Genomic DNA, 115,343 nt, shown 5'->3' with positions numbered 1-115,343 from the left:
AAATAATAGAATTTAACTCTAAATCAGGTAAATTATTACCTATTTACTAGATAATTTGGTAAAATAGTATAAATTATTAATTTAGGAATCTTTTGGGATGCGTTAGCAAGTCTAGAAAACTACATAGTCAGTTTCTATCATTTTTTTCTTTCCATTTTGAGCGGCTTTGGAGTTTAGACAAATAGTAAAGAAAAAGGAGAGAAAAAATGTACAAAAGCAGCTTGAGTAAATTATTTATGAAAGTACTATTGGTTCTGGGGGTTTTAGCTTCGGTCGGCAATTCACCCCAATTAGCCAGACTCACAAGTTTAAAGGCAAGCGCTTCGACGGCTCTTTTCGCAGCTTCGGACGGTGTGAATATTCGTTCTGGTCCAGCACTTTCTGATAGTATCCTCAGTACTGTAAAAGAAGGGACTGAGCTTACTGTTATCTCTACATATTCCAGCGCCTGGTATATCGTGAATTATCAGGGGAAAACAGGCTATGTCGCTGCAGCGGATGTGAAAACGAGTGCTCTGCAGCCTGTAATCTATCAATATATGACAACCGATGATTTGAACGTGCGGACGGGTCCAGGTGTATCCAATAATGTAATAGGGATTCTTAAAAAAGGAACAGTCATTAAAACAAACAATAAACCTTCCAATGGCTGGTGTGCATTTATTTATAATGGAAAAACTGCTTATGTGAGCAGCCGCTATTTGACTGCAGTAAGCGAATCCTCCACTGTCATTTTAAATGTCCCGGTTGTCCGCCAGAATCCAGAGCTTCCTGCAGGATGTGAAGTCACAAGCTTAACGATGGCACTTCAATATAAAGGAATTCACATCGATAAATTGACACTCGCCCGTAAAATGCCTTATACAAAGACATTGGATCCTAATAAAGGATATGTTGGGAGTCCGTATAATGGGACCGGATATACGATTAATCCTGTAAAATTACAATCCCTCGCGAAGGCCTACCGTCCTAAAAGTGGAGATATGACCGGCAGCAGCATATCAGAGATTGAACAGGAAGTGAGAGCGGGAAATCCAGTGCTGGTTTGGTTCACGATTGGCTATGTGGATGTATACAATCTCAATCATTATAAATACCAGAATGGCCAAAAGTTTTGGTGGCCGCAGCCATTGCATTGTATCGTAGTCACAGGTGCCAGCCCAAGCTATTTTTATATTAATGATCCTTTAAATGGAAGGAACAACTATCCGATTTCAAAAGCCCGTTTTAATCAGATCTATACAGAAATGGGAAAAAGAGCGTTGGCCGTCCGTTAAGAGATTTCCAGTTAATAAGATGAACTGTATATCAATTTCGAAGCCACTGATTGGAAGACTGTCAGTAGCTTTACTAATGAATTAGTAATCTCAAAGCTATGAAAGGGCCTTTAGTTTGAGCGTGTTAAAAGTGACCGCAATTACTCTGCAGCACCAAGGAACTTATAGACTGAGTGCTTAATAACACGGGATAGGCAGGACGAAAAAAGTCATGAAGGGTGTCTGAATAAATAGATTGAAAACGTTTGAATTTTCATGATATATTTTAAATGACTAAACAGTCAGTTTTTTTAAGGGAGGGGATATTTATGACACAAGAAAAAACATCATCGATACATGTGTATAAGCTGGGAGAAGGAGAGCCGCTTGTTTTTTTACACGGAGGACCAGGAGGCGAGCACCGCTTTTTTTTACCTCATATGGAACCATTAAAGAATGACTTCCAGCTGATTTTTTATGACCAAACCGGTTGTGGGCAGTCAGCACCTCTGCAGGATCATTCATCGTTGACGATGAGATCAGAGGTCGAAAAATTAGAGGATTTGAGACAACAGTGGGGGATCCAGAAATTAAACCTGATAGGGGAATCGTGGGGTTCCATGCTGGCACTTTTATACACAGCGGCTTATCCAAAACATGTAAATAAGCTTCTTCTTACAGCAGCCATCGGGCTCACGTATGAAGGATTTGAAAGTTTTGAGAAAGAGCTGACGCAAAGATTATCCAGTGTTGATCAAAAAATGATGGAAGAATTATTGCCCAAGCTGGCAGATGGTTCAGCTGAAATAGAGGAGTTGTTTAAGATTCTGGACCCTTACTATGTTTTTTCAGAGGAAACATTAAAAAGAAAAACGCCTACAATAGCCAGCCCGCACACCAATGAAGTGCTGAATGAAGACATAAAAAAACACTACGATTTGCGTCCGTTTATTCCAATCTTGAAAGAAATCCCCATTATGGTCGTACAAGGGGACCACGATCTCATAACACCCGAGAAGCTCCAGGAATTATTTTTTGTCTATTTGCCTGAAGCGGGATTAAAGGTCATTAAAAATTGCGGTCACTGGGCACTTGTCGAAAAGCCCGAGGAATTTATGAATGAAGTGAGAGCTTTTTTTAAAAGCTAAATGAAATTTGTTTTTGATGAATAATGTTCCTAATCTTTAATAGAAAGAATACAAGGTAAGAGATCGGCAAACAAGGCACCCTGCTAGGCAGTCCAGGGTGTTTTTCCTTTGAGAAGGGGTTCATTCTGAAGGAAGTAGCTCCATTCCAATATCTTGTTTTGAAAAACAGAAAATAAATTTAGTGATATCCTCGTCATTTGACTAGATGATTCACGGACTAAGAACCTCAATTCTAGCGAAGAAAGTAGCCTTTTTAAAAAAAACAGTTGACCCTTACGCTGCGTGATACTTTATCCTGTCAATAAAGGGGGGGTGATAACAAAATGAAAATTAAAGAAGTAGCAGATTTAGTGGGGATTAGTGTGCGAGCACTCCATCATTATGATGAAATCGGTCTGTTAGTGCCCGATAAGATAACAGAAGCAGGATATCGTCTCTATTCAGAAAGAAACCTGGAGACACTGCAGCAAATCTTATTTTTTAGAGAGCTTGGCTTTCCTTTAAAAAAGATCAAGGAGATAATCAATCGCCCTTCCTTTGATAGGCAAAAAGCTTTGGAGATTCAGCATGGCATGCTGTTGGAGAAAAGGGACCGGCTTGACAGGATGATTACAACGATTGAAAAAACAATACTGAATATGAAAGGAGAAATTCACATGAGCAATAAGGAAAAATTCGAGGGCTTTTCATTTGATACGAATCCTTATGAGCAGGAAGCAAGGGAGCGCTGGGGAGATCAAGCAGTGGATGATGTGGGACCATTTTCTAATGAAGAAAAAAAAGAATTGTCTAATGACATGAATCAAATTTACCGCGAGTTAGCAGGACTTCGGAAGAAATCACCTGCCACCAATGAAGCCCAGGGTGCAATAGGAAAATGGTATGGCTTTTTAAATAAGCACTTTGGCCATTATTCGTATGAGGCTTTTAAGGGCTTGGGCCAGCTTTATGTGCAGAATAGCCGATTTGAGCAAAACATCGATCAATTTGGCGAAGGACTGGCAGCATTCATGGCGGAAGCGATGGCCATCTTTGCGGATAACCGGAAATAATTTCTCTCATTATTTCTCGGGAAAGCGCAGGATTAGACTTTTTATGTGCTCAATCTGTCGATTTTAACGTGAAGTAAGAATATTTAACCAGATTTCGTCGAATGTTCATGTAAAAAGCAGAATTTTTTGTCAAAATAGAGCTGCAATACCCAGGATTTTCGGAACTAGAATTCAAGGTGTTTGTTTATTTCCTCTGAGAATATGGGAAATCCTCAGTAATAGATGGGCTGAGAAGTGGGATGCCTGCCTTGAATATTGTCCTTCATCGGTGCTATGAAGGACAAAACTGGTGAATTTTAATTGTCAAAAGTCCTTCATCGGTGCTATGAAGGACAAAACTGGTGAATTTTATTTGGCATAAGTCCTTCATTGGGGGTATGAAGGACAAAACAGCTGAATTTTCGTTGTCAAACATCCTTCATCGGTGTTATGAAGGACAAAACAGTTGAATTATCGTTGTCAAAAGTCCTTCATCGGGGGTATGAAGGACAAAACTGGTGAATTTTATTTGGCATAAGTCCTTCATTGGGGGTATGAAGGACAAAAGAGTTGAATTATCGTTGTCAAACGTCCTTCATCGGTGTTATGAAGGACAAAACTGGTGAATTTAACTTGGCAAACGTCCTTCATTCCACCTAACAAGGAAAATACTCCACCTTTTTCTTTCCATAAGTTTCCACCCCTTTATTCGGAAGAGGTCTTTTACTCTTTATGAGTGGACGACATTTTCCCAGCGATGCAGCATGATTTTCATTACAGCAAGTGTTAGCAGAACCGAAATCAAAAAGTAAGGCACCAGTATGAGGACGTCATGGAAAAGAAGCGTATGGTCCCCTGTTGAAATGGCTGCCCTGAAGCCCTGTACCGTAAAAGTCATGGGCAATACCCCGTGAAGCTTTTGTAAAAACCATGGGGTTAATTCCATGGGAAACGTTCCTGAGCTTGAGGTGAGCTGAAGCACTAGGAGAATGACGGCTAGAAATCTTCCTGCATGGTCGGCGGCAGTTGCAAGAAATTGTATAATCGACATAAACGTAATACTTGCAATAAATGTGAATACAAAGAGCCAGCCTGTATCAACGGGTTTAAGTCCGACTGCATAGATCAAAATAAGGTTAGTAATGATGCAGTGTCCTAATGAAACGAAAGCTAAAATGATGAATTTGGATAAAAACCACAACCAGGCTGATTGGGGAGGCAAACTGGTTTCGCGGATGGGAAAAACCGTAGAGATCAGTAATGCCCCTACAAACAGGCTTAAAGATATAAAGTAAGGAGCTAGTCCTGTACCATAGTTAGGAACGTTGTGGACAAGCTCTTCTTTTAAATGAACAGGATTTGCCATCATGGAATAAAGCTGTTCACCAGCATGGATCGACCCGATCTTCTTTGCTCCGTCTGCTAACTGGCTTGTGAGCTGATTGCTGCCAGCCGTTATTTGCTCTAGGTTCTTTTTTAAGCTGGTCAGGTTTTGAATGGCTGAATTCCAGCCGTTCTCTAGACTAGAGGCTCCAGTCGATAGCTTTTTTTCGGAGTCCGCGATCTTCCCTGCACCAGCGGAAAGCTTGGTTACGTTTCTAGCGAGTTGACTGGTCCCAGTGTGAAGGGCGGTTGAACTGTCGGCAGCTTTCCCGAGTCCATCATTAAACTTTTGAAGATTATAAATAAAAAAGGCTGATTTTTCGGTTAAATCCTTTCCTGCATTTTGAAGAGGCTGAAGCTCTTGGGTGTTTATTTCAGGATGATTTTTTTGGAAATCAGAAAATAGCTGCTGGTATTGACCTGCCTTCCCTGAAATCGGTGTGACAGTATTGGTTAACTGGTTAGAGCTGTTGTATAAAGTGTGTAGACCAGTTTCCAAGCTGCCCATGCCTGAGTTAACTTTTTCGAATCCGCTGTTTATTTTGTTTGCTCCAGCAGAGAGCTGATCAGCTGCATTGCTTAGCTGCTGTGCCCCCCCTGAAAAGGAAGCAATCGGTTGTTTTCCTTGATTCATCCCGTTTATTATTTTGTTTGTTCCGTCAGTGACTTTTCTCAGGTTCGTAGACAGCTTTCCCGATCCTTTGCTTGCGTCCTGCAGCACTTTGCTGACAGAAAAAAGACCGGCAAAAACCATTTTGGCATAGTTTTTACTAAGGGATTCGGATAATTTTTCTCTTATTTTATCCACACCTGTCCGTCCAATTTGAGAGGCGAGAAAATTGCTGCCGACATTCACTTTATAATATAGATTGAGTGGAGAAGGCATTGCCTTTGTGAAAGTTGCCGCTCGTTTGGAGAAGTCTTTTGGTATGTATATTTCAAAATAATACCGGTTATTTTGAAGGCCGCGGTCTGCCTGCTTTTTTGAAACAAACACCCAATGAAAGCTTTTATCTCGGTGCAGCTGGGAAACAAGGTCCTTACCAAGATTGTAAGTCCTTCCTTGCTGAGACACTAATTCATCATCATTAGCAACCGCTACCGGAAGTCTTTCTAAATGGGCATAAGGATTCCAGTTGGCCCATAAGTAGGTACCGCTATATAAAGAAGGAACGAATAGGATGACAATGATGGCAGCCATCCATTTTTTATTTTTCAGCACCTGTAACCATTCATTCAATAACCATGATTTTGATTCCACTTGTAATCCCTCCAGCCGGCTGTCCATACCTATTTTTTATTATTGTTTGGAGGGTGGCGTGTTATTCAAGCCGTTTTATTAATTTGAAAGGGAATGTAACCACTTTTATAAAAAATACAGGATACTACTCAAAGAATAAGGGTAATGAATGTATGTAAACTAAATAGAGGGATGACAGTCAGACTGATGCCAACCTGTCTATAATATAGAAAGAAAGAGAGCGTAACATATGGACATATTTATCCCCGTGCTTATCCTTTTATCCCTTATTGGATTATCGAACGTAATCAATCATTTTATGCCGTATATTCCTGCACCTATCGTACAAATTGCTCTCGGAGTGATGCTGGCGGCGGTTCCAATAGGCATACATATTCCAATGCAGCCTGAGCTGTTTTTCGTAGTATTTATAGCGCCGCTTTTGTTTAATGACGGAAGGAATGTCTCAAGGGGGGCTTTATGGAAACTCAAGGCACCGATATTGCTTCTGGCCCTTGGACTTGTCTTTGTCACAGTATTTGCTGTTGGTTTCATTATTCATTGGCTGGTTCCGTCTATTCCGCTTCCTGCAGCCTTTGCTCTGGCAGCAATTCTTTCTCCAACGGATGCTGTTGCAGTTAGCGCGATATCTGATAGAGTTATTTTCCCTAAAAGCATCATGCATCTATTGGAAGGAGAAGGGTTAATGAATGATGCATCCGGACTGGTTGCATTTAAATTTGCTGTTGCGGCCACTGTTACTGGAACATTCTCACTTGTCCATGCCAGCTTAAGCTTTCTGGCTATTTCCGTTGGCGGTTTTCTTGGAGGTGCGCTTTTAGCATACATGATCATTCGCTCAAGAACGTTTATCCGGCGTCTTGGGATGGAGGATGTAACACTGCATATGCTTATTCAAATTCTGACACCCTCCATCATCTATTTGATTATTGAGCATTTGAACCTATCGGGAATATTAGCAGTTGTAGCAGCAGGAATTGTTCATTCCATTGAACGGGAACGAGAAGAATCTCCATCTATAAAATTGCGGCTGGTTTCTCAAAGTACCTGGACTGTCCTTTTATATGTCATTAATGGTTTGGTATTTGTATTGCTTGGACTGCAAATACCAGGTGTGGCAAGCGATATTTTAAAAAACCCCATATTTAATCATTTGGTGGCCATACAATACACCTTGTTCGTCACCATCAGCTTATTGGTGCTTCGTTTCCTATGGGTTTATTTATTCTGGAATTTAGGCTGGCGATTTAAATTGAAGGAAATTGGGAAACCGTCCTTTCGCCAGATCAGTATCACTGCTTTTTCCGGGGTAAGAGGAGCTGTTACACTGGCAGGAGCCTTTAGTATTCCGTTTTCACTTGCAAACGGGCATCCTTTCCCGGAAAGACCACTCATTATTTTCATAGCAGCAGGCGTGATATTGCTTTCCCTTTCTGCAGCAAGTATTTTTCTGCCAATTCTTGCTAAAGCGGAAGAGGAGAAGGATATTAACAAATTGGATGAGATGGAGAAGAAAGCTTATATCCACACACAAAAAGCGGCTATTTTGGCAACCAGGGAAGAATTGAATGAAGAAAACAAAGAGGCGGCTCTGGCAATTATTGATATCTATCATCAAAACCTAAATCAAATAAAAATGGAGGAAGCAAAAGAAGACTCCAAAAAATTAAAAAAGATAGAAATTGACCTGCGCCTTAAAGCGTTAGAAGCAGAGTCCAGCTTTCTTTCTTCTTTATTAAAAAAGGGACAAATAGACCGTGATACGGCTTATTTATATGAGGAACATGTACGTAGAATGGAAATAGCTGTTACAAACCGTGTCAAATATAAAAGAATAATTTTGTGGCTTGTAATAAAAAGAGCTGTATTTCGCTTGTTGAGAAATTTAACTGTTACGAAGAAAATACAGCAGGAGGAACTCGCTAATAAATTTAAGCGGCAGCTGCCAATAAAGATGGAAATGGCAGAAGCTGCGATCAGGGAGCTGAAAAAAGGGATCACTCCAGAAAATAAAAGCATTACCTATTTGGTCATCGGAGATTATAACAAGCTGATATTAAAATTTAAACAAAAGAAAAATGCGGAAGCTTTTAATCAATTGGCGATGTATGAAAGAGAGCTCCAATTCAAAGCATTTCAGGCTGAACGTGATGCTATTCAGCAATTATACGAAAAAGGCAAGATATCCTTGGAAATCACACGTAAGATTCGGCAGCAAATTAATATAAGAGAAGCCTTTTGGGAAGAGAATCACTTGCCTGGATAAATGTTTAATAAGCAGGTGCTTTTTGTTTTGACTTTAGTACAGCAACGCACAAAAGGGGTCTGACCCCTTTTGTGCGTTAATTCAGTAAAGTGTTGATATTTCTTATTTGAATTCAGAAAATTCGGGTATATACTTAAGGGAAGGGGGGAGTGAGATGGTTTTTCGATCGAAAATCGATTCTTTTTTCATTATCATTATGGCAATAAGCGTTAGCTTACTTGGCGCAGCCCTGTTTATCCCTTTTTTCATGGATCAATATAAAACACTCATCGACGGCGTCATTGTGGCTTGTTTATTCCTCTTTGCTTCAGGCATTATTCTTTGGTCGGCATTTTTTATTAAGTACGAGCTTCGTGAACAGTATTTGTTTGTAAGGGGAGGCCCATTTAAAGGCAGAATACCGTATAAAGATATTGAGAAAGTTCATTCTACAAGAGAGATCTTTGCGGGCTACCGTTTACTTTCTGCCAGGGAAGGCTTGGAGGTATTTTACAAAACAGCCGGCTTGGGAAGTGTAAAAATTTCTCCAAAAGAGCAAGAGCGTTTTCTTTTAGAATTAGAGAAGAGATGCCCGAAGATCAATATCCAGCTATAAAAGCTCATTCCAAGCTTTCGCATGCAGAATCATGATGCTTTTCTATAACTTTACTATTTTTGGGGGCTCCTTTTAAAAAGGCAGTCTTTTTTTGTGTCTTTTCTTAAGGCTGTATACGCAAAAATGGTAGATTACCGTACAAAGGTTTTACCTGCCTTCCTGACATCCTCTCAGATGCTATTCACAAATTTTCATAAAGAGACTGCAGCTATAATCCATTTTGTGCAAAAAAAGCAATTCAACGAAACTTTTTTATAAATAAGTCATTAAACTATATTAATTCCTTATATTGTCATGCTTGTTTTTTTGTTAATATGTCATACAAAAACTATGTTCCAAATTTTCAATAGTAAATTAAATCTTTTTAGCAGCTAGCAACATAAAACACCATTTAACCAGCCAATCGTAACTATGAGGGACGAAATTTTTCCGCAAGTAATGTTTAAATTAAATGCGGTTTATTTTTGGTTCATGCACTACTAAAACTTGTACGTCTCTCAATAATCTATCTATAATAAATATAAAAAAAGATTCCTATATAGGCAGGGGATAATAATTATGAACATAAACCGACTTGATCACCTTGTACTGACTGTAAAAAATCTATCGGCAACCAGCAGTTTCTACAAACAAGTCCTTGGAATGGAAGAGATCACGTTTGGTAATGGAAGGAAAGCACTTAAATTTGGTGAACAAAAAATTAATTTGCACGAGTTAGGAAACGAGTTTGAACCCAAAGCATCCATGCCGAAAGCAGGTTCTGCGGACCTTTGTTTTATTACGGAGAATGAAATTGAAGATGTCATAAGGCATATGCTTGAATGCAGTATCCCTATTATTGAAGGTCCTGTAAAACGGACAGGGGCCTTAGGAAGTATCTCTTCAATCTACATTAGAGACCCTGATGGAAATCTGATAGAACTATCTAATTATGTATAAAATTCATTAACAAAGGGAGTCCTGAGTGAATTAGGACTCCCTAGATATCATGATATTGCCTTTAACTTATGTTAGAGCAGGATATTTTATAAGAATCAAAGGTAAAGTAGGAAATAGCGGGTTGCCTTCATCGGAATCATGATACATTCAAAGGGGGGAAGCTGTGTGGAAATAATAAAGCTTGAGCCATTTTGTATAGTTGGCATGAAGGTAGTATGTGATTGGAGAGGCTTATCCGTTGAAATGCCGAAAGCCTGGGAGGAAATACGGAATAGAGTAATGGAAATTGAAAACCTTGAATCTAACGAGTTTTATGATATATGCCTCCGAGTGCAAGGTGAAGAGTTTACCCAATTGGTCGGATGCCGGGTTTTCGAAATCAACGATGTTCCGCCTGGAATGACAGGCGTTTTAATACCTGCAGCATCCTACGCCTATTTTCACCATTTAAGACCGGAAAATGAGATAGCTGATTCATTCGGAAAGCTTCATGGCTGGGTTAAAGAACAAGGATATACAGTTGACCCGACTGATTTTAAAATCCAGAAGTCTTCTCACCCTCAGGAAGATGGTCATCATTTATATCTAAGAATCCAAAATATATAATTGTATTGTTTTTTTGCTGTTTGCATATTGCTTAAATCTGTTTGGGTATACTTATAGCGTATCTCAATAGGTTCTTTAATTCAAAATGAATGGAGTTCCAATGAGCGCCGAGGTGATCCTATCATACAGTAGGATGAAAAAAATAAAATGTAAGTTTCTTAAGCAAATAGTGGACGATAATGAGCTGGAAATGTGAAAGGACCAGTGAGGAATAAGATTTCACTATAATCAAGCCGTCATTTACGGCTTTTTTTGTGCATGTGAAGGTAGATGTTAAGCTCAATTGGAGAGTAAGTATACGGATAATGGAGACGGATAAGTATTCTTAATTAAGAACGTAGGAGCGGTAGTGAAATATCCGTTGAAAAATAGAAGGATACATGATAAATTTATATAGATAAACAGTTTAATTTTATAATTAGTTATAATTATCCCTATTTTAATTATACATCACAGTTTATCAATTAGTCAACTCCCGTATGTATATTTATTTTTAAAAAAGGAGTGTTTGCTGTGAATACAGAATTTTGTCATGAGCAAAAACGTGTTGACAGAGTAGTAGAGACGATTACAGAGCAAATCATCAACTTAGAAGAGGAAACTTCCCGGCGCAGGAATGAAGTGGTGAATATCCGTAAACACTTTTGGGATGAAGTGAAGGTGAATATTGATACTTTTGATGATTTTCTTGAAACCATCATCGGCTTAAGGCAAGAAGCCCAAGCACTGTCCGTAAGCCAGAGTACACATAAACATGCAGCTAAGAGATTGTCCACACTCCGCCGTATGCAAAAGGTTCCTTACTTCGGTCGAATCGATTTCGTTGAAGAAGGAATGTCAACACCGGAACAAGTCTATATTGGAATCTCTACGCTTACGGATAAAAGTGGCGAGCATTTCCTTATTTACGACTGGAGGGCGCCAATTTCAAGTGTATACTACGATTACCAGCCTGGCCCAGCTAATTATGCAACTCCCGGAGGTGAAATAAAAGGCATATTGGAGAAAAAGTGGCAGTATCTTATCCGAAGTGGCGATCTCCAATCGATGTTCGATACGAGTCTCACCATTGGTGATGAGATTTTACAACAGGTTCTAGGAAAAGGCACTGACAAATATATGCATAATATAGTAGCTACCATTCAGCAGGAGCAAAACCGGATTATCCGTCAAGACCGAGGCAGGCTGCTTATCGTACATGGTGCTGCTGGCAGCGGCAAGACTTCGGCTGCCTTGCAGAGAATTGCTTATTTGCTGTACAAATATCGAGACAGCATGAATACTGATCAAATTATTCTTTTTTCGCCTAATTCAATATTTAACAGCTACGTGTCTAATGTGCTGCCGGAGCTTGGAGAAGAGAACATGCAGCAGGTCACATTTCAGGAATATTTAGACCATCGACTGAGTAAGGAATTTCAAGTTGAAAATCCCTATGAGCAATTAGAATATATTTTAACGACAAAAGATACTCCTTCTTATAAGTTAAGGGTTGAGGGCATCCAATTTAAGGCATCACTCCGTTTTTTTGAAGCAATCAACTCATACAGGCAGTCATTAGAAGGAGCCGGTATGATATTTAAAAGTATTGTCTTTAGAGGCAGGTCACTTGTATCCGCTCAACAAATATCAGAAAGGTTTTATAGCAGCGACTCCTCACAGCAATTTTTTAGCAGGCTTGAAAAATTGAAGGATTGGTTATTAATTAAAATTAATGAAGCTGAAAAGTTTGAATGGACTAAGCCATGGGTGGAAGAGGAAATTGAGCTGCTTAGCAATGAGGATTATCATACCGCTTATTCCAATTTAGCTGAAAAACATGGCTTTAAAGGAGAAGAGATTGCAGATTACGAGATTGAGCCGGAAGCACTTGCTCGATGGATTGTTCATCAGAAGTTGAAGCCATTGCGCCACAGAATTCGATCCTTTCGTTTCGTCAATATGAAGGGAATATACAGGCAGCTTTTTGCAGATCCACTGAATATTGAGAAGTTGATGGAAGAAGTACCCCCCTCAGAGTGGGAGAATATCTGCCGTTCGACAGTGGAAATGCTGGATGAAGGCAAACTTTTTAATGAAGACGCCACTCCATTTTTACTTTTAAAAGAGCTGGTTCTAGGCTTTCGGACGAATCGCTCCATTAAACACATCATCGTCGATGAAGCACAGGATTATTCACCGTTTCAATTTGAGTTTTTGAAGCGTTTATTTCCATCTGCAAGGATGACGGTGCTCGGTGACTTTAATCAGGCTATATTTTCGCACGCCCAAGAAATGATTGATTTTCAGAGTCTAACAGGTTTATATGGACCGGATGAAACAGAAAAGATTAATATGACAAGAAGCTACCGATCTACAAAAACGATCATCGAATTTACACGCAGACTGATCCCTGGTGGCGAGCGTATAATTGCTTTTGAACGTGAGGGAGAAAAACCGGTCCTTACCCAATTAACAGATTACAGCAAGCTGCATCATTGTATTGCCTCTAAAGTAGAAGAGTTGGAAAAGCGAGAATTAAATAATATTGCCATAATATGCAAATCTGCTGAGGAAAGCTTAAGTGCGTATGAAGCCCTGTCTGGTATTGATAACATTAAGCTCCTAAAGAGTGGGTCAATTCAATACGAACAAGGAGTTGTTGTCATACCAGCGTATTTGGCCAAAGGCATTGAATTCGACGCCGTCATAATTTATAACGCATCTGCGCAAGTATACTGCGATGAGAGCCAGCTCCGATTGTTTTACACTGCCTGCACCAGAGCTTTTAATACGATCAACCGATAAAAATTGAAGGGAATCCTCACCTGTATACACAAAATAATTATTTAATAAGATTTTCTGTAATTAAAAATGATTGGCAGATACATTTGTTTCTAATTAATATATGTATAAATTGATAGGTTTTCTTTAAACTAAGAATGGAATTAAGTTCACAGTAATCATTTGAAAAAAGTCGATTTCTTATTCGAAAAATTGCTTTTTTATTTGTCTTTCAGGAAATCACGGGTATGCACTAACTGACAGTTATAAAGAGGGAAACTAGTACTAAATAACGAAATACTTTATGAAAAAGCGATACAGGCATTTGAGGAGGTTAATAAAAGATGGCACCATTAACATATGAGAGAATAATTGAAAAGTTTCTCTTCCTTTGTAAAGAAGATGAAAATGTACTTGCGGTAATTATAGTAGGCTCTCAAGCAAGAACCGAAATGCCGGCAGATAATTGGTCAGATTTAGACCTTGTTGTTTTTGCGGAAAATCCAATGTCGTTGCTTGCAGAGGAAAAGTGGCTTCACAAATTAGGAAATCCTTATATCACTTTTCTTGAAAATACTGCTGTTGGGGGAGGGAAAGAGAGGAGAGTACTTTTTGAAGAAGGGTTAGATGTAGATTTTGCTGTGTTCCCTCCTTCTGCATTATCTATGCTGGAACAGGAAAGCGAAGTTTTAACTGTTTTTTCAAAGGGTGTAAAAGTTTTATTAGATAAAGACAACTTTATTAAGCCGATGTTAGAGAAAATAAAGGATAGACATGCACCGTTTTATCGTATAGAAACTAAAGAGATTAAAAATAGTATTCATGATTTTTGGTACCATGCAGTATTAGCAGCGAAAAAACTCCGCCGCGGCGAGCTGTTAGATGGAAAATCCATCTGCGACGCCTATATGAAAAATCTACTTGTCTCTTTAATTAAGACACTAACAAAGCTTGAGAAAGGTGAAAGTTTTAATACATGGCATGGGTACCGTTTTTTTGAAAGATGGACAGACCCAAGCATTCTGCAATCATTTCGCACGTTGTATGCTCACTATGATGAAAAAGACACATGGAATGCTTTGAAAAATACCATACAGCTGTTTAGACATGTTGCTATAAAAGTCTGTGAAAAAGCAGAAATGGAATATCCTCATAAAGCAGATGAATTTGCCTGTAAGCTTGTAGAGGCCCATTATCAGGAAAGTTAAAGCTAAGATAGAAAAAATTGGTCCCATCACACAGGAAAAAACCTAATTTGTTGGGGAAAACCCTAAATAGCTATTCTAACGTACGATTCGATATAATCTTAGCGGACGTCCCACTGTACCATACTTCTGTTCTTCCGTTAGTTCTCTTTCTTCAACCATATACGAAAGATATGTTCTGGTTGTTGATAGACTAACTCCGGCCAATTTTGCAATTTGATCAGCACTGAGCGGATCGGGCGAGCTTTTCATGCATTTTTTTATTTTCGCTAAGGTTCTCATGTCGATCCCTTTCTGATTGATTGGATTAAAAGCCGATTCAAAAATGCGAAGCTTTTTTAAATCATCTACCTTCTCTTGATCCAGCTGGCTGGATGCAGTCAGACGTGACTTGAATTTTGCATATTTTGTGAGGTTGTTTTGAAGCTGCTCCAAGTCAAAAGGTTTAATTAAAAAATCAATTACACCGAAACGGAAGCTCTCCTCTACAATTTCTAATTCTTTGGCTGCCGTTATTAAAATAACGTCACATCGCCTATTTTGCATCCGAATGGTTTTTAACAAGTCAATACCTGACTGGTCAGGAAGGTAAACATCTAATAGAAGCAAATCAGGCTGAACACGATCCATGATTTCGATCGCTTCGTCATAGCTATGTGCAATGCCAGCTAATTGGTATCCTTTTTGGGATGAAATAAACTTACCGTGAAGCTTAGCTATCATAAAATCATCATCAACAACTAACACTTTTAACACCTGTTTTGGCATCTTTTATCCCTCCGTCTTAGGTAAACTTACCTGTAAAGCAGCTCCATTTGGAGAAGAAATCATATAAATATTCCCCTGCAGTCTGGAGACGAGCCTTGAAACTAATGCTAATCCAAAGCCTCGCCCTTCTCCTTTAGTTGTTTTTCCATCTTCAAACAGCTGGTCACCCAATTTTGGATCTATTCCAGGTCCCGTGTCACTCACTTCGATATAAAGCTGTCCATCATCATCTTTTATATGAACGGTGATCGTTGGGGGAGAAAGAGCTTCATAATCCATCGTTTTAATAGCCTCAATCGCATTTTCAATCGCATTCCCCAATATTGTTAAAACTGTTTCCCTGTGGGGGCACTGTTCTTTTATACATGATTCGGCTGTTATAGATAGCTGAATGCCAATTTCTTTTGCACGGTGCATCTTCCCAATCAGAACACCAACGATGGCTGGGTCGCGAACTTTGGCAAGGAAAAAGTCCAGTATCTTTTGCTGTTCATTATGTACATTCTCAATCAGCTCTTTAACAAGATCGTATTCCTTCATTTGAATAAGGCCAGAGATGAGATGAAGCTTGTTCATAAACTCATGGCGCTGACTCCGCAAAGTATCAACATACTGGCCGATATCGGCTAAGCGCTGATTTAATTGGTCAAGATGCAATTTATCCCGAAAGCTTGCAACGGCACCGATAACCAAGCCATTTAGTTTTACTGGAATTCTATTTACAACTACTAATGAGCTGCCTATTATCATCGGCTGGTCATAATGAGATATTCCTTCATCAATGACTTCCTTGAGGCGGGAGTTCGGCAGAATAGATGTAACCGCTTTCCCTAATGGTTCTCCCAGCTCATTTGGCAGCAGGTTTTTTGCTTCCCGGTTAAATGTTGTAATGGTACCATTCGTATCAACAGCGATAATCCCTTCTCGTATGGATTCAAGAATGGCTGCCTGTTGTTGGGTAAGAAAGGCAATCTCATGGGGCTCTAAATTGAAAATTTGCTTTTTAATATGACCAGAGAGTAAAAATGCCCCGATGAGTCCGACAATTAATGCAATCGAACCAATTCCGATAATCTCCAGGATTAAGTAAGTTAATTTTTTCCAAATATCCTGAACTAGATAACCAACGGAAACGATACCGATTTGATGATGTAGTGTGTCAAACACCGGATATTTGCCGCGTATTGATAAACCAAGTGTCCCTGTTGCTTGAGTAATGCTTCCTTTTCCGTTTAAAACGATTTTATCATCATCGCCAACCATATGTTTGCCAATTTCCGATGGGTCCGGATGGCTATATCTGACTAATTTCATGTTTGAAACGACAATGAATTGTGCTCCCGTTTTCTTTCTTATGTTTTCGGCAATTGGCTCAATGATGGAAGAGGGGTTAGGCTTTTTATAGGCTTGGACAATTTCTGGTAAGTCCGCAACTGTTTTCGCCACTGCCAACGCATTCGCTCCTGTTTCATCATATTCCCTATGTACCATGATGATTGATAACGTGAAGATAAAAAGAATAAGGACAAATAACAAATTTAACAAGATTAGGGCATTTATTTTCGTACGAAGCTTCATAGGGATTTTTTTACCCTTCAACCTTAAACACATCCTTGTCAGCATTAAAATATATTGTGATAATTTTCAGAAAAATAATAACATCTCTATTTTAAAATAAAAATCGAGAAATCGTCTATATTAAAATATTTTTTTCAATGTTGTGAAAATCGTTTTAACTGGTTTTATTGTTTTTATTAAACATATTGTGTAAATATTTTCACAAGGTTATGAATTTTCTATAATGAAAAATGTAAACGTTATCAAATGTGGGAATGGGGGGGAATAAAGTGGGTGCAGCGGAAAAGAAGGTGTATCATGCCAAGACTCAATTAATTCCGGCAAGTATGGAATTGAAAGGGGTTACAAAGGAATTTATTAAGCCGTCTGGTGAAGTCCATACCGTATTGCGGAATATTGATTTAAAAATTTCAAAAGGAGAATTTGTCTCCATTGTTGGCCCCACAGGCTGTGGGAAATCCACAACTTTAAGCTTGATTGCAGGCTTTGAGCCGCCTTCACAGGGGGAGGTCCTTATTTCAGGGGAAAAGTTAGAGGGAATCAACCCTCGAGCAGCCTGTGTGTTCCAAACGGAAAATGCTTTTCCGTGGAAGACCGTCATCGATAATGTTTCCTTAGGTTTACGATTACGTGGAACGAACAAAGGTGAGGCTTATAAGGAAGCTCGTAAATGGATTGCCCGTGTTGGGCTTACAGGCTTTGAAAGCCATTATCCCTCCCAACTTTCCGGGGGGATGAGAAAACGGGTCGCACTGGCCCAAAGCTTAATTGTCCAGCCTGAAATTCTTCTTATGGATGAATCGTTCTCGGCCCTTGATGTACACACAAGACATCTGATGGAAAATGAATTGTTGCGCATCTGGGAGGAAACCTCTGCATCCGTCTTTTTTATCACTCACGATTTAGAAGAAGCGATTGCCTTAAGCGACAGGGTTATTGTGTTAACGGCTGGGCCCGGAGCAACGATTAAAGGGGATTACCAAATTGATTTGCCGAGGCCGCGAAATGTAGCCGAAATCAGTTTTGATCCTGCATTTATGAAAATTCACAAACAAATTTGGGAAGATTTGAAGGACGAGGTGATGATCAGCTATGAAAACGCTAGAAGTCTCAAGTGATGTAGTAGAACGGCGAGCCCGGTTGAGAAAAGAAAAATACAAAATTCGTTTTCGCAATTTGAGTTTGCAGCTCGGTCTGTTTATTGTATTGATGGGCTCTTGGGAGTATTTTTCTGACAAGAAAATAATTGATCCTTTCTTTTTCTCGAGCCCAATTGCGATTGTCCAGCACATTTGGTCATGGGCCTTGAATGGGACAACAGCAGGCCCGCTTTGGTTACAATTTTGGGTAACCTTTGAAGAAACAGTCCTTTCTTTTCTTCTTGGGGGTGTTTTAGGCATTATCTTTGGATATGCGCTCGGGGTAAACGAAATTCTTTCCGTTATTTTAGGACCTTATATTAAAATGATTAACGCAATTCCACGCGTAGTCCTTGTTCCAATCTTCATACTTTGGTTTGGACTTGGAATGTCATCTAAAGTTGCTTCCGGGCTTGTTCTTACTTTCTTTATCGTTTTCTTTAATGCGTTCCAGGGGGTCAGGGAAGTGGATCAAAACCTGGTTAACAATGCTCGCCTTCTTGGGGCTTCTAAATTTCAGCTTGCAAAGCATGTGATTATTCCTTCTGCACTTACGTGGATTCTATCAAGTCTTCATTCCAGCTTTGGCTTTGCTTTAATTGGAGCGGTTGTCGGTGAATTTGTTGGAGCTACACAGGGTCTTGGTTATCTCATTGCCCAATCGAAAGGAGCGTTCGATACAACAGGCGTTTTTGCCGGAATGCTAATCCTATCGATTACTGCGCTCATAGCTGACTGGGGAGTTTCGAAACTTGAAAAACGTTTTATCGCTTGGCGTTATATTCGAAAATAAATATTACTATTAGGGGGAGTAGAAATGAAAAAAACGACTATAAAAAAAATGTCAGCAAGTGTTTCGGGCGTAGCCGTAGCGGCAATGCTTCTTGCTGGATGCTCTTCAAACTCGACTGTTTCCAGTTCATCAAGCTCATCAGGTGCATCTGGATCAGGTTCTTCTTCCAAAGTCTCCATCATGGTAGGGGGATTAGAAAAAATTATTTACCTCCCGTATATGCTGGCAGACAAGCTTGGTTATTACAAAGATCAAGGCTTAACAGTAACCCTTGTTGAAGAAAGTGCAGGCCAGGACGCAGAATTAGCTCTTTTAGCAGGGCAAGTTGATGGCGCAGGCGGTTTTTATGACCATACACTGGATCTCGCAACAAAAGGGAAACAAGTGGAAGACGTTGTGACGATGGCGGATGTTCCAGGAGAAACATTGATGGTGTCCAATCGGTTGAAAAATAAAGTAAAAACGCTTGCTGACTTAAAGGGTCTAAAAATTGGCGTAACTGATCTCGGCTCCTCAACTAATATGCTTGCCACATATAACGTTGTAAAAGGCGGAGCAAAAGAAAACGAATATAAACCGGTGCCAGTCGGTGCTGGAGATACATTGATAGCTGCAATGAAAAATGGTCAGATCGATGCTGCTGTTACAAGCGAACCAACTGCATCTATGCTGGTAAATGATCATTTAGCCTATTCCTTTGTTGATATGAACCATCAGGCTGCAGCGTTTAAGGCGCTTGGAGGAGGTTATGCGGCTACCAGTCTTTATATGACAACGTCTTATGTAAATTCGCATAAAGCTATTGTACAAAAGCTTGCGAATGCCTATGTAAAAACGCTGAAATGGATGAGCACCCATACTCCTGAAGAAATTGCTGATATGATGCCAACAGAATACTACGCTGGCAACAAAAATCTCTATATACAAGCGTTGAAAGGCCAGCTTCCAATGTTTACGAAGGATGGAGTCATGCCAACCGGGGTTCCAGAAAATGTACAAAAGATACTTTCTTCTTTTAAACCAGAAGTAAAAAGTGTTGATTTAAGCAAGACCTACACTAACGAATTTGTTGATAAAGCGAAATAGTGCGTATCAAGACCGGGTGCCGCTTACTGTAGCCCCGGTTTTATTATGAGCGATGATTAGCCAGCTGAATAGCAGGATTCTACTGTTACCATATCGTGCATTTGATTAATATATCATCCTCTAAAAAGTCCAGCTTACGATTACCAGTTATGACCTGTGCTGTTGAAGACTAATGTTACAGTATCTGGCGTATTTTAGAGAATCCGCCACTTTTTTTTCGGTGAAAATGAAGGGAAACACGAAGATAAAAGAGAATTACTCTTAATGATTAAGAAAGCAGGTGTAAGGTATGAAGGCCCTCTTGGTAATTGATGCTCAAAATGGTATCGTGAATTTTGGAGATTTTCAAGAAGAAATAGCAAAGATTGAAAGAGTAATTAAGGATTTTAAGCATCAGGGTTCTCCTGTTATCTTTGTTAAACATTTAGATGACAATGAAGAAAGCCAGCTTTATGAAAAATCAGTTGGCGCAGACATCCACAGCAGTTAAGTTTAAAAGAGTATGCAGACCATATTATTGAAAAACGAACGCCAAGCTCCTTTTTTCAAACCGAACTTGCTGATCTGTTGTCGGAACTGGGCATACAGCATCTATTTATCACTGGATTTGAGACAGAATTTTTTTGTATGTTTACATCAATTTCAGCTTTTGACAGAGGGTATAACGTAACCTTTATAAAAGACGCAACGGGAACGATGAATACAGAGGATACTTATAAAATGAAGGGGCTCAAGATTCGTGATTTTGTAGGGACAGTTTTACATTGGTCAAGTGTCATGGAAGTACTGGATTATGAAGAGTATAAAGGAAGATATTCATTTTAAACTAGTATGGCCATCTCTTTGATTGAAGGACGTGTTAGCTGGCTTTTTCTCAATAAGTAAAATGAGGATGTTTGGAAATGGAGCTTATATTTGTTCGGCATGCACAGGGGGAACGCACAATAAATCCTCCAGATGATCGATCCTTCTCTTACTGAAAAGGGACAGGATTAAGCAAGGCAACGGATAGAAACATCCCCTGTACATAAGAATGATATTTTCATCATCAGTCCGTAGACACGTACAATTCAAACAGTGCTATTCTGGACAGGAATTCAGTAATGCCCAAAAAATGTCCATCCGTTGGTGGTACCGCGGATGTTTTCTTTACTTCCAGCAAGTGGCTGTGACCAATCACTGAGAGGAGGAAAGAATGGTTAATTTTTTAAAAATATGGGTTCTTACTATATCCCGCTTACTTAAGATGGATGAAATACCCTTAACTCAAGATGCGATAGTTGAGTTTGATCGGTTGTATCAAAAATTGATTGAATCAGGGGAAAGTACTTTATCTTCCCATAGTAGCAGCTACCCAATATATATGTTTTTGAATTACATTATTGAAAAAAAAGCTGTCTTAATTCATGGCTCGAATCATCCAGAGATTACAAGCTTTGAGCCAAGAGAAAGTGCCCTTTTCTCAGGTAAGCCGATTAAAGCAGTCTTCGCATCATCTGATGGTATATGGTCCTTGTTTTTTGCTGTTGTCAATCGAAATGCTGTTCATTCTTTAAGGAATTTATGTATAAGTATACCTGCCAGAAAAGGTGTAAAACGTTATTATTATTTTTCAATTGATCAGGGTTCTAATCATGATGTTTGGACAAAAGGAACGATTTATGTACTGCCTAAAAAACTCTTTAAACAAGGCGGGATAAAGAATGAATGGGTCTGTGAGCAAGAAGTGAAGCCTCTGGCAAAAATAAAGGTCATTCCAAAAGATTTTCCTTTTTTAAAGAAAGTCAGCAGGCACAAAGAAACGGATTCAATGATAAAGACAATGGCAAATGCTTTTTTTGTAAAAAAATAACTCTATACATGCTGTTATGTCCATAAAGATACCAATGACGTAGTAGAGAACAATGAAGTTCAATTCCTATGCTCATTATAGGTATCTTCTGTTTTTTGCTATCAACCGTACCATTCCTGTAAGCAATCTAACAATCAAAAATGAAAAAGATAGCGCAACGAATGAGTAAAATCCATTCCATTTCCTGCTGTACTTTACTAAGTCCGTGTTTTTTTCCAGCAAGCTTTCTGTAAATGCCATGGGACCGCTAAAAAGAATGACACTAAAAAAAATTTTGATTGGCTTCATTCGATATGTGAATTGATTAAAAATGACGCATGTCAATGGAAATAAAATATAAAGAAATACAATGTTTGAATCAAAGAAATTAGGAAAATAACGATGTGGGTATTTTACTAATTTTTTCCTTATTATTGGCTCGTCTAACAAGGTAGACACTAATGTTTTAAAGAGATAAACGAGAAACCAGTCTTTTATGTCTCCCTTTCTCCGAAATAAAAATCCCCATCCTAAAATACCTAGTAATGTAATGACGTTTAAAATTTTTCTATCCTTCATCTCCTCACTCCTTCATTTATAATATGTTCTTTTAAGAAAATATTATGAGATCTTGGAAGCCCTCTTTCTTTATCAGCAAGAAGCTTATTTGGAGCTAAATCTCTCGAAAAAATGGAAATGTAACTAATTATCGGGAGTCTGTGCTTTGGAAACGGATATAAAAAGCAATATTTCAAACAGCAGGATGTTAATTGGTAAACTGCAGCTTTTTTCTATTCTAAAGAAACAAATCTAAGATTCGAAATTCTTTTGAGAAGTGTTGCTTTACCTTCTCAACTATAGTAATTTCATCCATCTAGAAATAAAACAGCACCTCAATTGTAAGATTCATCTTACAATTTAAGGTGCTTCTTTACTTTCTTCTTTTATGATTTTAGCTTATCGTTCAGTACGCTCTCTTCTAATACTGAAAATTTGTCTCCATAAACTTTTGTTATGTGCTTTTCCCCCCAGGCACATAAAGAGTTTAAAATACTTTCCAGCGATTTTCCGTATTCACTTAGCTCATACTCCACTTTAGGGGGAATCTGGTTGTACACGATACGATTAATGACTCCGTCTTCTTCAAGCTCCCGCAGCTGCTGCGTCAGCATTTTCTGTGTAATATTTGGCATGAGCCGTTTAAGCTCACTTGTTCTTTTTTTTCCATGAGTTAGGTGGCAAAGAATAACACACTTCCATTTACCGCCAATTACTTCTAATGTTGCTTCAACAGATATGTTGTATTTCTTTTTTTGCATAGAAAGACCTCCTTTATAGGAACTAAAAAGTGCCTATATAACTTTTTGGTGCCTTCATTACTTTTAAGTGCGTACTTTTCTAATTGGTTGATATACTACATAATAACATTTGCAGGCCGATAAAACTAGCAATTTATAAATAGCATTTCTTTTAAAAAAGTTATTACACAAATTAAGGAGGTTTTACTAAATGGTTTTAGATAAAAAAAGAAGTACCTTTGCTTTGCTGGCACTAGCCGTTAGTGCTTTTGCCATCGGTACAACTGAATTTATCAGTGTGGGGCTGCTGCCTCTTATATCTAATGATTTACACATTCCGGTCACAACTGCCGGTCTGACGGTTTCGTTGTACGCTCTAGGCGTTATGTTTGGAGCACCTATATTGACTTCTTTAACATCCACAATGAATAGAAAAACGCTGCTTTTGTGGATTATGATTGTTTTTATAATAGGTAATACGATTGCATTATCCGCTTCATCGATTGAAGTTCTCTTAATCGGCCGTGTTATTTCAGCTTTTTCACATGGTGTATTTATGTCTATCGGTTCAACCATCGCTGCTGACCTTGTACCAGAAAACCGCCGTGCGAGTGCCATTTCAATTATGTTCACCGGGCTTACAGTAGCAACCGTAACAGGCGTTCCATTTGGAACATTTATTGGCCAGCAATTTGGCTGGAGACTTGCCTTTTTAGTGATCATAATTGTCGGGGTGATTGCGCTGATTGCAAACAGTTTCCTTGTGCCATCCGATCTTAGAAAAGGGACAAAGACATCATTTCAAGATCAATTTAAATTAATTAAAAATGGCAGACTGCTTCTTGTATTTATTATCACCGCGCTAGGTTATGGAGGTACATTTGTTGTCTTTACGTATTTATCTCCATTACTCCAGCATGTAACAGGCTTTGCCCCTGGTTTAGTCGCAGTGATTCTGCTCGTTTACGGTGTAGCGATTGCCCTAGGAAATATGATTGGAGGGAAACTGTCTAATCGAAATCCTATAGGTTCGTTGTTTTATATGTTTATTATCCAAGCCATCATTCTATTGATTTTATTCTTCACAGCTCCATTTAAAATAGCCGGTTTAATTACCATCCTTTTAATGGGATTAATGGCATTTATGAATGTGCCAGGACTTCAGGTGTACGTTGTCATGCTTGCACAAAGATATGTACCTGGAGCAGTTGATGTAGCTTCTGCAGTAAATATTGCTGCGTTTAATGCCGGAATAGCCATTGGCGCATATGTTGGTGGCCTTATTACAAATTCAATCGGACTTATTCATACACCATGGGTAGGAGCGGTGATGGTGGGCGGTGCCGTAATCCTGACAGGCATCAGCCGCTCGTTGGAAAGAAAAGACCAAATGGTTACACAAATTCAAAATTAAATCAGCTTGACCTTGATGAAGGTTTCACTCTCTGGTAATTAGGAAATCGACATGCGCTCCGATTACTTGATTCAAAATTAGATAATAAATTTTAAGTTAGCGGAGGTAAAGAAGATGAAAAGTTTACAGGATACTGCAGTACTGAATAATGGTGCGAAGATGCCATGGATGGGGCTTGGGGTCTTCCAAGTGAAAGAAGGAAAGGAATTAGTAGATGCTGTAAGAACAGCTATTGTTAAAGGCTATCGCAGTATTGATACGGCCGCTATTTATGAAAATGAAGAGAGTGTTGGGAAGGGCATAAAAGAAGGTTTGAAAGCAGTTGGTCTTAAAAGAGACGATTTGTTTATCACTTCTAAAGTATGGAATTCTGATCTTGGTTATGAAGAAACGCTTGCTGCGTATGAAACAAGCTTAAAAAAGCTTGATTTAGAGTATTTAGACCTGTATTTAATTCATTGGCCGGTAGAAGGAAAATACAAAGAGGCCTGGAAAGCTCTCGAAACCCTATATAAACAAGGAAAAGTAAAGGCGATCGGCGTTAGTAATTTCCAGATTCATCATTTAGAGGAATTAATGAAGAATGCTGAAATAGTTCCGGTCGTGAACCAAGTTGAATTCCATCCGCGCTTAATACAAAAAGACCTGCGTGAATATTGTCAGGAACATAACATCCAGTTGGAAGCATGGTCTCCGCTAATGCAAGGAAAGCTTTTGGATAATAAAGTGCTGAAGGAAATTGCGGCTCATCACCAAAAATCAGTAGCTCAAATTATCATTAGATGGGATCTTCAGCATCAGGTAATTACCATTCCTAAATCAACAAAACCAGAAAGAATTGCTGAAAATGCTGCTGTGTTTGACTTTTCATTATCAAAAGAAGAAATGAAAAGAATAGATGAGTTAAACGAAAATACACGAATTGGTCCAGATCCTGATCATTTTGATTTTTAATTAATTCCAGATATCCGCCTTGTGGGAACACTTGGCGGATTTTTTCATTTTTGGAAGTGCGGAGTTTTGCCAAATATATTAGAATTAGCCAAAAAAGGAATTTAAAATAACCGTTGAGAATGTCATCAAGACACCAAAATAAATTTAAAAGACACTATATAATTTTGTAAGAGTGCCTTTTAGAATTCAAGTAATAATTGGCATAAGTAAAACAGGAATAAGTATTCTTATGTAGAACTTAAGATATTGGAAGCATTGTTTTACTTTTATTTTTGAAAACTTTTATCTAAAGCTTTTCGAACTAAAAAAGAAGGTGAATGTGTGAAACGAATTATGGTAATTGGGATTTCACCAGGTGTAGGTAAGTCAACCTTTGCACGAAATTTAGGGAAATCTTTAAAAATTCCTGTTTATCATTTAGATTCTTTATATTGGAAGCCAGGGTGGGTAGAAACCTCATTAGAGGAATTTTCAAAAGCACAACAGGAAATTGTAGGGCAAGCATTATGGATTATAGAAGGGAATTACAATAATACTTTTCACATACGTGCAGAACAGGCGGATACATTGATATATTTAGAACTTCCGCTCCATGTTTGCCTGTTTCGGGTTGTAAAGAGATGGATTATGAATATAGGTAAGACACGGCCAGATATGAGGGAGGGCTGTAAAGAAAAATTAGATTGGGGCTTCATTAAGTTTATTTATACTACTTACTATTCAAGAAAGAAAAAAATGAATGAGCGATTTCAGTCTTTTCAAGCTCTAGATTCTAAAAAGAAAATCATTGCTTTAAGGAGTAAACAAGAAATTCATTCTTATTTAGAGGTATTAAAAAGCTCTGATTTACTTTTATATGAGGAATAAGAGTTAAAAACAACTGGTGAAGTTGGCAGTCTATTCATCTTGTACAAAGTGAAATGGATAAATTCTGCTATTTTTAATACCCAAAAACCTAATTAATACTTTTAGTGGTTTATAAAATGAGGACATATTAAAAGAAAATCTCATGCCCAGTACTGCTGAGGCATCACTACAGGTTTTGAGATTTTTACCATTTATCCAAGGAACTGAATAAATGTGGGCTATACCGAATATATCTCAGTACAGTGTTTGTGAAAAAATGGTATCTTCAGCAGGGGGTTCACTTGATGATGATCGGAATAAAATACTCCAGTCTGGCATTAGCCTTTCTCTTGGAGCTATGCGTGCTGGGAGCGATTTGTTACTGGGGGTTCAAAACTGAAAGCGGACTGTTAATAAAAATTATATTTGGCATTGGAGGTCCATTCCTTGCTGTCGTTCTATGGGGAATGTTTGGGGCGCCGAAATCGTCGAGGCAGTTAAATGGCTGGTTACGTTTTGTTTTTGAATTCGTTTTTTTCGGCTCAGCAGCCTTAGCTCTCTGGGATGCAGGCCAGCCTTCTTTAGCGGTACTATTCGGAGTCCTCGTCATTGTCAACCACGTTCTGATATACTTGTTGGATGGTAAACATTCCATGTCCAATTAAATATGATTCAATCATTGATGATACAAATTAATTTTATATAACGAATGATTTTAATCGGCTGATGAATTTGATAGGGAATTCTAAGATCATCCCCTTGTCACTAGGCTCTTTTTTATGAATTAAAAGAACAGGTTAGATGAAAATTTACTTGTAAGGCCATTTTTATTTCCTATAAATTAACCTATCTATTGGAACGGAGTACAGATATAATAAATGCTATTTAAAGAAGAAAACGGTAAAATTAAAAAGGATATAAAGAATTAGTATAAATAAAGAAAAAGAGGGGTCTTCATGCGCTTTAAAAATTGTAAACATAAAAATCTAAGAGTTGAGGCTGATTTCGCCGATCCAATTTGGTGTTCTGATTGTGACACGAATTTTGAGTTAGAGGAGTTTCCTATATCAAACGAACTTGTTAAGGAATTAAGTAGTTGGGCTTTAGAGTACCCTGAAATATTTGAACTAGCAGAAAGTGAATACGAAGATATAGAAATTATTAAAGGTGAGCATAACTTTAGGGGAAAGATTTTAAAAGAGAAGTTACAACAAGAATTAATTAATACGGACATTTTATCGGTAACATTCAGATCTATTAGGCTATAAAATAAATACATAATTAAAAGTTCTATGGGATTGCAGCTTCAAGAAAAAGAAAATTAGATATAGAAAAAATGAAGTTACTAGGCAATCCTTATCCAACAAATACGATCATTAAATAAAGCAGATTTGGTTAAAACGATTATAGAAAAATACAACATTACAAATGCAACTATAGTAGAAGACTGCCTCTCGGATATAAAAGCGGCTAAAGATAAACGGTTTAGTTGCAATCGAATGTAATTTAGTAATAGAAGGTTTAATAGAAATGAAAACAATCATACCTAAGTTGATGGATTCTCAACTTACAGGTCCTTAAATTGCATATAGCTCTGCTTTTTGGCAGCTCTTTTTCTTCTTGTCCTAACGAGGCAAACTAAGAAGCTTTTTTAAAAGAATTTGGTGAATAGTAGTAGTCAATCATTTAAGGAGAGAAAGTCGTTAATTTTGGTATAGGAAAGCTTTTAGCTCTTTTATTTATTTTGTATTTACTGGAATTACTGATTTATAAAATTGTTAAAAAGATAGAATTCTCACTAAATCGAAATGTTTTAAAAAGTATATAAAAAAATTAATGATTTAGAAGAAAGAAGAAAAACGTTGATTATTAAGTACTCACTGGGACAATATGTCCTTTTTTTGTTGAACTAACTGGGAAGCGTAATAAAAGAAGTATTGTGTAGGATTCGAAGCTATACTATGAAAGAGATTTATCTAAACATTAGACTATATATGTATAGTCTATAAAGGGAAACAATTTACAACGATACCACTTCTAAATTAACAGCTTCAGATTTATTTGAAGAAACAGATAATGTAGAACGTCAAAGGGAACTAGGTTATTTTTTTTCAAAAAAAAGCACCGTTAAATACGGTGCGAATTGTTATGAAATTTACTCTGCATTTCTAGTTGTAAGTTCTTGTTTTGTGGTAGAAAACAGAAGAAGTTTTTCCAGAACTTCTTTCATTAATTAGAATAAGCATTTTGAAGTAGGGGCTCATTGGCTTCTTCCTCAGACCAAATAGGAACACCAATTTGGCTGAAGATGCCAATTGCGTCTTCATAACCGCGTTCTATGTGAGCAATATCTTTAATAGTTGTTACGCCTTCAGCCTGCATGGCAGCAAGAATCAAGGAGGTACCAGCTCTTACATCCTTCGCGTAGACTGTTTCCCCATGAAGAGGAATGCCTCCTTGGATGATTGCCTTATTGCCAACCACCTTGATGTTGGCACCCATTTTCTTTAATTCAGATACATGGGCGAAGCGTTTTGGATAAACAGTGTCTGTGACAGTGCTCTTTCCTTGTATTTTTAATAGAAGGCTGGTAAAAGGCTGCTGAAGATCTGTAGCAAGACCTGGATACATGCCAGTGATAATATCAATTCCTTTTACGTCTTTTCGGCAGGTAGCCGTAATGGAATTAGGATCAATTTCGAACTCGAAGCCCACTTCCAGAAGTTTATTCAAGCAGGAATCCAAATGTTCGGGAATTACATTTTCAAGCTTTAGCTTGCCGCCAGCAATTCCCACGGTCATTAGAAGGGAACCAGCAATGAGTCTGTCGGGAATAACCTGATATTGGCAGCCATGCAGTTCTTCTACGCCTTCAATGATTATTTTACTCGTGCCTGCACCACGGATTTTTCCGCCCATTAAATTAATCATATTGGCAACGTCAACGACTTCTGGATCTGTTGCAGCATTATGAATCGTTGTCTTACCCTTTGCAAGGCTTGCAGCCATAATCAGATTAATCGTTGCACCTGAAGTAATGGTGTCAAAGAAAATATCTGCACCTTTTAATTCTTCCGCTTCGACTGTATAGTAATCATTGAAAAAAAGGAATCTGGCTCCTAACGCTTTTAAACCTTTAATATGCTGGTCGATTGGACGTGATCCGAAGTCATCACCGCCAGGGTAGCCGACTTCAACTTTTTTAAACCTTGCCAGCAAAGAACCAACAAAGTAATAGGAAGCTCTAAAAGAAGAGGTCAGTTTATGGTTTAAAACAGTTGTATGTATTTTTGAGCTGTCAACAACCATTTCGTTTGCATCTCTATAGTCAATAGTCAGTCCAATATCTGTACCTATATTGCAAATGTTTTTTATATCTAATATATTAGGAATGCCTGTTAAAACGACAGGTTTCGTCGTTAAACAGCATGCAGCTACCAAGCCTAATGCACTGTTTTTAGCTCCTGGAATTTCTACCGTGCCGAAAACTTCTTTCGACTTTTCTATTTTAATAACTCTTGTCATTACAACCATCCTTAGTTAATTATCTTCATAATAGTAACACAGTCCTGTCGAATTGTGCAGTTTTTTTAATGTATCCATGTATATCTTATTACAGTAATTTTTTCCTTTTAAGTGAATAAGAAATGTTCCTATTTCACTGAAATCTCAATTTATCATAAAAAGGACAGAAAGTGTATCCTACATATTTACTAAGCAAAAAAATGCTCTTTTTCATTTTAATGTACCTATTAGTATTTCAATCTCCTTAATTGTGAAAAAGTTAGTACAATTATTCATGGCGTGAACAATTTAATCATGTAAGTTGGAGCAATGGCTCGATTATAAGAGCAAGAAATAGGAGGCCGGCATTTGCCGGTATTTGTTAGAATAAGCGTATGGAATGAGAATGGCCAAATAAATGCAGGATGAAATTTGTGAAATGAAAGGAGTTAATGTCATGAATCAATTGAACCGGATCTCTCTTATTTCTCCTGATGACCCCAATTATCAGAAGTTTTATAAGATGTATCTTGAAAAAAGGGTTCCTAAGGACTATTTTATCGGATTCCCATTTAAAGGCATCGTTTGTTGTCCTGGATGCCACATGCATATGACGGATGAGCAGAATGTCATTTTTTCACACAGATTGATTGATCTTATCTCTTTAGGGTACAAGGAGTGCGATGCATGCAGCCCATTGGGAAATGGCAATGAATCACAGGCAGTAAAAGGGATTATAAGAAATTATGCCAATGATATCAGGCATGATGCTTACCTAAGGGAAAGTATTTCAGCCTTGGGAGAATCCTATGCTTTAGCTGAAAAATGGTTTCAGAACCAACATCATGCGGATTTGCATCAGTATCTTAATATGAAAAGAATAAATGCCCTATTAGAGGAAGAAAACCATTTATCAACTGAAACAGACAGGATTATCCTCTATCACCGTTTTTGGACTCCAGTTGGTGCAATGATTGGTTGTTTTATTGATGGGAAGCTGTGTCTCCTTGAATTTGCAGATAGAAAAGAGCTTTCAACAGAGCTTCTGGCCATAAAATCAACAATAAAAGGCCAGTTTAAGCAGGATGACAGTATGGTAAGTGTGCAGCTATATAAAGAGCTGGGCGAGTATTTTTCTGGTACACGGAAAAAGTTCTCTATTCCTCTTGCAAGTATGGGTACTGATTTTCAACTCAAAGCCTGGGACCTTTTGCTAACCATTCCTTATGGAAAAATCAGTACTTATAAATTTCAGGCTGAATTAATGGGAAAATCCAAGGCGGTCAGAGCCGTTGGACGTGCAAATAGCACAAATCGAATTGCTATTTTAATTCCTTGCCACAGAGTGATTGGTGAAAGCGGGGAACTGACTGGATACAGTGGCGGACTGGAGAGGAAAAAGTATTTATTGGAGATGGAAGCTTCTTTTAGCGGTGAAGAATTAAGTAAGATTGAATAGAGATTTGGACGGAAAATAACCCTAAAGAAAACTGTAAAGGAAGTGATTACGGGATGAGTATTGATTTATTATTTGATGAAATGTGGGAAAAGTTTCTTGTGTGTGATGGGGAGTATGACGGAATTTTTTTTACAGCTGTTAAAACGACAAAAATATATTGCCGTCCATCCTGCCGTTCTAGAAAACCTAAAAAGAGCAACGTAGAATTTTACTTTAAAAGAATAGAAGCAGAGAAATCGGGATATCGTCCTTGTAAGAGGTGTCAGCCAGAAAAGGAGCAAACGCCTCAAATGTGTCTGATTAACAATGTTATAAGCTTTTTGTTAGAAAATTATAAACAGAATATTTTGCTCGAGGATATTTCCAAGCATGTGGGGGTGAGTTCTTTTTATTTGGAACGCCTGTTTAAGCAGCTTACTTCAGAAACACCGCGTACCTATCTGGAAAAGGTGAGAATAGATAAAGCATCACACCTTTTAAAAACAACAGATCTTCCGGTTATTGACATATGTTTTGAGTCAGGATTTCGGAGCTTGTCCAACTTTTATAAGGTGTTCAGGGGTGTAAATGAGTGTTCACCGAGTCATTATCGGAAAAAAATGAGCTGCTAACTTAAAACTTAACCTGTGGGCCTATTAGAGAAAAGAAATGATTTTAGAAAAAATTCTAATTCCCCTAATTATGATCCCCATGTCAACAGCCACACAACAATAATAAAAAGTGTCTAAAACCGTCCACTTGCAATCAAAAAGAGTTGTTGAACCGCGTTAAAACTCTCCTTTATCCGTATAACTATTCATTTTGCTTAAGAGCATGGGGTTTTCTATGCTGGAAATTTCTAATATTAGTTTGAGCAAACGAGCAATTGTATGAATAAAATGTATCCAATTGCCCATACTTCACCTCTTGATAATGAAAGCGCTATCATCTATAATAAAAATAGGTTGGATAGCGGCTGTGGCTATCATGGTATTTGGCGAAGGCGGAGCCAGTACTGCAATTCATTTTTTAAGTGTCTAGAAATAAGGAGTGCATACAAATGAGTGTTGAAGAAGAAAGGCTTGGATTAACCGACTTTGTTCAAAATAATCAATTTGAATTAAACTCCTACTTGGATTATTTGTTTCATTGTAAGGATTCCTTTGTTGAGCGTCTAAATAATGCAGATTCAGATAATAAATTACCAAATAACTGAATAAATAAGAAAAGAGAAACCGCCATTCTCATCGGTGTACGAATTTCATAGTCTTCGACTGAGATAAAGGAAACTAGAGGTTGACTTATCGCAGGGGGAGAAGTAGACATTCGCTAGCTGATAGACGATGTAGCTAGACAGAGACTACATTGGTTAATACATTTATTTCTTGTGAATTTTTATACTCTTAGCCTTTTAAAAAAAGGGATCTTACAATAAGATCCCTTTTTTGGTCATTCTTGGCTGTTATCGTGATAGGGCATAAGTAATGAACATTTCTCGCAGCGGTCTTCAATTCCAGTGCATGTCGTTATGATATCTTCTTCTCCTTGCATATTGAGGAATGTAATTTCATGCGTTACGTTTTTAAGGATAAATGGACAGAAGGTGATTTTACGTTTTGTTACAATAAGTGTTGTTCTTTCCATATGCTTACGCCCTTCCGCTTAAGTTCTATCCTTTGTTATTTTTTACCCTTAAGATTCTAACCTTAACATGAGTTTATTAAATCTCTTTTAACAAAATAAACAACATGCACAACCTATCTATTAGTTTGTGCTTTTTTAAACGTTTATTTAACCGTCTCACTGGGTACGATTAGAATAAGGAAAAATAGATGAATGGAGGCGAAAAGAGTGGAAGAACATAATATGCGAGTAGTTGGAGTGTATTACGACGCACACGAGGCAGTAGAAGCGATTGAGGATCTTAAACAAGAAGGCTATGATTCAGAGGATATTTCCGTTATTGCTAAGCACAAAGAAGAAGTAATGGAAATTAATGAAGAGACCGGCACTCGCACAGAGGAAGGTGTTGCAGCTGGTGCAGCAACAGGGGGAATCCTGGGCGGTCTTGCTGGTTTAATGGCTGGAGTCGGGGCCCTTGCCATACCGGGAATAGGGCCAATACTTGCTATAGGGCCTATTGCAGCCACTTTAACGGGTGCAGCTGCCGGCGCTGGAGTTGGTGGCATTGCTGGAGCCTTAATTGGTTTAGGCATTCCAGAAGAGGAAGCAGGGCGTTATCAAACTGACATTACAGAAGGGAGAATTCTAGTTTTAGTTGATACCAATGCACATCCTAAAGACAGGAATCAAGGTATTTAAATAGTCAATGATGACCAATATTAACATATTTCATGCCGCTTCTTCAGGATAGCGGTTTTTTACATCGATATTCATCCTTTACTTTACCTCTACTCTAAGAATTAAAACCTCCTTCTAACCATTGGATAAAATTACCTCATTCTACTTTCCTTGCTACTCTTTATTAATTCAGAATATAAGGTATAATAAATATTCTAGAACAATGATTACACCTACTATTACTACTATTTAAGCTTTTATGTTTTGGATGCAAATTTTTATACATGGAAAAGTAGTAGTAAAGATGCCACGGACAGTGAAACATAAGAATCTATTCAACGTTTGATAAAAAGAATGTTATAAATAAGGTTTCAAGAGCTAAGTTACTTTTGGAAATTAAACTGGAGAAAGCAGGGGTAAAGTGAAGGATTTGTTAAAACAGTTGGCAAGTATTCCGTTTATGGTGGGTATGTTTGGCGGTTGGATTTTTGCAGTCTGTCACATCTTATTTGATTTCTTTGTTAGCAAATCATTAGATTTGTCCTCTTTTATCTCAAACGATATAGTTGCAATAATAACTGGTATCGGATTTTGGTTCTTCTTCAAAGTGAAGAATAAAGAAATCAATGCATATTATAGTAAACAAGTTGATAATGAATAGATTATGGGGCACCTACGAGATTGCCCTATTTTTCTTGGCAGTTTATATTCGGATGAATTGTCTTGCAATAAAGGACTTTAAAATAGCCTGAGGTTAGGTTGCCTCAGGCTATTTTAATTAAATTTACATAGTGTAGTCACTGTCTAGCTCCAGCGCCTATCGGCGTACGGATTTCTACGTCTCTTCCCTGCGATAAGTCAACATCAGCTCGTGAACAGCCTCGCTGTGTTTCCTTTATCTCAGTCAAAGACGATGAAATCCGTACGCCGATGAGCAAGGCGCTTACGCTTTTCTTCTGTCTAGTTAATTTTTTTAATTCTGTCTCCTGTTGATACAGATATTGGTGAGGTTTGTTTCTTAACATAATTAACTAGGGCATCGAGATCTATCATGCCATTTACAAAATTGGCCCCTTTTGCTAATTCAAGAAAGCCATCTCCGCCAGTTGAAAGGAAAGAGTTCACTGTAACTGTATAGGACTTGTCATTTTCGATTGGTGTTCCGTCGGCCAATGTCAAAGACACGACTTTATCTCCGTCCTTCGTGCTGTCCCACGTATATTTCATACCGGGAATTTGAAGCATTTTTGGATCCGTTTTATCACTCCATTGTTCATTTAATATCGTACGCAGCTGACTCCCAGTAAGATTCATGGTAACAAGTGTGTTATTAAACGGCTGTACAGTATATAAGTCTCCCCACGTAATTGTTCCGCTGTTGATATCAGCACGGATACCTCCTGGATTGGTAATGGCAATTTGTGCCCCAGTTGCATCCCGCTGGGCATCTGTTATGAAATCTCCTAAATTAGATTCTCCGCTGGCATTTTGTTGGCCCGTTAAGGCAGCTGCAGCTGTTCCAAGTTTTTGATTGATTAATGGAGCTACTTTGGCTTCATCTGCATCAATCATTTTTTTAATTTGCGGGTCGGGTTTGATGGCATCCTGATAAGTAGTGATGATATCGGCATTATCAGTTATGACATCTTTTGTTTTTGGATCGATCCAGAGGCGGACATCTGAAAATGCTGTTCCATAGGAGTAAGCTTGGACGACCAGTTTTCCATTAACTTTTGTATTTAAATAAGCATGATTGTGGCCGCCAAAAATTACATCAACCTCCGGATCTACTTTTTTGGCGATGTCGATCACTTTTCCGTTGGCATTGCTGCCATCTTGATTGGAGGTGCCGGGATCATGGGCAAGAACAATGATGGTTTTTATCCCCTTTTTCTTTAATACTTTTGCATACTTATTGATTGCTTTGGCTTCATCTGTAAATTGGATGCCTTTTACATTGTTGGGCATGGTAATGGAAGGTGTTTCAGTGGTATCAACACCGATAAATCCAATATTTACACCGTGGACTTTTTTAATCACGTATGGAGGTAGAAGGGGTTTCTTTGTTTTTTCGCTGATGACGTTAGCGCAGACATAGGGAAAATCTAATCCATTAAAATTTTTGTGGGTTGTTGGATTTTTACCTCCATATATTTGCCTTAGCATTTCATTTACGCCATGATCAAATTCATGATTGCCCAAAGTACCTACATCAAAATGCAGCTTATTTAAAATGTTTAAGGTCGGTTCATCCTGCATTAAGGCAGATACAGGAGCGGATGCACCTACTGCATCACCTGCAGAAACCAAGAGAGTATCTTTCACCTCAGATTCTTTTGTTTTAAATAAGCAGCAAGATAGTCTGCTCTTCCTACCTTGCGTCCATTAATCGTCCTCGTAACATCGAGCTGACCATGGAGATCATTAATTCCTAAGATTTGAAGTTCAAAAGGCCGGGGTGCTGGTTTTGTCGAAGGATGTTTAACGGAAGCATCAGAATGTGAAAAAGGTACTGCAAGCATGGATATTGATCCAACCGACATCAATAGATTTTTTTTGCCCAAATTGTTCATCTCCCTTTTAATAGAGTACTAGTTGAGTATAGATGGTAGATTATTAACTTTGAATAGGGATAATTATTCGTATTTTAAAATATATTGCATAATTTATGGGTGTTATTTACCAGAAACAGGTAGTCCATTTGATCTTTATTAAAAACAAGGAAGAGATTCGGTTATATTTGTCGAATCTATTTAAAGTTTACCAACATAAAATATGGTAAAATGAATAGATATTCAATATTCAGAAAAGTGCAAGCGCCTTGCACATTTACGTAATTATAAAAGTTTTTATATTTTCCTTTTAAAAATTAATAGAACAGGTGGGGAATGAGTTGGATATTAAAACGGGGACGTATTCACGTACGAAAGAACGTTCCATCATGATGAGATTCTTCAATTTGCAGAGCTGACAGGGGATAAAGGGAATCATCATATGGAACCGGGTGAAAATGGGCGGTTAATGGTGCACGGTTTGCTGACTGCCAGTATTGGGACCAAAATCGGAGGGGATTTAAATTATATTGCAAGAGAAATGGTTAGTGAATTTGTCCGTCCGGTTTTTGCCGGTGATATTATAATCTGTGAAGTAATTCTTTCACAGGTAGAACAGCAGAAGGAATATAAAAAGGTAGAAATTAAATCTATTTACAGGAACCAAAACGGCAAAGAAGTGTTGATTGGTTCAAGCAAAGGTATTATTCGAGATTAATGGTTCTTAGAGTTGAAAAGCCCTCTGTTTTGAACAGAGGGCTCTGGGAGCTGTTTGCAGATAGTAAGAATTCTTATAAATTTACACCTTTCATATTGACTTCCGGGTAACGTGTACCTGCAGCTGCTCCTTGGGGTGCTGCCTTATTAATGAACTCAAGCTCTTCTGGTGTAAGATTTAGGTTAACAGCCTGCATATTCTCTTCCAGATAATTCCTGCGTTTTGTTCCAGGGATCGGAACAATATCCTCGCCCTGTGCAAGAAGCCAGGCAAGGGCAAGCTGTGAGGGCTGGCAGCCTTTTTCTTGAGCGATTTCTTTTATTTTATCTACCAGCTGCAGGTTCTTTTGAAAATTCTCTCCCTGGAAACGAGGGGAAAAGCGCCGATAATCATCTTCTGCTAAATCCTCAAATTTGGTAATTTGGCCGGTAAGGAAGCCTCTGCCTAAAGGACTGTAGGGAACAAAACCGATTCCAAGCTCTCTCACTGCAGGCAGTATTTCATCTTCTACATCCCGGCTCCATAAAGAATATTCTGTTTGGAGTACAGTAATTGGATGTATCATATGTGCTTTGCGAATGGTTTCAGGAGCAGCCTCTGATAAACCCAGGTAGCGGACTTTTCCTTCTTTTACAAGTTCAGCCATTGCGCCTACGGTTTCTTCAATTGGTGTCTTTGGGTCAACACGGTGCTGATAATAGACATCAATGTAATCCACTCCTAAGCGGAGAAGGCTTGCATCACATGCTTCTCTAACATACTCGGGTCTTCCGTTCACACCTTTAAAGGAACCATCTTTTCCTCGGACGTTCCCAAATTTTGTAGCGAGAACAACCTGGTCCCTTCGTCCTTTCAAGGCTTTTCCAACAAGCTCTTCATTGGCACCTACACCGTACATATCAGCTGTGTCCAAAAAATTAATGCCAAGCTCCAAAGCATAATGGATAGTTTTTATAGATTCCGCATCGTTGCGTCCAGAATAAAAATCAGACATTCCCATGCATCCAAGACCAATTGCTGATACCTCAGGGCCGTTTTTTCCCAATTTGCGTTTTTGCATGCTGTTTTCTCCTCTCGTTTAACCGGTTTGAAAAGCTCATTGCAACTATCATTCTTTTATTTATCTACATTATGAGCTATTATTCAGAAAAAATCCTCTTTCCTGCTTCATAAAAGGCACTTAAATTATCAAGAAGTTGGTTGATTCATAATAGAGAAGGGGCATAGTTAGGAGGAAAATGAGCTATTTGCAGTATTACATACGATAATCTTTCTAACAAACTAAAAATAGGATAAAATGGATAAAATGGCTATTTTGCTAGAGTAGGAGAGGAAGGTAGACCGTGAATTATTCGAGAGAGGCACCTTCAAAGGTGACCATCATCCGCTATGAAAAAAAACACCTTGAACAGCTGATGACGTATACCCTGGCAGATGAGCAAAGGAGATATACAGCAATGCCCCTTGATGCTTTAAAAAAATGCGAGGAAGAAAATAACCGGCACCCAATCTTAATTATGCTTCATGAATCGTGTGCCGGGTTCTTTGTATTGCATGGTGGAGAAGGTGCAAGGAACTATAGTGATAATCCCAGTGCGATCCTTTTAAGAGCCTATTCAGTTGCTTCTGATTATCAATGGAGGGGAATTGCCAGTACGTCATTAAAATTGCTCCCATCCTTTGTAAAATACCATTTTCAAGATAAGAATGAAATTATTCTTGCTGTGAATGTTGCCAACCTCCCAGCAAGAAGCCTTTATAACAAGTGTGGTTTTATTGATACAGGCAGGCGGATGATAGGGAAAAAAGGGGAATTGATAATCATGCAGTACCAATTAAATGTTCATAACAACCCAACTTCAGCCATATAAAAAAATATGCAAAAAAAAGGAGGAAAAAAGAATGAACACTCGTCCTGAGTTGAATGAATACGATCCATTTTATCACAGGTATATATGTTTAGCACCAGAAGGCAATATAAAAGACGTGCTAATGAATCAAAAAAAGACAGCTGCTGAATTCTTTGGGAATTTTTCAGAAGAACAGTCTTATTTTTCTTACGCACCTGAAAAGTGGAGCATAAAAGAAGTCTTAGGCCATATTACAGATACAGAACGAATTATGGCATATCGGCTTTTGGCTATTGCAAGAGGAGAATCGGTATCACTTCCCGGATTCGATGAAAATAGTTATGTAGCCAACGCTTCCTTTAATCAGCGAAGCTTACAGGACTTAATAGACGATTTTCTTTTAGTACGCGAATCTTCCATTTCTTTAATAAAAAGCCTGCAGCCTGATCTTTTGACCCGCTTAGGGGAAGCGAATCAATCTAAGGTATCTGTCCGTGCTTTAGGCTATATCATTGCAGGGCATGAGCTTCATCATCGGAAAATTTTAAAAGAACGGTATGCTGCCTCTCCAGAGTTTCCACAATATAACAGAATTTAAGAATTGTGATCTAGAAAACAGCATGGGTTTATGTCTCATGCTGTTTCTTTGTGAGAAAGTTTAAATAGCAGGCTTGTTAATTTTTAACAAAAAAGGGTATTAAGAAAAGAAAAAAGGAAGGCTGTTGATGAAATTGAAAACCAGATTATCCTTTTCGATTAGAAAATATTCTTCAATGGAGTTAGAGCATGGCAAATGGGAACGTGTGTTTAAACATTATCTTGCATATCGGGAGGCAAGAAAACAGTCGGAGGGAAAAGATTTTACCTAAAGGCTTTGTTAGAGGACTCTGTTGTTTTTATCTCATTCTTGTGAAATGGCTGTTTCACACGACTATCAACATTGAATTTTACAAAGTTTATTTATAAGAGATCGCAGGATTGAGTTCAGCTTCCATATGAGATGTTCAAACAGCTTTCGTAACAGCATGCTGCTTTGAAATGTTTCAGGAACATAGTACAATGTTTTATGTAAATATAACGAATACAATTGGAGAGTAAATATGAAAGCACTTATTTTTAATGAATTTGGCGGACCAGAAGTCCTTCATTATGAAGACATACAAGATCCGAAAATTGGACCTGATGAAATCCTTGTAGAAATGAAAGCAATTGGATTAAACTTTGCTGATGTTTATAGAAGGAAAGGAAATTATCATCTTGCAGGCAAACCTCCATATATTCTTGGATATGAAGGAGCCGGGATCGTTATTCAAACAGGAGAAAAAGTAACAAGCTTTAGAGAGGGTGACCGTATTGCCTTTGCGGATGTACCCTATGCGAATGCTGCGCTGGTTGCCGTACCTGTCGATCGGGCTATTCCCTTGCCTGACGATATTTCATTTGAAACAGCAGCTGCGCTTTTGCTGCAGGGTTTAACAGCCCATTATCTAACAAAAGACAGCTATGCGATTAAAAAAGGGGATGTGGCACTTGTACACGCTGCAGCCGGAGGTGTCGGTCAGCTCCTTGTTCAAATCATTAAGCTGTTGGGAGGGAAAGTCATTGGCTTAACTTCCTCTGAAGAAAAACGGCAGGCAGGCATTCAAGCAGGTGCAGATTATATGTTCCTTTATTCCGAAAACTGGAAGGAAAGAGTGAAGCAGCTAACGGAAGGAAAGGGAGCAGACGTTGCTTATGAATCAGTAGGTGTAACCTTAATGGATAGCTTTAAAGCAGTCCGGATTGGCGGAACGGTTGTATTTTATGGAATGGCAGGCGGTGATCCTGTACCTGTAGATCCACGAATGCTGATGGATACTTCTAAAACCTTAACCGGCGGTGATCTCTGGAATGTACTAACATCACATCAGGAGCGTGTAAGCCGTTCTCAAGAGCTGTTCCAGTGGATTATGGATGGAAGCTTGAAAATCTCTGAACCTGCAGTCTTTTCATTAAAAGATGGACAAAAAGCCCATAATCTACTTGAAAGCAGAAAAAGTACAGGGAAGGTACTTTTAATTCCATAAAAGCTCTATTGGGGAATTTTGTTATTATTTGATATACACGTTAGGGTAACACAGTGAGATCGTTCGCGAACTGATTTAAATATCTTTTAATAGGCTTTGTTAAAGCACTCTGTTGTTTTCAATATAGAATTTTAACAGAGCCTTTTAATAAAAAATTTATAATTTTTAACTAAAAAAGGAAGGGTGATTTAGTCCTTCCTTTTTTTGCTATCTTTATTTTGTTGTTTTTACTATCCTGCCTTGTTTTTGTTTCGCCATGGAAATCACAGCAGCACATAAGGCAAGAAGGACGATAATGCCTCCTACTTCTGGATTAACATCTATGGAGGATTTTTCAATAACGATTCCCCCAATAAAAGAACCGGAAGCGATGCCTAAATGAAGTGCTGAGTTATTTAAGCCCTGCTGTATGTCTGATGCATTTGAGGAAAGCTCGATTAGATAGCTTTGCATCGCTGGTGTAACTGCCCAGCTGAGCATGCTCCAAACCGCCATAACTGTAAGGAAAATGGGAAAAGAAAAAATAGTAAAAGGAATGGAAAAAATCGATATTGCAAAAACAATGATTACACCGAGAATGGTTCTTTTTGTTCCAAACCGGTCAGCAAGGAAACCTCCAATCCCTCCGCCTGCTACGGCGGCAATGCCAAAAATCAAATAAACGGCACTTACCCAGTTTCCGTTTAGCCCGAGAGATTCCTTTAAAAATGGTGTAAGGTATCCATAAAGGGTTAGATGACCGGCTAAAAAGAGGTAAGATGTGATTTGTGCAAATAATATTTTTCGATCTTTCAATGTTGCAAGCTGTTTTCTTAAAGGTATGGCTGTGGTCGGAGCCAAATCCTCCATGAAAAAATATACCCCTGCAATAGATGCGGCAGTCAACACACAGATTAAGACAAATGGTGCCTGCCAGCCAAAGTTGTTTCCAAGCATTAATCCGATTGGGACCCCTAATACAAGCGATGCACTAATTCCCATGAACACAACGCCTATAGACCGGGCTCGGTATTTTTCTTCTACAATGTTTGAAGCCATTGTGACACAAAGTACAACAAGAAGAGAACCGCTCGCTGCTGATAATACTCTTGCCAACAGCAGCAGTCCGTAGCTGTGACTCATGGCTGCAAGAGCATTTCCAGCCAGGAATATGCAAAGCGCTGACAATGTCAGGCGTTTTCTTTCTATTTTTGCCGTTATCGTTAGTAAAATGGGAGCAGAGACAGCAAAAACTAGTGAAAAAATTGTAATTAAAAAGCCTGCTTTTCCCAGACTGACATGAAGATCGGCTGCAATGATATCCAAAAGACCTCCGATCATCAGCTCCACCATTCCCACAACAAAGGATACTGTTGTTAGCAAATAAACTCGTTTATCCATACCCATGTTCCTCTCTTTGTTATGTTACCACTATAATGGTAACATAACATGATGAGGCTTACTTGTAAAATGATCGAATAAATAAATAATAGTTCTTTATGTTATGATGATAGTAAAGAATGAGAATAAGGAGTCAGTGAAATGCTGCAACAGTTTGGTTTTACACAATATGAAAGCCAGGTGTATCAGGCACTCATCACTTCCGGCCAGGTGTTAGATGCAACTGGGATTGTGAAGATGTCAGGAGTACCAAGATCAAAGGTCTATGAAGTCCTTCAGCGGCTTTTAGAAAAAGGAATGATTCTTGAGTCGACAACTGAAAAAAAACGTCTTTATTCAGCCCTTCCTCTTGAAGCAGCCATCGAAAAGCTGAAGGCCCATTTTGAATCAAATGTACAGGAAATGAAAAAGGTACACAGAAAATCGGCTCCTGTTGATGACAGAGTATGGACGTTAAAGGATAATCACTCGATTCAAAGTGTAATGAAGGAATTACTTGATGGAGCCAGAAAATCGATTATAATTTCTGGATGGGAGGATGATTTGCAATTTTACCTTCCTCTGCTGGAGGAAAAATATAAGCATGGTTTAAAAATCCATATTCATGTAATTGGAGTAATTGAATCAATCATTCCATCCATCATTACGCTGATACCGGATTCCAGGCATGAGCATCTGGAAAGAAGCAGAATACTGATAGTAGATGAACAGGAAATTCTTTTTGCGGGAATTGAAGAATCAAAATGGCAATCCATACGCACACAGTCTCGTCCGATGGTTAAATTCTTTACCGAGTTTTTCTATCACGATGTAGCCTTGACCCAAATCACACAGAAGTATCGTGATACCATTATGGAGGATGAGGAAATTCAAAAAATATTATTTAATCTGCGATATTAAAATGAATAACTAAAAGCAAAGTAAACTACATTCTTACCTTATTGCCCTGTTAAAGCTTGTTGATTTCCACATTGCGTTATCATCACCAAGCTTTAACAGGGCTTTTGATAAGAATACTTTTATAGAAGTGACGTGATATCATACAGGTAATCTGCATTTCATATATTAGGTAACAGTACATCTACGTTATAAAAAAGGGTGGGATAGACGTGGATTTTCATGCTGTAAGGCTTTTGGTAAGGGATGTTCATAAATCAGTTGAATTTTACAGGGATACTTTGGGGTTTGAAGGTTGGATTGATGCGCTCGGCGAATATGCATATTTTGAAGAACAGCACTTAGCGCTCTTTAAGCAGTCCAATATGTTATCAGAGCTTGAAGAAGAAAGCGGCAAAACTGTACAAAAGGGACCATCTGTTTTTTTGCTTCAGTTTGAAGTGAAAAATGTAGACGAGGCATATGTTTTATTAAAGAAAAAGAACGTGCGGTTCATCAATCCTCCTCATGACCGAAGGGATTGGGGTTCGAGAATTGCGCATTTCAAGGATCCAGATGGCAATATTATAGAACTATATCAATCTATTCGCAGTAAACCTGCAAATGAAATGCAATAGAAAAAGGGGAAAACTCCCCGTCAGTATGGATATAATTCCTTGTTCACTTTATTTATTTGAAAACAGCCTTGTTCAGGAATTCATCAAATGAGTCGAATAAAACGGAGGGCTCCCATTCACCGAGTCCTTTTTCTGCTGTTAAGACAGGATAAAAGCTGTCACTTGTGTCAACAAACAGGGGATCTCCTAAATCCGCATCGTAGCCAATGACAAACCAGCCATCCTCCCAATCACCACTGTTATTTCCTATCAAGGTTTTTCCCTGCTGATCCATTCTATAGCCTATTTGTGCCCGCTCAAATTCTTCCTCCAAGAAAAGGATAAAATTAAGCGTTTCCTTGTCATCATCTATTTCGAATTGAATTTGGATTTTTTGGCTTGGTACCATTTCCAGCTTTTCGACAATGATGTTTAAACGATTTTCAGTAAGCAATGGAGTGCCTCCTATCAATTTCTGTAAAATTTAAATACCCTTTTTTCGTCAAAATAGTCTAGTGAGAGGAATTTTTTTACTTTATCTGATTTACTTATTTTTCTACTTACCCTTGTAAAAGCGTTTATTGAATATTCATCCTTCTACTATTAAACAAGGAATGCCAAAAATCCTTTTTTTCCTTTAGCTAAATCATAAAATGCTGTTTGCACAGGCTTGACACTTCAGTATCGTGTCCGTCTGCGTAGCATTTTTTCGACCTTTTTTTGTATATCAACCTTTCCTTTTCTGATCCACAAAAATAGAGTATTTTTTCATAAGTGTTCAGGCAGTTCCTTCTTGATGTTTTTTTGTCTGGGGAATATTTGAAATAGGGATAAAGGATATGAAGGCGGGTATAGGGTCTATAAAACTTTCGAAAAGTACGTATGGGGGTAACTTATGCAGATTAATATGGAAATTACTGTCCTTGAACTAGAGTATGAAGCATTCGGCATTAAGCACCTATTCTATCCAACTGTTTTATATGATGGCCGATCAGCTGTATTAGTCGATGCAGGGATGCCTGGACAGGCCGAACAAATAATCAAAAAAATGGAGTCAGAAGGAATTCCATTCAGCCATCTGGAAGCCATTATTTTTACCCATCAGGATTTGGACCATATTGGAAGTGCACCTGAATTAATTTCACTTGCTCAAAGAGAAGTAACGTTATTTGCACATCCCCTGGAAATACCCTTTATTTCAGGAGAACTGCCGTTTATCAAAACGAATATGGCTAAGATTGAAAAGAAAGAACTTAACTTTGGATCTCTGGATCCACCTCTCTTAAAGGTAGGAAAGCCGCTATATGAATGGGAAAAAATTCCTTATTGCGGCGGAATAGAAGTCATTTTTACTCCAGGACATACGCCCGGACATGTCAGTTTATATGTAAAATCTGCAAATGTTCTAATAGCTGGTGATGCTATGATTTTAGCAAACGGTCTGCTGCAGGGACCTGTTAACCAAACAACACTCGATGTTAAAACAGCAATAGAATCATTAGGGAAATTTTTGAAGTTGGAGATAAAAACAGTCATTTGTTATCATGGGGGAATTTATTATGGCGATCCCCAAAAAAGTATTAAGGCTCTCTTATTGAAAAAGTAGGGTGACCATTGGCTAAGTGAAAAAGGTGAAAAAGGAATCAAAGTAAAATAATTTTTGAAGTTTTATAGATATAAAACACTGAAAAACAGCCAAGATAAACATGAAACCTGAATCTCCCCTTTTTTTGGGATAAAACTCGAAAGTTAAAGGAAAGTGAGGTATAATATACCTTAGCGCTTAGATAGAAGCTATGTATTCAGTAGCTTTTATTTTATTTACAACAGTTGAAAGAGAGTGGAGTATTATGGGTCGTAAGTGGAACAATATTAAAGAAAAAAAAGCATCTAAGGATGCTAATACAAGCCGTATTTATGCCAAGTTTGGCCGCGAAATATATGTAGCAGCAAAACAAGGTGAACCTGATCCTGAATCGAATCAGGCTTTAAGAGTTGTTCTCGAACGTGCAAAAACTTACAACGTACCAAAAAACATCATTGATCGTGCCATTGAAAAAGCAAAGGGCGGATCGGATGAAACGTATGATGAACTTCGATATGAAGGCTTTGGACCAAATGGATCCATGGTTATTGTTGATGCCTTAACCAATAATGTGAATCGGACTGCCTCAGAGGTTCGTGCTGCTTTTGGAAAAAATGGCGGAAACATGGGTGTCAGCGGTTCCGTTGCGTATATGTTTGATGCAACTGCTGTTATTGGAATAGAAGGCAAGGCAGCAGATGAAGTTCTGGAATTGCTTATGGAAGCGGATGTAGATGCACGAGATATCCTTGAAGAAGAAGATTCAGTGATTGTCTATGCAGAGCCTGAGCAATTTCATGCCATTCAAGAAGCCTTTAAAAATGCAGGAATTACAGAGTTTACAGTTGCTGAGTTAACGATGCTGCCTCAAACTGAAGTAACATTGGATGAGGATGCGAAAGCTCAATTTGAAAAATTGATTGATGTTTTAGAAGACTTGGAAGATGTTCAGCAGGTTTATCATAACGTGGATTTAAGCGAATAATAAGAAGCAGGCTGACGGGTAAAAAGGTTTTAACTATTCGTCTATATCCAAGTTACTTATTAATTATGATATACGTTTATAAAAATCATAATAAATATTATGATGAACGAAAAACTCATTTTTTGTATGAAAATATTCATACGAAAGGTGGGTTTTTTGTTTGTATTTAGAAGATTTTTATAAAGAGTTTTTGTATGACTTAGAAATCAAAAATTACTCTGTTAGGACTATAAAGGGATATAAGAACAACAATAAGGCATTTCTAAATTACTTAAAAAATGAGTTTTTAATTGAGGTAATAGAGGATATTACTTCAAAGCACATTAAATCTTATTGGATGATTCTAAAACAAAAAGGATGATCGGTAACATACATTAACAATAATAATAAGTGTTTACGTTCATATTTGAGATTTATGGTAGAAGCGGGATATATCGCAGAAAAAAGAAATCCTATACTTTTGGTGAAATTCATGAAGGAACCAAAGGTAATTATTAAGACGTTTACTGATAACGAAATCAAGAGAATGATCAATATATACTCAAATAATAATTATTTAAATGCAAGCAATAAGCTTATCATCGGGTGTCACAAATATGGTGGTGGGGTAGTTGTAGGAGAACTAAATTTCGTTCCCGAATATGGGGTAGTATCTATTTATTTCCAACTGTGTTATGCTTAAGGTTGGAGGTGTTAGTATTGTTATCTAAAATTAAAGGGGTAAAATACAAACCTGAGTACAAATATCCAAGATACAAAGTTAAACTTGAAACTCCAAAAGGTAAATTTCTACTTATTGAATTTGATAATACCCAAGCTGCTTCAATGAAAGGTTATATGCCTTTAGAGGTGTATTATGATGGTGAAAATAAAGGTGCAAAGCTTTCCTGGTATACTCAGGAAGTTGAGAACTTGACTGTTTCTGAATTCCTCAGCATAATAGCAACAAAGATAAATAGAAAATACAATGTTAAACCAGCTAAATAATATGATTGTAGAGGTATGGGGATAAACCGTACCTCTTTTATTTTATTGTTATTTAAACTATATAAATTATATTAGTATATGTTGTTTATAGCTATACTAACTTATTTCATTTGATTAATCAGAAAAATTTCACTAATATTACTATTTAATTATAATTGTTAATGGAAGTGTACTTTTATTTGTATGAAAAAACAATGTTGACTGTAAAAGATGTGATGGAAATTACAGGTATTGGACAGAGAAATGCGTATACATTAATGAGAAGTGGAGAATTTCCAGTTAAGACAATCGGAAGACAATATTTTCCATGATGAACGATTTCCTAAATATAGACTTGGATGTAAGTGGATGTTTCCAGCTAAGAAGTCAAGAGAGTTTTTACTTATTTGGCTGAGGAACAGAAAACAAGATGAGAAGAGCTAAATGGACAGAGAATGAAGACAAGTTACTTAAAGAAATATTCCTTACTAAACGTTGGCAAGAGATTAAAGCAGCCTTCGCTGAATATACAGAAGGTCAAATATTATGGCATGCGAATAAGATAGGTTTGAAAAAAGATTTAGAAAAAGTTTTGAAAAAAAGTTTTTTCTTTACAATAAAAATGATGAAGAAGGAATAAAACTTAAAGGTTGTACAAGAGCCATCTATTTAATGTTTAATAAGCATGCTGTAACAACTAATCCAGTAACTGAAATCGGAAAACCAAATCTTAAATTAATGGGAAAATCATTTATGGGGAGCCTTTTATAAAGAATTTAATAGGAGATTTGACGATGAGGAACTTGATAAACTAGGGTTTTGTGTTTACTTACCTAAAATATTTGGAAATAGAGAATTAGCTGAAAAAGAATTTAATAAATTAATTAATCATTTAAATGATCTGAAAAGATAAAAATCACTGATTAATTTTTTAGTGGTTTTCTTTGTGATTAAACGATAACTTAACAATATATTAAAGAAGACAAATATTATGATAAACAGTTAGTAGATTATTGCAAAAGTCTATACTTTAAATTATAATAAATGTTATAAATTTCATACATAATTTGAGTTATTTAGATATTGCTATATCATCATTTCGATTTTAATCCTGGAAGATGTTCAGCAGGTTTATCATAACGTGGATTTAAGCGAATAATAAGAAGCAGGCTGACGGGTAAAAACCGATACCTGCTTTTTTTATTTTTTATTCTAGGTTTCCTTGCATTTATTTTCATTGTTTAAAATGTTCAATGTTTAAGTTATATAAAAAGCTCACTGTTATTATTGGCTAATGGAAATTGGAGCCCCTATCCTTTAATGAAGAATGGCGGCTTAGGGAGCACCATTAGCTTAGAAGAGGGAATGATGCTCCAATTAGATCAAATGAGAAACAAAACCATAAAAAAGTTTTGTATACATTAATAAGGGGTATTTTGTTTAGATAGCTAACTGGTTAATGGGGCAAGCTATTAAAAAGTCCTTCTTAAGTGAATGGCAGGAAGAATACAGTAATCACGTTTAATCAAGTGAAAGGAGTAAATCCATGCATTGGTATGAAAAATTAAATCAATATTTTCCCATTGAAGAAATGAAATCAAAAGAACATATGGAAACTTTGTTAAAGGAACGTTCAGAGATCTATCATAAAGATGAAAGTGCTGATCATGTCCTTATGTATGTAGAACTAGAGGATTTTATTTTTATTGATTATCTTTTTGTGTCTAAAAATACACGGGGCCAAGGACTTGGTCATAAGCTACTTGAAAAACTAAAACAAAAGGGTAAGCCGATCATCCTCGAAGTTGAGCCAGTGAATTATGAGGACACCGACTCTGAAAAAAGACTGCGTTTTTACAAACGGGAGGGCTTTGAACATGCCCAGTCCATTGGGTATAGAAGGCGTTCGCTTGCAACAAAAGAGGTAAATGAAATGGAAATTCTGTATTGGACACCTAATCATGCCTCTGAAGAATTGGTGTATGATGCAATGAAAAGGACCTATGATTTAATTCATACATACAAAGATGTTCATTTCTACGGAGAACCTTACCAGCCGGTCCATAAGGTTCTAACCTTTAATGAGGATCCGGAGAAAGAGAACCTTTTAAGGGATATTTAACAATTATTTACCAGGGAACTGCTTCGGCAGTTTCTTTTTTTTGCAGAACAGGAAAGTATAAAGTATTTATTAAATTAATTAGGCTCTTTTCGTAAACTTTGTTGCTATTATTATAAATGAATCTAGGATATACAGAGTTCAGGATTGAAAACAAAATGATTGAAGACAAAAAGATGCCATGATGTCTCACTTATTACGGATATAACACTTTTGCGAAAAGCAACAATATATGCGAGAACAGCCATTAATTAAAATAAAAATTTGTTTAACAAAATATCTTGTAAAAAAAGGATTTCCGTTGTTTAAATCGAATTTAAAATAACGATTTATTCAAAAACATAATAGATTCAATATATCCTAAAAAAGGATTTGATAAAATTGAATAAAGAAAGCAGGAGGGATTTTCCATGACTGGATTAATTACCGTTATTCTTATATTTTCCTTGCCAATCATTAAAGTCATAACTAACCACGTTGAAAAACAAACACAGGCAAGAAATGATATAGTGAAGAACGAGCTTGAACTTGAAAAACTTAAACATGCCAATTTTTTAATGGAAACGGAAAAAATGAGGTTGGAGCTTCAAAAAGAACAGCTTCAATATGATCTTCCTAAAACTGAGACGGTCTTCACCTCTATAAAAAGAGATTAAGAATAACGGTAATCCAAACTAAATTTGTTTGTCAAACTCTACAAAAAATGCAGGTGAAAGCTTGACCTTCCGTTTTTATTATTGGACCACCGTACAATCTAATAAAATGTATGCTTCATAAATTGGCTGTATATAACCTCCAAGATGAAAGGATTTTACTTGAATTTTAATAAATCTATTGGTAGAATGTTTCCTCAGTATCGTATCGTAAAAGGAGACCTGCTTGATGCCTAAAGTATCGGACGATTACAAAGAGCGTAAAAAAGCGAGCCTATATGAAAGCGCATTAAAATGCTTTGGGGAGAAAGGATACCAATCCACCACAATAGATGATATTACTGCCCATTCTCAAACAAGCAAGGGGTTATTTTATACTTACTTCAAAAGTAAGGAGGAGCTTTACATTTCCTTAATGGATGAAAGGACAAATCACACACTTTCAAGGCTGAATGAAAGTTTTAAAACCATTTCATCGGCAAAAGAAAAAGTGCATGAGCTGTTTAGCCTTTATAAGAAAGCCTCTCTTACTGAGGAATGGCGCAACTTTATACGAGTCCAAATTGAATTTTGGGTGCACTCTCCGAGGCTTGAAAGGGCACGTGACGTTGTGACAAGCCGGTACGAGGATTTATATACAGGCATGATTTCCCGTATAATTGAAGATGGGAAAGCTGCAGGAGAGTTCAAACAGGAGATCCATGCAGATGTAGTGGCCAATTTGTTTTGGGCATTTATAGACGGAATTTGTATGCATTACTCTGTGGTCGGTGAAAATTACGCCTATGAAGCCCATTTTAAAGCAACAGAAGAAATGATCATGAATTATATTTTAATACAACCGGAAAAGCAGAAGGCATAAGACCTATCTGCTTTTTTTGAGGTTGGACTTGGGAATGAATATCTAAAAAAGTTATTCTGTTACACAAAACTGTATTAAAATATTTGTACATAGAATAATAAATGATCATTGCCCATACATTTCAACAACATAGTACATTATATCAGGAGGAAGTATGACTAAGAAACGTATTATCTTTACAGGCGGGGGTTCAGCCGGGCACGTTACTCCAAATATAGCAATAATAAACGAGCTCAATTCTGAAGAATGGGATATCCAATACATCGGTTCAAAAAATGGAATTGAAAAAGAAATCATTGAAAAGATAAAGATCCCCTATTTCAGTATATCCAGTGGAAAATTGCGGAGATATATGGATTGGGACAATGTAAAAGACATTTTTCGGGTTCTCAAAGGGTGTCTTGAAGCTAGAAAAATTCTTAAAACACAAAGACCAAGTCTCGTTTTTTCAAAAGGGGGATTCGTATCAGTTCCTGTAATCCTGGCTGCAAAGTCTTTAAATATTCCAATTTTTATTCATGAAAGCGATATGACTCCGGGACTTGCGAATAGCATATCCAAACGATTTGCCACAAAAATCTTTACATCCTTTGAAGAAGCAGTCCAGTATTTTCCTAACCGAAAAACGAAAGCCATTGGTTCTCCTATCCGCAAAGATGTACTGTCAGGGTCAAAAGAAAAAGGCCTTAACCTGTTAGGCTTTCAAGATAAAAAGCCTGTGATTGTAGTGATGGGAGGCAGCTTAGGTGCAAAAAAAATAAATGATACCGTGAGGGTTTGTCTTAAGGAACTCCTGCAACACTATCAAATTGTTCACCTTTGCGGCAAGGGGAATTTAGATAAAAAGCTTGAAGCAATAAAAGGATACCGGCAATTTGAATATGTCCATGATGAATTGCCCGATATTCTTGCATCAGCTGATTTTGTTATCACAAGAGGGGGATCGAATGCCATATTTGAATTCCTAGCCCTAAACAAACCTATGATTATCATTCCTCTTACCCGAAAACAAAGCCGGGGGGATCAGATCCTAAATGCAAAATCCTTTGAAAAAAAAGGATATTCTATCACACTTGAGGAAGAGGATTTAACCAAAGAATCGCTTTATAAAAAATTAAAAGAACTTCATGAAAAGAAAATGGACTTTAAAACGGCTATGAAAAATTCTGGTAAAAGCAATGCACTTAATATCCTATTGGATGAAATCAACAAACAAGATTAATAGAATGGATTCAAGGCACAAAATTTCTTTGTTGGCTCTAAAGCAGGGAATAAACATTTTGGCAAAAAGGAAAAGGCTTATTTAAAGCTTTATGTGATGGATTCATACAAGAGTCATGCAGAAGACAAGCAACATGCAGCAAGCTCTCGAGGGAAATCAGCTCGAGAAGAACCTGCGAAAAGCCAGAACCTTGATTGTAAACAAATTGCAGGAAGATTAGAGCTCAGCCAATGTCTCATTGAAAGCCCAAATATGATTTGAATGGATAAAAAAACAATGATCAACATAGAAATTTTAACAGAATAAAAACGTTTTTTCATGAAGGGAAATAGAATAGGGACATGGAATATGAATGTTAGAGGTTTATTTCCACTGGATTCCATAGGAGGTACATATGCCAATTATTGAGACGGATCGATTAAAGATGATTGATTTCTTGCCTGAATACGCTTATGCTGCAGTGGAAGGAAGGGAGCATCTCGAGAAGATTTTTCCGTATGGAATCTCTCGGCAATGGCCAAATCCCGACTATGCAGATATTCTTCCATTTATTGCAAGAAGCTTGGAGGAAAAACCGGAAAGGTCTAAATGGAGCGGGTTAATAATCCATAAAGAAGATGGCCTTTTGATAGGAGAGATGGGATGTAAAGGCGGTCCCAATAAAAAAGGAGTTGTCGATATTGGCTATGGTATCGTTCCTGATTATCAGAACAAGGGCTATACCACTGAAATGGTAAAGGCTCTCGTTTCATGGCTGTTTACCCTTCCTGGCATTAAAATGGTGACAGCCGATTGCCTTCATACGAATGAGGGGTCAAAACGGGTTCTTGAAAAGTCAGGCTTTAAAAACTATAAAAAGGGTAAAGAATTACTTTATTGGCGCATGGTTAAGTAGCAGAATTCCTTATTTCTTATCTTATATTGAGCGGGAAAGGTGAGCATAAGAAAATCCGCACAGATACTGTGCGGATTTTCTTGATAAATGTAGACAGTGTAGTCTCTGTCTAGCTCCAGCGCCTATCGGCTAGCGAATTTCTCCGTCTTCTCCCTGCGATAAGTCAACATCAGCTCGTCCCTCGCTGTGTTTCCTTTATCTCAGTCAAAGACTCTGAAATTCGTACGCCGATGAACAAGTCGCTTTCGCTTTTCTCTGTCTAGCTCCAGCGCCTATCGGCTAGCGAATTTCTCCGTCTTCTCCCTGCGATAAGTCAACATCAGCTCGTCCCTCGCTGTGTTTCCTTTACCTCAGTCGAAGACTCTGAAATTCGTACGCCGATGAACAAGTCGCTTTCGCTTTTCTAATTACTGTGCCACTTTGATTGGGGTTACTTGTACATCACGCTGGCTGAAAACCCTTTTGGCTACTGTAAGAGCATTCAATACACGAGGGAAACCAGTATAAGGAATCAATTGAATAATTGCTTCCACAATTTCCTCAGGTGTGAGGCCTGATGTAAGAGCTGTATTAATATGCAATTCCATTTGGGGCTCGGTTCCTTGTGTAATAAGTGAAGAAATAGTCACAAGCGCTCTCTGCTGATTACTTAAACCTGGGCGTGAGTAAATGTCTCCATATCCGAATTCAATAATATATTTGCCAACATCTGGAGCAATATCCTCCAGATTTTCTGATATTTTTAAATGTGTGGAGATTTCTTTGTTTGAAGTTAATGTGAACTCCATTAATTTGTCTAAGCCTTGCTGTAAACGATCTTTTTTCATTTTAAAAGCCTCCTGAAATAATAAATCCAACACATTTACTGTACCTCTTTATTTTTCATTCGTAAAATACATATATTTCATCGTTTTTATGCATTTTTTTCATAGTAATAAATTTAATAAAAAGGCCATATCGGAGGAGTCGATTTTGCCTTGATCCTTCAATATGTCCAACTGTCATTATATAGATTGTGCTTGTAAATATTCGATAAAAGCTTTTGTTGCGAATGACATATATTTTCCTTTTTTTAATATGATGCCGATATTCCAAGGGATTGAAGGTGAAATAGGCACTGCCTTTATTGATTCTTCATTTATCTTGCGCATGATGGATTCTGGGAAAAACGTTATCCCCAGATTATGTTCTACCATATCACTTATAAAATCCCATTGAGAGCTTTCATACGCTACCTTTGGTGAAAATCCGGCATCCTTGCATTCCTGAATTATTCGATCATGCAAAGTGAAGTCCTCACTGAATAAGATCATCGGTTCGTCCTTAACATTCTCCAATGAAAGAGCAGGCTGATCTGCTAAGGCATGCGATGAACTCATATAAAGCATTAATTCTTCACTGGCAAAGGGGATAATGTCAAATTCCTCTTCGTCAACAGGCATCATCACAACTCCCAAATCAATTTCTCCGTCCTCAGTCCTTTGCCTTACTTTATTTGCCCCTTGTTCAATTAACTCTATCGTAATGTCGGGATATAAATCCTGAAACCCTTTAATGATTTTAGGGAAAAAAAGTATGCCAATAAGAGGGGGAAGCCCTATTTTTATTTTTCCTTTTTTTAAATGGACCATATCATATAAATGATTCGAAAGGTCATTTAAAATTTCCATTACTTTTTTTCCTTGATGGAGTACAATTTCCCCTGCATCGGTTAGTTCAATTTGTTTAGCGGATCGATCTAAAATTTGAACCTCTAGCTCATCTTCGAGGCTTTTTACCATCTTGCTCAAGGTAGGCTGGGATAAATGAAGAGTGTGAGATGCTTTAGTAAAGCTTTTTTGCTTGGCGACTTCAATAAAATAGCTAAGCTGCCGAATATCCATGCTATTCCTTCTTCCTATTACTATTTCTTATTGATGTTATAATTTTAATTCATTTTACCTATAGTGTAAGAAGTTGTAAACTATTGTAGTCAGAAACATTTCTTTTGGAGGTCGGGAATTATGGATAAAATGCTTAATCAAAAGGTTGCACTTATTACTGGGGCAGCAAGTGGAATAGGCCTTGAAGTTGCAAGAGAATTTGCCAAGGAAGGCGCGAAAGTCGTCATTTCCGACTTAAATGAAGAAGCTGCAAAAACAGCAGCAAAACAATTACAGGAGCAGGGCTTTGATGCTTTGGCTGCCGCATGTGATGTTACCAAGGAAGAAGAAATGGAACGAAGCATTAATCTTACAGTTGAGAAATATGGACGGATTGATATTTTGATAAACAATGCAGGTCTTCAGCATGTATCGGAAATTGAAAACTTCCCTACAGAAAAATTTGAATTTATGATTAAGGTTATGCTGACTGCTCCTTTTATCGCCACTAAACACGTTTTTCCATTAATGAAAAAGCAAGGCTTTGGCCGTATCATTAATATGGCATCCATTAATGGTGTCATTGGTTTTGCCGGAAAAGCGGCATATAACAGTGCAAAGCATGGTGTGATCGGACTTACCAAGGTATCCGCTTTGGAAGGGGCAGCACATGGCATTACGGTAAATGCATTGTGCCCAGGTTATGTGGATACACCGCTTGTTCAAAATCAGTTAAAGGATATTGCTGAAACAAGAAAAGTTCCACTTGAAAACGTAATGGAAGAAGTCATTTACCCTCTTGTTCCGCAAAAGCGATTATTAACTGTTCAGGAAATTGCTGATTATGCAGTCTTTTTAGCAAGTGAGAAAGCGAAAGGCGTAACAGGACAAGCTGTCATTATGGATGGTGGATATACTGTTCAATAATATAAGTAAGCAGAGCTCTTAACAATATGAGCTCTGCTTTTTTTAATTGCGTATGGTAAGTATACCTCTCCAAAAACTGACAAAGACTACAGGATAGCTATAGTGCAGGAGTTTGCTGAAACTTTGTCTGGAGGAGTGCTTATATGAAAAAAACAATTGCAGATTTATTAGTGGATTCTTTATTAAATGCAGGTGTAAAAAGAATATATGGGATCGTAGGAGATTCGTTGAACGCGGTTCTGGATTCCATCCGTAGATCGGGGAAAATCGAATGGATTTCAGTTCGCCATGAAGAAGTCGCTGCTTTTGCAGCGGGATCTGATGCTATGCTTAGCGGTAGTATTGCCGTATGTGCAGGTTCAAGCGGACCGGGGAATCTTCATCTCATTAATGGGCTATATGATTGCCATCGCAGCCAAATACCCGTTTTGGCTATTGCTGCACATATCCCATCCAATGAAATTGGAGGAGGGTATTTCCAACAAACACGTCCAGAACAAATTTTTAATGAGTGCAGTGTATTTTGCGAAACGGTTACGAGACCTGAACAAATGCCAAGGATGGTAACAATTGCCCTTCAGCATGCAATCTCTAGAAAAGATGTGTCTGTCATTGTCCTTCCGGGAGATGTAGCAGCTCTAACCGACGAAGAAACGGTGCCTGAACAGGTTATGCATATGACAAACCCTATTATTCGTCCTTCACAGGATGAATTGGAAAAAATCGCTGAATACCTTAATGAAGGAAAAAAGATTACGCTGTTATGCGGGGCAGGCTGTGAAGGCGCTCATTCGGACCTTATGCAGCTTTGCGAGCAACTGCAGTCTCCAATGGTTATTGCTTTAAGAGGAAAAGAACACTTGGAATATGACAATCCATATTCGGTTGGGCTGACAGGATTAATTGGATATTCTTCCGGGTATCATGCAATGATGGATTGTGATGTGCTTTTAATGCTAGGCACAGATTTTCCCTATCGGCAATTTTTCCCCAAAAAAGCCATTATCCTTCAGGTGGATATTCGGGCAGAACATCTTGGCAGAAGGGCAGCTCTAACGATGGGGGTGTGCGGGGATGTGAAAGAAACCATCCGGGCCTTACTGCCGCTTTTAACAGAAAAGCATGGATCTCATCATTTAAAGAAATATGTTTCCGATTATCAAGATGTTCGAAAAGGTCTTGATAAGCTGGCAGTCGGAAAGCCGGGCAAGCTGCCCATTCATCCTCAGTATTTGACAAAAATGGTTAGTGAGCTTGCAAATGAGGATGCTGTTTTTACCTGCGATGTAGGGACACCTACCCTGTGGGCTGCGCGTTATCTTGAAATGAATGGGAAAAGACGGCTTCTGGGTTCGTTTAACCATGGAACCATGGCAAATGCAACTCCTCAAGCTATTGGAGCACACTATGCAAAGCCAGACACACAGATTGTGGCACTTGCGGGCGACGGAGGCCTTTCGATGCTGATGGGAGACCTTTTGACAATTCATCAGCACAAGCTTCCGATCAAAGTGATTGTGTTTAATAATAGCGCCCTTAGCTTTGTGGAATTGGAAATGAAGGCAGCCGGATACTTGGAAACAGGAACACAGCTTGATAACCCTAACTTCGCTGCTATGGCAGAGGCAATCGGCATCAAGGGAATCCGAGTAGAAGATCCCGGCGACCTGGAGAAAGGGCTAAAAGAGGCTTTTAGCCACAATGGCCCAGCTATTGTGGATGTTCTTGTCAATCGGCAGGAGCTCTCGCTTCCTCCAAAAATTAACTTTGAGCAGGCTCATGGTTTCACTCTTTGGATGTTGAAGGCAGTTTTAAATGGCCATGGAAATGAATTGGTGGAATTAGCCAAAACAAACCTGTTTCGGTAAGCCTTTTTTTGCCATAGAATGTTGTTTAGGCACAATGGACCTATCCTTATTTAAACAGTCCATTTGCGACTTTTCATCCATTACCTAATAAACATACTGACCCTGATGCTTTATCTGTTGTCGAGACAAAAAGGTCTTGGGTTAAAATGATTCTTCGGTAAAAGTATTTACCTCTTAAGAGATCCTGGCCAGTGGTCAGGATTTTTTGGCGTAGAAAATTTCCTCGCTGTGTTTCGTTTGTTTCAGTCGAGGACAATGAATTTTTCAAGTTGTCTATTTGGGTTTGGAGCTCTGGAGCAAAGAGGTGGATTTAAAATGTCGTTGGATTTGGATAAAAGCATAAAAATGACAATTAAAGCTTTTCTTATCGGGATGGAAATTATAGGTGATAAGTAGTCTTTAACTGGATTTTTTGATTCATAATTTTCATGAACGCAGGTAAATCAAAAAGTCGGCTCTTTGACCGGCTTTTTTAATATGTATGGGAAATATTAGTTTATATTAAAAAGTGTGCTAATTCGTTGTATGCAGGTTGTTTAAACTTGTATAGATTTTCTTGAGAAAAGAGAATTATTTACCATAAAAAACAAGGATTTTACTTTCTTCAGGCGAACTACCCTTATTATAAGGTAAAAGGGGTGATACGATGGAGCTAAAAAGAAATCCTGCAGTGAAAGCTGCTAAACAATTTATCCAAAAATATTTTCCGGAATGTGAAGGAGCCCTCTTGGCGGGAAGTGTTGTAAGAGGGGAAAGAACACCTAAGTCTGATCTCGATATGATTGTATTTATAAAAGATTTAAAATCTGCTTACCGGGAATCGCTGATTGATTTTAATTGGCCGATTGAGGTCTTCGTTCACAGTTTAACATCCTATCAGCATTTTATTGAAAAGGATTGTAAAGAAGCCAAACCTTCGATGGCCAGAATGATTTCTGAAGGGATTATTATCGCTGATAACGGTAAAATGAAAACCATTAAACGCGAAGCAAGAGAACGTTTAGAACAAGGGCCAGAACCGTGGACTGATGAAATCATCGCCCTTAAGCGTTATTTTATAACGGATGCATTGGATGATTTTTTAGGGAGCACTAATAGGGGAGAAGAACTGATGATTGCCGGCGCCCTTGCTCAGCAAATACATGAATTTGTCTTGAGAACAAACGGATTTTGGATTGGCTCTTCTAAATGGATTATTCGGTCTTTACGACAATACAATTCTTCATTTGCAGATGAATTTGTCGATGCTTTCGATGAATTTTATCAGACAGGAAAAAAGGAGCCAGTTTCGCGTTTGGCTGACAAAGTCCTTTCTCCTTATGGCGGACGTTTGTTTGAGGGATTCTCGCTTGGGAAAGAGACATGTAAAAGTGAAAAAACAGAAGAGCAAGAAACAGTACCAGCAAGATTGTAAAACCTTGTGAAACGGCATTTCATTAAATGGACAACAACCATAATCCATTTCCAAACCTAGTAGACATTCGGAGGCATTCAAGATGCTTGAAACATTCATGGCACAGGATGAAGTTTTAAATAAAGCCCCATTTCTAATAGATGAAGTACAGTATAACCTGATTCATAGAATCAGTGAATCGCAGAACTCACTTTCGTTTAAATCCTCTGACGGCAGATCAATATTGGTTCAAACTCCAGGTTTTAACCCCTGGCTTTGGATATCGAGAGAAGTTAAAGAAATGGAGAGAGAAAAACAACTAACCCTTTTTATAGAGAAGCTAAATGATCATTTTGTTCCGGGCATATCGGGGGCCCCCATTGTGGCTGAAGCTTTTGCAAGGAGTTTTGTCTCGATTCATCAAACAAAAAGCTATTATATCTCGATGGTGATGGAGGCATATTATTGCCCTTCCTTAAGCTATCCCAGTGGTGTGGAAGGTCAGGTTCAACAAGCTAATTCCTCTCATGTTCCTGCTGTTGCTAATTTTTTTGCGGGTTTTTACAAAGATGCGTTCGGGGATCCTGTAGAGCCTGCGAGCCAAATAAAGACCGCAGAAAAGTTGATTCGTGAAGGCGGCTGCTTCCTATGGACAATTGGAGATATGCCTGTTTCAATGGCAATTATCGCTCATCGTTCCCCTCGGCACGGGCGGATTAATAGCGTCTATACACCTGATCAGTTTCGTAAAAAAGGCTACGCTAGTGCATTGGTAGCTCATATTTGTGCAGACCTGATGGGAGAAGGGATAATTCCGATGCTTTATGCTGATATAAAAAATCCATCAGCAAACAAGATATATAAAAGGCTGGGATTCAAGGAAAGCGGAAAAATTGCTGATATCCGTTTTCAGTGATTGGCATCCTTCAAGATGAGCAGGAAAAGCAAAAAAGCATTGTATAACTGCTCCTCATCTCTCATAGCGTATAATAAGGTTGTGTCTTATTTTGCAGGGAAAGGAAGTAAAGAATGAAACACTATCAAAGCCGAGAGGAAATACCTGTTTCAGAAAAATGGGATCTGACAGATATCTTTTCCGCTGTAAAAGAGTGGGAGAATTCATGCAGGAAGCTAGAAAAACTGATTCAGGATATAGGCCGCTATAACGGCAATATTCATGATGCAAAGGACTTACTTGACTATCTTAAGTTGGATGAAAAAATTTCAACAGAATACAATTTGGTATACGTATATGCCATGCTGAGCGGAGATTTGGATACCCGTGATACCAAATCACAATCATTATTGGACCGCGCTTCTCAATTGGGAGTAAAGATAAAAGCGGCAACATCTTTCTTTATGCCTTATCTTTTAAGTATTAAAGAGGATGTCCTGAAATCCTATATTGAAGAAACGGAAGGATTGCGTTATTTTGAAAAAGACCTCATGGATTCGTATCGCTTCAAGGATCATGTTCTGAGCAAGGATCAAGAGGAAGTTCTGTCACAGCTTGGTGAAGCCCTGTCTGCTCCAAGCAAGACTTACGGAATGCTGAATAACGCGGATATTAAATTCGGGGAGGTAACCCTTGAAAACGGTGAAAAAACTGAATTGACAAGAGGGATGTTTTCCAAGCTTATTGAAGATGAAAATAGAGAAGTGAGGAAAGAAGCATATAAAGCTTATTATAAGCCATATCTGCAATTAAAGAATTCGATTGCCTCTACACTTTCTTCTTCCATTAAGAATAATGTTACACTGTCTAAATTAAGAAACTATCCTTCAGCACTGGAAAAATCATTATTTAATGATAAAGTACCCGAGGATGTTTATAATAATCTTATCGAAACCACTAAAAAAAATGTGGGCCTATTACATAGATATAATGAAGTTCGCAAAGAAAAATTGGAGCTTACGGAACTAAGGCAGTATGATCTAAGCGTCAACTTGGTAAGGGATGTAAAAAAAGAAATATCCTATAACGAAGCCTATGATATTATGATGAAAGCCTTGGCCCCTCTTGGAGAGGAATATCTAAATATTCTGGGCTCCTTTAAAGAAAAGAGGTACGTCGATGTCAGGGAAACGCCAGGAAAGAGATCGGGCGCTTACAATTTGGGCGTTTATGGGGTACATCCTTTCGTTCTTTTGAACCATCACGATGATCTCGACAGCCTGTTTACCCTTGCACATGAAATGGGCCATGCGATGCACAGCTATTTTTCACATTTGCATCAGCCAAGGATTTCAGCCTATTACACTATTTTTGTGGCTGAAGTGGCTTCAACTGTCAATGAAGTACTGCTCATTCATTATTTATTAAACGAAGCCGCTGATGCGGACTTGAAAAAACACTTAATTAATCACTTTATTGATAAATTTAAAGGTACGTTCTTCACTCAGGTCATGTTTGCAGAGTTTGAAAAAATCACCCATGAAATGGCTGAAAAAGGAATGCCGTTAAACTTAGAAGCTTTTAATGATGTATACGAGAAATTGTTTAGTGAGTACAATGGCGAGGTGCTGCAATTAGATGAGGAAGTGAAATATGGCTGGTCAAGAATACCTCACTTCTATCGCCCTTTCTATGTGTATAAATATGCTACCGGGTTTGCTTCAGCCATCCAAATTGCAGAAAAACTACTGGACGGAGATCGTCTCATGCAAAAATCCTACTCGGAATTTTTAAAGAGTGGCAGCTCCGATTATCCGCTAGAGCTGCTTAGGAAAACGGGTGTCGATTTAACTAAGCCGGAGCCAATAGAACAGGCACTCAGCCAATTTAAGTCACTTCTTGATGACTTTGCAAAGCAGTGATAAAAATGGGGTCGTTTCTTTAGTACAGAAGACGAACTCAATTTAAACTGAATCTATACAATTAAAAGGATAATGAGTCGATTCAAAATCGAGACATTATCCTTTTTCATTAAAACGCATATTTTCATTATCAAATCAATCCGTTTAAACCCTTAGGATGAATAAGTACCCGTAGGACTACTCAAATTAACCACAATGGGTGTCGTTATCCAATATCCTCCTGTTCGCTGAAGTCTAGAAAGTCCAGGCCCTTCATCTCATAGGTATCGTAATCTTCTAACTGGCTAAAACCGCTTTCACAATACGTTATATTATATCCTTTATCCTTCGCTGAAGATGCAATATAACGGCAGCAGGAATTTTTATTATTACCGATTAAATATAGGTGATTGACATTTAGCGTTTCTAATAAGGCTGACAAGTCTGCATTAAAATAACAGCTTGGCGTTTTCTGGTTTAAAACATAATCGGCTTCATTTAAAAGCGAGCTGCACCTACTAAAGGAGGATGGAGCAGGTTTTATATGACTTAAAAAAATAATAGGCTTACTGGAATTTTTGAAATCGTTTACAATTTGGCGGATACGGTTTAGTTTTTCCTTTTCCTCTATAAAATCTTCTGTAATATCAATCAGCAACACAGCTTCCATTTTAGCACCTGCCTATATTTGTGCCTTTTCATTATGCAAAAGGATTTTTTATTTTGTATATATTATATCAAATTTTATGTGTGAATTGTGAATTATTGAATTATAAAGTGTTTTTAGAAAAAAATTTATACATAAGCTTAAAAACTTTAAATCAAGGATGACTTTTAGTACAATAAAAATATTGTTGCTTTTTCTGAGCCTTTCTTTTTGCTTCAGTTAACATTGAATGTAATTTAACATTAGGCTTTTGCTTAACCATGGATATTGCTATAAACGTCCTGCTGGTTGATTTACGCTACAGGCACTCGCTTTCCGCGGGCGGTAGTGGAGCCTCCTCGTCGCAAGCTCCTGCGAGGACTCCCCTTACACGCTTTTCCCGCAGGAGTCTCGTGCCTTTCGCTTCAATCAACATTGAGTTCAAATTACATCAGGAGTCTCGTGCCTTTCGCTTCAATCAACATTGAGTTCAAATTACATCGGGCTTATACTTTAACATGGATCTTGCTCTATATCATTCTGCTGGTTAATTTACTCTGCAGGACTCTCTTTCTGCGGCCGGCTATTTGTATCATGATTTATTTGATTAAAAAATTATTATAAAAACTATATATAAGAAAGAGGATAAAAATTGGATATACAATCGCTTATTGCACCGGAACATTATAATATAGCTCAAGAAATAGAGACCCATTTTTCGGATAAAAAGGCTTTAATTCTTAGAGATGAAGAAGGAAATCAAAAGACGGTTACATATGCTGAACTTATTCGATACGCTAATAAGCTGGCCAATGCTTTTTCAAAGCTCGGCATCCAAAAGGGCGATCGAGTGTTAATCATGACCACCAAGATTTTTGAATCCTACTCAATCTATTTAGCGTGCTTAAAGTCTGGCATTATAATGATTCCATGCTCAGAAATGCTAAGAGCAAAAGACCTCGTATATAGGGTAAACCATTCAAAAGCAAAGGCTGTGATTGTTTATCATGCCTTTGTAAATGAATTTAATAAAATGGAGACATCTCCTTCCCTTCAATATAAAATTGCGTTCGGCAAAGAAGTAGAAGGCTGGCTTTCAATGGAAAAAATGGCGCTTCCAGAGTCAGATGAGTTTAAGATAACTGCCACTCAAAAGGATGACTATGCATTATTTTCATATACATCAGGTACTACCGGACAGCCTAAAGCCGTCGTTCACAGCCATGGATGGGGATATGCCCATATTCGCAGTGCTGCTTCATTATGGCTGAATATTGGCAAGGAGGATATTGTGTGGGCCACAGCTGCGCCTGGCTGGCAAAAATGGGTATGGACCCCATTTTTATCTATCCTTGGTTCTGGTGCCACTGGATTTGTTTACAATGGAAGGTTCAATCCGGAAAAATATCTGGAGCTTTTGGAAGAGCAGAAGATAAATGTCTTGTGCTGCACACCAACGGAATACAGGATGATGGCGAAGCTCGACGATCTTTCTCGTTATAATCTTTCTCATTTGCACAGTGCGGTATCTGCAGGTGAGGCACTGAATAGGGAAGTGATTGATGTCTTTAAAAATCAATTCAATTTCATCATTCGTGATGGTTATGGTCAGACGGAAAGTACGTTGTTAATCGGAAATCTTAAAGGCATGGAGCTTAGACTTGGTTCTATGGGAAAAGCCATTATCCCAGGAACCGTTCAGATAGTTGATAATGAAGGAAACCCTGTAAAAAGTGGAGTTGTTGGCAATATAGCTGTCAGAAGAGATTTTCCTGCCTTATTTAAGCTTTATTACAAGGACGCTGAAAAAACAGCGAAAGCGATGAGGGGAGAATTTTACTTAACGGGGGACCGTGCTTCTCAGGATGAGGATGGATATTTCTGGTTCCAAGGAAGAAGTGATGATGTTATCATCAGCTCTGGCTATACGATTGGACCTTTTGAAGTGGAAGATGCGCTAATGAAGCATCCATCTGTTAAGGAATGTGCTGTTGTAGCCAGTCCAGATGAAATCCGTGGAAATGTTGTCAAGGCTTTTATCGTTTTAAAGGATGAGAATGAAAGCAGCCAGGAGCTCGTCAAAAGTCTTCAAGCCTTTGTTAAAAGCATGACCGCGCCTTATAAATACCCTCGTTTAATCGATTTTGTCAAGGATCTTCCGAAAACAGACTCAGGAAAAATTCGCAGGGTTGCACTGCGTGAAGCAGAATTAAGAAAATAAATGATAAAGCGAGTGGGCAGACGAATGAAAATTCTGTTCATTCACATAAATAGTGTAAACAAAACGGCTTGGCGCTTTTCTCCAAGCCATTTTGTGTGCTTGTTGTTTGTAATCATCTGAATATTGTAATTAAATGATTTTGTATACAGATATCTTTTTTTATTTCGGTTATTGATTTTTTCTAAACAATAATGTAAATTGTTTGTTATAATTAAGGTATTTTATAGGAGTGTTTATTTTTTATGGATTTAGATCAAACGTTTTGGGAGTCCTCTTTAGAGGATCTTAAAAATGGTTATATAGAGGCAGAAGATGATTATGTCTGCTTGCTGTGCGGTGAAAAAATTGAAAAGGGGTTAGTGTATCCCTATGAGACAAGATGGTATCAGGCAGAAAAATATATGCAAGTCCATATCAGAGCTGCCCATGAATCTGTTTTTCATTATCTTGTCCATCTCGATAAAAAATTAACTGGACTTACAGAACATCAAAATCATCTCTTAAGGCTGTTTTTTGAGGGGAAAAGTGATGCAGAGGTGCAAACAGAGCTTGGAATTGGAAGTGCGTCGACCATCAGAAACCACCGTTTTTCACTGAAGGAAAAAGAGAGGCAGGCTAAAATTTTCCTTACCTTAATGGAGCTATTAAAAGAAAATAATCTTCAAGGGCCAGCCATTCTGCCGTTGCCTAAAACAGCAAAAAACGTAGATGAAAGATTTAACGTTACAGAAACAGAAGCAGAGAAGATCATTCAAAAGTTCTTTCCAAACGGAATCAATGGACTATTAAAAGCTTTTCCGCCAAAAGAAAAGGCCAGATGGGTGGTTCTCAGAGAAATCGTGAAACGATTGGACCCTAAACAAAAATATAACGAAAAAGAACTCAATGAAGTATTAAAATCCGCATTTGATGACTATGTCCTTATCCGGCGTTATCTCATAGAATATGAATTTATTGACCGGAAGCCAGACGGGAGTGCATATTGGGTTAAAAATTGAGAAAGGGGTATAGCAAATGGAACGAAAAAAGGAACTGAAGCAGCAATTTAAAGAGGCCAAGATAGAAGCGGGCGTTTATCAGATTAGAAATCTGGAAAATGATAAAGTATATATTAGCAGCACCCGAAATTTCAAAACACTTACAGGAAAAAAATTCTCCCTTGAAATGGGGACGGAAACCAACAAGGCTTTGCAAAAGGAATGGAACACCTATGGAAAGGAAGCATTTGCTTTTGAAATTTTAGAAACGTTAAAGGACGACAATGGCAATATTGATAAAAAATATGCATTAATAAAGCTTCTTGAAAAATGGATGGATCAAATCAAACCTTTTGGTGAGAAAGGGTACCACTAAATCCCTTAGAAATACAGTACAACATACAGAAAACGATGTTTACAGTCTGCTATACTCTAAAGGGAGATACGATATAAAAAAGAACTTAGTAGGCTGGAAGGTTCTGAACATAGTATGAAGAGTGAGTACCTGCATTGGAATCAACTTACATTGAATATTGTTTAAAGCGAAAGTGACCAGATAACTACAGGAGCAGCTTACTAGTCTCCCGATGTAAGCACAAGTCCAAAATGCAGATAGGGGTAATAGCAATTGTGTATTTTCGGAAAATACTGTCATCTAAACGTTCACCCAAGAGTATGATATAGTATAAAGGGAAAATAAGAAGCCGCAATGGCGGCAAGAGGTTCTAGCTACCCTCTCAAAAAAACTAAGAGAACAGCACTGCTATCTTAGTAGTGCTGTTTTTCTGTTAAAAGGAGTATTTGAAATGAAAAACAAACGAGCGCTAGTCGTTTTTAGCGGCGGGCAGGACAGCACCACATGTTTATTTTGGGCTATGAAAAATTTTGATTATGTTGAAGCAGTAACATTCAACTACAATCAAAGGCATAGTCTTGAAATAGAATGTGCTCAAAATATTGCAAAAGAACTGGGAGTTAAGCATCATATTTTAGATATGTCATTATTAAATCAGCTTGCACCCAGTGCTTTAACCCGCGGGGATATTGAAGTTAAAGATGGTGAAGAAGGGGGACTTCCATCCACTTTTGTACCTGGACGTAATTTATTATTTCTTTCCTTCGCAGGAGTTCTGGCAAGCCAAATCAAGGCTGACCATATCGTAACTGGTGTGTGTGAGACGGATTTCAGCGGCTATCCAGACTGCAGGGATGTGTTTATAAAATCAATGAATGTCACATTAAATCTTGCGATGGACGGGCAATTTGCCATCCATACCCCATTAATGTGGCTGAACAAAGCAGAAACCTGGGAGCTCGCAGACCAACTGGATGCTTTCCAATTTGTTCGTGAAAAAACATTAACCTGCTACAACGGCGTTATTTCCGACGGTTGCGGTGAATGCCCTGCATGCAAGCTTCGCCAAAGAGGGCTTGAAGACTATTTGGCCAGCAGGGGAGGCAAGTAAGATGACTGAGTTTCGCATAGTGGATCACTTGCAAAAATACAACAAAGACATAACAAAAGAGCAGCTGAAGTACCACTCTAAGAGAGTGCTCGTGAGCAAAGAGTTTACTTTTGATGCCTCCCATCATCTACATGAATATGAGGGGAAATGCAAAAACCTTCACGGCCATACCTATAAAGTCATATTTGGGGTGAGCGGCTGTACTGACTATCGGGGATTAGTCATTGATTTTGGTGATATTAAGGATATTTGGAAAAAGGAAATTGAAATTTATCTGGATCATCGATACTTGAATGAAACCCTACCACTCATGAATACTACGGCTGAAAACATGGTCGTTTGGATATTTGAAAAAATGCAGTCTGCACTTCAAGATTATTCAAAATCAACCCCGGAAGCAGATACCCGTCTTGAATTTGTCCGGTTATACGAAACGCCAACAAGCTATGCAGAGGCAAGACGGGAGTGGATGGAGATTGGCTAATAAAATACCAGTACTTGAAATTTTCGGCCCCACTGTTCAAGGTGAAGGTATGGTGATTGGGCAAAAAACGATGTTTATTAGGACTGCAGGGTGTGATTATTCCTGTGCCTGGTGTGATTCAGCATTTACATGGGACGGCTCTGCCAAGGATCAAATTATGATGCTTGAACCGGAGGAAATATGGAAAAGGCTGCAGGAAATTGGAGGAAATCGCTTTTCCTTTGTCACGATCTCTGGAGGAAACCCTGCATTAATTAAGAATTTGGGCGGATTTGTGCAATTAATGAAGGATAACCATATTCAAATGGGGCTCGAGACACAAGGGACGAAATGGCAGGATTGGTTTTTGGATATTGACGACTTAACTATATCCCCTAAACCGCCAAGCTCCAAAATGCAAACAGACTTTGATAAGCTTGATTCTATCTTTCAAAATCTTAATAGACTGAATTTCCGTCACAGAGTCAGCTTAAAGGTTGTTGTTTTTAATCAGGAAGATTATGAGTTTGCTAAAATTGTTCATAAGCGATACCCTGCAGCACCGTTTTTCCTCCAGGTAGGTAATGATGATGTTCATACATTCAATAATGAGTCATTACTGACAAGGCTTTTAGGAAAGTATGAAGACTTAATAGAGCTTGTCGTGGAAGATGCTGAGATGAATAACGTGAAAGTACTACCACAGCTGCATACCCTTATTTGGGGGAATAAAAGGGGAGTATAAGCAGATAAAACAGGCACATGAAACTGTGTCTGTTTTTCTTTGGCTGTTTTCGTATAGTTTGTTTCATTACGTACAAGGCATTATTCCGTATGTTGTCTGTCTTTGTGCATTTTTTTCGTAAGCTATTCACATCTTTTAATACTAAATCATGATTTTAAATCATTTTTTATGTCAATTAGCAACAAAGTTTACGAAAAGAGACACTTCTTTTGATTTTAAAAAGTGAGGATCGGTATGAAAACTTGTGAACTGAGAAAGCGTTTTATGCAAGAGGAGCTGGAGGTGGAATGACGAACTAAACTTCTAGTTATAAGTGACAATCGCTTTTCTTTTGGACAAAACTTTGAAAATCTCGTTCCAGTAAATAATGTGTAGGCAGCACAGCAGTCGTATATAATGAGGTTACATAAAAAAAGTAAGGGGATCTAGGAAGGAAAGTATATAGACGATTTGAGAAAGGATGCTGTCATTGAAAGAGGTTAAGAATAGAAAAATTAAAAACTGGAAACCGTTTATACAGCTGATTAGACAAACCAAACCCTCCCGCAGACTTTTAATTCTGGCTCTTGTTTTAAGTATCAGTACCACATTAGCAGGCCTATTGGTCCCTATTTTCACAAAGAATTTAATTAATCATTTTTCATTCAGCTCCATTGGCAGAGGAGAGATGCTTTTACTTGGAGCTGCTATCATCATTCAGGCCATTTCAAGCGGGGTCAGTATTTACCTATTAAATCAAGCAGGGCAGTCTGTTGTGGCAGGAATAAGAGATCGCCTATGGAAAAAGCTTATTATACTCCCCGTTTCCTTTTATGATGACCATGAAACGGGTGATACCGTAAGCAGAATGACTAATGATACAGGTGTTGTGAGAACTTTAATAACTGATCATTTGTCCAATTTTCTTACGGGTATTATTTCTATTGTGGGCTCTATTGTCGTCATGTTACTGCTTGATTGGAAAATGACACTAGTCATGTTCATCGCCATTCCGCTTTCGTTTGCGTGTATGATGCCTCTCGGTAGAATGATGCACAGAATTTCGAAAGACACGCAGAATGAAACAGCAAGCTTTACCTCCACCTTGAATCAGGTTCTCTCGGAAATCAGGCTGGTAAAATCCTCTAATGCAGAGCCGGCTGAATACCAGAAAGGATTCAACGGTATAACCAAGTTATTTGAATTTGGATTGAAAGAGGCAAGGGTGCAGGCTCTCATTTCGCCTTTAATGTCACTTATCATTATGGCTTTGCTAGTTGTAATTTTAGGGTATGGAGGAATGAGAGTTTCAGAGGGGGCGATTACAGCAGGTGATTTGGTCGCATTTATTTTGTATATGTTCCAAATCATAATGCCACTTGGACAGCTGACAAGCTTTTTTACACAATTTCAAAAAGCAATCGGTGCTACAGAACGGATTATTACTATTTTAAACAAGGAGCCTGAGGAAAAACAGGATGGAAAAGTAGTAGGGCAGATCCAACAGGAGATTATCTTTGATGACATCACTTTTTCGTATAAAAATGGGAAAGAAGTATTGAAAAATATTAGTTTAACGATTCAGCCAGGTGAGGTAACAGCTATAGTGGGTCCTAGCGGAAGCGGTAAAACGACCCTTTTTTCTCTTCTTGAACGTTTTTATAATCCAGTAAAAGGCAGCATCCGTTTAGGCAGGCAGTCCATTCACCAATTTTCATTAAGCTCCTGGAGAAGACAAATTGGCTATGTTCCCCAGGATAGTCCCCTTATTTCAGGGACCATTCGCGATAATATATGTTATGGACTGGAGGGAGATGATGTTACCAGCGAAAAACTGATAGAGGCGGCACGAATGGCTTATGCAGATGATTTTATTCAAGCACTTCCCAAAGGTTTGGATACCGAGGTAGGAGAACGTGGAATTAAATTATCTGGAGGTCAAAGGCAAAGACTGGCGATTGCCAGAGCATTACTTAGAGACCCGAAGATTTTGATGCTTGATGAAGCGACTTCAAGCCTGGACAGCAAGTCTGAGGTTGTTGTTCAAAAAGCTCTGAAGAATCTGATGAACGGAAGAACAACTCTAGTAATTGCCCATCGCCTCTCAACTGTAGTGGATGCTAATATGATTTTCTTTTTTGAAAAAGGAAGGATTACGGGAAAGGGTACACATCAAGAACTCATAAAAACCCACCAGCTATATCGTGAATTTGCAGAGCAGCAGCTCAGAATTCATGAAGGGGCTGAGTATGATAGAAGCCATACAAAATAAAGCCAACAGGAATATACTTTTGTGCTTTAAAGCGCAAAAGTGGTCTGACCCCTTTAGTGGGCTAAAGAGATTATCCATAGAAAAAGGATGTACCCTGTTTATGTGCTTAGGATACATCCTTTTTTGTGATGAAGAAAGAGAGCAGGCGTTTCGATTTACTAGGATTAACAGCTCTTTAAGCAAGGAAATATATCTTCTGTAGTCTCCAATACTATTTTACCAATTCTGCATGGTAAACAAGGTGTACCAGAATCGCATACTCGCATAAGGGAGTGGTGAACTTCCTTATGAATTCGCTTGATACAGCGGATATTTTTTTTTGAAATTTCAAGAAGCCTGCAGCATAAACAGTGAGATTCCATTCTTAATTCATTCCTTTCATCAATTTATCCACATACTATGACGAAATAGAAGGAATGATTGTTTGATTGTCCATTGATATAGTAATGAAATGAAAATAAAGAACTAGCTGATAGACGAATCTATTATGGCGGTCAGCCTTTTTAGTCTGAAAGTGTTTGGCAGGATGCCGCAAGCCTAATTAGCTGTGCCTTTGTAAGCTTTGCGCTAGCCATCTTAATATGAGTTCCATCCTGGTTCCATTCTAGAAGCCCACCGGATACAGATTTGCCGTCTCGGTTCATTTCTCCGGAATTATCCCATTTCATAAAGATGCCTGTTTGTCCGTTAAAATGAACCTCCTCCCCTCCTCTTGGAACAGAAAGGCGGCGATTTTCCTGCTTGCTTTCTTCCATTCCAAGGATTAAGTATCTGAAATTTTTATCCATAAATCTAAAAATGACTTTATGGGTAGAAGGATCTCTGCCATTCGGTACAGCTTGGACATGAACACGCCAATCTTTTTCAACCTTCTTAGGAGCCAGTATGTTAAAATGGATTCTGTTATTCTGTCTGTTTATAATGTCTCCTTTAACATTTAATATAAAAAAACTCGAGCATATAGTGGTAATGAACAAACATTGAACTATTTTTTTCATGTAGCAATCATCTCCTATCGTTTGCAATTCTATAGTAGTTTTTCCAGAAAGATTATATTTATTGGCAGAATTTTTATTAAGGATTTTTTTGTAAACTTTGTTGCTATTTGACATAAAAAAATAAAAAATACAGGCTCTATATTATATTCTTTAAATAGTTAACAAAAAAGATACCGTAAAGATAGGCAGCATACGGATTGATTTTTTGTACAAAAAGAAACGATCTATCCGAAAACAATCTTTATTTTTGACAAAGATTCAGGAGTTGTAATGAAATGGCAGCGAATAAGGTAAAAAGATACGAGGTAGATTTATATAAGCCGATACAACAGCATTTTAAAAAGCTTGGATATGATGTGTACGGTGAAGTGAATGACTGTGATTTAACGGCAGTTAAGGAAAATGAGTTGATTATAGTAGAATTAAAGCTTCATTTAAATATTGAGCTTTTAGTTCAGGCTGCAAAAAGACAGCGCATAACCGATCAAGTCTATATAGCCGTACCTAAACCGTCCTATAATCTCCGGTCAAAAAAGTGGATGGATATTTGCCATTTAATTAAAAGACTGGAGCTTGGACTTATTCTCGTATCTTTTCAAAAGAGCGGAACAACAATGGAAATCAAGCTTCACCCAGGTGAATTTAATCGCAAAAGAAGCCTGCAGCAGGGCAAGAAAAAAAGAATAGCACTGCTGTCTGAAATAAAAGGAAGGCACGGCGATTATAATATAGGAGGAAGCAGCAATACCAAAATCATGACCGCATACAAAGAAGCATGCATTCATATTGCCAGGTGTCTGGAACGATATGGACCATTATCGCCAAAGATTTTAAGGCAAATGGGAACAGGTGACAAGACGTTATCTATATTAAATAAAAATTACTACGGATGGTTTGAAAGGGTTAAAAGGGGTACATATTATCTTACCAAAAAGGGTGAAGTGGAACTCCGTGAATTTGTACAGGTTATTCAATATTTTGATCCAGCCATCGAGGAGGCGGGAGCCAGCCTTGTTTTAGAAGAAAGGCAGAAAGAAGATTAGTTTGATTATTTTTTTGCTTTCGTCCCATTCACTTAGCCTGTTCAGGACGAATGATTGGAATTTCGATTAATTTTTGTGATAAAGTTAAGTAAACGATTAAACGATATTCTTTGTAGAACATAACATTTGGATGGAAAAACAAGGAGGAAGCTATATGTCTTTAAAACATCTTCAGTCAGAAGAAGAGTTGAATGCCTTTGTTCAAGAACCAGGTAAAAAACTGCTTTTTAAGCATAGTACAACATGTCCTATAAGCGCCAATGCTTATAAGGAATTTCAATCGTTTACAGCCAGTAAGGATATTCCTGCTGCGCTTGTTAAAGTGATAGAGGACCGACCTGTTTCAAACAAAATTACAGAAATATTTGGGATTAAGCATGAATCTCCCCAAATTTTTCTTTTAGAAAATGATCGTGTGGAATGGAATGCCTCCCACTGGAATATTACCAAGGATGCAATTGAAAAGGCAGTTGGACAGTAACCTGCACTAAGAGACGAATATTAATATTGTTAAAAAGCTTGCTTATAGTAATTGAAGCAAGCTTTTTGGCATACACGAAGGGGTGAAGGTGTGAATATCAAGGGAATTGTCAGCAAGAGTATCTTGACGAAGGGCACAGGTGTTTTATCCGTATTTACGCATTCATTGAATCCATACAGCGGTTGTGCATTTGGCTGTTCATATTGCTATGTGAGACAGCTTCCGGTAGGGGTGTTTCGTGATGAAGAATGGGGCACGTGGATTGATATAAAGGAAAATGCGAAGGAGCTTTTGGAAAAAGAGCTGGCTAAAGCGCGGAAAAAAGGAGAAGTACGTATTTTTATGAGTTCTTCTACAGATCCCTATCAGCCCATTGAATATAAGAAGCAGCTTACAAGGAGTCTACTGGAAGTTATGGTGAAGAATCCCCCGGATTTTTTATTGGTGCAGACCCGTTCACCCCTTGTTGCAAGAGATATAGATTTATTTAAAAAACTGGGTAGTTCCGTTCGTATCAGTATGACGGTTGAAACGGATATTGATAAAATTCGCAAGTTATTTTCTCCGTCCGCTCCACCCATTCAAGCTCGTTTAAAGGCTCTAAAGACGATTACTGAAGCAGGAATACCCACACAGGCGGCAGTCTCACCTCTGCTTCCGTCGTCCAGTAAATTCCCGAAACGCCTTAGGGATGCTACCAATAGAGCTATCATCGATGATTTTTTCATGGGTGACGGATCAAGGGGTAAACGAACGGAGAGGCTGGGAATCAGAAAAATTTATGAAGACAATGGCCTGGAAAGCTGGTACGGGCCTCATGTATACAGGCATGTTATGCAAAGACTAAAAGAAGAGTTTCCTGCTATAGATACCTTAATAAGTATAAAAGGATTTGAAGAATAAAAGTACTAAAATATTTAGTGTTTCCATTCTAGCATGGGCCTTTTCTGCCTCTTCAAATTAAGGGTTTTTATTTTTAGTAATTTTCGTTAAAATATAGACAGGTAGAAGGCTACTTTTAGCAGATCATTTAGTAAAACAACCAATTATGTACGAAATCATATATAACAACATAGATGGGATAGTGAGAACCATGGATGGATATGTAAAAATATCTGAATATTTTATTAGAAATTCTAAACCATTGGCTAATCAGCTGGTCGAGGATATTATTTTTAAATTCCCTTTTAAAGTCGATAAGGAAGAAATAGACATGGCAAAGATCATGTATGAGGAATTCTTTGAGTTTTTAGGTGAGGCACTTGTGTGCAATGAGGAAACAGACCCTCAGGCACTTATTGAATGGAGCAAAGGAAATGGTGAGCGTGCTGCTTCCTCTCAGGAAAGGATTTCAACTATTTTTGTGAGGTATCCCGATACTAGAATGGTGTTTGCAGATTATATTCTGCAGATTGGGATGGAGTACGAATTAGGGACGAAAGAAATAGTATCAATCATCAAAAAAGTTGACCATATGCTGGACTTGAGCATAAATGAAACGATTTTTGCTTTTGAACGACGAAATGATGAAATATTAAAACAGAATCAGAATGAAATTAATGAACTCTCGACACCAGTCGTACCGATACAAGACGGCATTGCGGTACTTCCTTTGATTGGCGCTATTGATGCGGACCGTTCCCAGCATTTAATGAATAAAGTAGTTCCGAAAATCCCAAGGCTTTCCATAACCTGTTTAATTATTGACTTTTCTGGTATTGTTACCATTGATACGGATATAGCAGGCCATATTTTTAATCTCTATGACGTATTGCGCTTGCTGGGCATTCAGGTCATCATGACTGGAATTCGTTCAGAGCTTGCCGAAAGAGTAGCTCGCGAAGGCATTGATTTCTCATCTTTTAAAACATATGCTACCGTAATGCAGGCCATTGAATCGTTAAAAGAGTAAGCGGGAGAAAAGCTTAACTCAATGCTCATTTGATAGCTGAAATGCGCTAAAGCTAGACATAGACTACATTGATTAAAAATTAATTTCACAAAAAGGACTTCCTGTGTGTAATGAGTCCTTTTTACTTTTTGATGTGTTATTTTACAAGCCCTAACGATTTCAAACCATTATAAATTCCGGAGTCTGTTACATTTGTTGTTCTATGCTTTGCATATTGAAAAAGATCTGGGTGTGCATTCCCCATAGCAAATCCTTCACCAGCGGTCTCCAGCATCTCTTTATCATTCATACCGTCGCCAAAAGCGATGGTAGCTTGAGGAGGAATACCCAGCTGCTTCAAAATTTGCTCAACTGCAAAGCCCTTGTTTACATTATCCCGAATGACATCATAATGTTTTTTTAATCCCTCTACATTTACTTGTGATAAATGTAGATCATAATTTTCTTCATATAATGGGATGCTCTCCTTGTTTACATTTAAAAGAGTGATCCCTAGAATAGAATGCTTCATTTCCTCTTGGAAGCGCGTGTTTTGTTTTAAATGAAATGCACGGATAAACTTTTTTACAGATGCTTCTTCAAAAGGAGCTGTAAATGCATTTTGTTCACTTGTATACAGAACCATTTCCTGATGATGAGCTTTTGCAGTTTTTAAGTAGTCTTCAATTAAGAATGGACTCATATATTCTTTTAGAACATCCTTCCCTTTGTATGTAGCATAAGCACCGTTATAACCAATGTAGGAATGGATGTCGAGCTCCTTTGCAATATCCTGAATTTCATGAAGGGGGCGGCCTGTGGCTAAAAATACTTCGAGACCCTTTTCCTTTACTTGCCTGATCGCATCTTTAGTGGAGGCCTGTATGGTATCATCAGGTGTTAAAGTTGTTCCATCTATGTCTAAAAAAAGTATTTTATAATTTGTCATTTTGAGCATCCATCCTTGTCTTTTATTTCATACTGAAAGTGTACCATATTTTATTCGACTTATTATTTTTAGGGATTTTAAAGTATCCAGACATTTTAAATTGATTAAAAAAAGTCTTTGACAAATACAAAGCATCGTTTTATAATTATCTTGAATTCGAGATAAATAAAATCAAGACAATTACTATTAATTTACTGGTATTAATTATTATTTCATTTTTGCAGTTTTTTTATCTATTTATCTTGAATTCGAGATAAATTTTATGAGGAGGATAAATATGTTAAGTTTAGGACTATTAATTATTCGACTGGTTTTTGGATTGTCATTTGTGGGGCATGGTGCTCAAAAGCTTTTTGGATGGTTTGGCGGTCATGGTGTAAAAGGTACAGGCGGCTGGTTTGAATCAATTGGCATGAAGCCTGGAATTGCGATGGCCATTATAGCTGGATTAATGGAATTAGTAGGAGGATTGCTATTTGCGCTAGGACTGATGACTCCGATTGCTGGCATATTGATTGCCTTAACAATGCTTGCAGCCATTGTTAAGGTTCATGGCCCGAACGGATACTGGTCCACTCAAAATGGTTATGAATACAATCTAGCGGTTTTAGCAGTTGCAATTGGTATTGCAATTACAGGTGCAGGTTCCTTTTCTTTAGATGCTCTCATTTTTTAATTACTGATAACTTTAATCTCAGTATGGTTATACAACCTTTTAACATTTGCAGGAAGGAAGTGGCGAAGAAGATGCACTTACTGGGTTTGCATCATGTCTCTATCTTAACAGGAAAAGCAGAAATGAATTATGATTTCTATACACGAATAATGGGAATGCGTTTGATAAAAAAAGGTGTCAATCAGGATAACACCAGTTCCTATCATTTGTTTTACGGGGATGCGATAGGGAGTCCAGGAACAGAATTGACATTCTTTGATATTCCGCATCTGGGACGTACCTACCCAGGAGTATCTAGTATTTCCTCCACTTCATTGAGAGTAAAAAGCTCAGAATCTCTGTATTTTTGGAAACAAAGGTTCTCAGAAATGGGTGTGAAGCACGAAGAAATAGTCAAAAGAGCCAATAGGGATACGCTAGCTTTTGAGGATATTGAAGGCACCCATTTAATCCTTGTAGCGGAGAATGGGGAAAAAGGAGTTAAGCCGGGAGTTCCCTGGGAACAGTCAGATATTCCAAATGAGCATGCTATCCTAGGCCTTGGGTCGGTTTTATTGACCGTTTCATCAGCAGAACCCACTGCTTATGTACTGACAGAGGTATTGAACTTTCGCCATATAGGAGGTTATCCTTCATTGCTGGGAAAAGGCTTTTCAGATGTAGAGGTATATTCAACCGGAGAGGGAGGCCCTGGTGCAGAAGTGCACATACAGGCAATGCCAGGCTTACCTAAGGAAAGACTTGGCCGCGGCGGCGTGCATCATGTAGCCTTCAGAATTCCAAATGAGGAGCAGTATGACTACTGGGTTGAAAGAATACAGGTTCATCGCTATCCCAATTCTGGCAAAGTGGATCGGTATTATTTTAAAGCCCTGTATTTCAGAGAACCAAACGGTATTTTATTTGAATTATCGACTGACACACCAGGCTTTGATGTGGATGAATCCAGAGAAAGGCTTGGAGAAAACCTGTCACTTCCTCCTTTTCTTGAATCTCAGCGTAAACAAATTGAGGAAAAACTTCGCCCGCTTATACTTGAATCAAAATAACGATCAAAACTGGAACGCATATATGGTGCATAGGGACCATATATGCGTTTTTATATGATTAGCCCCCTTTTTAATCCATTTCAAATAACATTCTTTAATACGTTATGAAAAATATTCCATATAAATTGGTGTAGAGTGAATTTCATAAATATAAACCCTTATGTGCCAAAAACTTTAAGACATCAATAAAGGAATACATCACCAAAACGTCGAATAAGTAGATTTCATATCCGAATTTCACCTTTAAAAGTTAACAAAGTTTTACTGACAATATTATCTAATAAAAGTGGAGGGCCACATGCAAGAGTTAGTAGGTTATTGCAAGTATTGTAAAAGTCCTGTTTATTGTTTGGATGGTTTCTTTAATGGGGTAATTATAGAAAACAAAGAGATCTGTTGTTTTCTATGTCAAGCTAACGAAAATAAAGAGAAAGATGGCAGAAATCTATAAACCTTTTACTAATATATAAAAATGGAATCATTCGATATTAACAAATCGATATATCCGATTTTTAAAGAGAAATATAATATTCCGCTTTATGTATATCAATTAAGAACTCGACAGAAATGAGGGGAAACTTTTCTCTGGATATGAAAGGGGACATTCCAGAGCAATTAGCTGCTAATCCCACAATTTTAAATACATTAACGATTGAAGTGATTTTACTTATAAATAAAGCAAATGGAGGAGTAATTAATGGACGAAAATCAGCAAATTAGAGAAGAGCTTTGGAAAGCAGTGGATGGACTTTCAGATGAACAATTGAATAAGCAGGTTGAAAAGGATCATTGGAGCATCATCCAGATTCTTGAACATCTTTATTTAACTGAAACTGCGGTTACAAAAAGCATTGCTGTTGAATTGAAAAATGAGGAAAGTCAGCCAGCAGACAATAAACCTATACATCTTGCGCTGGACAGGTCTACAAAAATACAGGCTCCTGCTTATGCAAGGCCATCAGACAAATTTCAAACGTTGAGTGAAGTAAAACAAAAACTTCAAAATGCAAGGACGAAGCTGATAGAGGTCTGTAACGAAGCTGATCCATTTATGCTTGATCAAAAGTCATTTATGCACCCGGTATTTGGACCTATGAGCATAAGACAATGGATTCCTTTTGTAGGACTTCATGAAAAACGCCATTTGGAACAAATTGAGGAATTGAAGAAAAGCTTGTAAAATGAATGGTTGAAATGAGCTGTGTTAAGGCCATCCCAAAAAGATGGTCTTATTTATCTTTGAAATTACATCTTGGTACAATGTGTACGAACGAATAAGATTTATGTAAAGTGGTCTAGCATCGAACTAAAACAATTATTTTCCTTCAGTTATATAAAAATGAGGGGGATATTTTGTTGTCAATAATAATGAAGCCTTATTCAGATTATTCTTTTCTTCATGATCAGAAGATGAAAGTACATTGGATTAGGGTGTTGAGGGACACCAAAACTTGGGGATATCCTACTCATGCCGTTCTTGTTTATAAAACAATTGGAGTATATACAGCAAAATGATTATATTTTTGTTCAGGCAGTAATAGATAAGACGGATCATTATGCGTTGGAAATCTTCAAATGCGCGCATTTTTCGAATATACCCGTCTGGAATACCTACCTGGAAATTGATCACTTACCTTAGGGATCGAAGAAGCAAACTTTTCGGAAAATCGTCCGTTCGTTAAAATGTGGATAAAGAAACATCATATACTTAACGTGGCTCTTAGTGGCGTGAAGGAGAAAGGAGAGGCTTTTGGCTGATGATAAATGTTTTTGATTTCCGCAAAAAAGCCAGTTCCTGTTTGTGGGGCCTGCCTCTCCAGTACTGGAGTCTTTAGCAGCATTATATCGTTTTATTTGCTGTTCCAAATCCGAAAGCATATCCATCAGGATCTAGAACCGAAAATTCTTTCCATAAGCCCCAGTCAAACGCACTTACAGCAGGTTTAGAAGCGATAATGGCACCATTTGATTTGAATTCGTCGTAAAGGGAGTCCAATTCTGCAAAGTCTTTTACATAGGCATAGGTATTCCAGGTTCCTTTGTTTGGATGAATGTCACCCGGATCATTGGCTTCAATCAATTTAAATCCAAGTCCGAAATCATCTCTTATCGCCCAAAATTCAGTGACTTCACATCCAAGAGCGGTTCTGTAGTATTCCTGGGATGCTTTTAAATTGGAAACGAGCAAAAACGTCAGTGAACTGTCGATGACGGCTTTCTTTACCTTTTCCATGTGAGCCTCCAATCCAGCTTGCCTATTTTATAGCCAGTGCATATAGTTATAATAACGGAAGCTACCCCAATTATTTCATAAATAAACAAACTATTCAAATAAAACTTTTTGGTAAAGAGCCAACCTTTTAAAAAGATTGACTCCAGCTGCTAGTGAATGGCATTCTTTACATCATATAAACCTAAATCTATGGTGGTAGATTTCCCGAGAGCCAGTCTGGATAATTCCAATCCGATGAATGGTCCCATTGTCAAGCCAGAAGCGCCTAAGCCGTTTGCAACAAGGATACCTTGATAGCCGGGCAAAGGGCCAATGATTGGGAGGAATCCTGGTGTAAATGGACGAAAACCAACTCGTGCTTCTATAAAGGCAGCATTCGAAAGTCCCGGTGCAATTTCCAATGCTTTAGAAAACACTTCCTGCAATCCGCCAGCGGTTATTCGAGTGTCAAAACCTGTATGATTTTCATGAGTCGCTCCAATAACAATTCTCTCATCCTCAAAAGCAAGAATATATTGATCTGTAGGAGGCATTACAACAGGCAGGTTTCTTGTTTCCAAACCCTGTACTTTAAGATGAATAATTTGTGCCTTTTGAAAATCACCCATGAATTGGACACCAAGCGGTGAGAGTATTTGACTTCCCCAAGCCCCTGTTGTAACAATCGTTGTATCTGCAACGATTTTATCTCCATTAATGGTAACTCCTTCTACAGAGGTATCAGAATATAAAAGCTCGGCATTCCCCCTAATAATAGAAGCACCAAAGCTCTGAGCACCTCTTAGAAGGGCGTCTCTAAGTGCCCGACCATCCACTCGGGCAGCTCCGCTTACATGAACAGAACCAAAACCATCTGCGAGGAGAGGGAAGAGCTTTTTCGTTTCTTGCGGTGTGAGAATGGTAACATCTCCGATTTCAGGTGCGTCTTCCCTGCGCAATAAAGCCCGTTTCTCTATTTGCAAAAGCTTTTCTTGATCATTATGAACACTTATAGCTCCAACCTTCGCATAACCCGTGTTCAATTCTCCATCCTCTTTAAGTTCTTCTATTAATTTTGGATAAAAGCTGGCTCCGCCTTTAGCCAATTGATACCAAGCTTTATTCCTTCTCTGGGATAACCATGGGCATACGATTCCTGCAGCAGCATCAGTTGCCTGTCCTTGATCTTTACGATCTACTATAACGACCCTAGCACCAGCTTTCGCTAACTGATAAGCCGTGGAAGCTCCCAATATTCCTGCTCCGATAACTATAAATTTCATTAAAGAATACATCCTTTTCCTTCTCCATTTTTGCGCTTTTATATTACCATAATGAAAGACTGTTCTCAAAAGGAATATCAAAAAAGTACATAGTATGGGCTCTTTTAGTTTTTTTACCGTTAGGCTTTGTTAGAGCAGTTATCAATTAAAGAAAATTTAACAGAGCCTACCGTAAAAAGAGAAGTTTTTTTGCCAAAGTTGTGTGGAAAGTAAGCAAAACAGGACCTTTTTATTGTGTGAACGGCTGCCTATTGCTTGAAGTATAGCAATCCCTTTAAAGGAAATAATAGTGGGTAACATTCTGTTTAATCTCTGGGGGTGTGTCAATGGCTTTTGCAATATGTGTCCTGATCACATGGTTTGTGATATGTACACTTTCCATTATCCCAAAAACGTTTAAAGCTGTTGACCTCATTTTTATTTATTTCTTAAATACCATTTTTGAACTTAGTATCTTTTCCCTTTTCCATATTAATCTCCACTGGTTTAACGTAGGAACCTCCACTGAACTGGCTTTTGCAGATTTGGTTTTAAGATTAGTTATGGTACCGCTTGTTTTTGTTATAGCAACACAAATTTTGTTTTACTCAGTCGGTGCATGGAAATGGCTGGTTCAGGTTGTGATTATTCTACTATTTATACCGTTTTCAAAGTTTTTAGAGTACCTTAAAATCCTTCATCTTACTCAGCATTGGAATATGTTTTATACAATTCTTATGTTTTTCAGTTATGCCTTTTTTTCCTGGTTAATGGGCAAATTTATGATCTTTCTCGATAGAAAAGAAGGGGAGCAGCTATGAAAATATATGACACCCATTTCAATGCTAATGAATGGTTTATTATCGTTGGATGTTGTTTAGGTCTCGGTCTGATCCTCTTTCTTCCTAAAAGGTTTTCGATAAAAAACTCGTTGGTTTTCTTTATGTGCGGTGTCTATAGCGGTTTTTTCTTTGACCATTCCTTAAGCGTACAGCCTGTTAATTATTATGATGTAAATGATTCTTCTAACTATCAGTTTATAGATTTTATTTCTTATTTAGGATTTGGTCCATTTAGCTATTTCTTTTTTTACTTGTTTGACTTGTTGAGGCCAAAAATAAAATATATTCCCATTTATATTTTGGTGTGGAGTTTTTTCAGCATTATTCTTGAGTGGTGTTCTCATAAACTTGGCGTTTACCATTACAGGAATGGATACACTATATACTATTCCTTCGCTATATACCTTCTAGTACTCAGCTGCTGGTGTCTTCTTTATTTTTGGGTATTGTCCCAGAAGAAAAGAATTTAGAAGTGTTTGATAGATTTATTCATGCATAGTCATTTGTATAGTTAAGTGTCTTTACACATGACTAATACCGTGTTATATTTCTTACGGAGCAATGATCAGTTATGTTTTATATCAGGAAATATATCATCTAACATGAGTTAAGGAGTACATACAATATGGAAAAAGTATTGACTGTTTCAAAACGAAAATTGCTTGCGATTTCCGGAACAGGGTGGATGTTTGATGCACTCGATGTAGGCATACTTTCCTTCATTATTGCTGCATTGGAAAAAGAATGGCACCTTACTCCTCCACAAATGGGGTGGATCGGAAGCGTCAACTCGATAGGAATGGCTGTGGGAGCTCTATTGTTTGGCATTTTATCTGACCGTTTGGGAAGAAAACCTGTTTTCATGATAACCCTTCTTTTCTTCGCAATTGGAAGCGGTTTGTCTGCACTTTCTCCCACACTTGCTTTTTTTCTTTTCCTTCGGTTTATCATCGGCATGGGGCTAGGAGGAGAGCTTCCGGTAGCCTCTACACTTGTATCCGAAAGCGTGCCTGCTATAGAAAGAGGAAGGGTTGTGGTCCTTCTTGAGAGCTTTTGGGCAGTAGGGTGGCTGATTGGAGCATTGATTTCTTATTTTATCATTCCGGATTTTGGCTGGAGAATTGCTTTAGCTATAACGGCTGTACCAGCTTTATATGTCATTTATTTACGAAGGGGTCTTCCGGATTCTCCAAAATTCAAGTCGGTAAATCCATCACAAAAAGAATCTGTCCTGCAAAGAGTTCAATCAGTATGGTCAAAGCCGTTTGCAGCCAGTTCACTCATGCTATGGGTTGTATGGTTTATGGTTGTATTTTCTTATTATGGGATATTTCTTTGGCTTCCAAGTGTGATGGTTTTAAAAGGGTTTACACTTATAAAAAGCTTTGAGTATGTTTTAATTATGACTTTGGCACAGCTTCCTGGGTATTTTACAGCTGCATGGCTGATTGAAAAAACAGGAAGGAAATTTGTGTTAATTACTTTTTTAATTGGTACTGCCATAAGTGCATATCTGTTTGGACATGGTGAGTCTTTGGCAGTGTTAATGACTGCAGGAATTTTATTATCATTCTTCAACTTAGGGGCATGGGGAGCACTTTATGCTTATACACCTGAGCAATATCCTGCAGCATTCAGGGGGACAGGATCGGGAATGGCTATGTCTTTTGGACGTATCGGAGGCATCTTGGGGCCACTTTTGGTTGGGAACATGGTCGCACAAAAAGCGCCTTCCGGAACCATTTTTTCTTTATTTTGTATCGCAATTTTGATCGCGGTTCTATTTGTTTGGATCCTGGGAAAAGAAACAAAACAAACGAATGTGGATTAATTGCACGGACTATCCGTTAAGGGTAGTCTTTTTGTTTGAGCCGCTTTATGGAGGAATATTTTGTTAAAAGGAAACGAATTCATTTAGGTTTCTTTTAAATGCTAAACAGGATACGACTCTGATTTTATGAAGGATTATTTTAAAAAAAGTGAAACGTATGCATGATGAACCTTACCCCAATACCCGACCATCCCACATTTTGAAGAAATGGAGAACGATGTATTAGCCGATGATCGGAGAATGATTCACTGGCTATGCCGGCAGGCTTATATTGCCTTGGAAAAATGATGACAGCTGCTGCTCAAATCGGGATAGATTCATGTCCTATTGAGGGGTTCTATATGGCTAAATGCATCATCTCTTTCATGAAACAGTTCTTCTTAAAGAAGGACAATCGAATTAGCTGTTATGGCAGCTTTTGGGTTAAGAGTAAAGGATCCAAGGCCTAAAATAAGAAAATCCTTAATGTGCAATTAGGGTAAAAGAAAAACCCCTGATGAAATATTTTCATCCCGGGGTGTGAGTCAACAAATCATGAGTGTTTCTTATTAATTATTGCTCAAATAGTTCTGTTTTCGCTTTATCAAATCCTCCATGCTAACATAATCGCCTATTTTGTTATAAAAGGAAATGATCTGGTCCATTAAAAGTTCATTTTCATGAAGAGAGGTGAGTGCTTGAATGATAAGCTTTACACTTTCGCTTTTTTTCCCCTGTTCATAATAGAGGGTGGAGAGAAAGATAACAACTTCCTCCAACTGGCTTTCCATTTCATTTCGAATGTCGATAAACCAAGGCTAATAAAGTGAGGTTAAGAATCCTGGTTTAATGCTTGAAATGATCTTTTTTGCAAGTTGTTCTCTTTTCTTTGTATTGCCTTCGCTTCAAAAGGTTTTTAACCATTCTTCAAGCTCCAGGGCATCACATGATATTTCTCCTGATAAAAAAATATGCTTTCTGTCAACAATTAATATAGAAGGTGAATGAGCAGTACTCCCAATCAGTTTTTTTAAGTAAGAAAGATGCACCCTTAAATTTTTCTTCGCCTGTGAAAGGGAAAGATTCGGACATAAAGCTTCACAAAATTGTTCTCTTGTAACAGAACGGTGAAAAAGCAAAAAAATCAATATTTGTTTTGCGAATCTCTGATTCCATCCTTTTAATATTTCTTTCCCAGAGATATAAACTCGAAAAGTATTTAGTAAATCAACCTTTAGTACGTTAGGTTTTCCATCCTTCTGTCAACCTTTTTGCTGGATTTGCTGTATATAAAGTTTTATTTCTTCCTCAATGGAATTTAAAAATGGATCATGATTACCTATATTATTCGTTTCTTTGGTTTCCAGAAAATCAACAATGATCTTTGAAACGGCAGATGGAAGCTCTACTATAAAAAAGCTTTTAGCGTTTAGGATGGAATAATACCTGCAGTTAGGAAAGTATAATGTATTTAAAGCTAAATATTGAGACGAATTAACTCTGTCATCTTCTCCCGTCAGGAAAAGGATTGGACTAACAATTTTTACTAAATCTTCAATAAGAAAAGCAAATATTGAAAGGTCTGTTAATTGCCAGTAGAGAAAAGGGGGAACTTGGGCTGATAAGATAGTTAAGTTTTTTCGTTTCAAGATGATTTTTTGACAAGTTTATTCCCGTGCTAAGTAAATAATCAATGGATATTTTTGTACCATTATGGTTTAGCTTATGTAGAAGTGCTCGTAATTCCTCCCTCATTCCCGGTGGATAACAAGGGATGGAAAGTAAAACAAGTTTGTCCGCATATTGAGCATAATAACGGGTGACTTTGCTGCAATTTGAGCTCCAAAACCCATGCCGATAAGATGGAGCTTTTCAAGCCTTAAGCTCTCTATCAGCATAAGTAAGTCTTTTACATAGGTGTCAATATTAATTTCCTTAATTTCCTAGGATGCTTTGCCCGAATCCCCGCGAGATCATAGCGTATTACATTGTATTTCTTGGTTAAAAAAGGAACAAGGAGATCAAAAATAGAGTGATCAGAAAAATTGGAATGAATGAGCATAACTGTCTCTGAAAGAAAATAAGAATTTGCTGTATCAACTGTATAGTATAAACTATGGCCATTAAAATGAAGGAATTGCAAGCTGTATCTCCCTCTCATCATGTAATATTAATGTTTCTAATACCACGTTTAGATTTCTTTTATTTCACCAAGTTTAAATTTTTATTAAAAAATAGTTCTTGTTTACCTATTACTATAATGGAAAAAGTGGGAAAATAGAATCATTATATTATAGAATAATAAATAATATATTTTAGTTGGAATAAGAAGAGGAGGCTCGACATTTTTGTCCAATTACTTTTATGAGCAATTTTAAGGAGGAAGGGAGGAAAAAAATGAATGCTATAGAAAAGTTTGCAAGTGATATAAGCACCTTGTTGGAGAAGAATGTGAATAAAGCGGATCTTGTTCATAAATTATTAGCTAGCATTTTAGAGGATGAATTTGCTGATGAGCAGCTAAAAGCAGAGTATTTAAAGATTTTGATTCAGCATAGTTAAAGATTGGTTGATTAGTATAGCGAATTTGCTGTACTTTTTTTTATTGCTCTGTGAAATTAATTTAAGGTATTGATTTCCTGACCCTGCAGTTTTTCAGCTCATTCATGAAACGTCCGTTTCACATGAATGAGCTGAAAAACTACAGGGTCCTTTATCAAAGCCTAAATGAAAGGAATTATTTCTACAAAATTGCAGGAAGCGCCATCATAGCGCTTCCTGGAAGAATGTGGGGACAAAAAGCCGTTAGTGCTTTATTACTTCATTAGTAAACGTAAGCTGCACCAACAATAATTAAAAGAATAAACAAGACAACAATTAACGCGAAACTATTGCTGTAACCACCTGACATATGTTGTCACCCCCCTTATTAAAGGTTACTTTACTATATGCAGAAGTACGTGTATGGTTATGGACAATTAGCCAATTCTAAAAAAATGGATTTGTTCGATTTCTATGATGATAACACTGCTTATTTTTTGATGATATTACAGTAAAGAAAGTAATTGTGAAAAATCATCCTTTTTGAAATGAGGTAATTGTGACTAGTAAGTATCAATTATGACTGAAAAAATTATAGAACCTCTGAGGTTAAAACATGAAACGAATACAAGAGGATGGTATAATAATTCATGAATAAGTAGGCAGCAATTTCCATTTAATAAGCTGACTCCCTACATACTGAAGGAGGACGTATTATGCCAGCAAACTTACAGGATACAACTACTTTAAACAATGGAGTAAAAATGCCTTGGTTCGGCCTTGGCGTTTTTAAGGTGGAAGATGGTTCTCAAGCGGTTGAGTCTGTAAAAGCAGCTATTAAAGCAGGATATAGAAGCATTGATACTGCAGCCATTTACAAAAATGAAGAGGGTGTAGGACAAGGCATTCGTGAAGCCTTGGAGGAAAATGAATTAACACGTGACGATCTCTTTATTACTTCTAAAGTGTGGAATGATGATCAAGGGTATGAGAGTGCCATTAAGGCTTATGAAGCTAGCCTTGAAAGACTCGGACTTGATTATTTGGACCTTTATCTAATTCATTGGCCAGGTAAGGATAAATTTAAAGATACATGGAATGCGCTGGAGAAATTGTATAAAGACGGCAAGGTCCGTTCCATCGGTGTCAGTAATTTTCATGTTCACCATCTTGAAGAACTTCTTAAGGATGCAGAAGTGGTACCTGCAGTTAACCAGGTAGAATACCATCCTCGTCTGGCGCAAGTAGAACTGCTTTCATACTGTAAGGAAAAAGGAATTCAATTGGAGGCATGGTCTCCATTAATGCAAGGCAAGATATTTGAAATTGGCGAGCTAAATTCTATTGCTGAAAAATATCAAAAATCCGTTGCTCAAATTGTTTTGCGCTGGGATCTTCAAAATGGTGTTGTGACCATTCCGAAATCCATAAAGGAACAGCGTATAATTGAAAATGCTGACGTCTTTGATTTCGAACTATCTGACGAAGAAATGAATGAAATCAATCGCTTAAATAAGGACGAGCGTGTAGGGCCAAATCCAGATGAGTTCTTGTTTTAATTAAATTTTAAGCATATAGATTTACAATTGTTAAGAACAAATCCCGGATCTAAGATATCCGGGATTTTTTATAGGGCAAGAAAGTATATTTTTTTATATAAAAATGATTATCATAGTATGAAAATAAGCTGGGAAATATGGCTAATATAGATAGTGGAGCAGTAGCATGTTTTTCTTATAAAATATACATGCACTCTTTACAAGCTTATCATGAAAGGAATTATAAATGAGTGAACATAGTTTATTGCTTATATATATAGTGGTTGCTATTATTACTACCAATCTTCCTGTTGTAGGAGTATATTTTTCTCTATGCAATACACTGGTCCATGAGTTTTCTCATGCGCTGCTTGCGAGTATTTTCACAAGAAGGTTGGGGCATACAATCACTTTAAACCATAATGCTTCAGGCATGGCGATTACTAGCATTAATTCCTGGGTCTCCCGAGTAGCTGTGTCTTATGCGGGTTATACTGGTTCTTCTTTAATGGCAGTGGTTCTATTTTACCTGCTGCATAAAAGCGATTATCAATTAGTTATAGAGATTTTCACTGCACTTACCGTTGTCACGGCTATTTTATGGGTAAGAAATCTTTATGGTTTTATGTGGTCTGTATCCGTCATTTTTACTTTGGGATCGATGCTATTCCATCATTTAACCTTATTTATGATGCATGCTAGTATGTTTATCTCCTCTGTCATACTGGTTCAATCAGTATTCGCTGCTTCACACATCTTGAAATTAAGCGTTGTTAAGCGAGAAGAAGCTGGTGATGCGGCCTCATTGGAAGAAGCCACCTTTATTCCAGCGCCAATTTGGGGTTTGTTATTCTGCTCACAGTCTATTTACGCTGTCTGGATTATTTTTAGATATCTATACTAGCTTCTTCTATGTAAGCACTGCTATATTGGTACCATATTATAATAGTAAATCAAGTACACTTGTTTGGCTTACTGGCCTTTAAATGAAAGAATAGATTTTTTATAAAGGCTGTGGAAAATTTCAATATTGATAACTGCTCGTTTCTTTACTCTAACCTTTCAGCTGTGCTGAAAGGCGTGTGAAACAGCAGTTTCACACGAATGAGCTAAAAAGCAACAATATCCTTTAACAAGGCCTTTATAAAAGAAGAAAGAAACCTCCATTACCTTAGAGGGCAGATATAGTTTAACTACATGGAACGTGGGTGTACGGAGAATTCTTCCATTAGGTGCTAGCTAAGTGAAGTGTAGTTCAAATCTGTATGGATTGCTGAAAAAAATCGTTATATGCCTTTTCAGGCTCAGCAAACCATTCTGCAATTTTGTCAGCAGTTTTCTGGCTTGATTTTCCGGACAGTAGCAATTGAATAATGTGAGGAGGCATTTCCTGTGTCATTGCGTTCGTCCATTTCGTCACTTTTTCTACCATTGGTCTGACAGCGTCCCAATAATCTTCTCCCAGTTTTAAATCCCATTCCGAGTGTTTATACTGCAGAAGGGTTTCATAAAGCTTTTCTGCACAATAAGAAGAGAGATTACAGCCTTGGCCGGTAATGGGATCATTTAAAAAAACACTATCCCCGCAGCCAAGAACGATTTTATTTGTATAATGCGTATAAGGCCTTCTAATAACGGGAGAGATTGCTAATTGGAGAAAAGAAAGGCTGTCAGCTAACGTAAATTGGTTCTTGTCTATCCGTTCATAGATAGAAGGAAAATATGAATGAGCAGTATCCTTCATACGGTCTGTAAACTGTTCAGATGTCTTTACCCCTTTAAAACAATCGAGTTCTTTTTCGGGAATGGCCATTATGAATAAAATGGTTATTGGACCCTTATTTGTTAACGCAGGAATCTCAAACATTTCACCAAGCCCCGGCAAAATTGTTACACCGACTCCTAATGGGTCATTTGATTTTATTCCATTAAAGTAACCGACTATGCATTTTCTTTGAGGCAGTTTAAAAGGTGAGAGCTCTTCTATTATAGGAAAGGAAAAAAGCGGTCCAGCTTTACCTGAACAATCAATCACAATATTAAACTCTTCAATTAACTGATCGAGGTGCTCTTCCTGAACCCTCACTTGTTTAAATTTCACGTTGTCCATTTCAAGTTCTTCCATACCTCTTGAAAAATAAAGTCTCTGATTAATAGAATAGGCAGGTTCTTTCAGATTTCCTACAAAAAGTTTTTGATCCCTAATCGAGATGTGAACACTTTGAAGAGGATCTGCTTCCTTCCAGAAAGGCATTTGAAATTTTTCTTCCCGTTTTACTGTTGAACCAAAATGAACCTGAGTAGACATGACTCTTCCATTTTTAATTTTTTCAGAGGAATATGCATGGATGACAGTAACTTCAAAGTCATTTCGTAAGGCATACGCAAGCTGTAAACCGGCTGTTCCACTTCCAACTATTGCAATTTTTCTACTCAATAGCATGTCCTCCTATATATTTCGATATGTCAGAATAAACTTTATTTTCCAGCACGTTTAGTTTAAAGTTTAAAAAAAGAGATGTAAATGAGACAAAGATAACATTTTATACCTAATTTAGGCTTTGATAAATTGCTCTGTTGCATTTAATGAGGGATAAAAACTTACTACAGAGATGGATTATTCTGAGCCTTATCCTATAGTAAGAAAAGCAAAAAGATATCCAATTACTCATAATAATTAGGTATATCACCATCCTTATCAAGCATATAATTTTTCAAATATGCTTGATAAGGAGAAGGAATGAACGAAATTTTATTGTTTTAATCAGATTTTAGGATAAGTGTTGGTACAGTTAGTGTCGACGGGGACTTAATCGTATCTGGGTAAATCCAGGTGTAGATAAGCAAAACAACAAAGTCCTTTATTTTAGCTATTGGCTGTTTTCGCATAGATTGCTGCTTTTCGCAAAAGTATTACATTCGTGCAAAGTGAGGCATCGTGGCATCTTTTCGTAAGCAATTCACAGGTTTACTACAGAGCCCAGCTATTTTGATATAAACTCAGGACATATTGAGATGTGCGATGCAGCATACTAATGTATGCCTGGAGGTGAAAAGAATGCCAGATCAATTTGAGGAAATTTATGAACAGTATAAAAAACAATCTGAAGAGCAGGCAAAAAAGCTTGCTATGCCTAACAGTCAGTCCGACAAGGAAGAAATTATGGCAGTAAGAAAAAACGAAGACGGCGATTTAATCGCCTTTAAAACCAACTCGGGTCGGGAACTGGACTATTTGGCTGCTCTTGAAGAAGCTAAAGCAGGAAAGATTGCCAATATAGATGTATTTCATAAATATGGAAGAGATATTATAAGAAGTGAGCCCGATGGTGTTAAAGAAAATAACCTGGACAACCTTCCTTCTTTTTAATGAATGACTCTGTTATTTTGCCTGTGAATGTTATCTAAAGATTTCCGCTGCAGGCGATTCGGGAGACTCCTCCTCGCTGTAAAGCCTGCGAGGTCTCCCTTATACACTTTTTTCTATGGCGGAAGTCTGGTATAAACGTTCCAATCACCATTGAGTGGAGCTTTCATTAAGCCAAATGAATGATTAAGAAAAATTACCTTAGGCGGGCTATCCCTGTCTTTTTTCTTATATTCAAATCTCTGTTAGAAATTATATGTTGAAAACAACAAGTTCCTTCAATAAAAGCAATATTCAAAAAATAAAAGGGATTTACAAAAAGTCTACATAAAATTAATAGAAACCTCTGGTATTCTATAGTACGATTGTAAAAACAAAATCACTTCTGGGGAAAGTGGGGAAGAGGATGAAAAAAATATGTGTTTTTGCGGGATCAAATCCAGGGAATAAATTGAGTTATGCTAGTGAAGCGAAAAGATTGGGAAAGCTTTTGGCTGATAAACAAATAGACTTAGTATATGGCGGATCGTGTAAGGGATTAATGGGCGCAGTAGCAGATCAAGTTATCGAATCAGGAGGCAATGTCATTGGTGTTATGCCCAGTTCCTTATTTAGCAGTGAAATTGTACATCAAGGACTGACCGAACTAATTGAAGTTTCCACAATGCATGAAAGAAAAGCAAAAATGGGTGAACTCGCAGATGCGTTTATTGCATTGCCAGGGGGATATGGAACCTTTGAGGAATTATTTGAAGTAGTCTGCTGGTCACAAATTGGACTTCATCATAAACCAATTGGGGTCTTAAATATTGATGAATTTTACACTCCATTACTTAATCTCGTTAAACATGCTGCGAAGGAAGGCTTTATGAATCCTTCCTACATCGATTTAATCATTTCTTCGACAACATCTTCTGACTTACTGGAAAAGTTAGCTCTTCGTGACCATCCTGTATACAGGGCGAAGTAAAAGCAGTGTATTCAGTACTCGCATTAACTGAAGAAAGAGGGAAAAAGAATGTCTAAACATTTATTTCTTTTCGGTGGAGGCCCTCCTTTTACAAAAGGATTTGCCCAGAAATTTGCTTCATTAACCGCAGGAAATAAAGGCCCTGTATCAATTCTTATCGTTGAACGTACCGGCTGGGAATCCTACATGCCTTTATATACGCAAAAGTTAAGGAACTTAGGAATAGACGAATACGTGTATTTACCCATTCCTTCTACACCCGTCCATAAAATAATAGAATGTCTAAATAAAAGCTGTGCATTGATTATTGGCGGAGGAGACACAAATCTTTATGCGAATTATATTGTAAATACCTCCATTAAAAATGCAATACAAAAGATATACTTGAATGGATGTCCTGTTGCCGGTTTCTCGGCAGGTGCTTTAATTGCTCCATCCCAATGTATCATTTCAGCTAAAGATAATGAAGAAAAACAATTTCAGTTAAGAAAAGGCTTAGGCCTTCTTCAAGATACTATATTGGCAGTCCATTTTATTGAATGGAATGATGAAATGCATTTAAGGGAAGGGATTGAAAAGTGCAAGCCACACATGAATTATGGTATTGATGAAGATAGCGGGATTTATTTGGAAAATGATGTTTATAAAGAAGCTGAAGGACGAGGCATTTATAGCATCCAAAACGACAGGCTAGTCCGTATCCATCCCTAAAACACAACTCCGTCAAACGTTTTTTCGTTTGGCGTTTTTTCTTGCTATAAAACGGAATCTGTTTTTGAAAATGAAATAGAGGACGAGTTGACATGTTTGATAGAATAGTCCATTAGCATGATCGCTCGACCGAACATGTGTGCTATTATGATGATAATATCAATACACTTGTGAAAGAATGCTAATTTTTAAATAAGGGAGGTAAATAAAAGTGCTCACGACGTATCAGGCAATATCGCTTATGATTATGTTCAGTTCCTTAATCATAGGTGTTATTACAGTCGTCATTTCAATAACGAAAAGAAAATAAATACTGCTGAGCTAACCTTAATTATTTTAAAATACTGTTAACCTTGCCGCACATATTATTTAAAACTTCCACTATTTCCGTTCTGTTGCAAATCATATTCTATGAATATCTATATTTAAATTAATTTTTTCAAAAAATAAAATATTTCGAAAAAGATAGTCATTTTGAATTATGAAATAAATGTAAAGAAGGTGTTATAATTAAGTACACAGTAAAGCAGGGTGGGCAGTGATCGATCATTCCGATAGGTGAGGTGATCACTGATAATGACGGCATACGAAGCATTATCGTTGATGATAACGTTTGGATCATTAATCGTGGGAGTATTCACAGTCGTTATTTCTCTTGTGAAAAAAAAGTAACCCACCCTGTATAACTATAATGAAAGTTCTAGGGAAGGTTTCTTAATCACAACTCGATTACTGCTCTCCTGCAGGTTCTGTGGAGGGACAATGGGTAGCAGCCATTGTCCTTTTTTTATTTTTATTATATTTAGAATTCAATGGTTTTATTCCCTATATTCCTGTGTTTAAACTTTATGAGCAAAGATTTTGCTGTCATTTACCATAAAGTGAAAAATATGCTGTATTTCTGAAGGAGATTGAAAAAAGGCAGTAAGAGGGGGCCGTTTCATAACGGGAAAAAGAACGTGATTCCATATTAAAAGCTTTCGACTTTATTATTTAATATATACTTCCGCTTCTTATTAAAATTGGTGTTTTTTAGCTCATTCGTGTGAAACGGCCAGTCAAGTCCACTATTATGTGTAAAAAGCATGTTCAATGGATACCACGAATATACGTCTGAGTATGGGGTTTTGGTTGAGGAGGGGGCTAGCCCCCTCCTCAATCAAAATCTTCTTACTCTAGCTTTCCTAGTTAAGCTTTTAATAAAATGTCCTTATTGAGGATGCAGGAATTTTCGGTTACCTAGATCTAAAGTATCGGCATAGTCCATCAGTACAGCTCCAATTAAGCGGAAGGCAGACTGGTGATTGGGGAAAACCCGAATCACTTGTTCACGCCGTCGAATCTCTGAATTTAATCTCTCCAGCACGTTTGTCGTACGGAGATGGATGTGGAAGTCCTCTGATTCTGTATAAAATTGTGTGGCATCATCAAAGCCCTCGTCTAAAATAAGAATGGCTTTTTGGTATCCCTTTTGTTCTTCATATGTGGCCATAAATTCGTCTTTAAGCTTTTTAGCCTCTTCCAAATTAGAGGACTTAAAGATCGCCTTTAATTGAGAGCGTGCCTCTTTCGAGTCCTTACGGGGCATGGTTTGAATCATGTTTCTCAACATGTGTACGGTACAACGTTGCCAACTGGTGCCAATGAAGGCTTTGGTAATGGCAGCTTTCAACCCCTGATGAGCATCTGAAATAATTAACTTTGGTGACTGAAGACCTCTGGATTTAAGGGATTCAAAGAATTCTCTCCAGTTTGTTTCACTTTCGGAATGATCCACCTTTAACCCAATGATTTCACGTTTGTTTTGTTCGTTGACACCCATCGCGATGTAGACCGCCTTAGAGACAACCTTATTGTGCTCCCTAACTTTAATATACATGGCATCCACGAAAAGATAGGGGAAGTACATGACATTTAAAGGCCTGTTTGCCCAGTCATTCACCAATGGATCCAGCTTTTTGGTTAGATTAGAGACCATGGACTTTGAGATAGATTCTCCGCAAAGCTCTTCCATAATCTTCGTGACTTTACGAGTGGACACCCCGTTTACGACCATCTCCAGCATAGACAAAAGCAAAGCCTTATCACATCTTGCATACTTCTCAAAGACGTCCGTAGCGAATTCGCCATTTCTTGTCCGAGGCACTTTAAGACGGATTTTTCCAACGTTCACAATCATTTCTCTCTCATAGTATCCATTTCGATAATCGGTCCGTTCTGATGAACGCTCATGGGAATTTGCCTGTATATAGCGATCTCTTTCCATTTCCATATATTGATTCAATACAAGGACAATAGAGGATTTCACAATATCGTTTAGATCTGATTTTCCGATCTCCTCTTTAAGTTTATCGAAGTCTAGTGTAAAATTAATTTGGGTCATTATCATGTCCTCCTGTTATGTTTTTTCGTGGTAGAAAAACATTGTAACATGGAGGGCTGATATGGCCCTTTTCTTTTTACACAATTATATAGACTTAATCAAACGGCCGTTTCACACTCCTTTCTTTACTGTAAAATGAGCTAAAAAAAGAACAGTTACCAACATTGAAATTTAACACAGCCTAAAATTCAATAATGAAATGAAGTACAATTAGAGAGGAATACTTCAGATTTTTTCTTATATTGAAACATTTATTTTTGCTAGTTAGAGGAAGGTTGAAAATTTGCTGATTGACTGGATAGCGTAATTTAATAGAATGGGAAAGGGATGGGGATATTATGCAGTTATCAGAATTAAATGCTTATGAATATGAAAAATGGAAGGATAATACTGTTTTTTGGGATCAAAAAGTAAGGCAAATCAAGATAAAAGAGAATATTCTAAAGGGGAAAATTCGGAAGTTTTCCTACGGAGCTGCTGTGGTTTATAGTTTAAATGAAGAATATGTCCTTAAGCTATACCCTGCATTTTTTTCAGATCAATTTGCAAGAGAGATAGAAACAATGGAAAATCTGCCTTACGACTTTGTTGTCCAGACACCGAGAATCATCTCAAAAGGAAATCTAGAAGGCTGGAACTATCTTATTATGACACAGCTGGAAGGGGATTTGCTTATTGATATTTGGAATGACATATCAGATGAGGAGAAAAGGCTGTTAAGCATTGATTTAGGGAAAACAATTCTAGCATTTCACAATTTATCCTTTCAAAATATTCATTACATTGACATTGGATGGGAAGCTTTTATCAGAAAGCAGCTTGAACAAATGGTAGAATACCATCAAAAAGCAGGTTTAGATGAAAAACTGCTAATGCAATTAAAAGAATATGTGGACTCTTCAATCATTCAGTTTAATCCTAAAGAAGTTCTGTTAACCGGTGAGTATACACCCTTCAATTTATTTATGAATCAAGTGGAAGGCAATTGGAGGCTGACAGGAGTAATAGATTTTGCAGATTGCTTTTTAGGTGATCCCCACTATGATTTATTAGGGCCCATTTTGTTTATGTTTAAAGGAAATAAAGAATGGATTAGCCATTTCCTAGATGCCTATGGAATAAAAGAAGGCAGCAGGACAGCAATGTTTCAAAAGAAGCTTATAGTTTATACGCTTCTTCACCGATTTAGTGATTTAAATGCTTTCATGGCTGATATAGCATCATCAGTAGAAAAACAATCACTTCATAGGCTCGCTCAAACGTTTTTTCCATTTTAATAGGATAAGTCTCTTCTCGAAAAAGTAAAAAGGAATAAAAAGTATAAAATTTGCTTAAAAATCTTCTTTAAGCTACAATGATTGCGCTGAAAATAAATCAATATATCCATAAACATTGTCTAAAAGAAGGAGCGACAACAGGATGATCTTTGACAATATTTTAGATCTTATTGGAGATACACCAATAGTGAAATTAAATCGAATACCAAATGAATTGGGTGCAGATGTTTTTATGAAGCTTGAATCCTTTAATCCTGGAGGAAGCGTTAAAGACCGCGCAGCAGAAAATATGATTCGAATTGCCGAAGAAGAAGGGAAAATCACGCTCAGGAAAAGCGTCATTATTGAACCGACTTCCGGAAATACAGGGATAGGACTCGCAATGGTCTGTGCCGCAAAAGGATACCGCTGCATTATTACAATGCCGGATAACGCAACAAAGGAACGTATCAGCCTTTTAAAGGCATATGGAGCAGAAGTCCATTTAACGCCGGCTTCCCGAAGGATGAAAGGTGCGATTGACAGAGCGATTGAGCTATCAAAAGAAATCGAAGACAGCTTCATTCCCATGCAATTTGAAAACCCGGCAAATGCAGACGCACATCGAAAAACGACTGCCCTTGAAATTATGGATGCATTTAACGGACAGCTGGATGCACTTGTATTAACTGCCGGAACAGGCGGAACCGTTACGGGTGTGGGTGAAGAGTTAAAGAAGAAGATTCCAAATTTAAAAATTTACGTGGTAGAACCGGCAGGATCTCCAGTATTGTCGGGCGGAAAGCCGGGACCGCACAATATTCCTGGAACAGGACCGGGTTTTATACCGGAATTAGTCAATCGTGATATCTTTGATAAAATTCTTCTTATAGAAGATGAGGATGCGGCGAATATGGCACGCCTTCTTGGAAGGAAGGAAGGCATTCTAGTAGGTGCATCTGCAGCAGCAGCAGCTTATTTTGCTGTGAAAATTGCATCCGACTTACCCAAAAATGGCCGTGTTCTTTGCATAGCTCCAGACACTGGGGAACGCTATTTATCATCTGATTTATTTGCTGAATAACTGAAACAAAAGCACTCAAATTTATCTTTTGAGTGTTTTTTACCGGCTGATTTTTGTTGCTTTTCGCAAAATAGTTCAATCCCAATTTTTATCCGTTTTACAGGTGTCTTACCGTAGAGTAATCGCAAGTAGTAATACTGAAAGGGGTCGAGTTAATCATTAAGTTATAGCTAGTTGCAATCAAATCTGAGAAAAGAATCTGTTCAATTTACAACAGATGACTTGTCTTATATTCAATTCTAAACAGTGAATTGTTACAGAACCACCATGCTAATTAAATTCACGCCATGGCGCATGCTGTTTCGAAATCGTAACAGAGTTATTTTCACGCAGCTATAAGAAAAGAAGATTGATATAATAACTTATATTGCCACACTATTTGCTCTTATTTTAGGGAATGAAATTACTGAATGTTGAAACTTTTTGTTATTGGATTTCGTAATATTAGTAGTCATCTGATTTTCCATGAGGGGGATCAAGTATGGGGATAAATAAATGGAAGCAGAACAAATGGTATCGCATTACAAGTGTTGTAGGAATGACGCTTGGATTTTTTTTGAAAATATATTGGTTTCAGCTGAGGAAGAAATCGGAAGGAGAGTGGAAAGACTTATGGAGGAAGTTTGCCATTACTTTTAAAAAGAAAGCTTATTCGCTTGAAGGGCTTCTTATTAAAGTCGGCCAGCTCCTCAGTGTTCGAGAAGATTTACTTCCGGATGTTTTCATAGAAGAAATGAAAGAACTTGTGGATCAGGTACCCCCATCTTCTTGGCAAGACATATCAAACGTATTGGAGGCGGAATGGGGCGTACCTATACAGGAAAAACTGAGTTTTATAGATAAAGAGCCCGTTGCATCTGCTTCTATTGGTCAGGTATTTAAAGGTGAATTAATGGATGGAACAATAGCAGCCATTAAAGTACAACGCCCGGAAATTTCCTCTATCATGAAAGCAGACTTTCAAGCATTGGCAATTATTATGTGGTGCGCGAACCGATTTTCATCTTATGCTAGGAAAATGGTAGACTTTCCACTCTTATATAAAGAATTACGCCATGTCATTGAACGAGAGCTGGACTTCTTGGAAGAAATGAATACAGCTGTCTATTTTAGGAAGCGATATAAGCAAAATCCCGATATTTATATTCCAAAAATGTACTCTGAGCATTGCACAAAACGAATTCTTGTTATGGAATGGATTGATGCCGAAAGAGTTACCGATCCGCCTGTTCAACTTAAACGAAAGGATGTAGCCAAGTCCTTGTTGAGTATATTTATGCCACAATGGCTTGAGGGTGGGAAATTCCATGCAGATCCGCATGAAGGAAATGTATTGATCAACCAAAAAGGACAAATAGTCCTTTTGGATTTTGGCATGGTAGGAGAAATATCGAATAGAGATTCTGAGATTTTTAGAAAGTTAATTGAAGGAGCTGTTTTTAAGGATTATAAAAAAATGGTTAAAAACCTATCAAGATTGGGTTTTCTTCTTTCGTCTGCGGATTCTGATGAAATGGAAAGAACATTAGAGGAGCTTTTGGAAGTGGGATGGACATCAGGAGCAAAATCTGACATATTATCTTTTCAAAAAGAAATAAATGAGCTGGTGCGGTCTTTACCCATTCAAGTGCCTATCCGTTTTGTCTTTTTCGGCAGATCCGCAGCAATAATTGAGGGCCTGCTCCAAACTCTTTGCCCTAATATTGACTTAATGGAAATGGCAAAACCAGTATTTTTTGACTGGATGAAAAATACTGGACAGGCAAGATGGAGATTTATTGCGGAATGGCTGTTTTCAGCTTCAATCTTCCAGGCAGTTAAAAATTTGCCGGACCTTTTGGAAGAACCAAAAAGAAAGCGTGAATGGGAGGAGGAAAAGCAAAAGAATGAATTTATTCTGCATCAAAAGAAGACAAACAAACAATTTGCCTTTTTATTCACTGTACTCAACATCATTACTACTTATGCAGCTGCCTTCCTTCAGAAATACTGGATGATTGAATTTACACTGCCTTTGGCGGGTGCTGGATTTATATGGTTTTTCACAGCTTTATTATTGGAAAGAAAATGGATGGAAGAAACGTTTAAATCTAAATAGGTTATAAGAAGAGTACAGTTGATAGTTAAAAAAGGACTATAGAAAATGATAATACATTGTCTGTTTGAAAATTCCGGATGCTGTTTTATAAACATATATTCATTGTTTTATGTAAAGGGGAGTATACGTTGAAAATTATTGTCATGTCAGATACGCATATGCCGAAACGGTCAAAAAGTCTTCCTTCCCAACTGATTCAAGAATTAATGTCAGCTGATTTAGCTATACATGCCGGGGACTGGTCTGTAATGGAGGTGTATAAGGAAATTTCCCAGTATGTGAGAGTAGAAGGTGTTGTAGGAAATGTTGATGAAAAAGAAATTGCAGATCTATTTCCTGAAAAACAAATTTTAAAGCTTAAAAATTTTTCCATTGGAGTTGTACATGGACATGGGAAAGGCAACACGACTGAAAGAAGAGCTTTGGACGCTTTTGCGAATGAAAAAGTGGATTGTATTATATACGGTCACTCCCATATTCCTTCCCATACTTATAAGAATGGAATACTGCTCTTTAATCCAGGCTCTCCTACAGACAAGCGTAGACAGCCTTCATATTCATTTGGGATATTAAGCCTAGGCAGCCAGCTCACGGCAGAGCATGTTTATTTTGAATAAGACTCTGAAGAACAATAATGGTTTTAAACCTATGTTGATTGGAGTGAAAAGCGAATCCCTGCATTGGGAATCATCAGGCAAGATGAGCAGAGCCACGAAAAAAATGAAAAAGATAAGGCTATTCGCCCTTTTTTTCTTATTAAAAGGACTATAGAATAAATTTAAAAGATTCTTGAAACGCAGAAAATAGGAAGGTAATATTAAGAAAAGCGTAAGCTCCTTGCTCATCGGTGAACGGTTTTCAGAGTCTTCGATTGAGGTAAAGGAAACTGGATGTTGACTTATCGCAGGGAGAAAATGTAGAAATCTGATAAACGCTGGAATTGGAAAGACTATATAGGATAATTAGTCATTTTAAACATTTTTATCTTATAAAATAAACTGGATAGTCAGTTTTGAAAGTGTTTTTGGAGCATATACATAAAAGGTAACTAAACTGACTAGTCATTTTAATGAATGGAATACAAAAGGGATTGGGGGCTGTAGCTATGAACATTTTGATTATTGGCGGTACCCGTTTTTTAGGTCCATATGTAATTAAGGAGCTTACGGAAGACGGACATAAGGTTACTATCTTTCACAGGGGTCAAACGAATATTGAGTTGCCTGATGGTGTAGGGGAAATTTTAGGGGACCGTAAACAGCTTTTCGATTATGCTAACAAGCTATGGGATACAAATCCAGATGTAATTATTGATATGTTCCCTTATTCAGAAAAAGATGCAGTGGATCTTTCAGCTGTATTTTGTTCTTCTACTGCACGTATGATTGCTCTAAGCAGTGCAGATGTCTATCAGGCATACGGACGCTTAATCGGACTTGAAAAAGGAAATTTTACCAAGGAGGTAATCAAGGAAGATTCGCCTCTTCGTTCAATTTTCTTTCCTTATCGAAGTACTGTGAAGGATGAACATGACTGGCGGTACCATTATGACAAAATTTTAATTGAAAATTATTATATGCAGCATTCTTCCTTGCCCGCTACAATTCTTCGACTTCCTATGATTTATGGCCCTCATGACCGCCAGCATCGATTATGGCCGTATTTGCAGTGCATTAATCAAGAGCAAGCTATTTCTCTTGATCCAAGAGAAGTAGACTGGAGGACATGCAGAGGATATGTGGAAAATGTAGCTCATGCTATTGCACTGGCTGCCGTTCATGAGAGGGCTGCTAATCAAATTTACAATGTTGCCGAAGAAGTCAATTTTTCAGAAAAAGAATGGGTAGAGACGATTCAACAATACTGTCAAAGTAATTTGCCCATCAAGATGATAAAAAATGAAGCACTGGACTTTTACCCTGAACAGGATTTATTTATGGATTCCCAAAAAATCAGGCTAGAGCTTGGTTATAAAGAAATAGTGCCATTTTCACAAGGAATGCTTAGAACCATTCAGTGGGAAAATGAAAACCCGCCTGTTTAAACAATAACTTTCCTGAACAATTGCTCTAAAATAGACTATGAATTCGAGATGTAGTATGGAGGAAACCCATGGCACCGATTGTAACTGAGGAGCATAAAGAAAACCGCAGAAAAAAGATTCTGGAAAGCGCACTTGTTTGTTTTTCAGAGAAAGGCTTTGAAGCAGCTACTATTGATGATATTGTGGCACTCTCAGGAATCAGTAAAGGATCAATTTACAATTATTTTAAAACAAAAGACGACATCTATGTTCAATTGATGAATGAATATACTCATTTGAATTTTGAACACTTTAAAAAATCCTTTAGAGATCTTGCCAGTGTGAAAGAAAAAATTCACTATTTATTTGATTTATACAAAAACGCAGGAGGAAAAGAAAAAGCCAAACATTTACTCCTCGTACATGGTGAATTTTTCTTATCTTCTTCTCGAAAAGAAGAGAATCATACACTAGTTTTAGAGAGGTATCGAAATGTTTACAAACGTTTTCTAATTGATTTACTCGAAAGCGGTAAAAATACGGGGGAAATAAGCAATACGGTAAACTCTGATATTGCTGCTTCTTTTTTCTGGACGATGATTGATGGCATATGCCTGGATCATGCTGTTTTAGGAGCGAATTATCCTTTTAGTGGAGTTTTTGAAAAGGCCGAGGAAGTTTTTTTTCAAATGATACAGTAGTCCAGTATTTTAGGAGAATATTAATTAAAAGAAGGTGTTTTTATATGATTACGATTAGGCCATTGAATAATTGTCGGTTGGATCAAATATTAAAGGCATGGAATAAAGGGTTTGAGGGTTATTTTGTTCCCATTAACATGACGTTGGACAGTTTTTTATCAAGAATGGTTCATGAAGGCATATCATCCGAGTTATCTATTGTTGCCTTTGATAAAGAAGAACCTGTAGGGATTATTCTGAATGGCTTTCGAGATATCAAAGGAACTAAACATTCATGGAATGGCGGTACAGGAGTGGCTCCTGCCTATAGGAGGAAAGGGGTAGGCAGAAAGCTGATGGACGAAACGCTTCGTATTTATGAAGCTCAAGATGTATCTGTTGCAACCCTTGAGGCAATAGCCGAAAATCATAAGGCGATTTCTTTATATGAAAGCTGTGGATATCAAGTAACAGGAAAAGTGGCACATTATAGCCTGACAGGTCCATTGCAGTTAACAGATGAGGCTTTAAATGACACATTTACTGTAACAAATGCAAGGATTGGGGATGTGTCAGCACTTGAAATTTTTAATCCATCCACAACCTGGCAGACACAAATTCAGAGCATTTATAATGGGGAGGCCCATGTTCTATATGGTCATAATGGCAATCCTAGTGGATATTCACTTTTTAAGAGAATAATAAATGATTCAGGAAATGAGACTCATATTGTTCTGTATCAATTGGAAATCGCATCTCATGTAAGCGATAAGCAAAAGGCAGCTGCACAGCTTCTAAAAAGCCTCTTTGGTCAGTCCAATGCTGCTAAAACGATTGTGAATTACCCTTTGTCATCAAATGAAATTGTTGAACTTTTTGAAAGATTAGGTTTTGAAAAAAAGGTGGAGCAGGTAGTGATGGCGAAAGAATTATAATTATATTTAATTTGAAATGAATTTAGCTTTAGGAGGCTTTTCTGAATGGAAAATAAATCAATTAATGAACATCTAAAACAAGTGCATCAAGTTAGAAAAGCCAAAACATGCAAAAAAGTAGATGAAGCCATCAAGATCTTAATTAAGGCCAGAAAAAGAATCAATTTTAACAGTGTATCCAATGTATCTGGGGTTTGTAAAGCAACTCTTTATAATAACGTAGAGATAAGAGAAAGAATAAATGCATTAAGAACCCAGCAGAAAACGGTCCCTTCTTTAAAAGAAATGAAAAAAGAAAAAGAAGAAAAAAGTCGGATTGCTATTATCACCTCGCTTAAAAGGAAAATCAGATATTTGGAAGAGGAAAATGAACAGTTAAAAAAACAGTTAAATGTATATGAAAAGTACAAAAACGTTAAGTGATTTTTATGCAATAGATTGTTCTATAACACAATAAAGCACAAAAGGGGTCTGACCCCTTTTGTGCTTTATTGTGTTATAGAGTGTAAAAATGTATAAAAGGGGGCCAACTATTAAAATGATTTCCAATTAACCCTTTTTTTGTAAATACGTATATAAATAATCTGCCATTTAGAGTATAACAAAAGAAGAAGAACAAAAATTTAAAGAATATCTTAACAGCCCTTTAGAAAAGGATGTCATTAAATCTGATTTTTTAATGAGACTTAAATTTGGAGCCTAAGCAGATGACACACAAATAGCTGTATAGCTGGAGGATATGCATAATAAGACGCAATCTGTTTTGGTTGCATTAAGGGGAAATTATGCAAGATATCAAAAATCGATGTCTGTCACTCAAGAAATGAGTATACAAATTGGTATCGCGCAACATGAATTAGGAAATCAGCTGCTAAACCAGTTTCGCCAAAAATATCAAAGCGGGGAATAAAAAATGGAAACAATGAAGAAGAAACAGGCAGAGTATTGGAAAATGAGCGCGTCCAGTCTGGCAGAAGAGATAAAAAAAGGCAATGTGACCTCAAGGGAAGTTATTCATTCATTTATTAATAGGATTAAATTAATGAACAAAGAATACAATGCCCTTGTTTACCCTATGTTTGAAAATGCCTCCTTCAGCTTCACTTCAGAGAATGGTTAAAGAAGCCGCAGATGTTCTTTCTGATTATGGGGCAGAAGCAGTAGAATTTAAAGTTCCGGAATTAAAGAATATAATAAAAGATTTTTATCAGATTATGAGCACAGATGGAGGAAATGGATTAAAAAAGACAATAGGAAACCAGGAGCAGGTATTTCAAATTCAAAATATTCTGCGTTTTCAAACCATGAACAAGCTGCAAAGATTTTTATTTAGCTGCATGCTTCGCTTATTGTCTCAAAAAACGGTTGGTGAAGTGATTATTCCACATGCAGGGAGAATTTCCGATAATCAGTTTAAAAATCTCATTTTAAAACGTGCAGAAGTAAGAGAAGCCTTTCTGGAAAGATTGGATAAGGGGCAAATTGATATACTTATTTGCCCTCCATTTATTTGTCCCGCTCTCCAGCATGATCTGTCAGTACAGCTTTCGTATGAGGGAGCATATGGAGCCGTATTTAATTATCTAAACATGCCAGCCGGCGTTGTTTCTTTAGGCTCCGTGAAGGCAAGTGATATAAAAAAGCGGTTAGAAAGTAAAAATCGAGTCATACAGACACTGGAAAAAATAGAAAAGGGAAGTATTGGCTTGCCAATCGGTGTACAAGTCGCAGGCAAACTATTTTGTGAAGATAAAGTACTGGCTGTGATGAAGGTGCTGGAGGAACAATTTAAAAAACTTGAAGATTATCCTGCTGGAAAGCTGTGCAAGTAACTAAATAATGAAAGGGGGAGAAATCATCGAGGGAAAAGGCAAGGTCATCTTTTAGAAGGAACCATAAGTTTCGGAAAAACAACACTCCCTAAGAAGCTTCAGCAATTATTGAAACAGTTCTATTGGCATCTTTCTTTATATACCCTAGAAGAAATGGATCCGCAAATGGAATTAGACCATAAGTTTTGCTAAGCATTGGAGTTGTCTTCTAAAGCGATGAACTGCAGTAAGAGCACTGAGTGACAAAGGGATTAATGTTATTATAGATACAGTCATTTTATTTTGCCCGGCCGACATCCCTGGTACCTCTCTATAGATTTATTTGAACTTAAACAAATCATAGTGTTATAACTTCAATAAATAACTTGGGAATGGTCAGGGTTCTTTATAACCCCGACCATGTTTTTTAATTGGGAGATACCATTCCGCCTGATCCAGAGGATTCAACATCAGAATCAACCCCTTCTTGTTCGTGCCTCCTTAAAGCTTCGTCATGGTGGACATTCTGTGATTTGTTCTTTAATGAAGGCTCTACGACATTTCCTGCATTACTTAATGAAACAAGATTAAAACCGGATCCATCTAAAATATTTTTAAGCTTTTCCTTTGCATTTATTTCTTCTTCCTTTTCATCATACTGTAATTGAACATGTAGCGTTTTCATACGTAAAACTCCTTTCCAATATTATCTTATTCCTTACTTTCCCCGGCATAGCATATTTAAACTGATTTTTTAAGATCGAAGATTATAAAATAAGTAAATAATAATTTAAATATGTAAACTAAAATCATGACTATGCTTATCTACTTTTACACACTAAAGCCCAAAAGGGGTCTAACCCCTTTTGGGCTTTAGTGTGTAAAAGCGATTCTTTTTTTTAGAGTAGGTGTATTTCTACAAATTCTGCATACTTTTTGTTTTAAGAGGTAATATACAAATATAAAAAAATGGGAAGGACTTTAAATTGATTGTTTATTCAAAAATTTTTCTTGTATAGCAATTTATTTGACAAAGTAATAGGGAGTAAACTATTCTAATGTAGTTGTTAAATAATCCGATAAATAAAGTGGGGTTTTAAAATGAAAAAAATAGTTTCTATAATGTTAGGACTTGTACTGATAGCTGCTCTTTCAGCATGCAGCTCAAATTCAAATAAAAAGTCCGCAGACAACAGTCTCTATAATCAAGTTAAAAAGTCAGGCGTCATTACAATCGGAACAGAAGGTACATACGCTCCATTTACTTTCCACGATAAGTCTGGCAAATTAACTGGTTTTGACATTGATATTGCAAATGAAGTATTTAAGCGTCTAAATATCAAGCCAAAGTATGTCGAAACAAGCTGGGATGGTATGATTGCAGGGCTGGACGCGAAGCGTTATGACATGGTAGCGAATGAAGTATCCGTTACACCTGACCGCCTTCAAAAATATGATTTTTCTGCTCCGTACATTGTATCTAAAGGGGTACTTATTGTCCGTAATGATAATAAGGACATCCATTCATACAATGACCTTAAAGGGAAAAAAGTTGGACAATCCCTGGATAGTAACTTCCGTGCGATAGCTGTACAGCATGGGGCTAACGTTACTCCTGTAAGCGGGTTTAACCAAGCAATCGATTTACTTACTTCAAATAGAATTGATGCTACAATCAATGATAACCTATCTTATTTAGATCTTAAAAAACAAAGACCTGATCTGCCGATTAAAACCGTATATACAGAAAAATCTGCGAGCCCTAATGCTTTCCTTTTCAGAAAAGGAAATAATGATCTAATACAAGCTGTTAACAAAGAAATTGCAGCTATGAAAGCTGATGGCACATACTTAAAGATCTCTAAAAAATGGTTCGGTACAGATGTTTCTAAGTAAAGGGATGGAGAAAAATGTTTTCAGATGAACGAACACACCGCATAATAGGAATCCTTAGCGATTCCTTTTTTCCTATTTTAAAAGCAGGGTTAGAGTTTACAATACCTTTAACTCTTATTACTTTTGTATTGGGACTTATTGTTGCCTTTTTAACTGCAATTGCAAGGATCTCGAATATTAAACCATTACAAGCCATTGCCCGATTTTATGTATGGATTTTTCGAGGAACTCCATTATTAGTTCAATTATTTATCTTATTTTATGGTTTGCCGAGTGCAGGCATAACATTGAGCCCTTTTCCGGCTGCTGTTATCGGCTTTACTTTAAACGTGGGAGCATATGCCTCTGAAATAATAAGAGCAGCGATACTTTCTACACCAAAAGGCCAATGGGAAGCAGCTTATTCCATAGGGATGACAAGAGCGCAGGCCATGAAAAGAATCATCCTGCCACAGGCTCTAAGGGTCTCTATCCCGCCTTTAGGAAATTCATTTATTAGCCTAGTGAAAGATACATCATTGGCAGCAACGATTACCGTTACTGAAATGTTCCAAAAAAGCCAGGAGATTGCCTCAACAACGTATGAACCCTTGTGGCTTTATATTGAAGTTGCATTTCTTTATTTGTTATTCAGTACAGTACTCTCCGCATTACAATCCTACCTCGAAAAGCGGTTTGACCGCAGCGTAGCGAAATAATGGAGGAATAATAAATGATTAAAATTGAAAACTTGCATAAACAATTTGAGGATTTGGAAGTTTTAAAGGGAATTGATCTATCCATTGAAAGAGGAAAAACGGCTGTTATTATTGGGCCATCAGGCTCTGGAAAAACAACATTGCTCCGATGCTTAAATCTTTTAGAGATTCCGAATCAAGGGACTCTTACCATTGAAAATCAAAGCGTTACCTTTACAAATCGAAAATTGAAAACCTCTGAAATTATGCCTATACGTAAAAAAACAGGTATGGTATTTCAAAACTATAATCTTTTTCCGCATTTAACCGCAATAGAGAATATTATGGAAGGCCAGATCATTGTTTTAAAAAGAAGCAAAGAGAAAGCCAGAAAAAAAGCCCTTGATCTATTGGAAAAGGTAGGTTTAAAGGATAGAGCGGATATGTATCCTCATCAGCTATCTGGGGGCCAGCAGCAGCGTATTGGTATCGCAAGGGCCATGGCAATGGACCCTGATGTCCTGTTATTTGATGAACCAACTTCTGCTTTGGATCCTGAATTAGTAGGGGATGTATTAAAGGTTATGAAGGATTTGGCTGAAGAGGGTATGACAATGGTAGTAGTGACCCACGAAATGTCCTTTGCTCAAAACGTTGCTGATCAGGTTATTTTTATGGATCAGGGTGTGGTTGCTGAAAAAGGCACACCAAAAGAAATATTTGAAGAAACCCAAAATCCTCGTACCTTGCAATTCTTAAATAAAGTAACAGCTACCGTTTAACAAGAAAAGCGATAGGCGCCGCCTACCGGCTTATGCCCTCGAGCGGATGGCCAGGAGGGATGGGGTTGTAACCTTCCAGCTGGAGCTGGACAAGATATATATCCACAGATTTAGCATTTTTTAATTTCCTAAACGATAATGAAAAGCATGGCGACTTTAAGCCATGCTTTTTTAGAGTATTAGTATAAAATAATAATTTATCCAGCTAACGTAGTCTTTGTCTTACTCCAGCGCCTGTTGGCTAGCAGTTTTCAATATCTCTACGCTACGATAAGTCAATCTCAACATTTTTTGTTTTTTAGCTTATTCATGTGAAACAGTTGTGTTAAACGCCTTCAGCATTGCTAAAAACGAGCAGTTATCTCCAATAGTTCCGGGTTTTAAACTAAGGAGACGCGCGCTTTCTTATTTTGTTCAATTGTCACAGGTAGAAATCGAAAACTTTAATAAAAGGTTATTTATTTTACAGAAGGCTTCGTTTTCCCTAATTTCACTTTTATAACAGCTGCAATGCCAATAATGGCGACAAACAATAAGCTAATAAAAAAGCCCGGACGATCTGTTTTTTCTATAAGTGTGCCAAACACTGCCGCAACAAGTAAAAACAATCCGAAAATGGCACCCCATTTAGTGACAGCATTCATTTTTAAAATAGGAAAAGCAGAAATAATAATAAATAACCAATTGAATAAGATTAATATTCCAGCAGCAGTTGTGATATATTCGAAGATTTTTCCTGGAAGCAAAAGAGCCGCAAGAATGGAAGCTAAAAGACCGACAGCAGCCAATCCGAGTGATGGGAGAGGCAGGTCTTTTAGCTTTTTAATTTTATGTGAAAAAAAAGAAGGGGCATCTCCATCTTTGGCGAATGCTACCAATAGATTCGTCACACCAAAAAGAGAGGCGGTCATTGTTGAAAAGCCAGCAATAATAATTGCAGCATTAAATACATGTGGAAAAAAAGGAAGATGATAATCTACTAATGCGGTGACGAAAGGGCTTTCTTTTTCACTGAATGTATCATGGACTCCCATTACTACGGCAAAACCAAGCGAGAGGACATATATACTGGCTAGTCCCAAAAGCATTACAGTACCTGCTTTTGGGGCTTCTTCTTTATTCTTTAACTGCATTGCCATAAGCCCAATGACCTCTATACCGCCATAAGCATAGAAGGCATAAATAAGAGAGGACCAAAATCCGTGAATCCCATCTGGAAAAACCTGTTTGGCAGTTGCAGGAAAACCCGGATGATTTGGATGGCCTGACAGAAAACCCAGTAAGGCCATTCCCGCTATGATAATAAACATTACAATTGCGGCTGTCTTTACAATTGCAAGAACATTTTCAATTCGATCAAACCCTTTTGTACCGGTTAAAACAACAATAATGGACAGAATAGCATAGACTGAGGCAAAAACCCAGAGGGGAATTTGATGAAACCAAAACCGTGAAAGAATAGAAAGTGCTGTGAGCTGACTGCCCATAATTAAGATATTTGAACACCAATAATTCCAACCGCAGCAAAAGCCCGCCCAGCTGCCAAATGCTTTCTTGGCATAATAACAAAACGATCCATTTTGTGGATCAGCAGCCGTCATTTTGGCAAGCAAACTAAACACAATATATGTACCGATTGCTGCTAATACAAATGATAGGACAATGGAAGGACCTGTTACTTTAATGCCTATGCTGGAGCCTAAAAAGTATCCTGTTCCAATCGTGCAGCCTACGCCAATTAAAGATAGCTGCCACCATGACATATTTCCATTTGTTTCATTTGTTGAGCTGCTTTGGTGTTCTTTTGCCATTCCTACTCCTCCTATCCATTAAGGAATATTCTTGGCACAAAAGACAAATGTTATGTAAATAAATGTGGATTCCAAAGTGGTTATCAGAGAAATTTGAAGAAACTCAGCATTTCACCCCAAAATGAAATAGCTCCTATAATGTTAGGTCCTGCTAAAATTATAGGAGCGATTGTTAGTTCATTAATTTACAAGTGTTTTTAAATGAAGATTTAATTGTTGTGCTTCGAAAAGGGCTGTTTTATCGTTCTTAACGTCATTTGGTTTATTCCCTTCTCCAATAATATATCCATTAAAAGACATACCGACAAAGTCAAATATATATTGAAATTGTTGTATAAGCGGCAGTCCTTTTAGGCGCGGCTGATCTCCTCCTGTTAAAAGGACATAGCCCTGTTTCCCTTGGATATCCTCCTTAAAGTTATAACGGCTGTCACGCAAGGATTGTGACCATCGATCTACGAAATTCTTCATGATACCGCTCATACCATACCAATAGATGGGGGTAGCAAAGAGGACGACATCATGCTTAAGCATTTCGGTGATTACGTAATCGTAGTCATCGTCCACAGGTAAAAAACCTTTCTCTGTATGTCTGCCATCATCAATTGGAAGGATTTTTTTATCCCGCAGGTAAATTCTTGTACATTCAATACCTTCCAGTGCCGTATCAGTTAAATAATCCGAATTCCCTGCACGGGAACTGCCGTATAAAGCTAAAACCTTCATTACTAAAACCTCCATGCACTATAATCCTTTATATTTTATCCTTATTTTCTGTATTTGGCGAATGATAATCATAAAAAAAGAATAGATTTCAACAAGGGAACTGGACAGGTTAAATAACAGAGCATGTGAGAAAGATTTTTAAAACAAAAATCCTGGAGGAAATGTATGTTTATCTCGATAAATTCCAAAACCTTCATAAAACGAATGAGATTTTTGATTTGGGTTCTATTTATTCTCTATTGTGCCTTCATGCTTAAAGTTCTCCTTTTTGATTCTTTTCGTCTTGAAGGACATCAGTATTATGATAATCTTATCCCTTTCAAAACGATCTGGATGTATATAGAATATTCTCATCTTTTTCACTTTAAAATTTGGGCTGCCAATTTAATTGGCAATATTGTTTTATTTATGCCGATAGGATTTGTCGTACCACTTTTATCTCGTAAAATGAAGGGCTTCCGAAAAATATTCCTACTATCTTTTTTGTCGACGGCAGCAATAGAAATTACACAGCATGTCTTCAATATAGGTGGGTTTGATGTGGATGATATTCTGTTAAACACGATAGGCGGTATAATGGGCTATTTAACCCTCATTTTGCTGTTTGCCATACTATCTTTTTTTACAGCTCAACAGCGTTTTATTACGTATTTTAAGTCATAATATTTTTTGTTTTTCGAGATTCCTCTCACTCTAACACAACGTTCGAATAATTAAGAGCCCATCTAGAAAAGATAAAAAAGAGGTGATCAGAATGAAGCAAAAAAATCAGCCGAATTACAGAAAAGAAGAGAAAAACGAAGCAAAAACAGGAAAATCACAAAACACAAAGGAAATGGCAGATGGCCCTGTGCCACAGCCGAAGGATTATGAGGAAATTGAATATTAATGACATGAATTCTTTTGTTCCTTTCTTTACTGTAATGGAACGAAAAAACAGAGGAGCTCTTAATAAAGCCAACAAAAAATAAATCATAAGGAAAGGTGTCTGCATTGTCGAATCAATCGCTTATAAATTTTTTAAATCAGGAATTGTCCAATATTGCAGTTATGTATATTAAATTGCATCGCTATCATTGGTTTATTAAAGGCAAACATTTCTTTACGCTTCATACATTCTTTGAGGAACTTTATACCGAGATGGCTGAAGACTTGGATGTGTTAGCAGAAAGAATACTTGCCATCGGAGGAAAACCGCTCGCAACAATGGCTAAGTTTTTAGATGAAGCATCTCTTGCTGAAGCTCAGGCAGATGATGAAGAGAAAGAAATTTTTTCTGTTTTAATTGAAGACTATACACAAATGATTAAAGAAATGAAGGAAACTGGATTTGGTCTTGCTGAGGAGGCAAATGACCAGCCGACCATTGATTTGTTTAATGATTTGCAGGGAAGATATGAGAAGCATCTTTGGATGTTTCGGGCGTATCTGGCAAAAGAATAGCAAAACGTGGCCTTTTTAGAAGGCCTCTTTATTTTTTACACTGATACTAGAAAGATGGGCCTGTACAGAAATCAACAGGTAAGATGATAATTAAATCAAGAAAAGATGAAACCTTTTATTGGTCTGGAAGGAAAATAAGCAAAATAAAAAAAGGAGACGAGTATATGTCTGAAAAAGGTTGTATTAAATGTGGCAGCCGAAATGCGGGACAAAAGGACGTAGCGATGACGGGAACTGGCCTTTCTAAGATATTTGATGTTCAACATAATCAATTCACGGTAGTATACTGTAAGAATTGCGGCTACTCAGAATTCTATAATAAGAAGTCCTCCGGTGTATCAAATGTGCTGGATTTCTTTTTTGGGGGGTAAAAAAGCAGCTGATCCATGTCAGCTGCTTTTTCTGCTTATGTTAAATAAATAAAGTAAGCGATAAAGGCTATAAATAATATATACATAAGTGGATGAATCTGCTTTGCTTTACCTGTCGCAATCATTGTAATAGGGTAAATGATAAAGCCAAGAGCGATCCCCGTAGCTACACTGTAGGTTAATGGCATCATAATCAGAATGATGAATGCAGGAATCGCAATTTCAATTTTTGACCAATTTATCGCTTTTACTTCCATCGCCATCATGGAGCCCACAATAATTAAAGCAGGCGAAGTTACTGCTGAAGTAATGACCGATAAAAGAGGTGAAAAAAACATAGCTATGACAAGACATAAAGCAATGATCATAGAGGTAAATCCTGTTCTTCCTCCGGCTCCTATACCTGCACTTGATTCAATCATGGATGCAGTTGTAGAGGTACCGAGTACGCCTCCGATTACTGTTGAAGCAGAATCAGCGAGAAGGGCTTTTCCGATGTTTGGAATCTCGTTGTTTTTTACCAATCCAGCCTGAGTGGCGATGGCAATTAATGCTCCGGCAGTATCGAAAAACGCTACGAATAAAAAGGTAAAGATAACAGCAAGCATCTTTGGAGTAAATACTTCATTCAAATGAGAGAACACTTCGCCAAATGTCGGCTTTAGACTTGGAATCGCCCCAATGATATGTTCAGGGTAATGCACCTGTCCTGTAAGCATCCCAACAATTGTCGCAATAACAATACCGAAAAAGATACCGCCTTTAATATTTCTCACTATCATTATAATCATTAATATAAAGCTTAAAATAGCAAGCATTACCTGTGGAGATGTCAGGTGGCCAAGTGATACGAAGGTCGCTTTATTAGATACAATGATTCCCGTATTTTTCAAACCAATAAATGCAATGAAAAAACCGATACCTGCCGCGATGGCATGCTTTAAATCAACTGGTATCATATTAATAATCTTTTCTCGGATTTTCAAAAGACTTAATATAACGAATAAAATTCCTGAAATAAAAACACCTGTTAAAGCGGTTTGCCATGAAATTCCCATTCCGATACAAACCGAGAAGGTGAAAAAGGAATTCAGCCCCATACTTGGCGCGATACCAATTGGGAAATTAGCTAAAAGTCCGATCAAAAGAGTACCAATAATGGCTGACAACGCAGTAGCAGTAAAGACTGCACCTTGGTTCATTCCTGATTGACTAAGGACGAGGGGATTTACAACCAGTATATAAGCCATTGATAAAAAGGTCGTAATACCTGCAATGGTTTCCTGTTTGTAAGAGGTTCCTCTTTGTTGAAATTGAAAAAAATGTTTCATATGCTTGTCCCCCGTTGAAATAAACTGAAGAAAATTTAAATTGAACCGATAAAATTTGCTCATACCTAGTTTCTGCAGAAAGTAAAACAATCATGAATGAAAAGTAAAAAATCATCCAGTCCATATTAACCTTTGGCAACTGTTTCTCCATTTAAGAAAGTTATTTTCCCTAATATAAAAAAGCAGCTCTCAATAATATGAGAGCTGCCGGCCAAGCAAGTAAAAGGGGGAATCAACATTAAATGTTCATTCATCCCTGTAGTCAAGCTTTTTACGGCAGCCTGGTAGAAACGTTTAGACCCTATTACTAAACATATACAAGGTAAAAAGAATTTTCGAATTCAATAGTAAGCATAGTAACAAAGGTATTTAAAACAGTCAATGGAGACGAATTCCATTACTGACTGTATTCCCCTTTTATTAATTTTCAGTCTTTATAGGCAGATTTAAATGCTAATATTTTGCTTTTGTTCCCTTTGAGGCCGATGAGTCATATAGCTATGAATCAAAATCCCAATCATGACCAGAACTATACCGCTCCAAGAAAGCAGTGAAGGCATGGGGATGGAAAGAAAAAGGACTTCTCCGATTACTGTAAAAAGAACCTCCATAGATTGGGTAGCTTCGACTGCCGCTAATTTCTGCATATCCAATCTAACCATTTCAGTTGCTCGAAAGAATAGGACTGTAGCAATGACACCTGAGCTTACAGCAACAAGCAATGCCTGCATTGTTTGTACTGGAGTTGGCGGGCCGGCAGTAAAAAAGGCAGCAATGGAAAGGCCAATCCACCATGGCAAGCTTGAGAGAGTCATTCCCAGTACACGTTGATATGTATCCAGCCTGCCTCCGCAGATACTCATCATTTTACGATTTCCGAGAGGATAAGCGAATGATGCAGCCAGAACAGGAAAGGTGCCCAAAACGAGCTGAAAGAATGGAAGATGTTGAGCTTGGTCTATTTGCATAACAATAATTCCAAGCAGAATGATGAAAGATACAAAAAGACTTTTAAGGGGTATTCCAGCATTACGCACAGCTGTCCCTTCAGCTGTCTTCAATCTTTCTTTGAATAAGGGTGCAAGCAAGGAACCTGCTATAATGGTAAACTGCCAGGTACCTGCTGTGAGCCACCCAGGGGCATAACTGGCAGCAAAGCATATAGGAGCATAAAATAGCACGAAGCCGACAAAGCTCCACACAAACCATAATAAGTAATGTTCCCTCATCACAACGAACAATTGCCGAATGTTTTTTCTGCTTGCTACAATAATGATTAAAAAAGGAACCATGAAAATATAACGAAGAGAAGAACTCCACATCCAGCTTCCC

The 115,343-nt window shown here is 37.6% G+C and carries 116 protein-coding genes, 2 pseudogenes and 2 riboswitches (1 of these 120 only partly in view); of the genes and pseudogenes, 91 read left to right on the top strand and 27 right to left on the bottom strand.

Annotation, left to right across the window (positions count from 1 at the left end):
* The first annotated feature begins 206 nt into the window (after nucleotides 1-206).
* The 3 genes from A5N88_RS24125 to A5N88_RS05275 all read left to right on the top strand — a co-directional run bounded on the left by A5N88_RS24125 (nucleotide 207) and on the right by A5N88_RS05275 (nucleotide 3,456).
* Nucleotides 207-1,277: a C39 family peptidase gene (locus A5N88_RS24125; protein WP_083953040.1), complete on the top strand. Its 1,071-nt coding sequence runs from the start codon at nucleotides 207-209 to the stop codon at nucleotides 1,275-1,277.
* A 308-nt stretch (nucleotides 1,278-1,585) separates the two neighbouring features.
* Nucleotides 1,586-2,404: an alpha/beta fold hydrolase gene (locus A5N88_RS05280; RefSeq protein ID WP_066263912.1), complete on the top strand. Its 819-nt coding sequence runs from the start codon at nucleotides 1,586-1,588 to the stop codon at nucleotides 2,402-2,404.
* Between the two features lie 323 nt (nucleotides 2,405-2,727).
* Nucleotides 2,728-3,456, top strand: a complete 729-nt coding sequence (locus A5N88_RS05275; RefSeq protein ID WP_066263909.1) for a MerR family transcriptional regulator — start codon at nucleotides 2,728-2,730, stop codon at nucleotides 3,454-3,456.
* Nucleotides 3,457-4,165: 709 nt separating this feature from the next.
* On the opposite strand, the gene A5N88_RS05270 is transcribed toward A5N88_RS05275, so the two are convergent.
* Nucleotides 4,166-6,079 (bottom strand): YhgE/Pip domain-containing protein, encoded by a 1,914-nt coding sequence (locus A5N88_RS05270; protein ID WP_066263907.1) that lies wholly within the window; start codon nucleotides 6,077-6,079, stop codon nucleotides 4,166-4,168.
* Nucleotides 6,080-6,308: 229 nt separating this feature from the next.
* On the opposite strand from A5N88_RS05270, the gene A5N88_RS05265 reads away from it, so the two are divergent.
* The 6 genes from A5N88_RS05265 (at nucleotide 6,309) to A5N88_RS05240 (ending at nucleotide 14,456) form a co-directional block, all read left to right on the top strand.
* The gene (locus A5N88_RS05265; RefSeq protein ID WP_066263904.1) at nucleotides 6,309-8,345 is read left to right on the top strand and encodes a Na+/H+ antiporter; all 2,037 of its coding nucleotides are present in this window, start codon (nucleotides 6,309-6,311) and stop codon (nucleotides 8,343-8,345) included.
* Nucleotides 8,346-8,499: 154 nt separating this feature from the next.
* Nucleotides 8,500-8,940, top strand: coding sequence for a PH domain-containing protein (locus A5N88_RS05260; protein ID WP_066263902.1), 441 nt, complete (start codon nucleotides 8,500-8,502; stop codon nucleotides 8,938-8,940).
* A 558-nt stretch (nucleotides 8,941-9,498) separates the two neighbouring features.
* On the top strand, nucleotides 9,499-9,879 hold the full coding sequence (locus A5N88_RS05255; RefSeq protein ID WP_066263900.1) for a VOC family protein: 381 nt from the start codon (nucleotides 9,499-9,501) through the stop codon (nucleotides 9,877-9,879).
* 165 nt (nucleotides 9,880-10,044) lie between these two features.
* Entirely contained in the window at nucleotides 10,045-10,485 is a 441-nt protein-coding gene (locus A5N88_RS05250) for a GyrI-like domain-containing protein (protein WP_066263893.1), read from the top strand.
* A 513-nt stretch (nucleotides 10,486-10,998) separates the two neighbouring features.
* Nucleotides 10,999-13,272, top strand: a complete 2,274-nt coding sequence (gene helD, locus A5N88_RS05245) for an RNA polymerase recycling motor HelD (protein ID WP_066263891.1) — start codon at nucleotides 10,999-11,001, stop codon at nucleotides 13,270-13,272.
* A gap of 320 nt (nucleotides 13,273-13,592) precedes the next feature.
* Entirely contained in the window at nucleotides 13,593-14,456 is an 864-nt protein-coding gene (locus A5N88_RS05240; RefSeq protein WP_066263888.1) for an aminoglycoside 6-adenylyltransferase, read from the top strand.
* Nucleotides 14,457-14,531: 75 nt separating this feature from the next.
* On the opposite strand, the gene A5N88_RS05235 is transcribed toward A5N88_RS05240, so the two are convergent.
* The gene (locus A5N88_RS05235) at nucleotides 14,532-15,221 is read right to left on the bottom strand and encodes a response regulator (RefSeq protein ID WP_066263885.1); all 690 of its coding nucleotides are present in this window, start codon (nucleotides 15,219-15,221) and stop codon (nucleotides 14,532-14,534) included.
* A 3-nt stretch (nucleotides 15,222-15,224) separates the two neighbouring features.
* Complete coding sequence (locus tag A5N88_RS05230; RefSeq protein WP_198160176.1) at nucleotides 15,225-16,820, bottom strand: ATP-binding protein; 1,596 nt, start codon at nucleotides 16,818-16,820, stop codon at nucleotides 15,225-15,227.
* Between the two features lie 248 nt (nucleotides 16,821-17,068).
* Here A5N88_RS05230 and A5N88_RS05225 point away from each other — a divergent pair, with 248 nt between their 5' ends.
* The 6 genes from A5N88_RS05225 to A5N88_RS05205 all read left to right on the top strand — a co-directional run bounded on the left by A5N88_RS05225 (nucleotide 17,069) and on the right by A5N88_RS05205 (nucleotide 21,669).
* The gene (locus A5N88_RS05225) at nucleotides 17,069-17,917 is read left to right on the top strand and encodes an ABC transporter ATP-binding protein (protein WP_198160175.1); all 849 of its coding nucleotides are present in this window, start codon (nucleotides 17,069-17,071) and stop codon (nucleotides 17,915-17,917) included.
* Complete coding sequence (locus A5N88_RS05220) at nucleotides 17,892-18,731, top strand: ABC transporter permease (protein ID WP_066263882.1); 840 nt, start codon at nucleotides 17,892-17,894, stop codon at nucleotides 18,729-18,731. The genes A5N88_RS05225 and A5N88_RS05220 overlap by 26 nt, the downstream gene beginning before the upstream one ends.
* A gap of 24 nt (nucleotides 18,732-18,755) precedes the next feature.
* A complete protein-coding gene (locus A5N88_RS05215) occupies nucleotides 18,756-19,817 on the top strand; it encodes an ABC transporter substrate-binding protein (protein ID WP_066263881.1) in 1,062 nt (353 codons plus the stop codon).
* A gap of 289 nt (nucleotides 19,818-20,106) precedes the next feature.
* The gene (locus A5N88_RS26500; protein WP_412733832.1) at nucleotides 20,107-20,307 is read left to right on the top strand and encodes an isochorismatase family protein; all 201 of its coding nucleotides are present in this window, start codon (nucleotides 20,107-20,109) and stop codon (nucleotides 20,305-20,307) included.
* Complete coding sequence (locus tag A5N88_RS05210) at nucleotides 20,277-20,642, top strand: cysteine hydrolase family protein (RefSeq protein ID WP_412733834.1); 366 nt, start codon at nucleotides 20,277-20,279, stop codon at nucleotides 20,640-20,642. The genes A5N88_RS26500 and A5N88_RS05210 overlap by 31 nt, the downstream gene beginning before the upstream one ends.
* 370 nt (nucleotides 20,643-21,012) lie before the next feature.
* A complete protein-coding gene (locus tag A5N88_RS05205; RefSeq protein WP_066263880.1) occupies nucleotides 21,013-21,669 on the top strand; it encodes a hypothetical protein in 657 nt (218 codons plus the stop codon).
* A gap of 75 nt (nucleotides 21,670-21,744) precedes the next feature.
* Here the strand turns inward: A5N88_RS05205 and A5N88_RS05200 are convergent, their stop codons facing one another.
* The gene (locus A5N88_RS05200) at nucleotides 21,745-22,227 is read right to left on the bottom strand and encodes a CBO0543 family protein (RefSeq protein ID WP_066263878.1); all 483 of its coding nucleotides are present in this window, start codon (nucleotides 22,225-22,227) and stop codon (nucleotides 21,745-21,747) included.
* Nucleotides 22,228-22,592: 365 nt separating this feature from the next.
* The gene (locus tag A5N88_RS05195) at nucleotides 22,593-22,967 is read right to left on the bottom strand and encodes a winged helix-turn-helix transcriptional regulator (protein WP_066263875.1); all 375 of its coding nucleotides are present in this window, start codon (nucleotides 22,965-22,967) and stop codon (nucleotides 22,593-22,595) included.
* A gap of 190 nt (nucleotides 22,968-23,157) precedes the next feature.
* Between A5N88_RS05195 and A5N88_RS05190 the strand changes: the two genes are divergently transcribed.
* From A5N88_RS05190 to A5N88_RS25755, 6 genes and pseudogenes are all read left to right on the top strand, one after another.
* Nucleotides 23,158-24,360: an MFS transporter gene (locus A5N88_RS05190; protein ID WP_066263871.1), complete on the top strand. Its 1,203-nt coding sequence runs from the start codon at nucleotides 23,158-23,160 to the stop codon at nucleotides 24,358-24,360.
* Between the two features lie 114 nt (nucleotides 24,361-24,474).
* Nucleotides 24,475-25,314 (top strand): aldo/keto reductase, encoded by an 840-nt coding sequence (locus tag A5N88_RS05185; RefSeq protein WP_066263868.1) that lies wholly within the window; start codon nucleotides 24,475-24,477, stop codon nucleotides 25,312-25,314.
* 321 nt (nucleotides 25,315-25,635) lie between these two features.
* On the top strand, nucleotides 25,636-26,181 hold the full coding sequence (locus A5N88_RS05180; protein WP_066263861.1) for a P-loop NTPase family protein: 546 nt from the start codon (nucleotides 25,636-25,638) through the stop codon (nucleotides 26,179-26,181).
* 284 nt (nucleotides 26,182-26,465) lie between these two features.
* Nucleotides 26,466-26,825, top strand: a complete 360-nt coding sequence (locus A5N88_RS05175) for a YrdB family protein (protein WP_083953035.1) — start codon at nucleotides 26,466-26,468, stop codon at nucleotides 26,823-26,825.
* Between the two features lie 291 nt (nucleotides 26,826-27,116).
* A complete protein-coding gene (locus A5N88_RS05170) occupies nucleotides 27,117-27,428 on the top strand; it encodes an immunity protein CdiI family protein (protein WP_066263858.1) in 312 nt (103 codons plus the stop codon).
* A gap of 90 nt (nucleotides 27,429-27,518) precedes the next feature.
* Nucleotides 27,519-27,741: pseudogene (locus A5N88_RS25755) on the top strand (nucleosidase); the annotation flags it as partial.
* Between the two features lie 648 nt (nucleotides 27,742-28,389).
* Here A5N88_RS25755 and murA read toward each other — a convergent pair.
* A complete protein-coding gene (gene murA / locus A5N88_RS05165) occupies nucleotides 28,390-29,685 on the bottom strand; it encodes a UDP-N-acetylglucosamine 1-carboxyvinyltransferase (RefSeq protein ID WP_066263856.1) in 1,296 nt (431 codons plus the stop codon).
* 436 nt (nucleotides 29,686-30,121) lie between these two features.
* On the opposite strand from murA, the gene A5N88_RS05160 reads away from it, so the two are divergent.
* The 5 genes from A5N88_RS05160 to A5N88_RS05140 all read left to right on the top strand — a co-directional run bounded on the left by A5N88_RS05160 (nucleotide 30,122) and on the right by A5N88_RS05140 (nucleotide 34,064).
* Nucleotides 30,122-31,123: a methylated-DNA--[protein]-cysteine S-methyltransferase gene (locus A5N88_RS05160; RefSeq protein ID WP_066263854.1), complete on the top strand. Its 1,002-nt coding sequence runs from the start codon at nucleotides 30,122-30,124 to the stop codon at nucleotides 31,121-31,123.
* A 53-nt stretch (nucleotides 31,124-31,176) separates the two neighbouring features.
* On the top strand, nucleotides 31,177-31,734 hold the full coding sequence (locus A5N88_RS05155) for a bifunctional transcriptional activator/DNA repair enzyme AdaA (RefSeq protein WP_066263851.1): 558 nt from the start codon (nucleotides 31,177-31,179) through the stop codon (nucleotides 31,732-31,734).
* A gap of 428 nt (nucleotides 31,735-32,162) precedes the next feature.
* Entirely contained in the window at nucleotides 32,163-32,318 is a 156-nt protein-coding gene (locus A5N88_RS24735; RefSeq protein WP_157090605.1) for a hypothetical protein, read from the top strand.
* Between the two features lie 635 nt (nucleotides 32,319-32,953).
* The gene (locus A5N88_RS05145; RefSeq protein WP_232317529.1) at nucleotides 32,954-33,424 is read left to right on the top strand and encodes a general stress protein; all 471 of its coding nucleotides are present in this window, start codon (nucleotides 32,954-32,956) and stop codon (nucleotides 33,422-33,424) included.
* Between the two features lie 400 nt (nucleotides 33,425-33,824).
* The gene (locus A5N88_RS05140) at nucleotides 33,825-34,064 is read left to right on the top strand and encodes a hypothetical protein (RefSeq protein WP_066263843.1); all 240 of its coding nucleotides are present in this window, start codon (nucleotides 33,825-33,827) and stop codon (nucleotides 34,062-34,064) included.
* A gap of 299 nt (nucleotides 34,065-34,363) precedes the next feature.
* Here A5N88_RS05140 and A5N88_RS05135 read toward each other — a convergent pair.
* Nucleotides 34,364-35,976: pseudogene (locus A5N88_RS05135) on the bottom strand (bifunctional metallophosphatase/5'-nucleotidase).
* A gap of 376 nt (nucleotides 35,977-36,352) precedes the next feature.
* Between A5N88_RS05135 and A5N88_RS05130 the strand changes: the two are divergent.
* Nucleotides 36,353-36,673, top strand: a complete 321-nt coding sequence (locus A5N88_RS05130) for a hotdog family protein (protein WP_066263841.1) — start codon at nucleotides 36,353-36,355, stop codon at nucleotides 36,671-36,673.
* Between the two features lie 73 nt (nucleotides 36,674-36,746).
* On the opposite strand, the gene A5N88_RS05125 is transcribed toward A5N88_RS05130, so the two are convergent.
* The gene (locus tag A5N88_RS05125; protein WP_066263840.1) at nucleotides 36,747-37,733 is read right to left on the bottom strand and encodes an aldo/keto reductase; all 987 of its coding nucleotides are present in this window, start codon (nucleotides 37,731-37,733) and stop codon (nucleotides 36,747-36,749) included.
* Between the two features lie 283 nt (nucleotides 37,734-38,016).
* Here A5N88_RS05125 and A5N88_RS05120 point away from each other — a divergent pair, with 283 nt between their 5' ends.
* From A5N88_RS05120 to A5N88_RS05110, 4 genes are all read left to right on the top strand, one after another.
* Nucleotides 38,017-38,544: a GNAT family N-acetyltransferase gene (locus A5N88_RS05120; RefSeq protein WP_066263836.1), complete on the top strand. Its 528-nt coding sequence runs from the start codon at nucleotides 38,017-38,019 to the stop codon at nucleotides 38,542-38,544.
* Nucleotides 38,545-38,575: 31 nt separating this feature from the next.
* A complete protein-coding gene (locus A5N88_RS05115; RefSeq protein WP_066263833.1) occupies nucleotides 38,576-39,121 on the top strand; it encodes a DinB family protein in 546 nt (181 codons plus the stop codon).
* A 127-nt stretch (nucleotides 39,122-39,248) separates the two neighbouring features.
* The gene (locus tag A5N88_RS24730; RefSeq protein WP_157090604.1) at nucleotides 39,249-39,392 is read left to right on the top strand and encodes a hypothetical protein; all 144 of its coding nucleotides are present in this window, start codon (nucleotides 39,249-39,251) and stop codon (nucleotides 39,390-39,392) included.
* 231 nt (nucleotides 39,393-39,623) lie between these two features.
* Nucleotides 39,624-40,589: a quinone oxidoreductase family protein gene (locus tag A5N88_RS05110; RefSeq protein WP_066263830.1), complete on the top strand. Its 966-nt coding sequence runs from the start codon at nucleotides 39,624-39,626 to the stop codon at nucleotides 40,587-40,589.
* Between the two features lie 213 nt (nucleotides 40,590-40,802).
* Here the strand turns inward: A5N88_RS05110 and A5N88_RS05105 are convergent, their stop codons facing one another.
* On the bottom strand, nucleotides 40,803-41,969 hold the full coding sequence (locus A5N88_RS05105; protein ID WP_066270261.1) for an MFS transporter: 1,167 nt from the start codon (nucleotides 41,967-41,969) through the stop codon (nucleotides 40,803-40,805).
* A gap of 141 nt (nucleotides 41,970-42,110) precedes the next feature.
* On the opposite strand from A5N88_RS05105, the gene A5N88_RS05100 reads away from it, so the two are divergent.
* Together A5N88_RS05100 and A5N88_RS05095 are read left to right on the top strand one after the other, a co-directional pair.
* Nucleotides 42,111-42,869: a TrmB family transcriptional regulator gene (locus A5N88_RS05100; RefSeq protein ID WP_066263827.1), complete on the top strand. Its 759-nt coding sequence runs from the start codon at nucleotides 42,111-42,113 to the stop codon at nucleotides 42,867-42,869.
* Between the two features lie 209 nt (nucleotides 42,870-43,078).
* Complete coding sequence (locus A5N88_RS05095) at nucleotides 43,079-43,483, top strand: glyoxalase superfamily protein (RefSeq protein WP_066263826.1); 405 nt, start codon at nucleotides 43,079-43,081, stop codon at nucleotides 43,481-43,483.
* A 52-nt stretch (nucleotides 43,484-43,535) separates the two neighbouring features.
* On the opposite strand, the gene A5N88_RS05090 is transcribed toward A5N88_RS05095, so the two are convergent.
* On the bottom strand, nucleotides 43,536-43,916 hold the full coding sequence (locus A5N88_RS05090) for a hypothetical protein (protein ID WP_083953031.1): 381 nt from the start codon (nucleotides 43,914-43,916) through the stop codon (nucleotides 43,536-43,538).
* A 441-nt stretch (nucleotides 43,917-44,357) separates the two neighbouring features.
* Between A5N88_RS05090 and A5N88_RS05085 the strand changes: the two genes are divergently transcribed.
* The 10 genes from A5N88_RS05085 (at nucleotide 44,358) to A5N88_RS05035 (ending at nucleotide 52,749) form a co-directional block, all read left to right on the top strand.
* Nucleotides 44,358-45,068, top strand: a complete 711-nt coding sequence (locus A5N88_RS05085; protein WP_066263825.1) for an MBL fold metallo-hydrolase — start codon at nucleotides 44,358-44,360, stop codon at nucleotides 45,066-45,068.
* Nucleotides 45,069-45,312: 244 nt separating this feature from the next.
* Nucleotides 45,313-46,032, top strand: a complete 720-nt coding sequence (locus A5N88_RS05080; protein WP_066263823.1) for a YebC/PmpR family DNA-binding transcriptional regulator — start codon at nucleotides 45,313-45,315, stop codon at nucleotides 46,030-46,032.
* A gap of 699 nt (nucleotides 46,033-46,731) precedes the next feature.
* Nucleotides 46,732-47,019, top strand: a complete 288-nt coding sequence (locus A5N88_RS05065) for a hypothetical protein (RefSeq protein WP_066263815.1) — start codon at nucleotides 46,732-46,734, stop codon at nucleotides 47,017-47,019.
* Nucleotides 47,020-47,180: 161 nt separating this feature from the next.
* Entirely contained in the window at nucleotides 47,181-47,330 is a 150-nt protein-coding gene (locus A5N88_RS26365) for a helix-turn-helix domain-containing protein (RefSeq protein WP_328006926.1), read from the top strand.
* A gap of 98 nt (nucleotides 47,331-47,428) precedes the next feature.
* A complete protein-coding gene (locus tag A5N88_RS05060) occupies nucleotides 47,429-47,638 on the top strand; it encodes a hypothetical protein (protein ID WP_066263814.1) in 210 nt (69 codons plus the stop codon).
* Nucleotides 47,639-48,544: 906 nt separating this feature from the next.
* Nucleotides 48,545-49,120, top strand: a complete 576-nt coding sequence (locus A5N88_RS05055) for a GNAT family N-acetyltransferase (protein ID WP_066263813.1) — start codon at nucleotides 48,545-48,547, stop codon at nucleotides 49,118-49,120.
* Between the two features lie 407 nt (nucleotides 49,121-49,527).
* Nucleotides 49,528-49,773, top strand: a complete 246-nt coding sequence (locus tag A5N88_RS05050; protein ID WP_066263808.1) for a hypothetical protein — start codon at nucleotides 49,528-49,530, stop codon at nucleotides 49,771-49,773.
* A gap of 226 nt (nucleotides 49,774-49,999) precedes the next feature.
* Nucleotides 50,000-50,632, top strand: a complete 633-nt coding sequence (locus A5N88_RS05045) for a TetR/AcrR family transcriptional regulator (RefSeq protein ID WP_083953029.1) — start codon at nucleotides 50,000-50,002, stop codon at nucleotides 50,630-50,632.
* Between the two features lie 154 nt (nucleotides 50,633-50,786).
* Nucleotides 50,787-51,854, top strand: coding sequence for an undecaprenyldiphospho-muramoylpentapeptide beta-N-acetylglucosaminyltransferase (gene murG, locus A5N88_RS05040; RefSeq protein ID WP_066263804.1), 1,068 nt, complete (start codon nucleotides 50,787-50,789; stop codon nucleotides 51,852-51,854).
* Nucleotides 51,855-52,248: 394 nt separating this feature from the next.
* Nucleotides 52,249-52,749, top strand: coding sequence for a GNAT family N-acetyltransferase (locus A5N88_RS05035; RefSeq protein WP_066263802.1), 501 nt, complete (start codon nucleotides 52,249-52,251; stop codon nucleotides 52,747-52,749).
* Between the two features lie 407 nt (nucleotides 52,750-53,156).
* Here A5N88_RS05035 and A5N88_RS05030 read toward each other — a convergent pair whose 3' ends face one another.
* Together A5N88_RS05030 and A5N88_RS05025 are read right to left on the bottom strand one after the other, a co-directional pair.
* Entirely contained in the window at nucleotides 53,157-53,576 is a 420-nt protein-coding gene (locus A5N88_RS05030; RefSeq protein ID WP_066263799.1) for a carboxymuconolactone decarboxylase family protein, read from the bottom strand.
* A 177-nt stretch (nucleotides 53,577-53,753) separates the two neighbouring features.
* Nucleotides 53,754-54,632 carry a LysR family transcriptional regulator gene (locus A5N88_RS05025; protein ID WP_066263796.1) on the bottom strand — a complete coding sequence of 293 codons (879 nt, stop codon included), beginning with the start codon at nucleotides 54,630-54,632 and terminating at the stop codon, nucleotides 53,754-53,756.
* Between the two features lie 120 nt (nucleotides 54,633-54,752).
* Between A5N88_RS05025 and A5N88_RS05020 the strand changes: the two genes are divergently transcribed.
* From A5N88_RS05020 to pepF, 5 genes are all read left to right on the top strand, one after another.
* On the top strand, nucleotides 54,753-55,538 hold the full coding sequence (locus A5N88_RS05020; RefSeq protein WP_066263793.1) for a 3-hydroxybutyrate dehydrogenase: 786 nt from the start codon (nucleotides 54,753-54,755) through the stop codon (nucleotides 55,536-55,538).
* 143 nt (nucleotides 55,539-55,681) lie between these two features.
* Nucleotides 55,682-57,406, top strand: coding sequence for a ubiquinone-dependent pyruvate dehydrogenase (gene poxB, locus A5N88_RS05015; protein ID WP_066263789.1), 1,725 nt, complete (start codon nucleotides 55,682-55,684; stop codon nucleotides 57,404-57,406).
* A 646-nt stretch (nucleotides 57,407-58,052) separates the two neighbouring features.
* A complete protein-coding gene (locus A5N88_RS05010; protein WP_066263787.1) occupies nucleotides 58,053-58,820 on the top strand; it encodes a nucleotidyltransferase domain-containing protein in 768 nt (255 codons plus the stop codon).
* A gap of 82 nt (nucleotides 58,821-58,902) precedes the next feature.
* Nucleotides 58,903-59,715: a GNAT family N-acetyltransferase gene (locus A5N88_RS05005; RefSeq protein ID WP_066263785.1), complete on the top strand. Its 813-nt coding sequence runs from the start codon at nucleotides 58,903-58,905 to the stop codon at nucleotides 59,713-59,715.
* Nucleotides 59,716-59,828: 113 nt separating this feature from the next.
* A complete protein-coding gene (gene pepF / locus A5N88_RS05000; protein WP_066263783.1) occupies nucleotides 59,829-61,616 on the top strand; it encodes an oligoendopeptidase F in 1,788 nt (595 codons plus the stop codon).
* 205 nt (nucleotides 61,617-61,821) lie between these two features.
* Here pepF and A5N88_RS04995 read toward each other — a convergent pair whose 3' ends face one another.
* Nucleotides 61,822-62,265, bottom strand: a complete 444-nt coding sequence (locus A5N88_RS04995; protein WP_066263781.1) for an isochorismatase family protein — start codon at nucleotides 62,263-62,265, stop codon at nucleotides 61,822-61,824.
* A 628-nt stretch (nucleotides 62,266-62,893) separates the two neighbouring features.
* Here A5N88_RS04995 and mbcS point away from each other — a divergent pair.
* From mbcS to A5N88_RS04960, 7 genes are all read left to right on the top strand, one after another.
* Entirely contained in the window at nucleotides 62,894-64,462 is a 1,569-nt protein-coding gene (gene mbcS / locus A5N88_RS04990; RefSeq protein WP_066263780.1) for an acyl-CoA synthetase MbcS, read from the top strand.
* 242 nt (nucleotides 64,463-64,704) lie between these two features.
* Nucleotides 64,705-65,460: a DUF2087 domain-containing protein gene (locus A5N88_RS04985; RefSeq protein ID WP_066263777.1), complete on the top strand. Its 756-nt coding sequence runs from the start codon at nucleotides 64,705-64,707 to the stop codon at nucleotides 65,458-65,460.
* Nucleotides 65,461-65,476: 16 nt separating this feature from the next.
* The gene (locus A5N88_RS04980) at nucleotides 65,477-65,815 is read left to right on the top strand and encodes a GIY-YIG nuclease family protein (RefSeq protein WP_066263775.1); all 339 of its coding nucleotides are present in this window, start codon (nucleotides 65,477-65,479) and stop codon (nucleotides 65,813-65,815) included.
* A gap of 337 nt (nucleotides 65,816-66,152) precedes the next feature.
* Nucleotides 66,153-66,195: riboswitch (PreQ1 riboswitch) on the top strand.
* A 50-nt stretch (nucleotides 66,196-66,245) separates the two neighbouring features.
* Nucleotides 66,246-66,905 carry a 7-cyano-7-deazaguanine synthase QueC gene (gene queC, locus A5N88_RS04975; protein WP_066263772.1) on the top strand — a complete coding sequence of 220 codons (660 nt, stop codon included), beginning with the start codon at nucleotides 66,246-66,248 and terminating at the stop codon, nucleotides 66,903-66,905.
* 1 nt (nucleotide 66,906) lies between these two features.
* Nucleotides 66,907-67,389, top strand: coding sequence for a 6-carboxytetrahydropterin synthase QueD (queD, locus tag A5N88_RS04970; RefSeq protein WP_066263770.1), 483 nt, complete (start codon nucleotides 66,907-66,909; stop codon nucleotides 67,387-67,389).
* Nucleotides 67,382-68,113 carry a 7-carboxy-7-deazaguanine synthase QueE gene (gene queE, locus A5N88_RS04965; protein ID WP_232317526.1) on the top strand — a complete coding sequence of 244 codons (732 nt, stop codon included), beginning with the start codon at nucleotides 67,382-67,384 and terminating at the stop codon, nucleotides 68,111-68,113. Before queD ends, queE begins: the two co-directional genes overlap by 8 nt.
* A gap of 469 nt (nucleotides 68,114-68,582) precedes the next feature.
* Nucleotides 68,583-70,364 (top strand): ABC transporter ATP-binding protein, encoded by a 1,782-nt coding sequence (locus A5N88_RS04960; protein ID WP_412733851.1) that lies wholly within the window; start codon nucleotides 68,583-68,585, stop codon nucleotides 70,362-70,364.
* 503 nt (nucleotides 70,365-70,867) lie between these two features.
* Here the strand turns inward: A5N88_RS04960 and A5N88_RS24110 are convergent.
* Nucleotides 70,868-71,362 (bottom strand): DUF4367 domain-containing protein, encoded by a 495-nt coding sequence (locus A5N88_RS24110; RefSeq protein ID WP_083953028.1) that lies wholly within the window; start codon nucleotides 71,360-71,362, stop codon nucleotides 70,868-70,870.
* 275 nt (nucleotides 71,363-71,637) lie between these two features.
* On the opposite strand from A5N88_RS24110, the gene A5N88_RS04945 reads away from it, so the two are divergent.
* The 4 genes from A5N88_RS04945 (at nucleotide 71,638) to A5N88_RS04930 (ending at nucleotide 74,798) form a co-directional block, all read left to right on the top strand.
* Nucleotides 71,638-72,405 (top strand): DUF2161 domain-containing phosphodiesterase, encoded by a 768-nt coding sequence (locus A5N88_RS04945; protein ID WP_066263759.1) that lies wholly within the window; start codon nucleotides 71,638-71,640, stop codon nucleotides 72,403-72,405.
* A gap of 154 nt (nucleotides 72,406-72,559) precedes the next feature.
* Nucleotides 72,560-72,886 carry a bacillithiol system redox-active protein YtxJ gene (gene ytxJ / locus A5N88_RS04940; protein ID WP_066263756.1) on the top strand — a complete coding sequence of 109 codons (327 nt, stop codon included), beginning with the start codon at nucleotides 72,560-72,562 and terminating at the stop codon, nucleotides 72,884-72,886.
* A 96-nt stretch (nucleotides 72,887-72,982) separates the two neighbouring features.
* Entirely contained in the window at nucleotides 72,983-73,789 is an 807-nt protein-coding gene (locus tag A5N88_RS04935) for an SPL family radical SAM protein (RefSeq protein WP_066270257.1), read from the top strand.
* A gap of 190 nt (nucleotides 73,790-73,979) precedes the next feature.
* Nucleotides 73,980-74,798: an STAS domain-containing protein gene (locus A5N88_RS04930; RefSeq protein WP_066263755.1), complete on the top strand. Its 819-nt coding sequence runs from the start codon at nucleotides 73,980-73,982 to the stop codon at nucleotides 74,796-74,798.
* A gap of 136 nt (nucleotides 74,799-74,934) precedes the next feature.
* Here A5N88_RS04930 and A5N88_RS04925 read toward each other — a convergent pair whose 3' ends face one another.
* The gene (locus tag A5N88_RS04925; protein ID WP_066263754.1) at nucleotides 74,935-75,726 is read right to left on the bottom strand and encodes an HAD family hydrolase; all 792 of its coding nucleotides are present in this window, start codon (nucleotides 75,724-75,726) and stop codon (nucleotides 74,935-74,937) included.
* A 277-nt stretch (nucleotides 75,727-76,003) separates the two neighbouring features.
* Between A5N88_RS04925 and A5N88_RS04920 the strand changes: the two genes are divergently transcribed.
* The 4 genes from A5N88_RS04920 (at nucleotide 76,004) to A5N88_RS24720 (ending at nucleotide 78,966) form a co-directional block, all read left to right on the top strand.
* Complete coding sequence (locus A5N88_RS04920; protein ID WP_066263752.1) at nucleotides 76,004-76,402, top strand: DoxX family protein; 399 nt, start codon at nucleotides 76,004-76,006, stop codon at nucleotides 76,400-76,402.
* A gap of 71 nt (nucleotides 76,403-76,473) precedes the next feature.
* Nucleotides 76,474-77,451, top strand: a complete 978-nt coding sequence (locus tag A5N88_RS04915; protein WP_066263749.1) for a ring-cleaving dioxygenase — start codon at nucleotides 76,474-76,476, stop codon at nucleotides 77,449-77,451.
* 697 nt (nucleotides 77,452-78,148) lie between these two features.
* Complete coding sequence (locus A5N88_RS04910) at nucleotides 78,149-78,631, top strand: DinB family protein (protein ID WP_066263746.1); 483 nt, start codon at nucleotides 78,149-78,151, stop codon at nucleotides 78,629-78,631.
* Nucleotides 78,632-78,807: 176 nt separating this feature from the next.
* The gene (locus A5N88_RS24720; RefSeq protein ID WP_157090603.1) at nucleotides 78,808-78,966 is read left to right on the top strand and encodes a hypothetical protein; all 159 of its coding nucleotides are present in this window, start codon (nucleotides 78,808-78,810) and stop codon (nucleotides 78,964-78,966) included.
* Nucleotides 78,967-79,291: 325 nt separating this feature from the next.
* Here the strand turns inward: A5N88_RS24720 and A5N88_RS04905 are convergent, their stop codons facing one another.
* A complete protein-coding gene (locus A5N88_RS04905) occupies nucleotides 79,292-79,684 on the bottom strand; it encodes a VOC family protein (RefSeq protein ID WP_066263743.1) in 393 nt (130 codons plus the stop codon).
* Nucleotides 79,685-79,833: 149 nt separating this feature from the next.
* Nucleotides 79,834-80,958, bottom strand: coding sequence for an NAD(P)/FAD-dependent oxidoreductase (locus A5N88_RS04900; RefSeq protein WP_066263740.1), 1,125 nt, complete (start codon nucleotides 80,956-80,958; stop codon nucleotides 79,834-79,836).
* A gap of 314 nt (nucleotides 80,959-81,272) precedes the next feature.
* Between A5N88_RS04900 and A5N88_RS04895 the strand changes: the two genes are divergently transcribed.
* On the top strand, nucleotides 81,273-81,746 hold the full coding sequence (locus A5N88_RS04895; RefSeq protein ID WP_066263739.1) for a hypothetical protein: 474 nt from the start codon (nucleotides 81,273-81,275) through the stop codon (nucleotides 81,744-81,746).
* Between the two features lie 646 nt (nucleotides 81,747-82,392).
* Nucleotides 82,393-83,598 (top strand): MFS transporter, encoded by a 1,206-nt coding sequence (locus A5N88_RS04885; RefSeq protein WP_066263734.1) that lies wholly within the window; start codon nucleotides 82,393-82,395, stop codon nucleotides 83,596-83,598.
* Nucleotides 83,599-84,839: 1,241 nt separating this feature from the next.
* On the opposite strand, the gene A5N88_RS04865 is transcribed toward A5N88_RS04885, so the two are convergent.
* Both A5N88_RS04865 and A5N88_RS04860 read right to left on the bottom strand, forming a co-directional pair.
* Nucleotides 84,840-85,226: an alpha/beta fold hydrolase gene (locus A5N88_RS04865; protein ID WP_066263723.1), complete on the bottom strand. Its 387-nt coding sequence runs from the start codon at nucleotides 85,224-85,226 to the stop codon at nucleotides 84,840-84,842.
* A 260-nt stretch (nucleotides 85,227-85,486) separates the two neighbouring features.
* Entirely contained in the window at nucleotides 85,487-85,720 is a 234-nt protein-coding gene (locus tag A5N88_RS04860) for an alpha/beta fold hydrolase (protein WP_066263720.1), read from the bottom strand.
* Nucleotides 85,721-85,974: 254 nt separating this feature from the next.
* Here A5N88_RS04860 and A5N88_RS04855 point away from each other — a divergent pair, with 254 nt between their 5' ends.
* A complete protein-coding gene (locus tag A5N88_RS04855) occupies nucleotides 85,975-86,139 on the top strand; it encodes a hypothetical protein (protein WP_157090602.1) in 165 nt (54 codons plus the stop codon).
* Between the two features lie 262 nt (nucleotides 86,140-86,401).
* Here the strand turns inward: A5N88_RS04855 and A5N88_RS24105 are convergent, their stop codons facing one another.
* The gene (locus A5N88_RS24105; RefSeq protein WP_083953027.1) at nucleotides 86,402-86,488 is read right to left on the bottom strand and encodes a YjcZ family sporulation protein; all 87 of its coding nucleotides are present in this window, start codon (nucleotides 86,486-86,488) and stop codon (nucleotides 86,402-86,404) included.
* Nucleotides 86,489-86,834: 346 nt separating this feature from the next.
* Between A5N88_RS24105 and pgoN the strand changes: the two genes are divergently transcribed.
* Both pgoN and A5N88_RS04845 read left to right on the top strand, forming a co-directional pair.
* The gene (gene pgoN / locus A5N88_RS04850) at nucleotides 86,835-87,677 is read left to right on the top strand and encodes a glyoxal/methylglyoxal reductase (RefSeq protein ID WP_066263715.1); all 843 of its coding nucleotides are present in this window, start codon (nucleotides 86,835-86,837) and stop codon (nucleotides 87,675-87,677) included.
* 226 nt (nucleotides 87,678-87,903) lie between these two features.
* A complete protein-coding gene (locus tag A5N88_RS04845) occupies nucleotides 87,904-88,560 on the top strand; it encodes a M50 family metallopeptidase (RefSeq protein ID WP_066263713.1) in 657 nt (218 codons plus the stop codon).
* Between the two features lie 351 nt (nucleotides 88,561-88,911).
* Here A5N88_RS04845 and A5N88_RS04840 read toward each other — a convergent pair whose 3' ends face one another.
* Entirely contained in the window at nucleotides 88,912-90,099 is a 1,188-nt protein-coding gene (locus tag A5N88_RS04840) for a styrene monooxygenase/indole monooxygenase family protein (RefSeq protein WP_232317525.1), read from the bottom strand.
* Between the two features lie 615 nt (nucleotides 90,100-90,714).
* Here A5N88_RS04840 and A5N88_RS04835 point away from each other — a divergent pair.
* The 5 genes from A5N88_RS04835 (at nucleotide 90,715) to A5N88_RS24715 (ending at nucleotide 93,376) form a co-directional block, all read left to right on the top strand.
* Complete coding sequence (locus A5N88_RS04835) at nucleotides 90,715-91,026, top strand: DUF3892 domain-containing protein (protein WP_066263709.1); 312 nt, start codon at nucleotides 90,715-90,717, stop codon at nucleotides 91,024-91,026.
* Between the two features lie 403 nt (nucleotides 91,027-91,429).
* Entirely contained in the window at nucleotides 91,430-91,993 is a 564-nt protein-coding gene (locus A5N88_RS04830; RefSeq protein ID WP_066263707.1) for an LOG family protein, read from the top strand.
* A 48-nt stretch (nucleotides 91,994-92,041) separates the two neighbouring features.
* Entirely contained in the window at nucleotides 92,042-92,704 is a 663-nt protein-coding gene (locus tag A5N88_RS04825) for a Type 1 glutamine amidotransferase-like domain-containing protein (RefSeq protein ID WP_066263703.1), read from the top strand.
* A gap of 211 nt (nucleotides 92,705-92,915) precedes the next feature.
* A complete protein-coding gene (locus tag A5N88_RS26360; RefSeq protein WP_367593426.1) occupies nucleotides 92,916-93,014 on the top strand; it encodes a putative holin-like toxin in 99 nt (32 codons plus the stop codon).
* A gap of 266 nt (nucleotides 93,015-93,280) precedes the next feature.
* Nucleotides 93,281-93,376 carry a putative holin-like toxin gene (locus A5N88_RS24715; RefSeq protein ID WP_157090601.1) on the top strand — a complete coding sequence of 32 codons (96 nt, stop codon included), beginning with the start codon at nucleotides 93,281-93,283 and terminating at the stop codon, nucleotides 93,374-93,376.
* A gap of 538 nt (nucleotides 93,377-93,914) precedes the next feature.
* Here the strand turns inward: A5N88_RS24715 and A5N88_RS04820 are convergent.
* On the bottom strand, nucleotides 93,915-95,087 hold the full coding sequence (locus A5N88_RS04820) for an IS256 family transposase (protein WP_066263701.1): 1,173 nt from the start codon (nucleotides 95,085-95,087) through the stop codon (nucleotides 93,915-93,917).
* Nucleotides 95,088-95,425: 338 nt separating this feature from the next.
* Between A5N88_RS04820 and A5N88_RS04815 the strand changes: the two genes are divergently transcribed.
* The 11 genes from A5N88_RS04815 to A5N88_RS04770 all read left to right on the top strand — a co-directional run bounded on the left by A5N88_RS04815 (nucleotide 95,426) and on the right by A5N88_RS04770 (nucleotide 104,995).
* On the top strand, nucleotides 95,426-96,364 hold the full coding sequence (locus A5N88_RS04815; RefSeq protein WP_066263700.1) for an aminoglycoside phosphotransferase family protein: 939 nt from the start codon (nucleotides 95,426-95,428) through the stop codon (nucleotides 96,362-96,364).
* A gap of 142 nt (nucleotides 96,365-96,506) precedes the next feature.
* Nucleotides 96,507-97,427 carry a cysteine synthase A gene (gene cysK / locus A5N88_RS04810; protein WP_066263697.1) on the top strand — a complete coding sequence of 307 codons (921 nt, stop codon included), beginning with the start codon at nucleotides 96,507-96,509 and terminating at the stop codon, nucleotides 97,425-97,427.
* Between the two features lie 481 nt (nucleotides 97,428-97,908).
* Entirely contained in the window at nucleotides 97,909-99,525 is a 1,617-nt protein-coding gene (locus A5N88_RS04805; RefSeq protein WP_066263695.1) for an ABC1 kinase family protein, read from the top strand.
* Between the two features lie 128 nt (nucleotides 99,526-99,653).
* Nucleotides 99,654-100,142: a metallophosphoesterase family protein gene (locus A5N88_RS04800; RefSeq protein WP_232317524.1), complete on the top strand. Its 489-nt coding sequence runs from the start codon at nucleotides 99,654-99,656 to the stop codon at nucleotides 100,140-100,142.
* 488 nt (nucleotides 100,143-100,630) lie between these two features.
* Nucleotides 100,631-101,569, top strand: coding sequence for an NAD-dependent epimerase/dehydratase family protein (locus A5N88_RS04795; RefSeq protein WP_066263686.1), 939 nt, complete (start codon nucleotides 100,631-100,633; stop codon nucleotides 101,567-101,569).
* A gap of 68 nt (nucleotides 101,570-101,637) precedes the next feature.
* Nucleotides 101,638-102,249: a TetR/AcrR family transcriptional regulator gene (locus A5N88_RS04790; protein WP_066263684.1), complete on the top strand. Its 612-nt coding sequence runs from the start codon at nucleotides 101,638-101,640 to the stop codon at nucleotides 102,247-102,249.
* Nucleotides 102,250-102,293: 44 nt separating this feature from the next.
* Nucleotides 102,294-103,163 carry a GNAT family N-acetyltransferase gene (locus tag A5N88_RS04785; RefSeq protein WP_066263682.1) on the top strand — a complete coding sequence of 290 codons (870 nt, stop codon included), beginning with the start codon at nucleotides 102,294-102,296 and terminating at the stop codon, nucleotides 103,161-103,163.
* A 45-nt stretch (nucleotides 103,164-103,208) separates the two neighbouring features.
* Entirely contained in the window at nucleotides 103,209-103,586 is a 378-nt protein-coding gene (locus A5N88_RS04780) for a DUF6262 family protein (protein WP_066263678.1), read from the top strand.
* Between the two features lie 316 nt (nucleotides 103,587-103,902).
* The gene (locus A5N88_RS24710; RefSeq protein WP_157090600.1) at nucleotides 103,903-104,073 is read left to right on the top strand and encodes a hypothetical protein; all 171 of its coding nucleotides are present in this window, start codon (nucleotides 103,903-103,905) and stop codon (nucleotides 104,071-104,073) included.
* A gap of 3 nt (nucleotides 104,074-104,076) precedes the next feature.
* Complete coding sequence (locus A5N88_RS25415) at nucleotides 104,077-104,283, top strand: hypothetical protein (protein ID WP_066263676.1); 207 nt, start codon at nucleotides 104,077-104,079, stop codon at nucleotides 104,281-104,283.
* Nucleotides 104,276-104,995 (top strand): amidase family protein, encoded by a 720-nt coding sequence (locus A5N88_RS04770; protein ID WP_066263675.1) that lies wholly within the window; start codon nucleotides 104,276-104,278, stop codon nucleotides 104,993-104,995. Before A5N88_RS25415 ends, A5N88_RS04770 begins: the two co-directional genes overlap by 8 nt.
* A 406-nt stretch (nucleotides 104,996-105,401) precedes the next feature.
* Here the strand turns inward: A5N88_RS04770 and A5N88_RS04765 are convergent, their stop codons facing one another.
* Entirely contained in the window at nucleotides 105,402-105,659 is a 258-nt protein-coding gene (locus A5N88_RS04765) for a hypothetical protein (protein WP_066263674.1), read from the bottom strand.
* 416 nt (nucleotides 105,660-106,075) lie between these two features.
* Between A5N88_RS04765 and A5N88_RS04760 the strand changes: the two genes are divergently transcribed.
* The 3 genes from A5N88_RS04760 to A5N88_RS04750 are packed head-to-tail and all read left to right on the top strand — an operon-like array spanning nucleotide 106,076 to nucleotide 108,329.
* Nucleotides 106,076-106,870 carry an amino acid ABC transporter substrate-binding protein gene (locus tag A5N88_RS04760; RefSeq protein WP_066263672.1) on the top strand — a complete coding sequence of 265 codons (795 nt, stop codon included), beginning with the start codon at nucleotides 106,076-106,078 and terminating at the stop codon, nucleotides 106,868-106,870.
* A gap of 14 nt (nucleotides 106,871-106,884) precedes the next feature.
* A complete protein-coding gene (locus A5N88_RS04755) occupies nucleotides 106,885-107,568 on the top strand; it encodes an amino acid ABC transporter permease (protein WP_066263670.1) in 684 nt (227 codons plus the stop codon).
* Nucleotides 107,569-107,582: 14 nt separating this feature from the next.
* The gene (locus tag A5N88_RS04750) at nucleotides 107,583-108,329 is read left to right on the top strand and encodes an amino acid ABC transporter ATP-binding protein (RefSeq protein ID WP_066263668.1); all 747 of its coding nucleotides are present in this window, start codon (nucleotides 107,583-107,585) and stop codon (nucleotides 108,327-108,329) included.
* Nucleotides 108,330-108,787: 458 nt separating this feature from the next.
* Here the strand turns inward: A5N88_RS04750 and A5N88_RS04745 are convergent, their stop codons facing one another.
* Together A5N88_RS04745 and A5N88_RS04740 are read right to left on the bottom strand one after the other, a co-directional pair.
* Nucleotides 108,788-110,140, bottom strand: coding sequence for an amino acid permease (locus A5N88_RS04745; RefSeq protein WP_066263666.1), 1,353 nt, complete (start codon nucleotides 110,138-110,140; stop codon nucleotides 108,788-108,790).
* Between the two features lie 180 nt (nucleotides 110,141-110,320).
* On the bottom strand, nucleotides 110,321-110,866 hold the full coding sequence (locus A5N88_RS04740) for a flavodoxin family protein (protein ID WP_066263664.1): 546 nt from the start codon (nucleotides 110,864-110,866) through the stop codon (nucleotides 110,321-110,323).
* A 165-nt stretch (nucleotides 110,867-111,031) separates the two neighbouring features.
* Here A5N88_RS04740 and A5N88_RS04735 point away from each other — a divergent pair, with 165 nt between their 5' ends.
* From A5N88_RS04735 to A5N88_RS04725, 4 genes are all read left to right on the top strand, one after another.
* A complete protein-coding gene (locus A5N88_RS04735) occupies nucleotides 111,032-111,529 on the top strand; it encodes a VanZ family protein (protein WP_066263661.1) in 498 nt (165 codons plus the stop codon).
* 91 nt (nucleotides 111,530-111,620) lie between these two features.
* Complete coding sequence (locus A5N88_RS26060) at nucleotides 111,621-111,755, top strand: hypothetical protein (protein ID WP_260525541.1); 135 nt, start codon at nucleotides 111,621-111,623, stop codon at nucleotides 111,753-111,755.
* Between the two features lie 104 nt (nucleotides 111,756-111,859).
* Nucleotides 111,860-112,309, top strand: coding sequence for a Dps family protein (locus A5N88_RS04730; RefSeq protein ID WP_083953024.1), 450 nt, complete (start codon nucleotides 111,860-111,862; stop codon nucleotides 112,307-112,309).
* Between the two features lie 164 nt (nucleotides 112,310-112,473).
* Nucleotides 112,474-112,680, top strand: a complete 207-nt coding sequence (locus A5N88_RS04725; protein WP_066263658.1) for a zinc ribbon domain-containing protein — start codon at nucleotides 112,474-112,476, stop codon at nucleotides 112,678-112,680.
* 35 nt (nucleotides 112,681-112,715) lie between these two features.
* Here A5N88_RS04725 and A5N88_RS04720 read toward each other — a convergent pair whose 3' ends face one another.
* Nucleotides 112,716-114,011, bottom strand: coding sequence for an NCS2 family permease (locus tag A5N88_RS04720; RefSeq protein WP_066263656.1), 1,296 nt, complete (start codon nucleotides 114,009-114,011; stop codon nucleotides 112,716-112,718).
* A gap of 239 nt (nucleotides 114,012-114,250) precedes the next feature.
* Nucleotides 114,251-114,352, bottom strand: a riboswitch (purine riboswitch).
* Between the two features lie 105 nt (nucleotides 114,353-114,457).
* Nucleotides 114,458-115,343: the 3' portion of a DMT family transporter gene (locus A5N88_RS04715; RefSeq protein WP_066263655.1), read on the bottom strand. 83 nt of this gene lie beyond the right edge of the window; 886 of the gene's 969 nt are visible here — the last part of the coding sequence; its start codon lies beyond the right edge, outside the window; its stop codon occupies nucleotides 114,458-114,460.

The sequence above is a fragment of the Heyndrickxia acidicola genome, from assembly GCF_001636425.1.
Classification (GTDB): Bacteria; Bacillota; Bacilli; order Bacillales; family Bacillaceae_C; genus Bacillus_AE; species Bacillus_AE acidicola.
Note: the sequence above shows the minus strand (reverse complement) of the source record. Positions and strands in the feature narration are given on the sequence as shown.

What these genes read in the sequence shown, in the direction of transcription:
- A5N88_RS05195 (WP_066263875.1), bottom strand. Translation starts at nt 22,967, where the DNA reads ATGCAAAAAAAGAAATACAACATATCTGTTGAAGCAACATTAGAAGTA.
- A5N88_RS04840 (WP_232317525.1), bottom strand. Translation starts at nt 90,099, where the DNA reads ATGCTATTGAGTAGAAAAATTGCAATAGTTGGAAGTGGAACAGCCGGT.
- pgoN (WP_066263715.1), top strand. Translation starts at nt 86,835, where the DNA reads ATGCCAGCAAACTTACAGGATACAACTACTTTAAACAATGGAGTAAAA.
- A5N88_RS04780 (WP_066263678.1), top strand. Translation starts at nt 103,209, where the DNA reads ATGGAAAATAAATCAATTAATGAACATCTAAAACAAGTGCATCAAGTT.
- A5N88_RS04905 (WP_066263743.1), bottom strand. Translation starts at nt 79,684, where the DNA reads ATGGAAAAGGTAAAGAAAGCCGTCATCGACAGTTCACTGACGTTTTTG.
- A5N88_RS04930 (WP_066263755.1), top strand. Translation starts at nt 73,980, where the DNA reads ATGGATGGATATGTAAAAATATCTGAATATTTTATTAGAAATTCTAAA.
- A5N88_RS25415 (WP_066263676.1), top strand. Translation starts at nt 104,077, where the DNA reads ATGGAAACAATGAAGAAGAAACAGGCAGAGTATTGGAAAATGAGCGCG.
- A5N88_RS05005 (WP_066263785.1), top strand. Translation starts at nt 58,903, where the DNA reads ATGCTTGAAACATTCATGGCACAGGATGAAGTTTTAAATAAAGCCCCA.
- A5N88_RS04725 (WP_066263658.1), top strand. Translation starts at nt 112,474, where the DNA reads ATGTCTGAAAAAGGTTGTATTAAATGTGGCAGCCGAAATGCGGGACAA.
- A5N88_RS05215 (WP_066263881.1), top strand. Translation starts at nt 18,756, where the DNA reads ATGAAAAAAACGACTATAAAAAAAATGTCAGCAAGTGTTTCGGGCGTA.
- A5N88_RS26500 (WP_412733832.1), top strand. Translation starts at nt 20,107, where the DNA reads ATGAAGGCCCTCTTGGTAATTGATGCTCAAAATGGTATCGTGAATTTT.
- A5N88_RS05155 (WP_066263851.1), top strand. Translation starts at nt 31,177, where the DNA reads ATGAGTATTGATTTATTATTTGATGAAATGTGGGAAAAGTTTCTTGTG.
- A5N88_RS05085 (WP_066263825.1), top strand. Translation starts at nt 44,358, where the DNA reads ATGCAGATTAATATGGAAATTACTGTCCTTGAACTAGAGTATGAAGCA.
- pepF (WP_066263783.1), top strand. Translation starts at nt 59,829, where the DNA reads ATGAAACACTATCAAAGCCGAGAGGAAATACCTGTTTCAGAAAAATGG.
- A5N88_RS05175 (WP_083953035.1), top strand. Translation starts at nt 26,466, where the DNA reads ATGATGATCGGAATAAAATACTCCAGTCTGGCATTAGCCTTTCTCTTG.
- A5N88_RS05200 (WP_066263878.1), bottom strand. Translation starts at nt 22,227, where the DNA reads ATGAAGGATAGAAAAATTTTAAACGTCATTACATTACTAGGTATTTTA.
- A5N88_RS05100 (WP_066263827.1), top strand. Translation starts at nt 42,111, where the DNA reads ATGCTGCAACAGTTTGGTTTTACACAATATGAAAGCCAGGTGTATCAG.
- A5N88_RS05020 (WP_066263793.1), top strand. Translation starts at nt 54,753, where the DNA reads ATGGATAAAATGCTTAATCAAAAGGTTGCACTTATTACTGGGGCAGCA.
- A5N88_RS04885 (WP_066263734.1), top strand. Translation starts at nt 82,393, where the DNA reads ATGGAAAAAGTATTGACTGTTTCAAAACGAAAATTGCTTGCGATTTCC.
- A5N88_RS04750 (WP_066263668.1), top strand. Translation starts at nt 107,583, where the DNA reads ATGATTAAAATTGAAAACTTGCATAAACAATTTGAGGATTTGGAAGTT.
- A5N88_RS04765 (WP_066263674.1), bottom strand. Translation starts at nt 105,659, where the DNA reads ATGAAAACGCTACATGTTCAATTACAGTATGATGAAAAGGAAGAAGAA.
- A5N88_RS05235 (WP_066263885.1), bottom strand. Translation starts at nt 15,221, where the DNA reads ATGCCAAAACAGGTGTTAAAAGTGTTAGTTGTTGATGATGATTTTATG.
- A5N88_RS04900 (WP_066263740.1), bottom strand. Translation starts at nt 80,958, where the DNA reads ATGTATTCTTTAATGAAATTTATAGTTATCGGAGCAGGAATATTGGGA.
- A5N88_RS05030 (WP_066263799.1), bottom strand. Translation starts at nt 53,576, where the DNA reads ATGAAAAAAGATCGTTTACAGCAAGGCTTAGACAAATTAATGGAGTTC.
- A5N88_RS26060 (WP_260525541.1), top strand. Translation starts at nt 111,621, where the DNA reads ATGAAGCAAAAAAATCAGCCGAATTACAGAAAAGAAGAGAAAAACGAA.
- A5N88_RS05060 (WP_066263814.1), top strand. Translation starts at nt 47,429, where the DNA reads ATGAGAAGAGCTAAATGGACAGAGAATGAAGACAAGTTACTTAAAGAA.
- A5N88_RS24105 (WP_083953027.1), bottom strand. Translation starts at nt 86,488, where the DNA reads ATGTCAGGTGGTTACAGCAATAGTTTCGCGTTAATTGTTGTCTTGTTT.
- ytxJ (WP_066263756.1), top strand. Translation starts at nt 72,560, where the DNA reads ATGTCTTTAAAACATCTTCAGTCAGAAGAAGAGTTGAATGCCTTTGTT.
- A5N88_RS05255 (WP_066263900.1), top strand. Translation starts at nt 9,499, where the DNA reads ATGAACATAAACCGACTTGATCACCTTGTACTGACTGTAAAAAATCTA.
- A5N88_RS04855 (WP_157090602.1), top strand. Translation starts at nt 85,975, where the DNA reads ATGAATGCTATAGAAAAGTTTGCAAGTGATATAAGCACCTTGTTGGAG.
- A5N88_RS04825 (WP_066263703.1), top strand. Translation starts at nt 92,042, where the DNA reads ATGTCTAAACATTTATTTCTTTTCGGTGGAGGCCCTCCTTTTACAAAA.
- A5N88_RS05220 (WP_066263882.1), top strand. Translation starts at nt 17,892, where the DNA reads ATGAAAACGCTAGAAGTCTCAAGTGATGTAGTAGAACGGCGAGCCCGG.
- A5N88_RS05110 (WP_066263830.1), top strand. Translation starts at nt 39,624, where the DNA reads ATGAAAGCACTTATTTTTAATGAATTTGGCGGACCAGAAGTCCTTCAT.
- A5N88_RS05240 (WP_066263888.1), top strand. Translation starts at nt 13,593, where the DNA reads ATGGCACCATTAACATATGAGAGAATAATTGAAAAGTTTCTCTTCCTT.
- A5N88_RS05035 (WP_066263802.1), top strand. Translation starts at nt 52,249, where the DNA reads ATGCCAATTATTGAGACGGATCGATTAAAGATGATTGATTTCTTGCCT.
- A5N88_RS05260 (WP_066263902.1), top strand. Translation starts at nt 8,500, where the DNA reads ATGGTTTTTCGATCGAAAATCGATTCTTTTTTCATTATCATTATGGCA.
- A5N88_RS04835 (WP_066263709.1), top strand. Translation starts at nt 90,715, where the DNA reads ATGCCAGATCAATTTGAGGAAATTTATGAACAGTATAAAAAACAATCT.
- A5N88_RS24710 (WP_157090600.1), top strand. Translation starts at nt 103,903, where the DNA reads ATGCATAATAAGACGCAATCTGTTTTGGTTGCATTAAGGGGAAATTAT.
- A5N88_RS04910 (WP_066263746.1), top strand. Translation starts at nt 78,149, where the DNA reads ATGGACGAAAATCAGCAAATTAGAGAAGAGCTTTGGAAAGCAGTGGAT.
- murG (WP_066263804.1), top strand. Translation starts at nt 50,787, where the DNA reads ATGACTAAGAAACGTATTATCTTTACAGGCGGGGGTTCAGCCGGGCAC.
- A5N88_RS04815 (WP_066263700.1), top strand. Translation starts at nt 95,426, where the DNA reads ATGCAGTTATCAGAATTAAATGCTTATGAATATGAAAAATGGAAGGAT.
- A5N88_RS04820 (WP_066263701.1), bottom strand. Translation starts at nt 95,087, where the DNA reads ATGACCCAAATTAATTTTACACTAGACTTCGATAAACTTAAAGAGGAG.
- A5N88_RS24730 (WP_157090604.1), top strand. Translation starts at nt 39,249, where the DNA reads ATGAAATTGAAAACCAGATTATCCTTTTCGATTAGAAAATATTCTTCA.
- A5N88_RS05025 (WP_066263796.1), bottom strand. Translation starts at nt 54,632, where the DNA reads ATGGATATTCGGCAGCTTAGCTATTTTATTGAAGTCGCCAAGCAAAAA.
- A5N88_RS04985 (WP_066263777.1), top strand. Translation starts at nt 64,705, where the DNA reads ATGGATTTAGATCAAACGTTTTGGGAGTCCTCTTTAGAGGATCTTAAA.
- A5N88_RS04980 (WP_066263775.1), top strand. Translation starts at nt 65,477, where the DNA reads ATGGAACGAAAAAAGGAACTGAAGCAGCAATTTAAAGAGGCCAAGATA.
- A5N88_RS05185 (WP_066263868.1), top strand. Translation starts at nt 24,475, where the DNA reads ATGAAAAGTTTACAGGATACTGCAGTACTGAATAATGGTGCGAAGATG.
- A5N88_RS04755 (WP_066263670.1), top strand. Translation starts at nt 106,885, where the DNA reads ATGTTTTCAGATGAACGAACACACCGCATAATAGGAATCCTTAGCGAT.
- A5N88_RS04745 (WP_066263666.1), bottom strand. Translation starts at nt 110,140, where the DNA reads ATGGCAAAAGAACACCAAAGCAGCTCAACAAATGAAACAAATGGAAAT.
- A5N88_RS04760 (WP_066263672.1), top strand. Translation starts at nt 106,076, where the DNA reads ATGAAAAAAATAGTTTCTATAATGTTAGGACTTGTACTGATAGCTGCT.
- A5N88_RS05170 (WP_066263858.1), top strand. Translation starts at nt 27,117, where the DNA reads ATGCGCTTTAAAAATTGTAAACATAAAAATCTAAGAGTTGAGGCTGAT.
- A5N88_RS04915 (WP_066263749.1), top strand. Translation starts at nt 76,474, where the DNA reads ATGCACTTACTGGGTTTGCATCATGTCTCTATCTTAACAGGAAAAGCA.
- A5N88_RS04895 (WP_066263739.1), top strand. Translation starts at nt 81,273, where the DNA reads ATGGCTTTTGCAATATGTGTCCTGATCACATGGTTTGTGATATGTACA.
- A5N88_RS05045 (WP_083953029.1), top strand. Translation starts at nt 50,000, where the DNA reads ATGCCTAAAGTATCGGACGATTACAAAGAGCGTAAAAAAGCGAGCCTA.
- A5N88_RS05160 (WP_066263854.1), top strand. Translation starts at nt 30,122, where the DNA reads ATGAATCAATTGAACCGGATCTCTCTTATTTCTCCTGATGACCCCAAT.
- A5N88_RS04845 (WP_066263713.1), top strand. Translation starts at nt 87,904, where the DNA reads ATGAGTGAACATAGTTTATTGCTTATATATATAGTGGTTGCTATTATT.
- A5N88_RS04995 (WP_066263781.1), bottom strand. Translation starts at nt 62,265, where the DNA reads ATGGAAGCTGTGTTGCTGATTGATATTACAGAAGATTTTATAGAGGAA.
- A5N88_RS05080 (WP_066263823.1), top strand. Translation starts at nt 45,313, where the DNA reads ATGGGTCGTAAGTGGAACAATATTAAAGAAAAAAAAGCATCTAAGGAT.
- A5N88_RS05275 (WP_066263909.1), top strand. Translation starts at nt 2,728, where the DNA reads ATGAAAATTAAAGAAGTAGCAGATTTAGTGGGGATTAGTGTGCGAGCA.
- A5N88_RS04925 (WP_066263754.1), bottom strand. Translation starts at nt 75,726, where the DNA reads ATGACAAATTATAAAATACTTTTTTTAGACATAGATGGAACAACTTTA.
- A5N88_RS04790 (WP_066263684.1), top strand. Translation starts at nt 101,638, where the DNA reads ATGGCACCGATTGTAACTGAGGAGCATAAAGAAAACCGCAGAAAAAAG.
- A5N88_RS04945 (WP_066263759.1), top strand. Translation starts at nt 71,638, where the DNA reads ATGGCAGCGAATAAGGTAAAAAGATACGAGGTAGATTTATATAAGCCG.
- cysK (WP_066263697.1), top strand. Translation starts at nt 96,507, where the DNA reads ATGATCTTTGACAATATTTTAGATCTTATTGGAGATACACCAATAGTG.
- A5N88_RS05010 (WP_066263787.1), top strand. Translation starts at nt 58,053, where the DNA reads ATGGAGCTAAAAAGAAATCCTGCAGTGAAAGCTGCTAAACAATTTATC.
- A5N88_RS04735 (WP_066263661.1), top strand. Translation starts at nt 111,032, where the DNA reads ATGTTTATCTCGATAAATTCCAAAACCTTCATAAAACGAATGAGATTT.
- A5N88_RS05115 (WP_066263833.1), top strand. Translation starts at nt 38,576, where the DNA reads ATGAACACTCGTCCTGAGTTGAATGAATACGATCCATTTTATCACAGG.
- A5N88_RS24110 (WP_083953028.1), bottom strand. Translation starts at nt 71,362, where the DNA reads ATGAAAAAAATAGTTCAATGTTTGTTCATTACCACTATATGCTCGAGT.
- A5N88_RS04830 (WP_066263707.1), top strand. Translation starts at nt 91,430, where the DNA reads ATGAAAAAAATATGTGTTTTTGCGGGATCAAATCCAGGGAATAAATTG.
- A5N88_RS05265 (WP_066263904.1), top strand. Translation starts at nt 6,309, where the DNA reads ATGGACATATTTATCCCCGTGCTTATCCTTTTATCCCTTATTGGATTA.
- A5N88_RS04805 (WP_066263695.1), top strand. Translation starts at nt 97,909, where the DNA reads ATGGGGATAAATAAATGGAAGCAGAACAAATGGTATCGCATTACAAGT.
- A5N88_RS05190 (WP_066263871.1), top strand. Translation starts at nt 23,158, where the DNA reads ATGGTTTTAGATAAAAAAAGAAGTACCTTTGCTTTGCTGGCACTAGCC.
- A5N88_RS24125 (WP_083953040.1), top strand. Translation starts at nt 207, where the DNA reads ATGTACAAAAGCAGCTTGAGTAAATTATTTATGAAAGTACTATTGGTT.
- A5N88_RS04795 (WP_066263686.1), top strand. Translation starts at nt 100,631, where the DNA reads ATGAACATTTTGATTATTGGCGGTACCCGTTTTTTAGGTCCATATGTA.
- murA (WP_066263856.1), bottom strand. Translation starts at nt 29,685, where the DNA reads ATGACAAGAGTTATTAAAATAGAAAAGTCGAAAGAAGTTTTCGGCACG.
- A5N88_RS04720 (WP_066263656.1), bottom strand. Translation starts at nt 114,011, where the DNA reads ATGAAACATTTTTTTCAATTTCAACAAAGAGGAACCTCTTACAAACAG.
- A5N88_RS05280 (WP_066263912.1), top strand. Translation starts at nt 1,586, where the DNA reads ATGACACAAGAAAAAACATCATCGATACATGTGTATAAGCTGGGAGAA.
- A5N88_RS05125 (WP_066263840.1), bottom strand. Translation starts at nt 37,733, where the DNA reads ATGCAAAAACGCAAATTGGGAAAAAACGGCCCTGAGGTATCAGCAATT.
- A5N88_RS04920 (WP_066263752.1), top strand. Translation starts at nt 76,004, where the DNA reads ATGTTAAGTTTAGGACTATTAATTATTCGACTGGTTTTTGGATTGTCA.
- A5N88_RS24715 (WP_157090601.1), top strand. Translation starts at nt 93,281, where the DNA reads ATGACGGCATACGAAGCATTATCGTTGATGATAACGTTTGGATCATTA.
- A5N88_RS04740 (WP_066263664.1), bottom strand. Translation starts at nt 110,866, where the DNA reads ATGAAGGTTTTAGCTTTATACGGCAGTTCCCGTGCAGGGAATTCGGAT.
- queC (WP_066263772.1), top strand. Translation starts at nt 66,246, where the DNA reads ATGAAAAACAAACGAGCGCTAGTCGTTTTTAGCGGCGGGCAGGACAGC.
- A5N88_RS05055 (WP_066263813.1), top strand. Translation starts at nt 48,545, where the DNA reads ATGCATTGGTATGAAAAATTAAATCAATATTTTCCCATTGAAGAAATG.
- A5N88_RS26365 (WP_328006926.1), top strand. Translation starts at nt 47,181, where the DNA reads ATGGAAGTGTACTTTTATTTGTATGAAAAAACAATGTTGACTGTAAAA.
- A5N88_RS05105 (WP_066270261.1), bottom strand. Translation starts at nt 41,969, where the DNA reads ATGGATAAACGAGTTTATTTGCTAACAACAGTATCCTTTGTTGTGGGA.
- poxB (WP_066263789.1), top strand. Translation starts at nt 55,682, where the DNA reads ATGAAAAAAACAATTGCAGATTTATTAGTGGATTCTTTATTAAATGCA.
- A5N88_RS24735 (WP_157090605.1), top strand. Translation starts at nt 32,163, where the DNA reads ATGAGTGTTGAAGAAGAAAGGCTTGGATTAACCGACTTTGTTCAAAAT.
- A5N88_RS04785 (WP_066263682.1), top strand. Translation starts at nt 102,294, where the DNA reads ATGATTACGATTAGGCCATTGAATAATTGTCGGTTGGATCAAATATTA.
- queD (WP_066263770.1), top strand. Translation starts at nt 66,907, where the DNA reads ATGACTGAGTTTCGCATAGTGGATCACTTGCAAAAATACAACAAAGAC.
- A5N88_RS05205 (WP_066263880.1), top strand. Translation starts at nt 21,013, where the DNA reads ATGGTTAATTTTTTAAAAATATGGGTTCTTACTATATCCCGCTTACTT.
- A5N88_RS04770 (WP_066263675.1), top strand. Translation starts at nt 104,276, where the DNA reads ATGGTTAAAGAAGCCGCAGATGTTCTTTCTGATTATGGGGCAGAAGCA.
- A5N88_RS05050 (WP_066263808.1), top strand. Translation starts at nt 49,528, where the DNA reads ATGACTGGATTAATTACCGTTATTCTTATATTTTCCTTGCCAATCATT.